Below are 115343 nucleotides of genomic sequence, written 5' to 3' on the forward strand. Positions count from 1 at the left end.
GCAGAGAAGTTGCGACGTTGGTTGATGAAATGAAGGAAGCGGGAGAACATTCGGTGCAGTTTCACGCCAACGGTTTGGCAAGCGGCGTATATTTCTATCAATTATCAACTAACAGCTTTGTCCAGACTATGAAACTTCTCCTGCTTCGGTAGCCCGACTGCTTTGCCGAACGATCGAAGGATGATCATCTACCTCTGAAAGGAACGCAACCATGACACACGCATGTTCAATTCTGATTTCCCTGTTCTTTGTCACCCTCAGAGTATCCTTTTCACAAGGACGCCTCCTGTCAGGGGGGCAAGGAGGTGCACAATGAACAAGAGCGCAATCGTTACTCCATTAATCTACTTTTCTGCGTTCACGATTTCATGCACCGATAAGGGGGTTCCCATTGAGTCCACACCCATCGGCTCGAATTTGGTTTCCAATCCATCATTTGAAAGTAACGGCCAGCCTTCGTCATCCGGCTGGCTTGGTTTTGGGAATCCTATGGCTACATTCTCGATAGACGTTCCGCAAGGCGGTGGTAGCTACAGTGCTTCAATTCCATCTACATGGCCTGCCGGGCTCGTGCGCCTTCAGACGGGCATTCCTGCTATTGAGGGCACACACATTTATCGTTTTGGCGTGTGGGCCAAATACGCCGGTCCTGTGAGTGGTGAGATCCACTTCTCGGTTTTACGAGCCGGTGCGATCACTCTGCGCAAAACGATAACAATCACCGACACGGTTTGGAGTGAATACTCAACACTTGATACAGTTGCAAGTGTACCGGGCGATACGCTCCTATTGCGGTTGTTTGGAGGCGGCGACCCCGTCTCTGTTGGGGATAGCTACTTCGACCTTTGTACTCTCGAGCGAGTAAACTAAGTGTAACTCAAAACCAACGGCTATTGGTGTATGATGTATTGGGACGGGAAGTGGCAACGTTTGTTGATGAAATGAAAGAAGCGGGAGAACATTCCGTGACTTTTGACGCTCGTAACCTGCCGAGCGGAGTCTATTTCTACCAACTCAAAACCAACGGCCATTCACAGACAAAGAAAATGGCTCTTATACAGTGATTCTGATGGGGCACTATCATGCACAGTAAATGCAGTGGTCTTATCATTATGACCTTCATTGCCGTTCACGTCGTCTCAGCGCAATCATTTCTCACACTCATATCCCCCGCTGGAAACGAGCAATGGAGTATGGGGTTCACCTATCCAATAAAATGGACGGCGTTCGGTGTTGACACCGTTAGAATCGAGTACTCGACATCAGGACAAAGCGGCCCTTGGATGCTCATAACGCCGGGCGTGCCGTCGGATCTGCAAGCACCCGGTTCCCTCTCAGATCTGGAAGAACAGGATGAGTTTACCCGATCGATTATACGGGGACGCTATTACTGGACTATCCCATGGTCTATCAACGACAGTTGTTACATTCGCATCTCGCACAAATCAAATCCGTCACTGTCCGATGTGAAGAGGTTCACCGTCAAACCCTACTGGGGTTGGATAGTTCAAGTGAGCGAGGTGGATATCCCCCTATATACAGTCCAGGCAATAGGGCGCGTCGCATTTGATGCTCAATACTGGGCCGGTGGAAAACACGGCGTTGTCATCAGAACAACTGACAGGGGCATTCATTGGATTGTATCCGGTATTTTGGAGGGTGACGTCCGAACGATAGCCGCGTGGGTGGGCTTCTATCCCGGAACCGCCGTTGCAGGAAGTGTAATGCCGTCCGGTCGTGCGAGAATCAGCAGAACGACGAACGAGGGGAGGACGTGGAGTGTTGTTGACACAACCGCCACCGTGTGGAGATCAATACGATTCGTCAATGCTAATAAGGCCTATGCAATCGGAGACCCTGTTGGTAATTTCTGGGTGTTGAAGAAAACAACCAATGACGGCATTACTTGGATCGACATTCAACCCCCTCTCCCTGCCACAGCAGGTGAGGGTGGGTTCTACAACGCTGCCGCGTGGATCGATTCCACCCGCGGTTGGTTCGGCACGAACGACAACGCAATATATCGTACAACCGACGGCGGATCGACGTGGACAAAGGTATTCGTGCAACCGGGCTCTTCCGGCATAACCGCAATCCATTTCTTTTCCATTTTGCACGGGCTTGCAGGTTCCGCCGACGGCTCGGTGTACCGGAGTACCGACGGCGGGGTGAGTTGGACCAAGTACACGACAAAACTTCCCACAGCCATTACGGGAATTTCTGGACTTACGTATCCCTCGGAATGTTGGGCCATATCGGGGCCGAATATCTATCACAGCCAGAATGGCGGCGAGACATGGGCAATTACACAGTATGATGGATATGCAGGAATTGCTCAGTTGCATCATATCTCACTCGCAGGCGAACAGACGGCGGGGTTAGGTTGCGCAGTCGGAGAAAATGGAACTGCCATTGGCTTCTATAGATTCCTTACCGGCGTACAACCTCAGCCACATACCCGGGCAGAGGCGTTTGAGTTGTTCCAGAGTTTTCCCAACCCGTTCAATCCGAGCACGACCATCGAATTTCGGATTTCGAATTTCGGATTTGTTTCATTGAAGGTGTTTGATGTGTTGGGGCGGGAAGTGGCGACATTGGTAAATGAGGTGAACGAAGCGGGAGAACATTCGGTGACTTTTGACGGTCGTAACTTGCCGAGCGGAGTGTTTTTTTATCAAATGAAATCCGGCAGTTTCACTCAAACACGAAAACTCTTACTACTTCGATAATCAAAATGAAACAGACACTTCTTCTGCTCACTATCCTTGCTTGCGCAGATGCAGCACGCAGTCAACCGGACTCATTGGTTGATGTCTTTCCGTTGGCAATCGGGAATCAATGGCGTCATCTGTACACAACATTTCTGCTTGAACCTCCACAGGACATAATCTTCACTGATACGGGATGGGTCGAACATTCAGTATCGAGCAAGCAACAGTTCACCGACTCTACAGTCTGGAGCCTGACTCGAATTCGACATTTTAACCACTGTCGAAGGTCAATGCCGCCATGGCCCGGTTGGGATACTTGCTATGCTATAATGGACACAGCTACGATCCAATTGGTTGAACAACATGCAGGTGCGCACAGAATGAACGTACAGGCTTTCGAGTGGAGAGACATATTTCCATTTGCCGCAACACTGACGGATACGACAGGCATGTACCGGTATCGACGCGTGGATTCATCAGGCATCGTGACAATACGTATGTCACAGCCGGATCAATTCTGCGCTCATTCGTTCTTAACGACACTGCAGAGCGGAGTCGGACTTATCAACATACAATGCTCTCTTCTGAGATGCACAGACTTCCATCGAACAAACCACACTCTGTTGAACTATCTCGTGCTTTCCTCACCGGAACCTGACAATCGGGCGACAACGTATGCCCTCTATCAGAACTACCCCAACCCGTTCAATCCCACCACCACGATACAATACTCCCTCTCCTCACAGGAGAGGGGCGGGGTGAGGTCGCTTGTGACTTTGAGGGTGTTTGATGTGTTGGGAAGAGAGGTGGCAACGTTGGTGAATGAGGTGAAGGAAGCGGGAGAACATTCGGTGACTTTTGACGCTCGCAACCTGCCAAGCGGAGTATATTTCTATCACATGAAATCCGGCACTTTTTCGGCAACGCGCAAATTAGTATTGATGAAATAAGGAAAATGCGTTACAATGGGATATATTTGAAACCGTTCTTTCATCTTTCCTAATCATCTCATGCGGGTTGCGTTTCAGGGTGTTCACGGGGCGTACAGCGAGTTTGCTGCAACAAAGTTCTTCACAGCTAAATGCACAGCTCTTCCGTTAGAACGTTTTGAGGATGTCTTTGCCGCTGTCGAACAGCGACGGGCAGACCGGGGCATCATCCCCATCGAAAACTCGCTTGCCGGAAGCATCCATCAGAACTACGACCTCCTTCTCGCACACAAACTCTATATTGTCGGCGAGATGCATCTCCGCATCGAACATGCGCTGATGTGTCATTCTTCATCTTCCCTCAAGCATATTACGCAAGTCCGTTCCCACCCGATGGCGCTGGCGCAATGCAGTTCGTTCCTCTCACGAAATCCAATGCTCAAGCAGGTCCCCTATTTCGACACGGCAGGCGCCGCCAAATTCATCGCCGACAACGAAGTCCGTGACACGGCGGCCATTGCAAGCGAGCTTGCGACAAAACTCTACGGCTTGAAAATCCTCAAGCGAGGCATTTCGAACAGCAAGCAGAACTTCACCCGCTTTCTCATCATCTCCCGCAAAGCGGTGAAGCCCGACAGGAAAGCGAAATCCAAAAGCAGTATCGTCTTCGTTCCGCATTCGAACGAGACAGGAATTTTGTTCAAGATTCTTGGCATCTTCTACGTCCGCAATATCGACTTGCTGAAAATTGAATCCCGTCCCGACCCCGACTCACCGTTCGAGTATCTTTTCTATCTAGATATAGCGGGAAGTCCGGCACAGAACAAGGTGGCGCAAGCGCTTGAGCATATTCAGGAGAAAACCAGATTCTTCCGTCTGTTGGGATCATACCCGGTCGGAAGAGGCAAATTCAATGGTGGAGTGTAAGCAGGAGTGATAGATGAGGGATAGCGGAACGAGAAGAGGAAGAGGTTCGGGATTCAACACCCCTAACAGATTCGAGAAGACACATCTTGAGCCGCTGGATATAGACCTTCAGTACGAGGAGGACGAGCCGCAACTTAAGACCACGTTTTATCCCGATGCGTCGAAATCCATTCTCGCAAAGAACGACTCGCCTGATCTGCCGTTTGACTACAGCCTGAACCCGTACCGAGGCTGCGAACACGGCTGCATTTATTGCTACGCACGGCCTTCGCATGAGTACCTCGGATTTTCGGCAGGACTCGATTTCGAAAGCAAGATTATGGTAAAGCTGGATGCGGCGAAGCTGCTTGAGCAGACTCTGCAGAAAAAAAGCTGGCAGCCGCAAATGGTCGCATTTTCGGGCAACACGGATTGCTATCAGCCTGTTGAGCGGAAACTGCAACTGACCAGACAATGTCTCGAAGTGTTTCTGAAATTCAGAAATCCTGTCGGATTGATTACGAAGAATGCGCTTGTGCTTCGTGACATTGATGTTTTTCAGGAGATGGCAAAACTCAATCTCATTCACATCATGATTTCGATAACAAGTCTCGATGCGGATTTGATTCGAAAAATGGAGTCGAGAACTTCAACTCCCATAAACAGATTGAAAACGATTGAGGAGTTGGCGAAGAAAGGAATTCCCGTCGGCGTGAACGCGGCGCCGATCATTCCGGGCCTCACAGATGAAGAACTGCCGGCAATTCTCAAGTCTGCAGCGGAACACGGAGCGACGAGTGCCGGCTACATTCTGCTGCGTTTGCCCGGCGCTGTGAAGCCGCTTTTTCTTGATTGGCTGCAACGCGAGTTGCCGCAACGGGCGGGAAAAGTTGTGAGCAGAATAAAGGATACAAGAGACGGAGAGTTGAGTGATTCGCGTTTTGGAAAGCGTTTGAAAGGCGGTGGAGAAATTGCGGAGGCTATCAACAGCCTGTTCCATCTACACGCAAAAAAATACCGTCTCGACAAGCGATGGAGCGGCCTTTCGACAGAACATTTTCAAGGAAATAGCGGACCGGAAAGCCCGCGCCGGCAACTCGAACTCTTCTAATGCCCGTTGCCCTGAGCTGGTTTGGTAATTCGGTTGAGCGTCTCCGTCTTGGCTTCGCGATCCAACGGCGCAAGATCATACACTTCGTCGGGAAGAATTTTCGACCCCAGGAAGAAGCCCGCAACACCGCCCACGACAACGCCGAACGCCGCGCTGTAAATATCGGCCTGTTCCTGATCGCGGGCAACGGGCTTCAGCGCAAACCCGATCGCGCCCCCGCCCGCGCCGCCGATGATTGTCGCGGGCAAAATTGCCCCTGTACGCTCACGCCGTACTTCCGTCAGCGAATCGAGTAGGACCCAATCAGAGAAGTTCTTTTTGTGGAGGAAATGGAGGGTATCGCCGCCCAGTTCAACAAGGGCAACGTTTGCATAGCGTTCTCCGTTTATCAGCCGGATTTCGTAGTCGAAATCCTGGGCAGCGCATACGGACACACCTGCACAGATCGCGGCGGCTGCCAGCACACTACAAAAACGAGCGTTCATGTTTCTCTCCCCGTTCATGAAACACCACAACCCTCTTTGACTACACCTCGGATGTTACTGCCCGATCAGTGCCTTTGTAGGCTGTCGTATCCAGTAGATCGGACAGCCTGACGGCGCTTCGAGAGTTTTATCTTCACCATCCACCCCGCTCCGTACGGATCTTTGTTGACGGTTTCGGGACTTTTTTCGAGTTCCTTGTTGACTTCAAGAATGGCTCCGGAAACCGGCGCGTACAAATCGGACACAGCCTTTACGGCTTCGATGGTTCCGAATGAATCGTGAGCCTTGACCGCCTTGCCGATGGCAGGCAACTCAACAAACACGACATCCCCCAACTCACCTTGTGCATAGTCTGTAATGCCGATTGTGCCTGTGTCGCCATCTACTTTCAGCCACTCGTGGTCTTTTGTGTACTTGAGATCTGCGGGAAAATTCATGATTGGACCTTTCAGGATTGAAGGATCATTGACAATTGAAATATGAAGACGTGAAACCCCTGTTTTAATGCAACGAACTTATTCTTCAGCGTTGAACTGGAACGTTTCCAGGAAACTTGTGTCAAACTTTCCGCTGATAAACCGGGAATCATGCATCACTTGTCTGTGGAATGGAATTGTTGTTTTGATTCCCTGTATCGTAAATTCATCCAGTGCCCCGGCCATTTTCTGGATTGCGCCTTCCCGGGTCTGGGCATACACCACAAGTTTAGCCAGCAGCGAATCATAAAATGGCGGCACGACATATCCCGCGTAACAATGCGTGTCAACACGGACTCCGAATCCCCCCGGCATGTGGAAGTCGGTAACCCGTCCGGGATTGGGCCTGAACCCGTTTGCAGGATCTTCGGCGTTGATGCGGCACTCGATGGCATGCCCTTCACGGCGGATTTTTCTGCGCGGCAGTTTCTCTCCTGCGGCCACACGCAACTGCAGCTTTATCAGATCGTGCGCCGTCACCTCTTCCGTCACGGGATGTTCCACCTGAATACGGGTGTTCATTTCCATGAAGTAGAAGTTCTTCTCTTTGTCAACAAGAAACTCTATTGTGCCGGCTCCCTCGTAGTTTACCGCCTCGCATCCTTTTACAGCTGCATCCCCCATTTTCTGGCGGAGTGCCTCATCGACAAATGGTGAGGGAGATTCCTCGATGAGTTTCTGATGGCGACGCTGAACGGAGCAATCACGCTCGCCGAAATGAACCACGTTCCCGTGCTGGTCGCCGAACACCTGGATTTCAATATGCCTCGGCTGCTCAACAAATTTTTCAATATACACAGCCGGATTGCTGAAGCCTGTTTCAGCTTCGTGGCGGGCAGTCATGAATGCAGTTTCGAGCTCCTGCTCTTCCCGCACAATCCTCATCCCCCTCCCTCCACCGCCTGCCACAGCTTTGATAATGACGGGAAATCCAATTTCCTTCGCCACCTTCTTAGCTTCATCAACATCATCAACTTCGCCTTCGCTGCCGGGGACAACGGGAACTCCCGCTTTTTTCATTGTGTCTTTCGCAAGGGCTTTGTCGCCCATTGCAGAGATCATCTCAGGGCTTGGGCCGATGAACTTAATGCCCGATGTTTTGCATATCTCCGCAAATTGGGCATTTTCAGCAAGAAATCCGTAGCCGGGATGAATCGCTTCAGCGGCTGTGATTTCCGCGGCAGCGATAATACGGGGGATCTTAAGGTAGCTCTCTTTACCCGGTGGCGGGCCAATACAAACAGCTTCGTCGGCAAACTTCACGTGAAGGGAGTCACGATCGGCTTGCGAGTAGACAGCAACGGTCTTGATTCCGAATTGCTTGCAGACCCGAATGATCCGAAGGGCTATTTCTCCACGATTGGCGATAAGAACTTTGTTGAACACGGGCGCTCCCGAAATTAGGCTGGCTCGATGAGGAAGAGCACCTGATCGTATTCGACAGGTTGACCGTTTTCTACCATAATTTGCACAATCTTGCCTGCAACATCCGATTCAATTTCGTTCATCAATTTCATGGCTTCGACAATGCAAAGGACAGATCCCTTCTGCACCGTTCCGCCGACCTGAACAAATGCCGGTGCTTCAGGTGCCGGCGAGCGGTAGAATGTTCCGACGATTGGCGATTTGACTTCATGGTATTTCGGGCCTGCAGTTGCTGCCGGAGCGGGTTGCTCCGCAGGAAGTGCGGAAGCCAGCGCTTGTGAAACGGGTGCGGCCGGCATGACCGGAGTTTGGGAAAGAGAATTCTGTGGTGGAGCAACTTGATATACGGTTTGAGTCGGAGCGGCAGCCGATTGGTGTGTTTTAGCTACGCGAATCTTCTTTCCATCCTCCTCAATTTCAATCTCGTCAACCTTGCTTTCTGAAACAAGCTCGATGAGTTTTGTTACGTATTCAATGTCCATGCAGACTCCTGATTGGTGGCACGTAGTAGTTCGGGTAGGAGGTTTAGTTCTTTACACGTTCGAGGTATTGCCCCGTTCGTGTATCGATTTTAACGACATCCCCCTCATTGATGAAGAGCGGTACATTGACGGTTGCTCCGGTTTCGACTTTCGCTGGTTTCGTACCGGGATTGGCACTGTCGCCTTTCACTCCGGGAACTGTCTCAACAACCGCGAGTTCGACAGTAATGGGAAGCTCGACGCCGGTGATTTCAGGACCGTTCATCAGAATGTCCACCACAAGGCCGTCTTTAAGGAAATCCGCTCCGTCGCCGATCTGTTCCTTCTGGACAGCCATTTGCTCATAGTTCTCCTGATCCATGAACACATAGCCGGTAGCGTCATGGTAGAGATATTGGAATTGCTTTCGTTCTATGCGAATGATATCGATGGACTCACCGGCGCGGAACCGATTCTCGATGACTTTGCCGCTCTTCAAATTTTTCAACTTCGTCCGCACAAATGCCCGCCAGTTACCCGGATTGACGTGTTGAAACTCGATTATAGTCCAAGGTTCGTTATTGTATTTGATAACCAAACCTGGCCGAAAATCTGATGTAGAGGGCATAATTCCTTACATTATCTTAATGAATTGAACAGACAGCGTGGTAAATCTTTGAACAGAACGGGTGAAAAATATACCCACATTGATGCTGAAAGTCAAGAAAACGGCTTCGGAAGCGATTCCACGGAGGCCTTTCTTGATTAAGATGTTGAGAATGACTACTCTTTGGACAGAAGGATATAATGTATGAGACAAATAGTCACTCTTGCCCTGTTGCTTTTTCTCGCCTCATGTTCAGAACGGAAATCACCTGTCTCGGCAATAGACGCCGACAAGTTCGAGAAGATCTATCTTGAATTGGTCGATTCGGCACTTGTCATCCAGGCACAGCCTGATTCACTTGTCAGCCCGGTTGCGGAGAGAATTTTAGAGCGGCATGAGGTTACAGCGGAACAATTCAGGGCGACCGTGCGCGAGTACAACAACGACACGCGTGTGTGGAAGGAATTCTACGACAACGTTCTCCTACGAATTGATGAGCGGATGAAACGAGTCCCGCCCCCGTAAATCATTCAACGACGAACCACCTCACCGACAACAACAGGCGCTTCCCCTTTTTTCTTCAGGAAGCGAATAACATTATCGGCTTGTGCATGCGGAATGACAATAATAAGTCCGATGCCAAGATTGAATGCTCGCCGCATATCTTCTTCAGGAACGCTGCCAACACGTTGTATCAAATTGAAGATGGCATTGCGGTCCCATGCACTCCACTCAATCCTAAGTCTCAGACTCTTCGGCACAATACGCATTGTGTTGCCGACTATTCCGCCGCCTGTAATGTGAGACAGGCCACGAACATCAAACTTCGCCACTACCGCTTGAACAGACTTCAGGTAAGAACGGTGTACGGCAAGCAATGCTTCGCCGACAGCTGAGTTGAGTTCATCAACATGCTGATCGAGTCGGAAGACGGGGAGCAGCACAGAGCGGGCAAGCGAGTATCCGTTTGTGTGCAATCCGGTCGAACGGAGTCCAATAAGAACATCTCCCTTGCGAATTCTCTTTCCATCAACAATCTTCTTCTTCTCGACAACGCCGACAATCGTTCCGGCAAGATCGTATTCATTCTCGTTATAGAACCCGGGCATCTCCGCAGTTTCGCCGCCAATCAATGAGCAGCCGTTCTCGTTGCATGCTTTGACGAACCCATCAATAACATCCCTCGCCACGTTGAGGTTGAGCTTTCCGCACGCAAAATAATCCATGAAAAAAAGGGGTCGCGCTCCACAGGCGAGAATATCATTCACGCAGTGGTTCACCAGATCCTGCCCGACTGTGTCGTGTTTGTTCATCATGTGGGCAACCATCAACTTCGTGCCGACACCATCGACGCTTGAGACAAGAACAGGCGACTTATAGCCCTTGAACGTTCCGTCGAACAATGCTCCGAACGAACCGATCCCCCCGAGAACAGATTTGTTGAATGTCGAGCGGACGGCCTTTTTGATATGATGGACAAGCCGGTCGCCTCTCCCGATATCAACACCCGCTTCGGCATAGGTCTGCGACAACTTAATCCCTTCCTTTGAAGAAGAACTTGAATGGCAAAATGTTAGAGATTCTCGCAGACAAAAGCAATGCAAATTTGTCACGATTTCCCTTGATAAAAGTTGTTTAGGTCGTTATATTCAGCCGTAGCGAGTTATCGTAAACCGTTGATGGCTTTAGTCCAATTCCGTAATTCTAACAAGAAATTCCTAGTAGGTAAAATTGTCTGCCTCGGGCGCAACTATGCGGCGCATGCAAAGGAAATGCACGCCGAGGCGCCTGAAGTTCCTGTGCTTTTCTTGAAGCCCTCTACTGCCATCGTGCACGATGGCAGCAACGTTATGATTCCGCAGTTCTCATCGGAGCTTCACCACGAAGTCGAGATGGTTGTTGTGATCGGGAAAAGGGGAACGAGAATCTCAAAGCATGAAGCGATGGAACATGTGGGCGGTTATGCAGTCGCGTTGGATATGACGTTGCGGGATGTTCAATCAGAAGCGAAGAAGAAAGGGTTGCCATGGTCGGTTTCGAAAGGATTCGACACATCGGCGCCGTTGTCGCACGCAGTCGAGAAAGAGCATGTCGCGAACCCGCACAATCTGGACATCACGCTGAAAGTGAACGGAGTTTTGCGGCAACATTCAAACACCCGGAACATGATTTTTTCAGTTGAGGAGATGATCACGTATATCTCTTCGATTTTTACCCTTGAAGTTGGAGATTTGATTTTTACCGGTACACCCGAAGGCGTTGGGGGAGTTGTTTCGGGAGACCAACTCGAAGCTGAACTCGAGTCTGTTGGAACGTTGCGGGTCGGCATACAGTAAGCCCACCATCTTTAGACAGTTTTATGGCAAAGGTTATCGCAATTGCAATCCCCAAGGGCGGGGTTGGAAAGACGACAACGGCAATAAATCTCGCCGCCAGTCTCGCCTTCTGCGACCAGCGAACACTTCTGATCGACCTTGATACCTCGGGAGCTTCCGGCCTCGGTCTCGGCTTTACCGAAGCGAACACGAAATCCGGCATGTTCGAAGTATTCAACTTCATCTGCGGATTGAATCACACCGTTCACAAAACTGAAATCCCGAATCTCCATGTCGTTCCGGCAAATGTTCACACTCTTCTGCGTGAAGAGCGGTTGATGAAGCTTGCCGACAACCGGCTCATTCTGAAGAATGCGCTTCGATCTGTTGAGAACAGTTATGATTACGTTCTCATTGACTGCCCGCCATTCCTTCGCGGGCTTACAACCAACGCGCTCACGGCAGCCGACTCCGTGCTTGTGCCCGTCAAATCCGGACACTTTGCTCTTGACGCTGTTGACAAGTTCTTCAAGTATATCGATTGGATTCGCGAGGTAGCCAACAAGATGATCTTGATCGAAGGTATTCTTCTGACGATGTACGAACAAAGCACAAAGGTCACGGAAATCACCACGCGTGAGTTGCAAGCGAAGTACCGGAAATACGTTTTTGAATCAGTCATCCCCCGCAATGCCCCTCTTTCAGAAGCAAGTTTTTACGGGAAACCTGCCTTGCTGTATGATATCAATTCTCTCGGCGCACAGGCGTATCTTGACCTTGCCCGCGAAATCTCCGGGCGGAGTTCAACAACGAAACCGGTCATGCCGAACGTAGTGGAGCCTGTCGTTTTAAGCCGTCAGGCATAGCTTCTTCACGGGGGTACATGGTCAGGTTCTTGGTGTTGTGTTTCTGCTGTATCTTCTTCCTCTCGCTCATTCGTTCTCCCGTCACTGAACATCCGAACAGCAGCGAAGAGGCGCTTCGCCTTCTTCCGCCGGCCGGACTTCTCTACGATTCACTTCGCACGGATTTCTCCGATTACATGTGGCCTACCGATGCAGGGCGGCTTGTCACGTCGGTATTCGCCGAGTATCGCAGCACACATTTCCACGGCGGTATTGATGTCAGCACGGGCGATGATACCGGATTCAGAGTGTTTGCTTCGCGGGATGGATATGTTGAACGGATTCTCGTGAGTCCTACCGGATACGGCAAAATGCTCTGGGTTCGTCATGCAGACGGATTCTCGACGACATACGCACACCTGAGAAATTTCAACGAAGCAATTGACGCATTTGTGGAAAGAGAACAACTCCGGCTCGAACGCTATCCGGTGGATATTGACTGCGGGCCGCAGCAGTTTCCTGTCAAGAAAGGCGAACTCATTGCGTATACCGGTGAAACAGGCACAGGCTCCCCCCATCTCCATTTCGAAATTCGTGATCAGAACAGAAACTTTGTCAACCCGCTTCTTTCTCCGCACTTTACGTTTCCCGACAATCTCCTCCCCAGTTTCTACCTTCTTGCGGTAACGCCCCTCGGAGAAGAATCTGTCGTAAATGGCTCATTCGACTCTCATGTTATTCGGTTTAAGAATCCCTTGCAAGGCACAACGGTAGTTCGTGATACAATTTACGTCTACGGTTCATTTGGCTTTGCCGTTGATGTGAGAGACAGGATCGACAATTCACGATTCAGAAACGGCGTGTACAGCATCAGGGTTTTCCTGAATGATTCGTTGATTTACTCCGTGCAGCTCGACCGTGCTCCTTCTTCCGGCGACTTGCAGTCGGGCTTGTATTTCGACTACGCTTTGGTTGCGGAGGAAGGGGGCAAAATTGCAAAGCTCTACATGCACTCGCCCAACCGTCTTCCCTTCCACCATCCTCAGACCGACAACGCGGGCATCATCAACACGGCGCTGTTCCACAGTGGACCGCACAGATACAGGATTGTAACCAGCGATTTCTGGAAGAATTCTTCCGAAATATCCGGAACGATTGTATTCTCAAATCCGGGGAAACTTTCCATCGCGGAATCCTCGGGATTGCTGCAGTTCAATTCCGGCGGGGCAGAATTGAACAGATTGAGATTGTTTTCATCAATCATTTCCAAACAGGGCCGGATACGATGGAAGGAGGAGTTTCTGAGACAAGAAGGAGCGGCTGTGCGGTTGTCGGGAATCAAAGGGAACTACGACGTTCTCCGAATCGAAGGGTGGGATCGATATGCTCCAAGCACGCTACCGGCATACTACTTCCCCAAAAAGAGGAGCTTACCCGCAGCGCGTGTGGAGTTTGATCACAAGGTCGAGCAAGACTTTGTCCGCATTTCATTGAAAACGGATGGCGCCTTCACATCAACTCCATCAATCGCCCTCGTCGAAGGATCTTCGTCAAGAACATTGACTGTGGCTCCGGTGGAATACAATTTCTACACGGCAACGTTCCGCCCCCTTGCGTCCCACATGGGAAGACGGACGCTCTTTGCAGAATATGAAGTCAACGGGCATCTTCAGACTCAGCAGAAAGAGATGACACTCTACCCCGTTCTTCCCGGCCAACCCTCGGTGATTTCGATTGATGGAGGCAGGCTGCACATTATTGCTGATTCTTCATCGGTGTACAAGCCTCTCTTTCTTGAAGCAAAGAGGACGGGTGACATGCGGTATTCTCTTTTTCCGAAGCATGTTGTGTTGGATGGAGGACTCCGGGTCAGGCTTCGGCCGGACCCGCATGAACACAACCAAGGCCTCTTCTTTCGCCGACGCAATTCGTGGATACTTCTAACCAATCAGAGGGAGGGTGAGTACTTCACAGGCCATCTTCGTCGCACGCCTGTTGATATTGCACTGCTGACAGACTCTCAGCCGCCGGCTGTTTCGAATCTCAGACTGCCGACAACCTACGGAAAACAGCCTCATAGAATCGTGTTCAATGTTCGCGACAACATGAGCGGCGTTGAATATGACGAGCTAAAGCTCTACATTAATGGCGTGTTCGCAATTCCGGAAATCGACGGTGAACATCGTCGGGTTGAGCATCGGTTCAAAACGCCTCTTGCACGCGGTTCCCACTCTCTTCTGATTCTTCTGAAAGATAGAATCGGCAATTCCGGCGAAGTACGCCGGACCTTCACGGTACGCTGACACTCATCCTTACTTCTTACAAGCATTACGGAGACATTCTTGTCAGATTCATCATCTCTTGCCAAAGTCTATTCGCCTAACGAAGTCGAATCAAAGTGGTACGCGTATTGGGAAAGTCATGATTTTTTCCATGCGGAAGTGAACCCGTCGAAGCCTTCGTACACAATCGTCATTCCCCCTCCGAACGTTACGGGCGTTCTTCACATGGGGCATATTCTCAACAATACACTTCAGGATGCTTTCATCCGCTACAAGCGAATGAAGGGATTTGAAGCATGCTGGATTCCCGGAACTGATCATGCGGGCATCGCAACGCAAAATGTTGTTGAAAAATCTCTGAAGAAGGAAAACAAAACCCGCCACGATCTCGGGCGTGAACAGTTCGTCAAGCGTGTGTGGGAGTGGAAAGAACGGTACGGAGGCGTTATCATCAAACAATTGCGCACGCTCGGATGCTCGTGCGACTGGCAACGTGAACGCTTCACGATGGATGCAACACTCTCCGTTGCCGTACGTGAAGTCTTCGTCCGTATGTTCGATGACGGCCTCATCTATCGCGGCAAGTATATCGTCAATTGGTGTCCGAAAGATCATACCGCCATCAGCGACGATGAAGTGAATTACTCTGAACAACAGGGGAAGATTTACTATCTCAAGTACCCGATTCGCGAAACGTCCGATTTTGCGATCGTGGCAACCACCCGGCCCGAGACAATGTTAGGCGATACGGCCGTCGCAGTCAATCCGAACGATCCGCGATATATCCATCTTGTCGGAACGATGGTAGAGTTGCCGCTGACGGGGCGCGAGATCCCCATCATTGCCGACGAATATGTTGACGCATCATTCGGCTCGGGAATGGTCAAGATTACTCCGGCTCACGACCCGAACGATTACTGGGTCGGGCAGCGGCACAATCTCCCCCAAATAAATATCTTCGACGTCTCGGCGACTCTAAACGACGAAGCTCCGGCACAGTACCGGGGGATGGATCGGTATGAGGCACGAAGGGCCGTTCTCAACGATCTTGAGGAACAAGGATTGATTCTTAAGATCGAAGATCATGTCAACAATATCGGAAGGTGTTATCGCTGCGACACGGTGATCGAGCCGTATCTTTCAGACCAGTGGTTTGTGAAGATGAAGCCGCTTGCCGAACCCGCCTTGAAGGTTGTACTTGATGGCACAATCTCGTTCTACCCCGATCGTTGGACGAAGGTGTATGAACACTGGATGACGAATATCCGCGACTGGTGCATCTCGCGCCAACTATGGTGGGGACATCGCATTCCTGTGTACTATGCTGATGACGGACGCTTCACAGCTGCGCGTAGCGAAGACGAAGCTCGCAAGAAACTCGGCCTCGACTCCGTGGCATCCCTTCGTCAGGATGAAGATGTGCTGGATACGTGGTTCTCGTCCTGGCTCTGGCCTTTTTCGGTTCACGACTGGCCACAGCATGAGAAGCTCGGCAAGAAAAACGATCTCGCCTATTTCTATCCGACGGATACGCTGGTTACCGCCCCGGAGATCATTTTCTTCTGGGTCGCACGCATGATCATGTCGGGCCTGTATTTCGGGCCGAGCTTCACGGGAAGCAACGATCCGAAGAAGAACATCCCCTTCAAGCATGTGTACTTCACAAGCATCGTGCGGGATGCGAAAGGACGGAAAATGTCGAAGTCGCTCGGCAATTCACCGGAGCCGCTCGACTTGATTGCGGAATACGGAGCCGATGCCGTCCGCTTCACAATACTCTATCTCGCGCCGTTGGGACAGGATATCATCTACGCAAAGGAGAAGAATGAAATCGGCCGGAACTTCGCCAACAAGATCTGGAATGCAGGCCGCTTTCTTCTGATGAATCGCGACCAGATCGGCGAGGCCGCAAAGAAAACGGAATTCAACATTGATCATCTTGATTTAGCAGACAGGTGGATTCTTTCCCGGTATCATTCAACGGCTCTCGACATCCAGAAGGTAATGGATGAATTCGAAATCAACAAAGTCACGAAAGTGATCTACGATTTCTTCTGGCATGACTACTGCGACTGGTACATCGAAATGGTGAAGTCAAGATTTTACGGCGATGAGCCTGCAGATATCAAGCAAGCTGTCGTGTCGAGGGCTCTTGACCTGTATGATGCTGCGCTGCGCCTTCTCCATCCCGTTATGCCTTTTGTGACGGAAGAATTGTGGCAACACATCCGTCAGCGAGGCACAGGGGAAACGATCATGCGCTCGCGGATATCTGAACCCGACACGTCGTTTGTGGACAAAGAAGTGGAGAATGAAATGCAGTTCGTGCAGAACGTGATTGAGTCGGTACGCAACATCCGGGGAGAGATGAGCATACCGCCATCAAAAGAACTCTCTCTCGTAGTGAAACTCTCCGGCATGCACAAGGAAGATCGGGTCCAACAATACAGCGGCTATCTGAAGCGGCTTGCCCGCGTCGCTTCGCTCACATTCCTGCACGATTCCACACGCCCCAAAGTTTCAGCAAGCGCCGTTGCGCAGGGAGCCGAACTTTTCGTTCCGCTTGAGGGGATTATTGATGTTGCCGTGGAGAAGGCACGGCTTGCAAAGGAGATTGACCGACTCTCAAACCTCCTGAAGAATGTTCAGGAAAAACTCACGAACCCGAAATTTGTCGACAAAGCGCCGAAGGATGTAGTGGAGAAAGAGAACGAGAAGATGAAAAATTTCGGCGAGACCCTCGAGAAATTGCAAAGGAGTTACGATGCGTTCAGTTAAGGAAAAACGGGCAAAGCATGTTGTCTGCCCATTCTTCATATCTGAAACAACCGGAATGGTATCGCCGGGAGAACAATCCCGTTCCTCCATCGCAGCTTTCCGGTGTTAGCGTGTTCCTATTCTCCGTACATCCTCGAAGATAGTCCCCTCACTTCTCACCGAAAGTCTGTACAAGCGCGGGAATTTCAATTCATTTTCCGCCAAACCCACATAGTGAACGCCCGCCTTGAATGGCGCCTCATTGAAGATTCGCGCAATCTCTTCGCCTGCACTATCGAAAAGCTGCAGGGTTACGAATCCGTCGTTCTTCAGCAGAAACTCAATAGACGAGTATTGCCTCGGGGGCCGGTTTGCGTGAGTGAGTTCCTGAACTCTCTGCAATTGCTGCTGCTTTCCATAGGAGAGACCGGGAACGTGTTGCGGCGGCGCTGCGGGTGAAAGCGCTTGGCGGATTGTGTCAACTTCTGATGTTGGTTTCATTGTGGGGGATTTCTCATGAACACGCAGCAAAGATAGACAAACAAAGGCAAGAAACAATCAGGAAATTCCTGATTTTGTTTCGCTTATTCCCCACACGCCTGTCAGGGAAAACGAGTCTCAGTTGTCCAATTTGATCAATCCTTCGCGGATTGCGTATTTTATGAGGTCAGCTAACGAATGGATGTTGAGTTTTTCAGCAATGCGTGCACGGTAGGTTTCCACGGTTTTGACCGAAATGTTCAATTCAGTAGCGATCTGCTTCATATTCTGCCCCTCTGCAAGACGGGTCAAGACTTGGATCTCCTGTGTTGAGAGCAGAGACGAAGTTACGGACTTCGTTTTCTGGAGAATGTCAATGTAGTCATAAACGACCACGTCCGTCAAGTTCGGACTGATGTACTTGCCGTTTTTGCTTACTGTTTCTATTGCTTCCTCCAGCTCTTCAAATGCACAATCCTTTAGCAGATAGCCTGAGGCGCCCGCCCGCAACATGTCGGTAACGAACCGCTTGTCGGAATACATCGAAAGGGCAATAATCTTCACCGACGGAGACGACTTCAAAATCTCCCGTGTCGCGTCAATGCCGGTCATATCCGGAAGTGAGATGTCCATGATGATGATATCCGGAGAAAGTTCACCGGCAAGCCGGAGGGCTTGGCTTCCATCCTCGGCTTCTCCGACAACGGTATTGTTCATCTGCGTATCCAGCAAGGCACGCAAACCATCCCGAAGAATCTTGTGATCGTCAACCAACAAGATGCGATTGTTCATACACGTATTCCCTGACTCTGAATAGCATTCTGTTTTTGAATGGGAAGGATGAGTTCAACCGACGTGCCGGACCCTTTGGACGACACAATCTCCATCCGTCCGCCGATCTGTGCAAACCGTTCGCGGATGTTGAACAAGCCGAAACCCTGATTACGCAACCGGCCTTCCCTTTCTTGTTTCAGATCCTGACCTACTCCGTCATCAGATACGGAAACGTGCAGATGATGCTGTCTGATTCCGACAGAGATGATGACGTTTTTCGCTTTGGCGTGTTTTGCCACATTGAGCAGCAACTCGCGCACCGAGTGAAACATTAATGTTCTTATTTCGTCGGTAAGCGGCAATTTTGATTTGTCGGCGTCTACGCTCACCGAGATGTTGTGTTGTGTATGAAACTGCTCGGCAAGCCAATCAAGAGTGGCTACCAATCCGAGTTCGTGCAGGGTGGGCGGACTTAACTCGAAGGTGAGAGTGCGGGTATGGTAGATAGCCGTCTCAATCAATGAACGTATCTCGTTCATGGCATCCGCCGGCCCGTCCGTCGATGCGGTTTTCTGCAACAAGCCGAGTTTGATTTTGCATACGGCAAGCGCCTGCCCGACGGAATCATGCAGCGTGGTTGCCAGGCTGCGGCGCTCACGCTCTTCGGTAACGGATAATTCTGCCGCCAACGAACGGAGTTGATGCTGGTTGGCCAGAATTTTCTCCTCAGCCTTTTTTCGTTCAGTCACGTCAAATCCGGTTCCGACGATCGCTTGTTTACCGTTGAAGTTGAGCCTTCCCTCCGAATAGTCAATCCAACACTCTTCACCGCCCTTCTTGAGAATCTTCAGTTCAGCGCGCCGGGTGCCTTCGTCATGCCGGCGGAAGAGAAGGCTTTGTTGTCTGAATTCTTCCCGAGAATCGGGATGAACGATGTTGAAAATACTATCCTTCAACAATTCGTCTGCCGAAAAACCTGTCAGAACCTCTGCGCTCGGATTGACAAACAGCACCTTGTGTTCATTGTAGATGAGAAGTGCGGAAGAGGTTGTTTCGGATATCGCCCGGAATTTCGATTCACTTGCACGGAGTTCCGCATCATACCGAACCTTTCTGTTATACAGGACCCCTCCGAAAGTCAGCACCAAACCGACTAAGCCCCCCGCAAGCACGAGCACAATTGGTTGGCGGTACAGCGGTGCCACAATCTCAAAGGAAGCTGATGCCCCCGCGGGATCAAAGACGCCAAAGGGGCTGATGGCCTGCATTTGAATTGAGTACACACCCGGCGAAAGATTGTCAATGGTTACGGTTCGCTTTGTGTTCCAAGATGACCATCGTCCGGTATTGAGCCGATAGCGTGTTAGGATGCTGCTCGATGCCGGATCGCCCCAATACGCGAAAACACTCCACAGCACCACGGCCGAGGATGCATGGGTTGTGGGTTGTTCAATCACAATTTTCGGGGCGGGTAATTGTTCTGTTGAGCGGTCAAGAATGGAGACGCCCCGGCCACGCGTGCCGACATACACTTTGTCCTCTGTCGGGAGAACCGGCCACAGTTCTGCACCGGAAAGCCCGGTGCGAGAGTCAATCGACGTCCAAATATCATTATCGTAGTGGCTCAATCCGCCCGACGTTGCCGCCCAGATTCGCCCCCGATCATCAACCCTCAGATCCCATACCTCGTTGTTTACAAGACCGTCGGCAATGCTAAACCAATGAATCGAATCGCGGTCATCAATATACGCTACGCCATGACTTTGCGTCGAAAACCATACTTTGTCATCATTGCCGATACACAGTGCGAAGATTCTGTCGACACCCGATGGATTCTTGGAAGCGGGGGATCTCCAATATGTCCAATCTCCCCCCTTCAGTCTGGCCAATCCGGCAAACGTACCGAACCAAAGTGCCCCATCCCTTCCCTCGGCAAATGCATATACTTTCCGCGAGGGCAGGCCCTCTTTTTCCCCCCAGTGAGACTCGAACTTGCCGTTTGCATAGACGTAGGCACCAAGAAGGACGGTAGAATCAGTGAGGGGAAAGACAGGCCAAATCGCAAGAAACCAAAGCCTGCCTTCAGAATCCATTCGGATTTTGTGAACCTTGTTCCCTTCAAGAGGTGTGCCTCGGGCAAAGCGTTGCCACTGTTTTCCATCCCATCGAAAAGCACCGTCAAAACCGCCGCCGCTGGAGATCCACACATTTCCGTCTCTATCTTCAATCAAACCTGTAACCACATACAGATGCACACCCAGAATCTTGTAAATTGTTTTCACGGTTCCATTGGGCTTACGAATCTCTATTCCTTTGGCTGAGGCAATCCACAAAGATCCGTCTCTGGTTTTGATGATTTCATTAATCGAGTTGCGGGGATCCGGGAATTCGTACTGGAGATACGTCCAGCGGCGGGATGTTTCTCTAAAAAGAAAAAGACCGCGCTGAGTACCAATCCACAAGTCATCGTTCTTACGATAGCCCACAAATTCAATATCGCGCACTTGAGGCTGGCGAAAATCCACAGGTTCCCATTTGTCATACTGCCTCAAACGTGCCGATCCGGATTCGTGTATGGCGAGAATCCATCCCTTCGAATTCATCGCAGCGGATTTCAGTGAGAAGCCTTTGGTTTCCGGGGCAAGCCGGGGTTTCCTTCCGCGATCCCATTCCCATATCCCCCAGGCATCGAAAGGAAGGGAAATTGACACAAGTCCCCGTCCGTCGCTGTTCTCCAGAAGTACGTGGCGTTGCGATTTCAGCATTGTGGTCGACCACCGCATTTGCTCAGCCCATCCTCCCCCATCCCATTTGAACAGTGCCTCATTCGAATTCACCCAAACAGTTCCGCTTGCCGTCTGCCACATATCATGCACTTTTTCTCCCGGCATCATGGGTATCAGCGTGTCGCGGGAAGCTAAAAATAACTCCTCGCGGGATGTGAGAAGAATACTGTCCGATGAGAATGGAATGGCATGTTCAACATGTCCTGTCACAATTGACCGGAAACCGGTTTTTCCCCCGATGAAGGCCTTTCCCCGGGTGACAAGCAGAATCCTGTCGTCGGGAAGTGCATAGAATGCGTTCGTGCGGCCGACGGGAAGCACAAGCGACGTATCAACCGTGTTCCAGCGATAGCCATCAAACCAAGCCACTCCGCGCGATGTTGCAACCCAAGGTGTGCCGTCGCTGGTTTCAACTACATTGTAGATGTTATCCGAGGGAAGGCCGGATTCTGTTGTGAAGTGAACCCAGCGCCACTCTTGATCGAACGGAGGAAGTTGAGCATGCGCTGGCGGCAGCATACCAAGCACCGCGTACGCAGACGCAGCGCAGATTCTGATGACTAACCGGTGGCAAGCTTTCTGCATTAAGCAATGGAGACTGTTCAGGAATGGATTGCGTGTGAAAAATGATAGGCGAAACCGTCGCAAAAGTCAAGCAACTCTCTCTATATTGACTGAACTATCCAAAATGTGCATATTGGTTGGGAGTTGCAGCATGGTGGTTCCCCTTCGACTCATCATTCCTCTGACATTGTAGCCCTAATGCAGTTTGTATGAAGAACAATGCGCTTGGCTTATACCTCAGCGAGACAACAGCTCAGGCAATTATTATCGAACGTCTCGGCAACCGTTCCGTTCTGGCCGCTGCCCGGGAATGGGAGAACACGTTGTTCGACTATGCCGGGGATGATACACCCGGCATGGACGCCTTTGTGGATTTGCTTGACCAATTCTTGAATTCCACGCCTGTCAGGGTACAACGTTCAGGAGTAGCCCTCGACACTTCCCTGCTTTTTTTTAACACCATTCCGTTCGAGGCAACTGCCACGCACGAGCAGATGCTGCAACACATCCGCTGGGAATTGGGAGAGTATTTTCCGGGGCTGCCTCGGAATGCGTTCATCTCCGATACACACACGCTCGCACGGCACAACGGCAGTCAGTTTGACAATATCCTTGCCGTATCGGTACGACGGGATCTTATCGGCAAGCTCCGGCACGGACTCGGAAAACTCCAACTTCGACTCGACGTTGTGGATTCCGACCACTTCAGTGCCGACGGGCTTCTTCGTATGAATTATCCCGAAGCAGTCAACAAATCTCATGCTCTCCTCGGCCTGAAAGGAGAGCGGCTCGATGCGAGCATTCTCCGTTCCAGTGAAGTCGAGTCGTTTGCCTACTTTTCGCTCCACTCGTCACGCGCTGTTCTTGAGAGGATCGGATGGCTTAACCGGATTTCCCCGACGCTCAACACCATCTACGTGTACGGAACTGAAGTCACACGCGAACTTCTTGCAGAAATCCGCAACTCCTCCCCTATCCCGGTCGAAGAACTGGATCCGTTCCGACACATTGAAGTAGCAGAAGGTGTCCGCCAGGAGAGTAACCCGGAATTCACACCCGCACGGTACGTTGCCTCAATCGGTATTGCCCTTCGTCCTGAATGATGCTATTGAACAATTGAATCGGACTCACATGCGTGTCATTAGCGGTACATACAAAGGGCGAATCCTCAAAACGGTCAAAAACTTCTCCGTCCGTCCGGCAACAGACCGGGTGAAGCAAACGCTGTTCGACATGCTGGCAACACGGCTGGAGATGGATGATGCAACTGTACTTGATTTATTTGCCGGAAGCGGGGGACTTGGCATTGAGGCGCTAAGCCGGGGCGCGGCACATGTAACGTTCGTCGAACATGACGAAGAGGCCGCACTCTACATAGAAAAGAATCTGTACACTCTCGGTTGTGAAGACCGGACGGCAATCGTCGAAACCGATGCTGTGTCATTTGTCCGCCGGTGCAAGGATTCGTTTGATTTGATTTTTGCCGACCCGCCGTATCTCTTTCCCGAAACGCCGGAACTCCCCCGGTTGATTCTCGGACAACAGATGTTGACGCGCAACGGGTACTTGCTTATCGAACACACGACGGATATACAATTCGAGACTACAGAACTGTTTCATGCCGGACCGGAGAAGCGATTCGGCAGAACCGTTGTTACGTTCTTCCGACATCACGAACAAGAATAGCCCCGCTCATGGCACGAAAACCGATAGCTATTTATCCAGGCACATTCGACCCTGTAACGAACGGCCACGTTGATGTTGTTCAACGTGCTACTCAAATGTTCTCAAAGGTGATCGTGCTTGTTGCCCGCAACGTAACTAAAACTCCCATGTTCAACGATGTTGAACGTGTCGAGATGATCAAGGAAGTGTTCAACGGAAACAAACACGTTTCTGTGGATCTCTTCGATGGATTGGTTGTAGACTACGCACACAGAAACAATGCAAGCGTGATTGTTCGCGGACTCCGTGCTGTTTCTGATTTCGAGTATGAATTCCAGATGGCGCTGATGAATCGTAAACTCGATGCCGATGTCGATACTGTGTTTCTGATGCCGCATGCCCGGTACACATATCTCAACTCTACCATTGTGCGGGAAGTTGCACGACTTGGCGGAGATGTCTCGGGATTCGTGCCGCCCAACGTACGTCGGCGACTGCAGGAAAAGCTGAATTCGCGTAAACGCAACTGAGTGAATGCTCGTTCTTTCGGATAAAATCAAACACATCGAAGAATCACAGACGCTCGCTCTCTCAGGCAAAGCGAAGCGCATGAAGGATTCGGGAATCGATGTTGTGAGCCTGACTGCCGGTGAACCGGATTTCCCCACCCCGCGTCATATCAAAGACGCGGCGATCACGGCCATTGAAAATAACTTCACGAAATACACGCAGAACGCCGGTTCGCCCGACCTCATCGACGCCATCGTTCGAAAGTTCACGCACGAGAACAATCTCTTCTTCGGACACAACCAGATTCTCGTTTCGGCGGGAGCAAAACAATCCATCTTCAACGTCCTGCAAGCAATCTGTAACAAGGGCGATGAGGTGTTGTTCTTCAGTCCGTATTGGGTAAGCTATCCCGAGATTGTGAAGCTTGCCGATGCAATTCCGGTCCCCGTGCCGACAAGCATCGCAAACAACTTCAAGCCTGATATCGAGCAACTACGCAAAGCAATTACTCCGAAGACGAAGGCGTTAATCATCAACTCTCCGAACAATCCGTCGGGGGTGGTGTTCTCCCAGGACGATATGGAATCGATCGGGTCGATTGTCAAGGATGCAAACATTTTTGTCATCGCAGACGAGATCTATGAAAAAGTCGTGTACGATAGCAACAGGCATTTCAGCATCGGCTCCATCAAATCCCTTCGCGATAACGCGATAACGGTAAACGGCGTGTCGAAAGCATTCTCGATGACGGGATGGAGAGTCGGCTATGCAGGCGGGCCCGCGGCTGTAATCGAAGCGGCCGCTAAAGTGCAGACGCAGGTTACTTCAAACGCAAACTCGATTGCACAGAAGGCAACCGTTACTGCCCTCACCGTTCCCACGCCCGATTTGCAGACCATGGTGAGTGCTTTCAAGGAGAGAAGGGATGTTGTGTACAAACATCTTTCCGCCATGACGGATGTGCGTGTAGCGCTGCCCGGGGGAGCTTTCTACTTTTTCTTCGATGTCAGTAAATTGTACGGAAGGAAATTTCAGAATCACGTCATGAGAAACTCAGCCGATATGGGAACCTATCTGCTCGATCATCATCATGTAGCCACGGTTCCCGGCGTGGCGTTCGGAGATGACTCATGTCTCAGAATCTCCTACGCGTGCTCACTGCCTGAATTGGAAAAAGGATTGGAGCGAATCAAGACAGGCTTCGAAATGCTCAGCTAACCGAAACCACACAACAAGACTTTCTATGCCAACATATCAATACCTCTGTAAAAACTGCGGACATCAACTTGAGGAACTGCAATCCATCAAAGAACCCCCTCTCACCCAATGCCCCGAATGCAAGCAGGAAGCGCTTTTACGCATTGTCGGTTCGGGTTCGGGCGTAATATTCAAGGGGACGGGCTTTTACAAGACCGATTATGTCAAGAGTGAGAGAAACGAGGCCAAATCATCCGGCGCCGAGGAGAAGAAGAAAGACAGCGGAACCCCTTCGCCTGCAGCCGATACGAAAACACCGCCTGCCTCCCCGTCTGATTCCGGAAAGAAGAAGGATGAGATGTGAAAAAAGAAACGTCCCGCAGAAGTTGCAGGACGTTCTTTCTGTTGAAGTGCAGGAATGCTTACTTGTGATCATGCCCGTGGTGTGCATCATCCTTCATTGGCTTGTCGGCGTCAGGCTTCTTTGATTCCACCAACGATGCAACAAAGAATTTCTCGCCCTTGATTTCACCGGTCACGTCTGCTTGGAAATCGCTGGTTTTCTGGCTGCTCTCAAACATCTCTCTGGCAAGTCTGTCTCCGTTATCATCGAACTTAATCCACTTGCCATTTTCGTAGAACAGGCCGTAGCCGCTTGCAGCGCAGGCTTCTTCAAGGGCGCATTCTTTCGTATGTTTCGCAGCGCGCACCATCGGATCGCCTTTCTTTGCCATCCCTTTCGCACACATCTGATCCACAACATAGCCGTGGAGAGCCTTGCCCTTCTCCGCCTTGACATTTTCAGACGAAATCTCTTTCACCTGTGCCTTCTTGGACTTCACATCTGATTTTGTGTCGGCATCTTGCGAAAACGCCGCAACCGACATGCACATCAGCAACACAAGTGCAGTTTTCATACTACCCTCCTCCATGAATGATGATTAATGCTGTAAGATGTAATTGCATTCCCCTGATTACTGCTCACATAAACGCCGCGGCACTCAAAATTGTTCCTGCACGAACACTATTCGTAGCGGTCGAGTTTGAATTTTTCGCCTAAGTACAACTTCCTCGCTTCGGGATCGTTGGCAAGCGCTTCGGCTGTTCCGGACATCAGGATCTTTCCTTCAAAGAGAAGATAGGCTCTATCGGTTATCGATAGTGTTTCGTGCACGTTGTGATCCGTGACCAGAACGCCGATATTGCGTTGCTTGAGTCGTGCCACAATCCGCATAATTTCCTCGACGGCAATCGGGTCGATGCCTGCAAACGGCTCGTCGAGCAGAATGAACTTCGGTTCTGTTGCAAGAGATCGTGCGATCTCCGTCCTGCGACGTTCACCTCCCGACAGCATGTACCCCTTGCTGCGCGCGATATGCGTGATGCTGAAATCGTTCATCAATTCCTCGCACCGTTGCTTGCGCCGGGTATGGCTGAGATCCATCATCTGCAGCACTGCCATCAGATTCTCTTCCACCGTCATCTTCCGGAACACGGATGCTTCCTGCGGCAGATACCCCAAACCCATGCGTGCCCGCTTGTACATTGCAACCTTTGTAATCTCAACGTCGTCCAGAAACACCTTGCCGCTGTCGGGCGTGACCATTCCGACCACCATATAGAACGTCGTTGTTTTTCCCGCACCGTTCGGGCCGAGCAATCCGACGACTTCGCCCTGCCGCACGTCAATGCTGACGGTGTTCACGACTGTGCGCTTCTTGTACGCTTTGACAAGATTCTCCGAACGGAGAATCCGGGACGTTTGTACGAAATGGGTTTCGGGTGTCATTTCTTCTTGATGTCTTGTCTGTTCGGTGTCGTGAATGTGAAGTCCGATTCGCGGCGTACCGGCCTGTCTTCCCTCCACACAAATCCGGCAACCGCATATTCAAGTTCCCGCCCGTGAACGAGGTTTTCCGGAATGTACTCTCCTTCAACACCACCAAACACTTTGATGGAACTGAGTTTCCCTTCTTCCCACAACATCACAATTCTGTCGCCGCTTGTTTTGTTCAGGCCATTGGCAAGACTGTCCTCGTACACGTGATACACGGAAATTGCCCTCGTGTTCACTTCCATCCGTTCCATTCCATTCTCCCCGAAATGAAGGATCATCTCTTCACCCGTTATCTGATCAAATTTTTGGGGATAGAGAGTGTCGCTTTGGGATATTGCAAGACTTCTGCCGGATACGAACACACGATCCAATTTGTTTCTTCTGAGATACACATTGATGGAATCGCCGGTAACCTGTGTACGCTCGTACCAAATGACGGGCGACCGGCGAAGCAGGATGCTGTCATCTTGCGTATAGAAGATTGCAACGCCAGCGATGGAGGCCATATCGGCGCGAAGGATTTCAACACTGTCGGTGGCAATCAATCGCTTGTCCGCGCCGCCTCGATACGCCTCCATCACTCTGCTTCGAACAATGAGTGTGTCGATCGTTCCTGAACTCGCAGTCGTATCGTACTTGACAAGAACAGGAAATACGGTCATGCGGCTGTACTCCTGCTTCTTGAACGATTCAAAATGCCCGCCCCGAATCGTCAGATTGTCTGCATAGCTTTGAATCTCGACTTTCCCGAGAGCGATTGTTCGCCCGTCGTCACGGTAATACGTCAGCGAATCGGCAATCAGGTTGGACTCTTTGTCATTGGCGACAACTTTCGATCTGAAGAACGCTTTCTTCGGGCCGATGTCGTACTCGCCGAAGTGAGCCGAGAGCGTCATACTTCTGTCATCAAGGTGAACAGTGTCGTATGCAACGGCACGCCTGTCTTCACGAAAATACATTCCCCGAGGAAACTTCATCGTTAGACTGTCATCCACAACAACAACATTTCCGAGAAGTTGGACATTCCCTGTTTCCTGAAACTGCACGGCCCTGTCGCACGAAATTCTGACACGTTCTTGGGAGAATCGGACATTCCCTATCAATTCGCGGGCGCTTTCGCCATCCACAACCCGCGCAACAAGGCTGTCTGCATTTTCGATGACAATGAGCCTTTCACTTTGACTGCGGACTTCAGTAAACGTCGAAAGGAAGAATGCAAGAAAGAGGAACGTCCACTTCGTCATCTCATTCCTTCGTTACCGCACTGCCGGTAACACGGAAGATCTTGTAGTTCTTCAGATTCTGATCACTCTCCATTCCATGTCCCATAATGTGTTCCGTTGGAGAAACAATATCAACAAAGGCCTGCGTTGTAATCTTTCGGGTGGAATTGTTCCAGAACAATGAATCGGTTTTCAATGTTGTTCCGCTGTCGGAAACAACGACAACATTGTCGTACGCTACAAAGTCCTGCGTGGCATCATCTACTTTGCCCCGCCTTGCGGTAAGAACAGACGTGTGATGCTGATCGGCATCAAAAAAATCCACGCGAAGGCTGTCGGAAAGAAGTGTGTTCCGTCTGGCAGAGAATTGCGCAATGTGACCCGCCCACAGGATGGCTTTGACTTTGGCGGAATCGGAAAAGGTAATTGTACTGTTCCAGCTTTCTTGGCTTGGAAGTTCTTCGTCGGGAAGTGCTACCACCGAAGGCTTGACCTTCTCTTCACATCCCAGCAGCGCAAGCGAGAGGACAAAAAGGATACAGAATCTCATGCGGCGTCGTCTCCTACCAAACCGGTTTTCACAAGATCGTGAAGATGAACGACGCCAACCGGCCGACCTGTACTGTCAACCACAACAATTTGCGTGATGTTGTACGTTTCCATCTCTTGTAACGCAACGACTGCAAGGCTCCCAAGCGGAACGGTTTTCGGTTTGCGCGTCATTGCATCAACGACGCTGATGTTGGTGATATCGCTGGTCTTTTGAAGGAGCCGACGAAGGTCGCCATCTGTTACCAACCCGGCAAGTGTACCATCCTCTTCAAGCACAAGGGTACAGCCAAGACGTTTTGTAGTAATTTCCATGATCGCCTCCCGCACCGAGGCATTCAGCCCGACTCGGGGAATGCCGTCACCTGTTACCATCAATTCATCGATTTTGAGAAGCAATCGCTTGCCCAACATTCCCGCGGGATGATACAAAGCGAAATCTTCTTTCGTAAACTGGCGCTTGTTCAGCAACGCAATTGCCAGTGCATCGCCCATCACAAGCGTAGCGGTTGTCGAAGATGTCGGCGCGAGATCATGCGGGCACGCTTCCTCTTCGACTGATGCGTCAAGAACAACCGTGGAATCTTGAGCGAGCGGTGAATTCAATCGGCCGACAATCGAAACAATCGGGACACCGAGACGCTTGAACATCGGCAACAAGTGGCTGAGTTCATCCGTGTTGCCGCTTTTGGAAATGCAGACAACGACGTCGTTTTTGCGCACCATACCAAGATCGCCATGAATGGCATCGGAAGGATGGAGGAACATTGCAGGCGTACCGGTTGAGTTCATCGTCGCGACAATCTTCCGGGCGATAATGCCCGACTTGCCGACACCCGTAACGATGACCCTTCCCGTGCATTGCAAAATCAACTCAACAGCGCGGGCAAAGTTCGCATCAATACGTTTCTCCAATTCGGCAACAGATTGTGCCTCGATGCGAACGACCTTCTTCCCTTCCTCGATGATGTTGATATCAGAATCGGCTTTCATACTATGAGTTCTTTCGTACTATCCTTCTGAAGAAAGCGGCAAAACCGGTTTCTTGAGGTTTCGGCTGCTCAAGAACGATCTCGACCCGCTTCTTCAGTCTGTTGTATGCGATGAAAGCCGCCTGCATGTCTGCATCAGAATGGGATTCCGCATGCTCGAACAGCAGGTTCGAATTCAACGCAACGTTCGGATCACGAATTCCCTTATGCAGCATCAACTCATTATAGAAATTCGTAATCGGAATAAGATGATTCATCAGCGTCACTGCATCATGAAGCCACAAGCGTTTTTCCTGCGTCGCAATCACAAACGTGAGCGTATCGGAAATCCTGACTTCCCGCACCGGTGAATGCAGAGCCGGAGAAAGAGACCCGGGCTTCCAACCGGAGTACGTCCATCGCCGCTTCTCTTCAAAATGATCCGGAATCTCGGTTCCGTGCGCGGATACAATCTCTGCATCAATCTGATCCCCCACACATTCCCGCACTGTAATTGTAAACCTGTCGATAGTAGTTTCCACAACGCCGTATGCAACGACCGGAGCAAGCGGGGATACGATGTCGGCAACATCATCCGGATTTCCAAGAACAAGGTTTCCCTTCCCTCTTCTTCCTTCCGCGAGCACAAGCATGCTGCGGAGGAGATTGCGGTATTCAGCATACCCCAGACTTTCCGCCGGCAGGACGAACTCCAGAAGGTCACGCTCTTTCGCTCGCAGCTTGCGCGGATATGTTTCGCTGTTTGGCTCCACAACGATGTTGACCGGACTACTATTCATTTCTTTTGAAGGGAGAGAATCATGTCAACTGCTTCGCGCACAGCGCCGTCGCCGCCACCTGCCTTGCAGACATAGTCGACGCGTTTCTTTACTTCAGCGACAGCATTTGCGGGGGCAATCGAGAGCCCGACTAATTCGAGCAGCGGCAAATCGAACACATCATCTCCCACAAAACAAAACTCGTTGTCCGCAAGCTTGTGCCTTTTCTGGATATCCCTGAACACCGTCACCTTGTCCACCCTGCCCTGATGAAGTTCGGCAATTTTCAAATCTTTTGCACGGCGCGTCACCACCGGCGTGTCGCGCCCGCTGATGATGCCGAATTTAATGCCGAGATCGCGTGCATGCGCAATGCCGTAACCGTCGTGCGCGTTGAAGCGCTTGAGTTCCACGCCGTCGGCCGTGTAGTAAATACCTCCGTCCGTCATCACTCCGTCAACGTCAAGGAGAATGAACTTGATGCGCTTTGCCTTGCGTGAAAGGGATTGTCGGGTAATCATGCAAATTGTTTTACGATTTTGTCAATTGCGGTTACCTCTCGAAGAAGCCCGTCAAGCAACTCCAGCCTCAACTGGCTTGCCGCATCACTCAGAGCTTTCTTGGGGTCGGGGTAGACTTCTACAAAAAGCCCGTCAATACCAACAGCAGCAGCGGCTCGCGCAAGAGGAAAAATAAACTCCGGCTGCCCCGCCGTCTGCGCCGCCGACTTGTCGCCGCCGGGCAATTGAACAGAATGCGTCGCATCAAATACAACCGGATATCCAAGTTCACGCATGATCTTCAGTGAACGCATATCTACCACAAGATTGTTGTAGCCGAACGTTGTTCCCCGTTCCGTGAACAGAATATTCTTGTTGCCGGTCTCCTCGACTTTGGCGGCGGCGTGCTTCATATCCTCGGGCGCAAGAAATTGTCCCTTCTTGATATTCACGACGCGGCCAGTTCGTCCGGCTGCTTGCAGCAGTTCTGTTTGCCGGCAGAGGAACGCAGGAATCTGAAGTACATCGGCAACTTCGGCGGCGACGGCGGCTTCCGGCTCTGTGTGAATATCGGTAAGAATGGAAAGATCGAACTCCCTCTTCACCTCGGCAAGAATTTTCAACGCTTCATCCATTCCAATTCCAACAAATGACTTGCCGCTCGTCCGGTTCGCCTTTTTGTAGGATGATTTGAAGACAACGGGAGTATTGTGTTTACGGGCAATCTCCTTAACTACTTTTGCCGTCTGCATTGTCACCTCCCTGCTTTCCACAACGCATGGTCCGGCAAACAACACAAGCGGTTTGCCTTGTCCTATTTCTATATTTCTGATTCGGATCGTATTCATCAGTTCAAGACATCAATTTTCAAACATCAATGGCATCAGGATTTGGTTTGCCAAGCACGCCTTCCTGCCGTGCCATAATAACGGTAACAACCGCATCGCCCGTAACATTGAGCACGGTTCTGCACATATCGAGAAACCGGTCAACGCCTAAAATCAGTGCGATGCCTTCTTCCGGGATATTGACCGAACGCAGCACGATAATCAGCATGACGATACCGACACCCGGCACCGGTGCGGTACCAATTGATGCCAGCACAGCCGTCAGGATAATCGTAAGCTGTGCGCCAATGTTCAGGTCAATGCCGTACACCTGCGCAATGAATACGGCAGCAACCGCCTGATACATTGATGTTCCATCCATATTGATCGTTGCGCCGAGAGGAAGGACGAAACTGGTAATCTTTTTGGGAACGCCGAGATTCTTCTGGCAACAGTCCATGTTCACCGGAAGCGACGCCGCGCTTGAGCTGGAACTGAACGCAATCAGCATCACATCCTTGATGCCGCGGAAGAATGTTGCCGGATTCATTCCCCCAAAAATCCTGACCAACAATCCGAGCGTGATGAACTGATGCAGTGCATACGCGAGAAGAAGCGTACCGACATACCACGCAAGCGTCTGGAGAATATCGAATCCGAATTCGCCTACCACCGCGGCAATCAAGGCAAACACGCCGTATGGTGCAATCACCAAAATCAATTCCACCATCCTGATCATTGTGTCGCTCACACCGTCGAAGAAGCGGATAACGGGCTCGGATTTCTGTTTCGACACCATCGTCAGCGAAACTCCCAACATTAGCGCAAAGAAGATGATCGCCAACATATCTCCGCGAGACATCGCCTCCACCGGGTTCGTCGGGACAATACGCATCAGCAGATCGACGAGGTCGATCGAGGTTTCCTCCTGAATCTTGTCCGCAATGTTCGCCTCAAAGTTGACCATGAGTTTTTCACGCGAGTCCGTACTCAACCGGGTTCCCGGCTGAATGGTATTCACCAATAGCAAGCCCATGGTGATCGCGGTGACAATCGTTATCATATAAAAGCCGACGGTTTTTGACCCGATACTCCCCACTTTCTTGATGTCGCCTAAACTTGCTGCGCCGACAAGCAGCGACGACAGCACAAGCGGGATTGCGACAAACATCAGTAGGCGGATGAACAACGTTCCGACGGGTTTGATGAGAACGGCTATCGTCTTCACCTTTTCGATCTTTCTCACGTTCTCGAAACTCATCGGGTCGCCGGTTTCGGGCGTAACGTTCACAATCAGCTTGGCCTTGTCGGCGGCAGATAGTTTGCCGACATACGACAGGATTCGCAACTGATCCTCAGCGCCAAACGCTGCCTTCACCGTCATCGTTTCTTTGTCCTTGAACGAGATTTCCTTCCAGCGCTCGACGACCTTGGATGCCGTCTCCGTTTTGTCGAGACGGTAGGTGATTTCGAGTTTGTATTTGGAGATGTTGAAGACGGCGCCGAAAATGGCCCCGAGAACAAGGGCAAGCAGGATTTTATGATGGAGTTTCAGTTTACGTGGCATGAACCGGTGGTTGTATGGATTGATGGCAGTTCAGGGCGGGGCATACTGAGCAGCCCGGCCTAATTTCGATGCTATTATACGGAAAAGGTGAAAGAAGCGAAAGGCGAGCCCTGAGGCTATTCTGCAGAATGTCAGTATTTCCAACTCTTTCTGGATTTTGGTATCATATCACGAGTTTACTTGATTCAAAGAGCCGAAAGTCTACGCTATTAGTTATGTCATTCCTTCGCGCCTACGCCAAAATCAACCTCGGGCTTCGCATCCTCGAAAAACGTCCCGACGGCTACCACAACATTGAGACAGTGTTTCACCGGATTGATCTGTTTGATGAGATTGAGCTTTCGAGTTCGCCTGCAATCAAAGTCGTGAGTACGTCGGATGAGGCGCCGGGGGATGAGTCGAACATCTGCCACAAAGCTGCACGGTTGCTGAGGAATCACTTCGGCATTCGTGACGGCGTGTGCATTTCCATCAACAAGAAAATTCCCGTCGGTGCCGGACTCGGCGGCGGCAGTTCGGATGCGGCAACGGTTCTTCGGGCGTTGCCGGCGTTTTGGAATCAGAGCATTGATGAAGAATCACTCCGCTCCATCGCTCTTCAACTCGGCTCCGACGTTCCGTTCTTCCTCGGAAACGGCTCGGCAGTAGGAAGAGGCCGGGGCGAAATTCTGGAGTACTTTTCGCTTGCGCTCCCCTATTACATTCTTCTCTGCAATCCCAACATTCACGTCTCGACGGCTCAAGCGTACACGAAGATAAGGCCGGCAACCCCTGATGTTCCCATTTCTCTGCAGGAAATTCTCTTAGCGCATTTGCACGAACCGGCCCGCTTATCGGAGTTGTTGCGGAATGATTTTGAGTCTGTTGTATTCGAAGAATATCCGACTATTGGAGCGGTGAAACACGCAATGCTCGAACAGGGCGCGGTGTTTGCGCTGATGTCGGGAAGCGGCTCGTCGGTATTCGGATTTTTTGAGAATGAAGCAACAGCAGGACGGACAGCCGACCGATTCCGTTCACAAGGGTACCGTACATTTCTCACGAAGCCGGGATTCGTGCCCCGGATTCATGAACATTCAATTGCATATTGACTCCGCCTCCCTGCTCACCAACTCGCGTACCCGGTTGAGAATTTCATCAGGCAGGTATGGTTTCTGGACCAGATCCTTCGCCCCCGCCCTCAACAAGTTCGAACGCAACGTTGTGTCAATATACCCGCTCGCGAAAACAACCTTCACGTTCGGATTGATCTCTTTCATCCTTTGGAATGCCTCCCATCCATCAATCTTCGGAAGTCCGAGGTCGGTGAGAACCAAATCAATCTCATCTTTTTTGCTTGAGTAGATGTTGATTGCTTCAAGACCATCGACCGCTGAAAGTACTTTGTATCCCTTGCTTTCCAGCAATCCTTTCACGAGATCGAGCAGAAGCTGTTCATCTTCAACGACAAGAATCGTCTCGCCGCCTGACGATTGATCAGCTTGCATTTGTTCGGCTTTTGCCTCATGCTCAACATCCTCACGTCGGACAGGAAAATAGAGTGTGAATGTTGTTCCTTTCCCCGGTTCGCTCGTCACATCAACAAACCCTGAATGACTTCTTGTAACTCCGTACACCACCGCCAGTCCCAACCCCGTTCCCTTCCCGATTTCTTTCGTTGTAAAGAACGGTTCAAACATCCGGTTGAGAACTTCGGGAGGCATACCTGTACCGGAATCACTGACACGGATGCCTGCGTACATGTGTTCATGCGCTTCAGGGTAACGCTCACGCAGGAACAACCCTCTGATCAATTCTGTTTCGATGCCGAGCGTGCCTCCGTTCGGCATTGCGTCACGCGCATTGACACACAGATTCAACAACGCCTGATGGACCTGGTTGGAGTCTGCAATGGTAGCGGGCAGCGCGGGGTCCAGTTGAAGACGGAAGTCGATGATCTTGGGAAATGTTTCCGACAGCATTTTCTGCAGTTCTTGAATCACATGATTCAGATCGACAGGTTCAAAGACGGTTTCGTTCCGTCGGGCAAACGTCAGAATTTGCTTCACGAGCTTCGTGCCGCGTTGAACGGCACGGTTGATCGTATCGACGCTGTTCGCTTTGCGGATTAATTCGGGGTCGCCTTTCAGCAGAATGTGGGCGTGCCCCATGATGATGGCGAGTATGTTGTTGAAATCGTGCGCGATGCCTCCGGCAAGCGTGCCGATGCTTTCCATTTTCTGCGCCTGGCGGAGTTGTTCTTCGAGCAGCTTGTGACGCGTGTTGTCGAACACGTATCCCTTGATTTCTGTTAACTCGCCGGCGGCGTCATACTTTCCGATGACATTCTGAATCACAAACACCTGTGAACCGTCCCGCCGACGAAGTTGAAGTTCCTGATGTTCGAGTTTCAGATTTACTCTTAACAAATCCCGAACCTCCGCAAACTGTCTCGATTTCGGGTACAACCCAATGAGGTTGAAGGCCAGCGCCTCTTCAACCGAATCAAAGCCGAAGATACGCGCAAACGAAGGATTGCACGAGAGCAGCCGCCCGTTCGGCGCGGAAGTGAATGCTCCGGCCAGATCATCATTGAAGAAATCCCGGTACTGTTCCTCACTTGCCCGCAACGCCTCTTCGGAACGTTTTCGCTCGGTAATATCGCGTCCGACCGTAACGATTGCGGTGACCGCATCATGCTCATCCCTCACAATCGAGCGGGACAGCGAAACGTAGAATTCGGTTCCGTTCTTGCGGCGGTGGATCGTTTCACCGTCGCTATGCTCGTCGCATACGGCTCTCTCATGCAATCCGACTACTTCTTCCTCGGTGTAGCCGTATGATTCGCAAAATGCTTTGTTTGCAAACTGAATAGTGCCGGTCACATCGGTCACAAAAACCGTGTCATTCGTGTGCATGATCGCGTGAAGCAGCATGTCGCGTTGCTTCTTTGCCCGGTTGCTATCGACGGCTTTTTGAACAGTCAGCGGAAGCATGTTGAGATAGTTGCGTTCCGGATCTTTGATAAGATAATCGTACGCTCCGGCTTTCATGGCTCGGACGGCAATCTCCTCATTCCCTGCTCCGGTAATGATAATGAGGGGAATACTCTTCGCCTGCTCGCACACGTCAAGGGCGGTTCCGTCCCCGAGATGGTAGTCGGAAATAACAGCGTCGAAGCGTTGGGCGCGAAGAAGCGGCAGGGCGCGGGCAAAGGAATCCGCGATGTCGAACCGGAAAGGAATGTTCTCCCGTTCGATATGCCGCTTGAACGCAAGCCGGTCGACGATGTCATCTTCTATGAGGAGTATCCGGATGTCATCCATGGTTTCTAGTCGGGTAGTTCGCTCAGCGTCCAGTAGAGATTGATGTTGCGCACGACATCAACAAACTGAGGATATTCCACCGGTTTGATCATGTATCCGGCAACACTCAAGTTGAATGACTCGAACCGATCCTGCTCAGCTTTCGATGTTGTGAGGACGACAGCCGGAATGCGCCGGAGATGTTCATCCTGCTTCAGTGCTTTAAGCAGTTCAAGTCCGTTCATCTTCGGCATGTTGAGATCGAGAATGATGATGCACGGTCTCGGATTGCCGGTATCCCGAAGATACGACAGGGCTTCTTCGCCGTTCGCCTTCACGACAAGATTGTTTGTCACGTTGATTTCTCTCAGTGCCCTCTTGACCGTCATCGCGTCAACAACGTCGTCTTCAACAAGAAGTATGGTTTCGTCCGTCTTCATTTCCATTGCATCTCCTGATTTCTGTCAGATGGTTCGTCTTCTGTGTCAAAAAATGTGTGCCGACTTCATGGTACGGGCTCGGGCGTATTTCCGTCGCCCTTTGGCCTCTTTTCCAACGGAATGTATGGGTGTGTGAATGATGTTTCCTCACACCTCTCACGTTTTCGTGTGAAGGTTCTTCAATTTACAGTTCCGGGAAGGGTGAAATAGAACGTCGTCCCCTTTCCGACTTCCGACTCCAGCCATATTCTCCCGCCGTGAAGTTCGACAATCTTCTTCACTATCGTCAACCCGATTCCGGTGCTTTCGAATTCATCCCGGGCCGCAAGTGTCTGGAAGATTTGGAATACCTTCGCAAAATGTTTCTCTTCGATGCCGGGCCCGTTGTCCGCAACAGAGAATTTCCAATGCCCGTTCTCGCGCTCGCATCCGATACGGATTTTGCCGTTCGGCTTATCCATGAACTTGACGGCATTGCTCAGCAGGTTCTGGAACACCTGCTGTAAGCGTGTCTCCTCGCCGACAACAACAGGAAGCGGTGATGCTATCTGCACATTAATATGGTCCGGCGGATCGATCATCTCAACTGTTCCTGCAACGAGTTTCTCCAATTCGACCGGAGCGGTATCGCCCTTCGTTCTGCCGATGCGGGAATACTTGAGAACGCCGTCAATCAGATCGTGCATGCGCTTTGTTCTTCCGAGAAGTACTTTGAGCATCTCATTACCGTCGTTGCCAAGCATGTCGCCGTAATCGTTCATCAACCAATCTGCCAGCGACCCGATAGCGCGGAGAGGAGCCTTCAAATCGTGCGAAACGATATAGGCAAAATCGTTCAGTTCTTTGTTGATCTCTTCAAGTTCCTTCATCAGAGATGCCTGCTTTCGCTCGATGCTCTTTCGCTCGGTAACGTCGCGGGCAACTCCGACCATTGCGAGCGGAATGCCGGCCTCGTTCCTCACTACCGATGTCCAGAGTTCGACGGGAAAATCGGTTCCGTCTTTACGCGTGTTCATGATCTCGCCATACCATCCGCCCGCCAGGGTGGTCGGACGAATCTCGTTGGCAATGTGCTCGGGCGTTTCTGACGAACGAAGCAGAGAGACATGCTTGCCGAGAACTTCGTCGCGTTGATAGCCGTAGTTTTTTTGGAACGCCTCATTCACAAAGATGACCCGATCCTGAAGGTCGGTAATCGTCACGCAGTCTTTTGTTGATTCAACCGTATGTGCGAGCAAGCGAACCTGCCGCTCGGCTTTCTTCCGCTCGGACGTGTCAACATAGATTCCGAACAGGCCCACCGATTCGCCGTTCGCAATGATCGGCACGCCGTACAGATCAACATCAATGGTACTGCCGTTCTTACGTCGGCGGATTGCCTCGCCGTGTATCGGCTCGCCCGCCAACACCCGGTTCGTGTAGGCGTTCCCTTCATCCAAATATTCCTCGGGAAGAAGGACGTCATTGATGCGTTTTCCGAGAAGTTCATTGAGTTCATAGCCGAACATCTCAACGAACTTGGAATTCGTATGGAGGATCCGTTCCACGCTATCGCACAACACAATGCCTATGGGGGCGTTCTCGAAAAGCTGTTCAAAACGTGCCTTTTCGAACAGCAATGCATGCTCCGCCTGCTTGCGCGACGTAATATCACGGAGAGAGGACATGCGGTATGTGTGCCCGTCGCGATTGTAGTTCTGCGCCCGGACTTCGACGTATATCAGCGAGCCGTCACGCCGGACAAGGCGATGTTCGTACGCATCCGCTCGGCCCGATTGAATCCGACTGCTGACATACTCATGATCGTCGGGACAAATCAGATCAAACACGCGTGTTCCAATGAGTTCTGTGCGATCATAGCCGAGCATCGCCGCGTACTGTTTATTCAATTCAACGATGATGCCGTTTTCCGTTAAGGAAATCCCTTCAAACGTTGCTTCGGAGAGAATACGGTTCCGCTCTTCGCTTTCGCGCAGCTTGGTTTCCGCACGGAGCCGGGTAGTAATGTCATTGGCAAGAATCAGACGTGCCTTCTGCCCGCTGGCCAAAGGCAGCGGATGCGAACTCATCTCGACATCGATGACAGTTCCATCCTTTGTCACATGCCGCCAACCGGTGGAACGGTACAGGCTTCCGTTCCGGCCCTTCAGTTCTTGCATCTCCGCGGGAGGACCTTCAACAACAATGTCGTTGATTGTCTTTGCGAGGAATTCCTCACGAGTGTACCCGTAGCTTTCCAGCGCCGATGTATTGACGTCGATAATCGCGCCGGTGTCAATGTTGTTCACCCACATCGGATGGGGATTGGAGGCAAAGAGATCGCGATAACCTTTCTCACTGCGCCGCAAATCGCGGTAGGCACGCTCAAGATTATCAACCATCATGTCGAATGCCGATGAAAGATCTCCCACCTCATCGCTCGATTGGATTCTGGTTCGTTGAGTCCATTCTCCAGCCGAAATCCTTTGGGCAGTCTTGACGACTTTCAGCAACGGAGTCATGACAAGTGCATTAAGGGCGACAACGAGAATAATGCCGGAAAGAAAAATGCCAATACTCACTCCTGCAATGGTGCCGCGTGCCTGAGCGACGTTGCTTGCAAGATCGCGAAGCGAGAATCCGATGTAGACCCTGCCCATCAGCCTTGATGAAACAATGATGGGCGTGACGGTTTGATATGTTAGTCCGTCCTCCGAAACACGTTCTGCGAAGGCGACATTCTCATAGCCGGATTCAGTAGCTCGTGCCAAATTGACCGCCGCGATCATACCACCCGAGTCATCCTCCACCACGAGATACTCGATATCGGGGTTCAGTTCGGCGCTCTTCAGCACATCATGGAGAGTAGCATTAGCCGCGAAAGCGGGAGTGATGTGATACGCCATCATCGCAGTAATCGCATTGGCTTTGCCTTCCAGCGCTGCCGTAATCTCCCGTTCCAATTGGGCGGGGAAAAACCACGCGATGAAGAGCGAGATGATGGCCATCGGAATACTGATGGCAAGAACGAGCTTCATGCGAATCGAGTAGCACCATCGGGGAAGAAGTATTCTCGGAATCTGCATCGCTATGCCCCGGAAGGCTCTGTCATGATTTGCAAGCCGGACATCATGAGCCGGTGCCCTCGCGGATTTCTTGCATCTCGAAAGAGTTCTGGATATATTTTTCGCACGATTTCGACGATTTCATTGATCAGGATTGAGATTGCAGCACGTTTTCCCGCCCTTCATCACATTGCTTCCCATCTTGGTAATCGGCAGTTTTTCCGGCCATCTTCATGCACAGAGCCCTGCACTTGATACCGCACAACCGGATACAGTGCAAGCGTCGAAAACTCCCGGCGATACAACGCAGGTCGAGAGCCGGGACACGACCGGATTCGCTGCCGCATTAAGCGATACAACGCACGCGGTGGATACAACACGCATGAGTACACCTTCCCTTGTCGGAACATTCGACCGGTTGCTGGATTCAACCCGACTTATATCCCATGACGAGTTAACGTTTCTCGACTACCGCAGCCTGGCGGGAGTTCTTGAGTCTATGCCGGGCGTTTTTGTGCGTGATCACTTCTCGATTGGCTCGTACGATCAGCTGAATATCAGGGGAGCGGATTGGCGAAGCATTGCCGTAACCGCCAACGGCCGGCTGATGAACGATCCGGCTTCCGGCGTTTACAAACTCTCATACTTCACAACAGAATATGCCGACAGAATCGAGTTCATTTCCGGGCCGAGGAGTTTCCTGTACGGCGTGAACAGTACCGGCGGAGCCGTTAATCTTGTAACGAAAAACTACAACAGCAATCGCCCTCTCTCAAAAATCAACTACACCGAATCTGCGTACGGATACCAGTACAGCGACGGGACGTTCAGCCAGAATATTTCACGAAAAGTGAACTTCACGTTCGGCTTCCAACATCAGGGAAATCTCGGTCGTTTCACAAATGCGGCGTATGATGCGTGGAATATGCGGCTCAAAATCCGCTACAACATTTCCAAAGATTTGAATATCGTTTTCTCGGAATATCTTACCAGATCGGAAACGCAACTCAACGGCGGAATTGATCTTGAGAAAACCGGCATTCCAGCCCTTGCATTCAACCGCAACTGGGCTGTCCCCGTCAATGCCGAATCATTCGAGAAGATTTCCCGAAACGATGTTGATCTCTCCCTTGTGGGTACGTTTCTCGGTGATACGACAAACGTCAGTATATTGACGTTCTATTATTCCAACAACTTCCGTGAGTATCGCGACAAGGGGACGGGAACTTCCACCAATGTTCAAATCGATAGCGATCATCGTTCGTCGTGGATGGGGGCGTTGTTCACGCAGGATTTTCACACGGAATGGCAGCGCTTCAATCTCGGCGTCAATATCGAGTTGCGACAGATTGAAGGAAGCCCCAACTTGGGACGAAGAAGAAACTCCCTCGGAAGTGTCTGGATCAAAGAGGAACTTCTCCTTACCAATTTGCTGACCGTGGCAGGCTTTGCACGATACGACAGCTACATCGCAAAGGAAACGAATCTCAGCGCCGGGGCGGATGCAACGTTAAATCCCCTTCCGTGGCTATCGCTGTACGGCGGGTTATCAACCTCGAAACGATTTCCGTCATATCAGGAACTGTTTTGGAGTGACAGCACGGTGAGCCGCTTGGCGCCCCTCACTTCGGAACGGCATCACACAGTGGAAATCGGCCTCCGCATCAGGGTTGATGATTTTGATTTGAACGCCAGCTACTTCCATCGAACCATCAACAATCCAATTTTGCTGCAACCGGACGGCAGCGGATATGTGTTTCCCGGAATTCACTTTGTCAACGGCGACCGGCGCATTACCAATGGTATTGAAGCAAAGCTCGTCTGGCGATTCTGGCTGCTGTACCTCGACGGCACAGCAACGTTCCTGACGCAACAAGACGGCGGCGGCACTATGCTTGCCGTTTACCCGAAGCTTTCGGCAAGCGGAGGTATTTATCTCTGGCAAAAACTCCTTAACGACAATCTGAATCTGAAGATCGGCTTCAAAGGAAGATATGTCTCCGGCTCACAAGGCGAGCGTTTTAATCCCGAAGTGCTAGCGTATGTTCCCAACACAGGCACGCGACTCGGCTTCGGTTCGTCGGTAGACGGATTTGTAATTGCTGGCCTCGGCAAAGCGTACGTGACATTGATGTGGGAGAATCTAACAAACTCACGCTACTATATCACCCCGTACTATCCTGTGCTTGACAGGGCTGTCAGGTTCGGCATCTCGTGGCAGTTTTTTGATTGAGGGTACACGCTATCCGACCCGTATGAATCCGACGATCACAGTATTTGGCAGCGCGCATCCGAAACAGGGAGATGAGGAATACGCGTTGGCGTTCGAGATCGGCAGTGAATTGGCGAAAGCGGGCTTCACAATCTGCAACGGCGGATATGGCGGTATCATGGAGGCTTCAGCGCGAGGCGCCAAATCCGCCGGCGGGCATGCAATCGGAGTGACCTGCAAGGCCTTCCACAACAGGACTGTCAACGCGTGGATTGATACGAACATTGAGACGTACGATCTGAGTGATCGTATGATGAAACTCATATCGTTGGGTGATGGATATGTTGTCCTGAAGGGCGGGACAGGCACGCTGCTTGAACTTGCCGCCGCGTGGGAGTTTATGAACAAGATGATGATTGCCCCGAAACCGATTGTTATTGTGGGGGATTTTTGGAGGCCGGTGATCTCCACCCTGCAGGAGGCGCTTGTAGCCGAGGGCTCGCACAACGCGGCACATCTTGTTACACATGTCAATGAACCGAAACAATGCGTCGAACTGCTTCGTCTAATTCTCGAAAACAGGAGTGACAGATGAAAACACCCTCGGCAGAAATCCGGCTTCTTCTTCAGTTGATCGACGAAGCGTACGAGCGCAAAACGTGGCACGGCCCGAACCTGAAAGGTTCCTTGCGCGGCGTATCCGCCGAAGAAGCAGCATGGCGTCCGAACGCACACCGCCACAGCATTTGGGAGATTGCGGTTCATGCGGCGTATTGGAAATACACAGTCAGACGACGGCTGCTTGACGAGAAGCGCGGATCGTTTCCGCTGAAGGGAAGCAACTGGTTCACGCTTCCGGCTGACCAATCCGATGCACTGTGGAAACAACATCTTCACGTACTCGAACAGACTCATCGCTCGATGCGTGAAGCAATCGGACAATTCCCTGCATCGAAGCTGTATGCGACAACATCGCAGAGTAAGGTGACGAACATTGCAGTCATCTACGGCATAGCAAATCACGACATCTACCATGCGGGCCAGATCCAATTGCTGAAACGCTTGCATGAAAGAAAGTAAGATTCGGCTCCCGATTCTCAGTATGACTTTGCCGGCATTTGTGTTACATTGAGTCCGCCGAAACGTAATTCCGTTCTCATACATTCATGACATTGCATGCCCTCATCGACTGAACGCCTGTCGCCTCGAGTTATCCTCGCCTACCTCAGCGTCTTCATCATCTGGGGCTCAACATATCTCGCGATAAGCGTGGGAGTGAGAGATTGGCCACCGGCACTGTTCGCCGGCGTGCGCTTCCTTGCAGCAGGCAGCGTACTGTTGTTGGTTGCCAGAATCAAGGGAAGCCCGTTGCCCGACAAGCGCGGGATTTTCGATTTGTCGGTCGTCGGATTGTTTCTTCTCGTCGGCGGAAACTGGCTTGTTGTCTGGGCTGAGAAGACAATTCCGTCGGGTCTTGCAGCTCTCATCATTGCGATCGTTCCGCTGTTCATGTCAACGATTGATTCGTTTGTCCCGAACGGACAACGGCTTTCACTCCTTGGTTGGATTGGTATAGTTGTCGGATTCGCGGGCATGTTCATTCTCGTTTCGCCAAGTCTCGGAATGGCCGAGGGACTGAGTCTCGATCCGATGGGCATTGCCGGACTTGTCATCGCGTCGTTCTTGTGGTCGATTGGTTCAGTATATTCGAAACATCATCCGGTTCACGGGGATATTTTCGTCAACTCAAGCATACAAAATCTGGCTGCGGGAATTGTACTAACGTCAATCGGAACGTCCCTCAACGAATGGCCTGAAATCCGCATCACCGAGCCGGGCGTGCTGTCTCTTCTCTACTTGATCATCTTCGGTTCAATTGTGGGCTACACATCATACGCATATTTGTTGAGACACGTTCCGCCCGCCAAGGCATCAACGTATGCGTACGTCAATCCCGTTGTCGCAATCTTTCTCGGCTGGCTTATCCTCGCAGAACCCATCGACACACGAACAGTCTTTGCCGCCGCTGTTATTCTTGCGGGCGTCGCCATAGTCCAGACTTCAAAAATGAGGAGTAAAGGATGAGATTTCATCAATTCCGTCTTCTGTTCTTCATACTGCTGTTGTCATTCATTCCGGGGCGCTTGCTTCCGGCACTTGACGTTCCCTATCTCGCTTCACGCGTTAACGACTATGCGGGCATCCTCTCGCCCGAAACAATTCAGCGTCTTGAGGAAACACTGAAAGTACACGAGGATTCCACCTCGAACCAGGTAGTCGTATTAACAATTCCGAGTCTTGCGGGAGAAGTCATTGAGGAATACTCGATGAAAGTTGCAGAGGCCTGGAAACTCGGCACAGCACAAAATGACAACGGCGTACTCCTACTCATAGCGAAGGAAGACAGGGCGCTGCGCATAGAAGTCGGCAACGGACTCGAAGGCGTGTTGCCCGATGGTTTGTGCGGCACGATCATCCGGCAGGAGATCGTCCCGCACTTCAAAGATCAACGATATGATGATGGAGTTGAGGCAGGCATTTCGGCAATTCTCCGGGCAATAGCAAACGAGTATCAGGCGGAATCGAATTTTTCCGATTTCGATCAGGATGTTCCCCCCTTGCCTTTGGCCCTCGGTGTCTTTGCGTTCTTTCTTTTTGTCGTTGGAACATTCACGCTCTCGGCGGTGTTCACTTCCGGGTTCATGTCGTGGTTCATGTATGTTTTTCTGATCCCGTTTTGGCTGATGTTTCCCATGGGACTCTTTGGAGTTACCATCGGATTTGCTATCTTTGCCCTGTACGCTATCGGCTTTATTATTGCTAAGATATTCTTTGCTACAAACCCTTCGGGAAAGAAATTCTCGAAGCAATGGGGCACCAAGTTCGCCTCCACCGGACGCTCATCAAGTGGCGGGTCGTCGCGCAGCAGCTTTTCCGGAGGCGGGGGAAGCTTTTCCGGTGGCGGGTCATCGGGCAGATGGTGATCTTTTTGAGTAAATGGAAACAACAGGAATCTCCAAATTGACACTCACCGTTCGCGAAGCGATTATCATCATTCTCGCGTCAACCGTACTTGGGTTCTCTTATTCGTACATCATGAAGAAGGGGCTCTTTCTCCCTCCCGTTCCTCTCATTGCAGCACCTCAGGCTGTCGTTCCTCCGGAGTTTGTATCGTATGAAGAAGCACTCAAATTGTTCAACGAAGGAAAGGCCATTTTTGCCGATGCGCGGCATGAGTACGATTTCAAGCTGGGTCATATTCCGGGGGCAGTCAATGTTCCGTTGAAAGACTTCATTCTGCAAACATCCCCTCTCGCAAACACTCCCGAAGACAGGCTCATCATTACATATTGCGACGGCGAGGATTGCAATTCGAGCATTGAGCTTGCCCAAAAACTTTCCGAGGCCGGCTTCACGAAAGTGAGGATGTTCTTCGGGGGCTGGAATGAATGGCAACAACACAACTTGAGTACCGAACGGTAACCTCATGAAACGCATTCTTGACAATGATTTCGTTGCCATGCTCGTTCGGGTCTTTCTCGGATTCGTTTTCATCGTTGCTGCTGTTGACAAGGCCGCCGATCCGAATGCTTTCGCTGTTTCGATCGGCTACTACAAACTTGCCGGCCCGGATACCTCGCTTCTGATTGCCACCGTTCTGCCGTGGATGGAATTGTTGTGCGGTATCTTTCTCATCTTCGGCTACATGCCGCGAGGAAGCACCCTGCTCGTCTTACTCATGCTCGTTGTGTTCACTGCCGGAGTGATAGCGGGAATCATCCGCAACCTGGATATTTCATGCGGTTGCTTTTCACGTGACCCTGCAGTCGGCAAGATCGGATGGATGAAAGTTCTGGAAAACACCGGGCTGATTGTGCTCAGTGTGATCAGCCTCTTCTCGCGCAGCGAGCGGACAACGGTATCCGTTTTGTCATATTCTTCCCCTGAAGCAAGCGACAATGCCAAGAAAGCTCCTCTTTCCTGAATTCTTCAGAAGTGACCGGGGCGTGCTCGTCTCGCTTTCCTTCCTTGTGTTTCTCATTCACGTGATCGTCAACGCAACAACCGCGTACGGATACTTCCGTGATGAATTCTACTATATCGCTTGCAGCGAACGGCTTGCTTTCGGCTACGTGGACCAGCCGCCGTTATCGATTTTGCTGCTTGCCGCTACCCGGTTTGTTCTTGGAGACTCTCTCGTTGCATTGCGGCTTCTTCCGGCAGTTGCGGCAGGAATTGTTGTTTTTCTAACGGGAAGAGTAACAGGCATTCTTGGAGGCGGGAGATATGCTCAAATTCTTGCGGCGTTGTGTTCACTGACAGCGCCCCAATATCTCGGCATGTTGAATTTCTTTTCGATGAACGCATTCGACGTCTTGTTTTGGACAATAGCAATCTATCTCACACTGCGGATTGTCAAGGAAGATGCGCCGCACCTCTGGATTCCATTCGGCATCGTTGCCGGACTTGGGTCACAAAACAAAGTCAGCATTCTGTTTCTCTGCTTCGGTATTGTCGGTGGATTGTTGCTCACCTCGGGGCGGAAACATCTGTGGAACCGGAACTTCTGGATTGGCGGCTCTGCAGGCTTACTTATCTTCCTCCCCCACATCATCTGGCAAATCGTAAATGACTTCCCGACGGCCGAGTTTGTGAAGCATGCGACCGAGAACAAGAATATCATCAGTTCGCCGCTTGAATTTCTTGTTTCGCAAATCATGATGATGTCGCCCTTTACATTTCCTATCTGGGGTACCGGGTTGGTGTATTTCTTTTTAGTGAAGGACGTAAAACGGTTTCGATTTCTTGGATGGACGTATGTGTTGATTTTCGTTCTCTTCATCCTGCAGAACGGAAAGCCATACTATCTCTCCCCTATGTACCCGGTGCTCTTTGCAGGTGGAGCCGTCGCAATCAGCAGTTTCATCGGGAAGTCTCGTCGTGTGTGGCTTCGCACTGGAATAGTCACGGTCCTTCTTATCGGGGGCATCATAGCTGCGCCCTTCGCCTTGCCTGTGCTGCCCCCAGAGAAATTCATTGCATACTCAAATGCCCTCGGCATTCAACCCCGTCCCCAAGAACGACACGAAATGGGAAAGCTCCCTCAACACTATGCAGACATGTTCGGTTGGAAGGAGAAAGCCGAAGCTGTAGCCCGTGCATTTCACTCACTGAAACCGAAAGAAAAACAGCAATGTGCCATCTTTACATTCAACTACGGACGAGCGGGTGCAATTGATTTTTTTGGCAAAGAACTCGGTTTGCCCAAGGCAATTTCCAACCACAACAACTACTGGCTCTGGGGTCCGAAACAGTACACGGGAGAAATCGTCATCATTCTGGCAAAAGACTTGGGAGAATTGCGTGAACGTTTTGAATCGGTTCAATTGGTTGAGACCATCCCGTGCGACTACTGTATGCCGTACGAGAAAGACACGCAAGTGTTCATCTGCCGTGGATTGAAGCAACCGATACAGGAGTTGTGGGAGTCAATCAAATCATTTGGATAGAGGCATGAAACGACAGAATATTTCGAGCGGTGTGAAATGGGAATCGATTGTCGGTTACTCACGGGCGGTACGCGTCGGGCAATTCGTGTATGTCACGGGCACAACGGCAACCGACGAGAACGGAAATATTGTCGGGAAGGATGATGCGTATGCCCAGACTAATCAGGCTTTGAAGAACATCGAACGGGCGCTGAACAAAGCAGGATGTGATTTGAAAGATGTTGTCCGGACGAGAATATTCGTCACGCATATCGAGCGGGATTGGGAGAAAGTCGGGAAGGCGCATCAGGAATTTTTCAAGGATATTCTCCCCGCAACAACAATGGTTGAAGTTGGCAGGTTGATCGTTACCGATATGCTTGTAGAGATCGAGGCGGACGCCGTAGTAATCGGATAAGTAACCCACCCAATGGACATTCCTCAAAACACCGTGGGAATGGGAAAAATGAAGTTTGTTACCGCGCAACGTTGAACATCTTCTCTCTCATCCTGTTCATTCCGTTGATCCTGTCAAGAATTTTGACGGGATAATAGGATGAACAGGATTGTTTTTGAAGCAGAGCCTTGAGTTAGTCTGTAAAAGCTCCGAGGCGACGTTTTCAACACCAATGCAACGTCGGAGTAAACGAAAATCAACTTGGGGAATCTCCACCCCGCCCACGCTGGAAGTACTCTGCCTGACTGCGTATATTCAACCTGTAACATATCTATTCATCCGCCGTTGATATAGATAACTCACGACACTTCTTAAGGGAATTGCATGGAACTCTCATTCCTCCGCAGATTCAGCGTGCTGATACTCCTTGCCGTTTTGGGGGCAATCGCATTCTTCTATACCTATCCCCGGTTCGCGCCGAAAGCATCCATCAATCTTGAATACAACCGCAGCGAGATTATGGGAAGGGCCAACGAGTTCATGATCGCCCGCGGGTTCGATGTCCGGCAATATCATCAGGATGCGTGGTTTGATTTCGACGGCAGCACACAACTCGCGTTGAGAATCCGCTTCGGGATCGACTCGGCAATTGCGCTGCTCAGGCAAAACACACTTCCCTCACATAATTGGTATATCACCTGGTACGATGCGGGGGTTTCGCGGAGCCAGTCAGTCGAATCGTTTGAGTTGTGGATGACGCCGGGCGCCCGCGTGTTCGGGATGAAGCATAATGTCAAAGACACAGTGCCGGGGGCCTCACTTACCGAAGAAGAGGCCCGCACGCTCGCCGAAACCTTTGTCAAGCAGCAAGGAATCGAACTTGAAGACTATCGGTTGAAGAGTTCATCACAAATCAAGCAGCAGAACCGGCTGGACTACAATTTTAACTGGATAACAATCGACACAACTGTCCAATTAGGACTTTGGGTTCGGATTCAGGGAGATGAGGTGGGCGGCTACCGGCGCTGGATTGAGCGTGATGCAAGCTTCGAATCGCAGAGCAGCCAGACCGGCACTTCGGCAACGTTGCTTGTTTCGGTTTCCTTTGCGGTAGTGTTTCTCCTGTTCTTCTTCATCGTGATCTTCTTCCTCAAGAAATATCACGATGGTGAGGTCGGCATCAAAACAGCGGTCATGGTGTTTGTCGGATTGTTTGCAGTTTACGTACTGGGGGCGATCAACGTCTTCAACTCGATCGGCGCCACCGCTCAAATGGCAGACTTGAACAAGCTGAATGTTCGCTGGGTAGTTTTCGGTTGGAACGTACTTGTTGTCAATGTCTTCCTTGCGGTGATGGTGTTTGCGGCGTGGAGCGTGGGCGAATCCTACTCGCGCAGCCTCTGGCCGAACAAACTCCTCGGCGTCGACAGTGCGTTGTTCCGTCGCTTCTTCACTATTGATGTTGCCGAAGGCGTCCTTCGCGGATTCACCTTCGGCCTGATCATCCTCGGCACATTCTCGATTCTCTCGTTTCTCGCAATCAGAAATCTGCCGACCGGATTGTTTGCGATGTCTGCATCCGGCGTCACCGATGGACTTCTCCCCGGCGTGCATCCGATTATTGCGGGACTCGAAGCTGCCATTTTCGGCGAAATCGTTTTCAGGTTCTTCTTCCTCTCTATGTTTCGTGAAAAGATGAAGAAGACCTGGGTGGGCGTTCTTGTCTCATCAGCGTTGTGGGCTGTAGCAATGTTTGCTCTATGGCCGATTCCGTTCGGGTTTTTTCAGATTCCCATTACCGTTGCTCTGTTTTTTTGCTTCGGCCTGCTGTTCTCTTTCCTCTTTCTGAAGTACGATTTGCTGACAACCATGGTTACGCAGTTTGTGCTTGTCAGCCTCGCAACGGCTATTCCTCTCTTCGCATCAGACAGCGCATACTTTTCGGGACAGGCGATTCTGTACTTCGTACTCTTTTCTCTCCCGTTGCTTGTGGCGTTCGTGGGATTTGTCAAGCAGGAACGATTCGAGCTTACGCAGGAACTCACTCCCGAACACGTCAAGCGTATCAGTGAACGCGAACGCATGGCAAAAGAACTTGAAATTGCCCGCAGAGTGCAGATGAGCTTGCTGCCAAAATCAAGCCCGACGGCAAAGGGGTACGACATTGCCGGAACCTGTATTCCGGCCTTCGAAGTTGGCGGCGATTATTATGACTTCGTCAACCTGGGTGGAACAAAAATCGGCATCGCCATCGGCGATGTTTCGGGGAAAGGCGTTCCGGCCGCCATCTACATGACGCTGACAAAAGGCATACTTCAATCACATGCAGAAGAAAACATCTCGCCCAAGAAAGTCCTGAGCAAAGTCAACAGCCTGATGTACCGGACGATCGACCGCAACTCGTTCGTCAGTATGTTTTATGCGATTCTTGATGTCGAGGCACGAAGAATTCGCTTCGCGCGTGCCGGCCAATGTCCTGTTATTCTCGCGCAACGACATAACGAAGATGGCACATTCCTGACACCGAAAGGCATGGCCCTTGGCCTTGAAGTCGGAACGGTGTTCGACTCGGTGCTCGAAGAACAGGAGATGAACCTGAAACAGGATGAAGTTCTTGTCTTTTACACCGACGGCTTCACCGAGGCGATGAACGAACGCGGAGATGAATTCGGAGAAGAACGACTCGTGCAATCCGTTGCGCGCCACAGGCACAGATCCGCCGCCGATATCATCAACGGCATCTGCGCCGACGTAACGGCATTCACCCGCGGCTGGCAGCAGCACGATGATATGACGATGGTGGTGGTGAAGGTTGGATGAACGTTTTTCGGGTTGCGAAAAGCAGGTTTGATGCCTACATTAGAAGCACGGAGGATAGCATGAAAACGGAATACCGAAAAACCCGAGCATTGGGGCGATTCATCGTTTCAGAGTACCATCGTTTGTGCCACCATCGGTATTGTCTCGCCCGGTTTGACGTTCCAATTCTCAGATTACGCCCGGTTGTTTCTTCAGCACGCATTTCGAACCCGGCGACAGCGGCTCGGCAAAGCAGTTCACATCGGTATCGGCGGAATTGCATACTGGAGTCTCAAAAGCAGAGTTAACCCCTTGCATTCTGCGCTCCGCTCAATATGGATTTGGTTCGCCACAGTGTCGCTTATCGTGATGTGGCTTCCCCTGCTCGCGTTCATCCGGGTGTTCGACCGCGATCCCGTTCGGTATCGGACCGGCAGATGGTTTCGCAGACTCGGCATCGCCATCACGAAAGTCAATCCCGCATGGCGGCTGCATATCTCGGGCGAGACCATCACGAATCCGCGGCGCCCGTATGTTGTTGTCAGCAATCACCAATCCCACGCCGACATTCCGCTACTTTCCCATTTGCCGTGGGAGATGAAGTGGTTGGCGAAGGTTGAGTTGTTCAAACTTCCGGTTGTCGGGTGGATGCTGAAACTTGCGGGCGATATTCCGGTTGACAGAAAAGACAAACGGCAAGGAGTTGCAGTTCTTTCAACGGCGGGCAACTATCTCAAACAGAACTGTTCCGTCATGTTCTTTCCAGAGGGAACTCGGTCGCCGGATGGCAGGGTTCATAGTTTCAACGAGGGCGGTTTTCGCGTTGCCATTAAGGCAGGCGTCCCCGTTCTCCCACTTGTTATCGAAGGTTCACGGGATTGCCTGCCAAAACACGGTTGGAGATTCGGCAAACCCGGTGATATTCAACTGAAGGTTCTGCCCCCTGTTGAAACCACCGGTTTGGGTGTCAAGGATACAAGCGAGTTGACCGGGCAAGTCCGGCAAATGATCATCCGGCAGATCGCGGAATGGCGAAAGGTTTCACCCGCTGAAGTAGATGCAATAACAGAACGAACGCGTGCGGAGGTTGCGGCATGATAGCAACAAAAAAACTGATTCTGATTTCCATCCTTCTCGTCTCAAGCATCGGCTGCGATCAGACGACGAAAGGGATTGCAAAATCATCGCTGCAGGATGCGTTTCCGCAGTCGTTGCTCAACGGCCTCCTGCTGCTGCAATACGCGGAAAACCCCGGCGGCATGATGAGTTTCGGTGCCGGACTCCATCCCGAAGTACGATTCTGGTTCCTTACGGTGTTTGTTGGCGTGATGCTTCTGGGAATGTTCCTCTTCACACTCTTCAGCCGGAAACTCACAATCATGCAAATCACGGCACTGACGCTGATCGTCGGCGGGGGGTTCAGCAATCTTCTCGACAGAATCTTCAACGACGGCCACGTAGTAGATTTTCTGAATGTCGGAATCGGCTCAATGAGGACGGCAATCTTCAATATTGCGGATGTCGTCATTCTTCTCGGAACTCTGCTGCTGCTCATCGCCACACCATTTCAAAACGGAAAATCGGGCGGGCAAACTCCGGAACACATAGCAGAAAAATAATGTCGCGTATCAAGCTCGATCTGCCGGCCGCAACTCACTTTACCACAGACATTCCGGTCAGGATTACTGACATCAACTACGGCGGGCACTTGGGGAATGATGCGTTGTTATCACTGATTCATGAAGCGAGAGTGAGATTTCTCCGCCGCTACGGTTATTCCGAACTGGATATTGAGGGGCGAAGCATCATTATGAGCGATGTTGCCATTGTGTACAAAGCGGAGGCCTTTCATGGCAACATTCTGGAATTTGCCGTTTCTGCTGTTGACTTTCACCGATTTGGTTGCGACCTTTTTTACAGGATTACGCATAAGGATTCAGGGAAGGAAGTTGCACGGGCGAAGACGGGCATCGTGTTCTATGACTATCCGGCCAAGAAGCTCGTGAGCGTTCCGGCAACGTTTCAGCAATTGTTCACGCCCTGACGCCAATCCGGGGTTGTTGCTTTACCATCCAACACAAATCAAGACTGTTCATCTCTTCACACACTATTCACACGAGGTATCTACATGGAAACCGCATTAGACAAGTTCATCCGCTATGCAAAGATCGATACACAGTCGGACGAGAATTCAACCACCTATCCCAGCACGAAGAAGCAGTTCGACCTTCTCCATCTTCTCGTCAAAGAACTGAAACAACTCGGCCTGAAAGACGTCGAGATAGACGAGTACGGTTATGTGATGGCAACACTCCCGGGTAATCAAAGCAAGAAGGTCCCCCGCATCGGGTTTGTCGCTCACGTTGATACGTCGCCTTCGGCAAGCGGCAAAGATGTGAAACCGCAAGTCATGACGTATAACGGCGGCGATATTGTTCTCCCGGGCAACACTTCCGTTGTTATTACAGAAGCGGAAAATCCTGAACTCAAGCATAACATCGGCAAGACGATTGTTACGAGCGACGGCACGACGCTTCTCGGTGCCGACGACAAAGCGGGCGTTGCCATTATCATGACGGCGGCGCAGACCCTGATGAACGATCCCAAGATTCCCCGCGGCGACATCCGCATTTGCTTCACGCCGGATGAGGAGATCGGGGCGGGCACGAAGTATTTTGACCTCAAGAAATTCGGATGCGAATTTGCCTATACCGTTGACGGCGACACGCCCGGCGAATTGAACAAGGAAACCTTCAGCGCCAACCTTGCCGTGATTACGGTGCACGGACGGAACATTCATCCCGGCAGCGCAAAGAACATCATGGTCAACTCCATCAAGTGTATGGCGGACATCATCGCCCGATTCCCGAAAGATTGCTCGCCGGAAACCACTGAAGGCTACGAGCCGTACATTCACCCGCATATTGTCGAGGGCGAAGAGGCGAAATCCACATTGAAGATTTTGCTGCGGGACTTCAACACACCCGGACTTGAAGTACTGAAGAAGCGCCTCAACTCGATCATTGCCGAAGTGCAGCCGTTGCACCCGAAGGCAAAAATCGAGCTGAACATCATCGAACAGTACCGCAACATGAAGGACTATATGGGAGATGATGCGCCGGGACTTGCCTGCATGTGGGAAGCAACGAAACGTTCCGGCCTCGAACCGAAATGGCAGCCAATTCGCGGCGGCACGGACGGCTCACGCCTGACGGAAAAAGGACTCCCTACTCCCAATATCTTCACCGGCGGACAAAACTACCACGGCCCGACCGAGTGGCTTTCCGTGTGGGGGATGGAAAAATCCGTTGAAACAGTCGTACACCTCGCTCAGGTGTGGGTGGAGAAGAGTTGAGGTCAATGGCGAAATGAACGACACAGTGTCACAATTTGTACACAATAGGAACAAAAGACGAGGAGGAAACACATTATGAGGACTCAGTTATGCTATTTTCCGGGATGGAACCACAAGACATAAAGGATCTCTCCGTATACAGCTTCTCGGCCCTCATCCAGGCGGATGCGGCAATTTTTGGTTTGCTTGCTGTTTTTGTAGTCTACCAGCTGCAGGCCCTCGCGCACAACCAAATGCAATCGTACAACCTGATTGCGAAAACCACCGCCAGGCATGATTTCGAGCAGTTGCTTCTTCCCATCCTTGTTGAGACGAAACACTGGATTCTCATGAAGCATGACGGCTCTCCCTACTATAGTCGTCTGCTGACTACGGCTGCGTTTACGGAATACTGGAGATCAAATGTCATCAATGCCTCCAAATCAACATTCATTCTGATCATCCTGCATGTGACAATCACTTCAATCGGGCTCAACTATTCAATGGAGGTGAATCCTGTGTTAGGAATTGATGCCCGGTGGAGAGTCATCATTGGGTTGGCAACCTTTGTATTGCTGCTTGCCGTTATTTCGCGTGTGGGGTACAGCTTCCTCTCAAAGAATTCGTACGGCCGCGTTCCCAAAACGCCTTCAATTGATCTCGCTTCGATTACCCCGGAGCAGTTCAGATCGTGTTCACCGAAGAACGACAAATTCGGCCATCTCTATTCCATCAAACGGCACGACAAATCCAAGTTCATCGGATTCAAGCGTGGCAGCGGAAATACCGTAAGCGTGACTTGCCTTCTCAGGTCGAGGGACGGCAGATATGTCAGCGTGCGGTCGCAAGAAGATATGGACGACAGCAACCTTCAGTCGTTCCTGCAAGGTATGAAATCCGATCCGGAGCGGTATTGGTCGAACACATGATTCACGACAGTGCAAGGCGACAGATGATATGAACCTGACAAACCCGTTAATGACTTTACTCGCTCTACTCTTCACGCTCTTCGACGTGCATAGTTCGCCTGCTCAACACTCCGACAAAGCAGTACATGTTGTCGGCGCAATGAGAAACGTCATGTGGAAAGGCGAATTGTACGGCACAATCGATCTTGACACTATTTCAAACAAAAAGCATCTGTACGGACTCGGGCCGGTCGAGTACTTATCCGGCGAGCTTCTGGTTTTTGACGGAACGGCGTACAAATCGACAGTCCTGACGGACTCAACGATGGTGGTCAAGGAAACTTTCGCGGCAAAAGCTCCGTTCTTTGTCTATAGCAACATTGATTCGTGGAGGGAACACCCTCTTCCCGACAGCGTCCGAACGATGCAGCAACTGGAGGCATACCTGAATCTCACGAACAAGCATGCGAGAAAGCCGTTTGCATTCAAATTGAGGGGCGAAGTCGAGTCAGCAACAATCCATGTTGTGAATCTGCCCAAAGGAGCGGTAGTTCGCTCACCGGATGATGCACATCAAGGACGAAAGAATTATCGCCTGATCAATCGACAATCTGACATTGTCGGCTTCTTTTCGCGGGAGCATCGGGCTGTGTTCACTCATCATGACTCATTTATTCACATGCATTTGCTTACATCAGATAAAACCATGATGGGCCACGTGGACGAGATGGTTTTCAAGACGGGCATGAAGCTGTTCTTGCCAACAGACAAATGAAGAAACACAGAACTGCGCGTAATGGAGAACAACTTATGAAACGACTTCTCATCCCCATCATGTCCATCCTCGTCATGTTCACGCAGGCTCTCTACTCCCAATGCTCGGACGCCGGCGTTTGCTCCATCGGTTCACAGCATGAGCAGCTCCGTCACAGTTTCAGCGCGGGTTACGTGTTCGGCAAGAGCAGCAAGTCGGATGATCTGACGTTCCATTCGTTTCAAGTTGAAGGAAGTATCCGGGTTCTTGAAGACTCGCGACTTTCCATCGTTTTGCCCTGGTCGAGCGCAAGCGGGCCGTTGGGAAAAGCGAGCGGCATCGGCGACCTGACGATTCTTTGGAGTCAGGTCGTACTAAAGAATGATGCCCATCAGCTCAGCGTTCAGATTGGCGGCAAGTTCGCGACAGGAAACGCAGATCTCGGCAACCTTCCGCAGGCCTATCAACCGGGATTGGGAACAAACGATCTGTTGCTCGGTATTTCGTTCGACACAGAGCCTTGGTTGTTCGCTTTGGGATATCAACTCTCACGAGGGAGAAGCGACAATGCAGCCACACAGTTGAAGCGAGGGGACGATGTGCTCGCGCGGGTTGGATACAAGACTGGGGCCGACGATTTCACGTTCGGGTTGGAGTTGTTGGCCATAAAGCGGCTTCAGGAGGCAAGCATTCTGAGTCCTTCCGCACAAATCATCAGTTCGTTCATGTCTATTCCGGAAAGCGACCGGCTTCAGGTCAATGTCCTTGGCACCGCTTCCATGAAGCTATCGGAAAGCTACAGCCTGCGAGTCCTTGGAGCGGTACCGTTGCGCAGTCGGCCCGTCAACGTCGATGGATTGACCCGGAGTATTACTCTTTCCCTTGGGTTGCAGTACGCTATATAGCTGAGTGAGGCACGATACGGCAGTACCGTCACTTCTGCAGAAGAACAAATCTCTTTACCTTGCCGAAAAGATTCCTTACTTTGATCCAGCCTTCTTGCTGCACTCCGGCATCTGATCTCTCATTACTCAAGCACATCAAGCCACATACACAGGAACATGTATGGAACATCATTCTACCACCACAAGCGGTTTACCCGAAAATGCCTACAAAGTACTGAAACCCGGCGAAGAGTATCGCCCGATAATGGACCCGACGGGCACCCCGCCCGAAGTAACACCATGGTCGCTGTTCTGGGGGTTGATAATGGCCGTGCTGTTCTCGGCGGCGGCGGCATATTCAGGTTTGAAAATCGGACAAGTGTTTGAAGCGGCAATCCCGATTGCCATTCTTGCCGTCGGCCTGTCAAGCCTTGCAAAGACAAGAGGCGCCCTCGGCCAAAACGTGATCATCCAATCCATCGGGGCAAGTTCGGGGGTTATTGTAGCCGGGGCGATCTTCACGATCCCCGCGCTCTACATTCTCGACCTGCCTGTTGATTTCTTCAAGATTTTCTTTGCATCAGCTCTCGGCGGATCTCTCGGCGTTTTGTTTCTGATACCGTTTAGAAAATATTTCGTGAAGGATATGCACGGAAAGTTCCCCTTCCCCGAAGCAACGGCTACAACGGAAATTCTGGTTGCCGGCGAAAAGGGCGGAAAGCAGGCGGGCGTGTTAGTGGTTGCCGGACTCATCGGCGGTTTCTTTGATTTCATGTTCAGCGCATTCGGATTATGGGCGGAGACAATTACTTCCCGCATGTTCGATGCCGGAGCAATGGTTGCAGACAAGTTCAAGATGGTGTTCAAGCTGAATGTCTCTGCAATGATTTTCGGATTGGGCTATATCGTCGGATTGAAGTATTCGGCCATTATTGCGGCCGGATCGTTCCTGTCGTGGTTTATACTGGTTCCCCTCTTTTCAGAGATCGGCTCGTCGCTAACGATTCCCCTTGGCGCGACGGCGGACAAGCTCATTTCTCAAATGAGTGCGGAGGAGATTTTCCGGAATTACGTCCGCCAAATCGGTATTGGCGGCATTGCAATGGCAGGCATCATCGGCGTCATCCGTTCTTCCAAGATTATTGCCGGAGCATTCAAGCTTGCCGTGAAGGAAATGTTTGGTGAGAGGGGTGGAAACGACAACAACTCGGTCAGATGGCAAACCGATATCAAGATGTCATTCGTCGTCATGGCAATCATCCTTACAGCCCTGATGATTTTTGTTTTCTTCTATGCGGGTGTTGTGTTTAATCTTACCCACGCCTTTGTCGGCCTTTTGATCGTCTTGATCATCTCTTTCCTCTTCACCACAGTCGCCGCGAATGCCATCGCCATCGTCGGCACCAACCCCATCTCCGGCATGACGCTGATGACGCTGATTCTCTCATCGTATATTCTGGTAAGCGTTGGATTATCGGGAACGGAGGGCATGGTCAGCGCGCTGATTATCGGCGGAGTTGTGTGTACGGCACTCTCGATGGCAGGTGGTTTCATCACGGACTTGAAAATCGGATACTGGCTCGGCAGCACGCCGAAGAAGCAGGAACAATTCAAGTTCCTCGGTATCCTCGTTTCGGCAGCAACCGTCGGGGGCGTCATCTACATTCTCAACGAAACATACGGTTTCAAGGGCCCGAATGCGATGGTGGCCCCGCAAGCAAACGCGATGGCGGCGGTTATTCAACCACTTATGTCTAATACGCCCGCCCCGTGGGTGTTGTATCTTGTCGGGGCCTGTATCTCCTTGATTCTGTTGATGGTCAATGTTTCCCCGCTCGCCTTTGCTCTCGGCATGTATATCCCCCAGGATTTGAATACTCCGCTTCTTTTCGGGGGACTCGTTGCATGGTACGTTTCAACCCGGACAAAAGATGAGAAGAAGAACAACGCCCGCAGCCAACGCGGAACACTTATCGCATCAGGATTGATTGCAGGAGGATCACTGTTCGGCGTTCTCAACGCCTTATTGCGGTTCGGCGGATTGGATGTCTACAACGCGCATTGGGCCGAATCCAACAGCGCGGAGATCCTTGGACTCTTCATGTTCCTTTTTCTCGCGGCGTATGTCATCATGGATTCAATGCGCGCCAAAGAAGAGTAGTTTTTGAATCGAGAGATGACCCTCAATTCCCCCGCGCCAACACCTCGTGTCGGAGTTGGCGCGGTTGTGTTCAACGATGCACGAGTTCTGCTGGTGAAGAGAGGCACGCCTCCCTCGGAAGGCTTGTGGGCTATTCCCGGCGGCAGGCTTGAGCTTGGCGAATCCTTGCAGCAGGCTGCCGAAAGGGAGATTCTGGAGGAAACGGGAGTTGTGATTCGGGCAGGGAGCCCGGTGTTCACATTCGATGTGATTGAAAGAAATGCATCGGGGGAAATTCGCTTCCATTATGTCATTGTCGATCTTGCGGCAGAATACATCAGCGGCGAACCGATTCCGGATGACGACGCGCATGAAGCACGGTGGATTTCGGAAGGCGAATTGTCAGATCTTGATGTAAGCGACAAGACGCTGGAGTTGCTGAGAGAGATATTTCATTTCGGAAAAGAGTAACCGTTCTGAACCATACACAATCCAGGAGTACTCATGAAGCAGAAGATCCTCATTGTTCTGCTGGCGTTTCTTGCAGCCGGCATTTCGCTCAGTCAAACAAGTTCAAAAGAGCCGGTAGACACGTCTGCAATCAGAAAGATCTGGAATGAGGGAACCGAAAACTCACAGGCGATGAATCTTCTGCACTACCTCACTGATGTGTGCGGCCCCCGGCTGACAGGCTCACCGCAGTACACAAAGGCCGCCAACTGGGCAATGCAGAGAATGAAAGAGTGGGGAATGACAAACATTCATCTCGACGGATTGGGTCCGTTCGGAAGAGGCTGGACATTGCGACGCTACTCCGCCCACGCAACGCTACCCGACATCTTCCCCCTCCTCTCATATCCCAAGGCGTGGTCACCTGCAACAAAAGGAACCGTGCAGGGCGAGGCAATTCTGTTCGATGCCAAAACCGACAGCGCAATCGAAACGTACCGCGGCAAGTTGAAGGGGAAGTTCGTTCTGATAGGCAATGAGCGAAAGTTGGAGCCGCTCTTCGAACCGCGTGCATCGCGAAAAACCGACTCCACATTGCTTGAAATGGCAAACTCGGATATTTCCACGTTTCGCCGGTTTCGTCGAGGCCCCTTGACTCCCGAGGCCCGGCAAAATGCGGTGCTTGAATACAAGAAGATGAAACTCCTTGAAGAGGAAGGCGTTCACGCTATCCTCACCCCGAGCCGCGGCGATGGAGGCACAATTTTCGTTCAGCAGGCAAGCGTAACAACTCACCCCGATACACCCTTCGCGCGACGGCCACGAGTGTGGGACACGAAAGCGCCATCGATCTTGCCTCAAGTGGCAGTAGCTGCAGAGCATTACAACAGGCTCGTTCGTGTTCTCAACAATGGCGAACGTGTCAGAATGGAAATGAATCTTGAAGTGAATTTCCATAAAGCCGACTCCATCTATAACGTTATGGGCGAAATTCGCGGCACGGAATTTCCCGACGAAGTGGTGATGGTTGGCGGCCACTTTGATTCGTGGCACGGCGGCACCGGCGCAACCGACAACGCAACGGGAAGCGTTGTTGCCCTCGAGGCAATGAGAATTTTACGGGCGCTCGACCTGAAACCCCGAAGAACAATCCGTATCGGACTTTGGACAGGCGAGGAACAAGGATTATTAGGCTCATCAAGTTACGTGAAGAAGCATTTCGGCGAACGGAAGGACACGGCATCGCCTGTTATTTTGAAGCCTGCCGGCGAGAAGTTCTCGGTGTACTTCAACGATGATAACGGAGGAGGCAAGTTCCGCGGCATCTACATGCAAAGTAACCCGGCCGTTCAGCCGATCTTTCGTGCGTGGCTATCTGCAACGGGAGACCCCGCTGCACAAACTCTCACGCTCAGAAATACCGGTTCAACCGATCATGTGCCGTTCGATCAAATCGGACTGCCGGCGTTTCAGTTCATTCAGGATGAAATCGAATACGGCAGCATGACGTGGCATTCAACAATGGACCTGTATGATCGCGTTATCGAGAAAGACCTTCAGCAAAGTGCAGTGAATATGGCAATTTTCGCCTATCATGCCGCTATGCGTGATGAACTCATGCCGAGAAAATAGAACACTTCCAGTTCTTTTTTGCAGGCCGGACTTTGATTCCGGCCTTTTTGTTAAAGAACATTGCTCTTCATGCCGATAATCAAGTTGGACGTGTATGCTGTTCCCAACATACGGCTCAAGAGAATAGATGCAGAAGTATTACAGAATTCTGGACTTGCCCTACGATGCACCACTACCTGAAATAAAGCAAGCATACCGCGACCTGGTACGAATCTGGCATCCCGACCGATACACTCGTGATGAGCGGCTGCAGAAACGGGCAACGCTCAAGCTGATGGAGATCAACGAAGCATACAAGATGTTATGCTCGATAACGCCAAGTGCTGATCAGGCCGCAGAGCCCGAAGAGGCCGAGCCTATTGACTGGAGCAGACCCGGCAGTATGCCGGCTCCGAAAGACCATTCGTTTCAAACTGCACGCAAGGAACCCAAACCACAACAGCGGTGGGGATATGCCGCAGTGCCGGTGTGTGTGTCGGCGATACTCATTTGGAGTGCCGTTTCATTTAGCGAGCCGGATCACGCTGCAAATCCTCTCCCTCCTCCCGATCCCGATTTGATTTCCCAGCTTGCGATACAAACCCGCTTGGCACAGTCAAGTTCGCTTCAAACCGACGCGGTAAGCAGGGATACAGTGAATGCAGAACTGACCGCGACATCAGAGTCGACCCCGGTAAACCGGTAATCATCGGGACACATCCCCGTCACACAACGCTTCACCCTCAAGCAACTCTCTAATGCTTGCTTCTCCCGGCATTTCTGTGTACTCTATCGCTGGCAGATGGTTTGCCTTGCTCACGAATCGAATCGACTAATCCCGCATTCCCCAACCATGCAGACAAAAACCCCGGAACACGTCATGCGCGAAGTAACAACCGACATGGTTCTTCGCGCAATCACTCTTGCGAAAAAGAAAGGACGCACAGTCCGCATAAGCAAAACTGCAAACGGAGTCGGCGTTGATGTTGCTACGCTCGATCCGCGTACGAGTGATGGCAAGGCTGCGCTTGACAAGTTTCTCGCCCAGCCGGCACGCCATTACACAATTTCGGGACTCGGCGCGCCGGAAGAATCGAATGCCATCAACTGGCGACAATTGAATCTTCCGGGATGGAGAAAGATTCTCGTCCTGCTTCAAGTCGGATGTTCATTTCTGATGAAAGGCACGCCGTTCAAGAACAAATGGTACCGATGGATGGGCTGTACTATTGGAAAGAATGTTGAGATCATGCAGATGGCGTGGTTGGATCATTTCCGTCCCGAACTGATTTTCATTGGCAACAACACGCTGCTCGGGGCTTTCACGCGCATCACTTGTCACGCGTACGAGGGCTGCGGAAAGTTTCGTTACGGACTGGTGGAGATTGGATCGAACTGTACAATCGGGGCGGGAACGGGCATCGGAATGATTCGCATCGAGGATAACGTGAGGACGTTGCCCGGTACCACGGTTTCTCCATTTCTAGCGCGTATTCGTGCCGGCTCTGTTGTCGGTTATGACCCGCCTTCTGTAAAGCTTCCCGAACCGGAAACTCCACCTTCCGCATGAATGACAACCAAAGGTCGTAGACTCGAAACAACATACACTTGCCTGATATGCCGTACAATACACTTACTCCCGAGCTAACCGGTTCGTTCATTTCAATTGTTGGTGGTGAGAATGCTCTTACCGACGACGAGGCAAAATCCGTTTACGGTCAGGATGAAACCGAGGACTTCTCATTTCCTCCCGAACTTATTCTCAAGCCATCAACGGCTCAGCAAGTTTCCGAAATCATGAAACTTGCACACCGGCATATTATTCCTGTTACACCGCGTGGCGGCGGTACGGGACTTTCGGGCGGAGCGTTGCCCGTACACGGGGGCATAGTACTTTCGATGGAGAAGTTCAATCGCATCATCGATATTGATGAGAAGAACTTTCAGGCAACAGTGGAACCGGGAGTCATCACCCAGATATTTCAGGAAGAATGCGAGAAGCGCGGACTCTACTATCCACCCGATCCTTCATCACGCGGCAGCTCACAACTCGGCGGTAATCTCGCAGAATGTGCCGGTGGACCGAGGGCTGTAAAGTACGGTGTGACAAAGGATTACGTGCTCGGCGTCGAAGCCGTTCTTCCAACGGGTGAGATCATCAACGCGGGCGGACGGGTCCTCAAGAATGTTTCCGGCTACAACCTGACGCAGTTGATCGTCGGAAGTGAAGGAACGCTTGCCGTCATCACGAAAATACTTTTCCGTCTCATTCCTCTTCCACGAATGAAGAAGGTACTCCTCGTCCCCTTCAATTCTCTTGAGAATGCCGTAGCCGCAGTTGCTGTAATCTTTCAACGCGGCATTACACCGTCGGCGTTGGAGTTCATGGAACAAGCGGCAGTCAGGGCGGCAGAGATGCAGTTGGGCAAGACTTTCCCGAATGGAACCGCCGAAGCGCAGCTTCTCATAGAGGTTGACGGCAACTACGAAGAGACACTCGCCAAGGACATCGATGTCATCGCCGAAGTCGTTGAAAAACACGGCGCCAGCAATGTGCTGCTTGCGGAAGATCGGCAGAAAATTGAAGATGTGTGGGCGCTCCGGCGAAGCATGGGCGAAGCGGTGAAGAAGATATCAACATATAAAGAAGAAGACACTGTCGTTCCCCGGGCTCATCTTCCGCAACTCATACGGGGAGTAAAGGAAATATGTGGGAGATACGGCATCACCTCCATTTGCTACGGTCACGCGGGTGATGGCAACGTTCACGTCAACATCCTCAAAGACAAGATGGATGATACAAAATGGGAGAAACACCTTGACACGGCCATTCGTGAGATATTTCGACTGACAGTCTCACTCGGAGGAACCATCTCCGGGGAGCATGGCATCGGCTACTCGCAGAAAGCGTATCTTCCCATTGCCCTCTCCCCCGCCGAACTCACTCTGATGAAAGAAATCAAACGGACGTTCGATCCCAACAATATTCTGAACCCGGGGAAGATATTCGAGTGTTGATATTCCGTTCATATCAAAAAGAAGGGACGCAGGTTACTGCGTCCCCTTTGTTTCTGAAAGACCTTCAGCCTACTTCGTCGGTGCCACGGCCAATCCCTCAGCAACTTCTGCTACTTCCTCTTTCACAGGCTTCGGCTCATGATGCACCTCATGCCCGAATACATTAAAGTACTTTGCCACAAATCCGAACGCAACAAACCCGAACGCTACCAGACCGGCTGTGACAGCCAGTTCCTGCCACGAGGGAATGTACATGCGGTTCGGATATTGCTCCATGCTGGTGATCGCCGTGTTGATGCGGTGAGCAATGAAACCAAGAATCACCAGAACAGACGAGTAGAATAATCCGGCTTTGTTTTCACGAATCTTCTTGCTCAGCAGCAGGAAGAATGGCACTATCACCCCGAGAACAAGCTCTCCGGCAAACAGTATGCTCTGGTAGTTGATCTCGAATGCAAACTTCAGGGCATCCCGGGTAATCAAATCCTGTACGCGGACAGTGAAGTAGAGAGCCAGTACAACGACAATCACTCGTGCCAACTCCGACAGCAGCGGCATCTCAATCTCCCGCCCGAATGCCCGTGACGAGAGGAATGATTCAAATACTGTCATCGCCAATCCTGCGGCTACGCAGGAGATGATGAAGAGGAAGGGAATAATCTCGGAATACCACAGCGGATGCATCCGGCTCGGGATGATGAGGAATAATGAGCCAAGCGACGACTGATGAAGCGTCGAAAGAATCACGCCCAACACCACCAACGGTATCGTAATAGCCTTGATGATCTTCAGCGGGCGTTCGAGATTGAAGCGCTCAAACACCACCGGACTGAATTCAAGCGCCAGCACTGTTGTGTACAACATCACGCACCACGCAACTTCGAACATCACCGAATGAGGATTCCAGTAGATCAGTGCATGCCAAATTGCCCAAGGGCGGCCAAGATCAACCATTAGTCCGGCAATGACGAGAAGATAGCCAAGAAATGCCGTCAGAATCGTCGGACGTAAGATGGGACGAAACCGTTCGATGTTAAAAAGGTAGACGGTAGCAGCAATCGTGAAGCCGCCTGCCGCCAATCCGACACCGACCAGAATGTCGAAGCCGATCCAGATGCCCCATGGAAACGTATCAACGAGGTTGGTGGATGGACCGAGGCCGGTTGAAAAGCGCCACACGGCGGCAATTGCGCCGGCGGTCATCAGCGCCACCGCAACCGCTTTCCAGAATGTAACCTTAAAGAGACCGGGAAAATTCATAGGAGTATCCTTTAGTTTCAGAGTTCAAGTTCTGTTTCTCTAGTTGTGCAATTCCTGCTTTTGTTTCTCTTCCGCTTCAAACCGGGCTACTTCGGTGCGTCGCTTGGTAATCCAGTTGATACCAAACAATACGACACCCGCCGCAACCGAGTATTTCGGAATCTGCGAAAGCACTCGCCACGACAGCTCGGGAATCGGATTCTTCGGGACATTCATCGGGAAGCCCAATTCCTCGAACGGGACATTGGAGATGAACATCACTGCCGTCCCGCCCGCCTCATGCAAACCGTAGATATAGTCGATGTACTCGCCCGGATTCTCGTCAATACGTCTGCGGGCTTCCTTGATCAACTCATCACGATCGCCGAATACCGTCGCTTCAACAGGGCATGCCTCGGAGCAGGCCGTTTGTCCGCCTGCGGCAACAAGCTCGTAGCACATTTTGCATTTCTGCACCCGCGGCGACAAGCTTGTCCACTCGTACCGGGGCACTTCAAACGGGCAGGCCTGCATGCAGTACCGGCAACCAATGCACTTCGATTCGTCGTACAGAACCGCGCCGGTTTCGGTTTTCGTGAACGCCCCGACGAGGCAGGCAGAAACGCAAGTCGGTTGTTCACAGTGCATGCACATGCGTCGGACGTATGTCTGGTCGTTGTTGTAGCTCTGCACAACCGTGTAGTGTGTTGCGGAAAGCTCGGTCGCTTCCTCTTCCGGAAGATGATTTGTTACGGCGCAGGCACGGCTGCATTCCCCGCAACCCACGCATCGTGTGATGTCGATGAGCAATCCTTTTGATTTACGCATTGTCGTATTCTCCATTCAATGGCGTTTCACTTTCAGTGGTGAGAAATGTTGATTCGAACTCTTCCCACACGCGTTCATCGAATTCTTTCAGTACACCCGCTGCCGGAACGCCGCCATCCTGCATGGCCGCAAATTCGAGCTGCGGCACGCGGGCGACGAGAAATTCTTTCACCAGATCATTCTGCTTCTTCAGCCATTCGATGGCTCGTTCACCACTCAGGAATGACGTCAACGAACGGGCTCCGTCTGCCGGAATCAGCTTGAACAGCCATCCCGTCGTATAGGGATTCTGCGACGCCATTGACGGCGATTGCAGTGCTGAGTGATTGATTGCCGATATTTGTCCCTCAAACGGCATATCAAGGGCGAGACTCTTGTTCTTTTCCCGAAGGACAATCGGCCTTTCGCCTCGGCCGACAATCTGGCCTTCTCTCGGCAGCTCAATTCGCTCGACCTTTCCCGTCAAGCCGAACAGGAAGTTGTCAATACCGACAGTGATGCTGTTGTCTCGCTCGCGCCTCATCCACAAGTGGTTGGGAGCAAGAACCAGATCATCCGACAAATTCCAATGTGATGCAGGGAAAAGCGGTGTTGAACGCAGCGCCGCCGTGCTGAGCGCTTTTTGTTTTCTCCGCTGAACAATGTAGTCGGCTGCGAGAAATGCGATTAATGTTAAGAGTACGAGTAAGACTGTCATGTTAGGATCTCCTTAGTTTGATACTATGTGTTCACCATTGAGGAACTGATTTCTTCGAATGCAGGTTGTCGCCTGCCTGATCGCCGGTGAGGAAAAACTCCCTCTCAAGCGTATTCCATTCTTCATCCGACACCTTGTCTGCCAGATCTTTCACGATCACGCCTCCGTCCTGATACATGAGGGCCGGGGTTGTCGAGAAAATCCGAACGAGTTGTTCTTTTGCCTGCTCAAGCCATTGCTGCATCGCTTTTCCCGTAAACAGGTTATTGAGTTGCGCGTGCAACTTCATCGGGCGAATGCGCAGCAACCAACCGTCGTTGTACGGCGAGGAATTGACGAGCAACGGATTGTTTAGCACCATTTCATTCTTCTCAATTACCCTTCCGCTCACCGGGCTCACCATCCGTACAACTCGATTCCCATGTCTGACGGACCACGCGACACTGCCCTGCCCGACTCGCCTCAGCAATCGCGGCAGTTCCACTGAATCAATCGTGCCGATAAGCGATTGGGCAAACTCGTCAACTCCGACAAGCACGTCTCCGTCCTCGGTCATTTTCATCCATGTGTGGCCCGGATGTACATACCGTCGGACAAACACAGGTTGCGTTTCTTCCTTCTTCTTCGTTTTGCGAAACATTCCCCAAACGATGAGCGCGCAAGCAGTCAAGAATGCAAGTATCGCTGACATGTTGGGCTCCTTTCTTTCTTTTCTGTTCTTGATGTAAGATTGACTTCTGAACTTCACAACAATCATACTTCCAATAACCCTGCCAGAAACAAGCTTTGCAAAAAGAAACGACGCCTCTTTAACTCATTGTTACACAATAGGTTACAAACTGATTGGTGCGGATTCCAGCCACAGGAATTCGGAAAAAAACTCTTGTGTTGAATCATGCAACACCAGTCAATCAGTGAAGACGCGTCAGTCATGCCATTGATATTGAGATATAACGAGTTACGATGATGTTAGAATTTTCAACAGAAAATTGAAGAACTCAACACGAAATTTTCCACGCTTTCAGTATACGCTACTGTTCACTTCTTCCATACCATCGCATTTCTTCTTATTTTGTTTTTTTGAATTCTGGAGAATGTGATGAATTTTGCTGCATGTCGATACTTTTTCGTTGTGTTGGCCGCTTTGCTGATCGGCTTTGCATCGTGCAAGGATGATGTTCCGGCGAACGACCCGAATCAATCCGTTGTGTTGACCGGACCAACGGTGTTTGTTCAAGCAGGACTACTCAGGCTTCCGCAAGGCATTGCCGTTGATGCTTCGGGAAACGTCTGGGTGGCGGATACGAGAAACAACAGAATCCGCAAATTCTCGACGGCTGGAACGCAAACCGATTCCATCAACGTCACGTCCCCTTCAGCAATCGCATTTGACAAGAACACGGGAGATCTTTTCATAGTTGAAAACAGTTCAACTGTTTTGCGGTATATCGTACAAACACGAACTTGGATTGCAGCATTTCCCTTCATTCCCTTCACAGGGAATTCTACGTCGGTTTTTGATGTCGGCAACAGAGGTACAGTCTCAATCAATGTCGCGGTACTTGAGTTGGGCGATATTGATACATCGCCTTCGGGCGATATCTACGTCAGCGGACGCGGCTCGCCTGCGAATTTCGTCGCCCGCATACTTCACGGAAACATCAGCATCGTTGCCGCATCATTTCTTGACAGCAGCATCGCACGGCCGTTGATGCTGGCGGCGGATGGTTTCGGGACGGTTTTCACTGCGTTCAGATTCTCACGCGGCCCGACTTCGCAAACAGAATTGTATGCCTGCATTCCTTCCAACATCCAGCAAAGTCATGTTATGGCCGAACCGTTCATCTCCGGCGCCGCGCAAGGAGCGACAGTCGATGCAGCGGGATATCTGTATATTGCGGACGCTGGTACGCAAGAACTGGTTGTGGTATCGACAGCTTCCGAGAGAACCGTCGCCCGCCATCTGATTCCCGACGTCGGCGGCTTTTCCATGACTCCACAGGATATTTCAGTTGCATCTGATGGTTCTGTGTACGTAGTTGTAACCGACAGGCTCGGCACGGAAGCAGGGGCGGTTCTCAAGTACACACGATCAACACGTTAACATCATCAACGAAAGGCTCCCCTATGAAGGCCCTCATTGCAGACGCTTTCCCCGAAAAGTACATCTCCGCTATTACCGAATCCGGTGTTGCAGTTGAATACAAACCGAAACTCAAAGCCGAAGAACTTGCTGCGGCAATTGGTGACTCCACCATCCTCATCGTCCGCTCCACAAAAGTGGGAGCTGATTGTATTTCAACGGCAAAAAACCTCACACTCATTATCCGTGCCGGTGCCGGAGTCAATACCATCGACATGAAAAGCGCAAACGAGCGGGGTATTTACGTGACGAATTGTCCGGGCAAGAACTCCATCGCCGTTGCCGAGCTTGCAATGGGATTGTTGCTCGCCCTCGACCGCCGTATTGCCGACAATGTGATCGACTTGCGAAATGGAAAATGGAACAAAGGCGAATACTCAAAAGCCGATGGCGTGTACGGTAAAACGTTGGGCGTCGTTGGCGTCGGGCAGATCGGGATGGAAGTGATTTCGCGAGCGAAGGCCTTCGGTTTGCACGTCATCGGCTGGTCAAAGTCCCTGACGCGGGAAAAGGCAGAAGCGCTTGGCATTCAACATGCCGGCACCATTCAGGATCTTGTGCCGAAATGCGATATCGTTTCAGTTCATCTGGCATTGAAACCTGAAACGCGGGGCATCATCAGCAGAAGCATCATCGATCAGATGAAGCCGGGGACAGTCTTCCTCAACACCTCACGGGCGGAAGTTGTTGATGAAGCGGCACTTGCGGATGCCGTCCGTGCCGGTACAATCCGCGTCGGAACAGACGTGTTTGTCGGCGAGCCGGAAGAGAAGAAGGGAGAATTCAAAAGCGGATTTGCTTCGCTTCCCGGCGTGTACGGCACGCATCATATCGGCGCTTCAACAGAACAGGCACAGAATGCCGTGGCAGAGGAAACAGTCGCCATCATTCGGGAGTACATTCAACAGGGCAACGTACGCAACTGGGTGAACCGCGCAAAGAAAACCGCCGCAACATGGCAGCTTGTTGTGCGGCACTACGACAAGCCCGGCGTTCTCGCCGATGTGTTGGGAGAACTAAAAGCCTCCAACATCAACGTCGAAGAAATGGAGAATGTGATTTTCGATGGAGGGAAAACTGCCTGCGCGACTATTCGGCTTGCTGCAAAACCTTCAGACGAGGTGTTGAAGAAGATGCTGTCACGAAGTGATGAGGTGATTCAGGCGAGTTTGAATGCGCTGTAGAAGACTATCCGCTTACCCGGCGATGCGCTTGTACGAATGAGGATCCGTTGCCCCCTCAGTCGAGATAACAAGGACCCTGCTGTAGGAATCAATGTCGAGTTTCTTGCGCATCTCATCATTCTTGTCTGAGAACATCTCCAGTAACGCCCCCATCCCGGCCGCCCCGGTTTCTCCGCTCACAATGCCGGACTCTGCAAGAAGCCGCATTGCTTCCATCGCCTTCTCGTCTGAAATCGACACGAAACATCGAATCCCTTTTTGCATCACAGGAAACGAGACCAGCGACGGCGAGTCGCAGTTCATCCCCACCATCATCAATGTGTGCGGGCCGGGAATCCTGACGATGTTGCCGGCCTTCACCGATTCAAGCGCACACGCGGCGGAATCCGGCTCCACTCCTATGATTGTCGTCGATGAGCCGCTCCCGCGGTAGTGACGTACAACCGCTTCGGCGAACGAGCCGTTGCCAATCTGCACAAGCACGTGTGTCGGCTGAGGCTGACTCATCGTAGCAAGAGCATCATCAATTTCGTGCAACATTGTTGAGTAGCCTTCGACAACGTAGCGCGGAATTTGTTCGTACCCCGCCCATCCATTATCCTGAATAAGCAAGCCACCCGCATTGATTGCATCACGCTCCGCCCGTTCAACAGCCTCATCGTACGTTCCGTCAACGATCATTACTGATGCCCCCTCGCTTTCAATCGCGCAGATGCGAGCCTCGGCAGTCCCCTTCGGAACGAAGATGTAAGCCTTCAGTCCGAACAGTTTCGCAACGCGGGCAACTGCCCTTCCGTGATTTCCATCGGTTGCAGAATAGAGAACAATCGGCCCGCTTGAGTTCACCCTCTCTCTCAGATCGTCAACAGTCCGCCAATCTGTTTGCAGATCGGGAAATCGATCACAGAGCACACGGTACGTTGCCCATGAAGCTCCGAGAATCTTGAATGCGGGAAGTCCGAGTCGGGAGGACTCATCTTTCACGTATACGCCTGCAACGCCAAGTTGTGAAGCAAGTGAAGGCAAGGAATGCAGCGGGGTCGGCTTGTACCCCTGCAGTTTTCTGTGAAATTCAAGCGGCGTCCGGCCCGGCTTCTCGAACGAAGAATCAGGCTCGAATGACGGATTCACGAAGATCATTTGGCGAGAATCATCTTCTTCGAGTCAACGTAAGCTCCGGCTCTTAATCGGTAGAAATAGACGCCGCTTGCAAGATTGGATGCGTCCACCGTCAGTTGATGAGTACCCGCTTCCTTCAATTCGCTCAGCAACACCGCCACTTCCCTGCCCAATACATCATAGACGTTGAGGCTTACGTGGGTGATTGTTGAAATCTGATAGGAGATTGTTGTCGACGGATTGAATGGGTTTGGATAATTTTGATGAAGCTCATATGATCCCGGCAACTCTGAAACGGATTGCCGTACAGACGCTATGACACCAAGCTCTCCGTTCAAGTTCAACTCTTGAGCATACACGCCGTTGTCGTCAGAACGGTTATCCGACCAGACAAGAATCGAGTTGCCTGTCTGCGTCATCACGCCGCCGAGTCTTCCTTTGCTGCTCGCAACAGAACTCACATCCTTTATTGTTCCACCCCACAGTACATTGCCATTCCGATCAACTCTGAATCCTCTCACAAGATTGGTCGTAACCGTCACGCCATCAAGAAAGTACACAACCGCCGATGAGTCTTTGCCGAACGATCGAATGAATGAAGGTTGGCCTCCGCCAAAAGGCCTCAACGCTTTTCCCGAGTCTGCCCATTGACGTGTGCCGTTAGATGATAATTTCTGACCGTACACTCCGTACGAACTCTGGAGAGCTGCATCAGTTTCGTACCAGAACATGTACGTCTCACCAGTGAGCGGCGTGTATGCCACCCACGCATCATTGTGCAGCCGTCCGGGCAATGTCGAACCGGCTGCTCCGTTGGCGGGAAAGAGTTTCGTTCCGCTTGATGTTATATGCTGCGCGTGCGAGAATGAGCTGCCGGTGCTGTTCCTGTCGTCATGCCACACGCAGAACGCCCCGTTGCTCCCGTCGGGGATCAGCTTTGGAACGAAGAACCCGGAAACCCTGCCGAGGCCGTAAACGGTGTCGGGGTTTGCGTTCCAAACGGAAATGCCATTACGCGAGATTTTCCTCGCGTAGATTCTGTAGTTGGCAGGATTGATGAAACTCCCCGTGTATCCCGAGTTCATAAGAATCACGCTACCGGTATCACAACCGACAACTGCCGGATAGTCGAGGTTCTCAGTGCCCGTTCCCGAGATGAGTATCGGATCGACGCCCCACTGTTTGATACCCGCGGCATTGAGTTTCTGCAAGGCGACTTTGCGCGGACTGGAGCTGAAAATCCATGCAAACACAAAATCTCCATCCGATGTATTCGCCACCCGCGGGTTTGCTTGAAAAGTCGCGGGCGAAGTCGAAAGCCCGACCCCGTTTACGCCCCAGACAAAACTCCCCGCCGGGCTGATGCGGTACGCGAACGGCTCGATCTGTCCGCCGTTGCGGATGTCTGTAAAAACAACTACCGCGCAGTTGCTGTCATCGACTGTCAGATCATAATCCACCAGCGATGTGTTCTGCGGGTTCGCGCTGATGAGTAATCCGTTTTCTCCCCATTGCTTGATACCCTGCGCGTTGAGCCTCTGCATGTACACTCTGTATGCGCCGGAACGAGTGTCAAACCAGGAAACGTAGCAGCCGCCGTCGGTGGTCACGGCAATTTTCGGAAGTTCCTGCCTTCCTGACGTATCGGAAACAGCCAAGTTGATGTTGGGGTTAGACGACCATTGCGCCAAAAGAGAAGTCGGGGCAATAACAAAACATAGAACCAGAAATCGTGAGATGACATGCATGGTGAAAGCCTCTCGTGAAGCAAGTTAAAAATGAACGATGAGATGTGTCAGGAAAGTAAGAACTTTAGAACTGCAATACCAAACTCCTCCGGCTTATCCGCATGAACCCAATGCCCTGTATCGGCAATTGTCGCGATGATGGATCGGGGAAAGAGACGCTTGATCCGCTCTCTATCCTCTGCCGCTATGTACTTGGATTTTGCGCCTTTGACGAACAATGTGGGTTTTGAGAACACACTCTCGGCAGTAAGATCGCCGGCAATCTCATAATAGTGCTTCCTGATGATTGAGAGATTGACTTTCCATTTCAGCTTTCCATCGTCCGTACGCGTGAGGTTTTTCAAAATGAACTGCCGCAGAGCGAATCCGGGAATCCGTTTTGCTATTTCAACATCTGCTTCATGCCTGGTAGAGAGTCGGCCGAGCTTGAGCGAGCACATCGCGTCAAGAATCTCATCATGTGCATTGGCATATTTTCGGGGAGCAACGTCAACAACGACCAATTTATCGACAAAATCGGGAAACATCAGCGCAAACTGCATTGCCGTCTTCCCTCCCATCGAATGCCCGAGTATGTGTGCAGAAGGAAGATGATGATGATGCATGAAATCCCGGATGTCGGTGGCCATTGCCTCATAATTAAACGTGTCGCTGTGCGGGGACTTCCCGTGATTGCGCTGATCAACGGCGTAGACCTTGAATCCCGCCCCGGCATACTTCTTCGATTGCGTCTGCCAGTTGTCAAGCATACCGAGCAGGCCGTGCAGGATAATCAGCGGATGACCGCTATGGCCGTAGGATTTGTAGTTGAGATGAAGCATCAATATCTACCCTGTTTCCCGACTGTTAGACATCTGTCTCAGATGCCAGGACATGTTCCTTGATAATCGTCTTTCCGTCAACCAGCGTCACAAAGTTGAAACAAGGCGGATGATGAATATCGGGTTGCATTTTCTTGTCGTCAGGCCAGGAGTAGAACTGCCTGCCGGTACTCGCCACGCTCGAATAGAGAATGCCGTCCTTCATCACTTGAATTCCCCGGTGAACATGTCCGCCGAAAACGCCCTGCACTCTCTCTCTGAAGGGGAGAAGTGATTGATGAAAGCGTACGCCATTCAACAACAGCATATCTTCATCAAGCCAGCGTGAGTCAAGCGGCAACGTCGGAAAGTGTACGAAAAGAACAGTCGGGGCGTCATCCTTGCTCATCTCCTTGTCGAGAAAATCGAACTGATGATCTGCCAGAACACCGTGAGGATCTATCTCATCCGGCCCGCGTGCATCAAGCACGATGAATCGTATCCCCTTTCTCTCGAATGAATAGGAAAGAACATCTGTATCAATACAGTAATCCTTCTTCTCCCCAATTGTCAGAAAGGTATGAATGTCCTTCGACGAATCATGATTCCCTGCCGCATAGTATATCGGAACACGCAAGGCGGAAAAAACCGACTCCGCAAGTCTGTACGCTGCTTCATCCGGATGAGCAACAACATCCCCCGTATGTATGACAAAGTCCGGCCGCGTGGGCAACGTATTGATTGTCTCAACAACGCGCTTTGCATTGCTGTACGAGTTGCAACCGTACAGTTGAAACGACCTCGACGGGCCTATATGTGTATCGCTGATGTGAACGAAGTAGAGAGGTGTCGAAGACATTGTTGGCATCATGTCGCTTGTGAAGGATGTGCTTGCCATGCAATCTTGCTACCGATGAATTCGGTTGCGCCGGTGAGGAAGAGTTTCATTTCACGCCTCAGTATCCGAAGCGGATTCGACCATCGCCTGCGGCTCACCCTTTTCCTGCAGGTGCACAACAATGCGCCATACATGATACGTCAGACGGTCGAGCCAACGCATCGCCTCAAGAAGTTGACCCGATTGAAAAGGTGTGAGCTTCCCTTCGGCTGTTTGTTCCAACGTCACGTGCCGGTGTTTGCGACGGTGTTCCGCGGTTGCTCGGGATAATTCCTCGGCGTCTTCCAATGCCCGCCTTTCCGGCAAGAGCTTCTCCAGTCTCTCCAGCTTCTCACACACCAACAGCGCAGCAGGATCGAGTTGTCCTGACTGACGAAATGCAGTAGACTTGTCTTTCTTAACTGCAGCAATCAACCGATCAAGGTGGTCGAGGGCATGCCACGCCGACAAGTGCCGATCATGCTCGCCTGCACTTTCGGGACTTGAGCGAAACATTCCAAGAAACGAGCGTATCTCATCGGCGGCGGTGGCGGCTTCATTCATGATTGAGGCGTGTTCTCCATCAGCTTTCTCGTTCCGAATCCCCTCTACAGCAACACGGATAACTTCCACAAGAACCTCCCTGATGGCGCGTTGCGCCGCTTCAACTGCAACAGATGGAACCACGGCAACGGACGGATCGAGATGTACTGTCAGCCTCGATCCTTTCTGCGGAACAAGACGCGTAATGAGTTTCGCAAAGAGGCCCAGGAAAGGAAGGAACAGAACAACACCGAGCAGGTTGAACAACGTGTGAAACGCCGCAATCTGAATTGCGGGCGACGGATCACCAACGAAGTCTGCAAACCGGAAGGCGGCGGTAGTAAACTGCCGGAGGAAGTAGAGAGCGACGGCCGCGGTAATCACATTGAAGAGAATATGCCCCACTGCAGCGCGACGGGCAGGCACCGAGGCTCCGATGCACACCAGTGCTGCCTTTACCGTTGTTCCGACATTCTGCCCGACGACAAGCAAAGCAGCCTGTTCAATAACAATCACGCCGCTGTACAACGCCGTAAGCGTGGTGGCAACTGCCGCACTCGAAGATTGCATCACAACAGTCATGACAATGCCGGTTACCACCAGCATGAGTCTTCCCCAGAATGCATCACCGGAAATTCCGGACAGGTCGATTTGCAGGGCAAGATCCTTCATTCCCGTCTGCAACGTCGCGATTCCGATAAACACAAGTCCGAACCCGGCAAGGGCCAGCCCGCTCGCGGCTGCACGTTCTTTGCCCAATAACTTCATCAACGCACCAATGCCTACAAGCGGAAGGGCGGCTGTGCCAAGACTGAACTTGAGGCCGAGCAGCGATACAAGCCAGCCGGTGCTTGTCGTGCCGATATTGGATCCGAGAATAACTCCCAACGCTTGCTTGAAGGTCAGTAGTCCGGCGCTCACAAAGCCGATAGTCATGACGGTCGTGGCGCTTGACGATTGGACAACAGCGGCAACCACTGCACCGGACGTGATGGCGCGGAATGTTCCTCCCGTAAACCGCGACAGAATTCTGCGGAGGGCGTCACCGGCAAGGGATCGTAATGCCTCCGTCATAAGAATCATGCCGAGGAGAAAGAGGCCTATTCCTCCTAATACCGTTGCAATCATCCGTAAGTCGTCTTTACGTATATCATCGTGGCTTTCTCATTTGTTGCCGTCCCTGCCTGCTCCCCTTTTCTTTCCCTTGCCAGTCAATTCGGGAGGAACGCTGCGAATGTGTACGTCACGTTGAGGGAACGGAATCAGTACGCCGGCAGACTGGAGTTTGTTGTGTATGGAAAAATTCAGATCGCTGACGAGTTTTCCCTTTCTATGCAAGAGGGATGATGTCCATGCCCGCAGTTCAAAGTCAAGACTGCTGTCGCCGAAACTCAGGAAGCGCACGGCGGGTGGCGGATCGTCGAGAACGTCGGGATTCTCCTTCGCAACATCGAGAAGCAATTGTTCCACGTGTCGCGGCTCTGAGCCGTAGGCAACGCCGACCGGAATCCGGAAGCGGATCTTCCGATCCACGTAGCCCCAATTAATGACATTCTCGGACACAAACTTGGAGTTCGGAACGATGATGGCAATATTGTCATTCGTCACTACTGTTGTGCTGCGTGCATTGATGGCAACAACGTCTCCTTCAACCTCTCCGACTTCAATTCTATCACCAGTCTTTATCGGTCGCTCGAAAAGAATAATCAGGCCGCTGATGAAGTTGCTTGCAATGTTTTGCAAACCGAATCCTACACCAATACCGATGGCGCCGGCAAGAACATTCAGCGTTGTCAGGTCTATGCCGGCCGTTTGAACGATAATAAGAAAGCCGATCACGACGACAATGTAGCGGATGATTGTACCAACCGATTGGCGGACACTTACCTCCAATGTGCTCCGTCGGAGGACTGTGTTGGTGAGCCAGTTCTTGAGTTTTCCGGAGAGATAAACGAGAAGAACAATTGATACTGTCATATAGACGACAGTCCACAACGACACTTCGAAATCACCGAGACGGAAGATCGGAATGTCGAGAGCGTGTCTTACCGAGGTAAAGAACTGGAATATTCTATCCATGAACTACTCTCCTTTGGAGTCAAAAAGGCCAGAACACAGGAATCAGCAGCGTCGCAAGAATCCAGAATATGAGATTCAGCGGCGCTCCCACTTTCAGAAAATCCGCAAACCGATACCGCCCGACACCGTAAATCATGGTATTCGTTTGATATCCGACGGGTGTCATGAAACTCGCCGACGCAGCAAACGCAACGGCCATCAGCAGCGGCCGGGCATCAACTCCCATCGCTTGCGCCGAGCCGATGGCAATGGGGGCAAGCAAAACCGCCGTTGCGTTGTTCGACATTGTTTCCGTAAGCAGAGACGTCAGCAAGTAGAAAACCGCGACCAGAGCCACCGGCCCCAGGTCTCCAACAAGCGCAATGAGTTGTGTCGAGAGCAACGCCGCTGCGCCTGTTTTTTCCAACGCGAGCCCGAGCGAGAGTGTTCCGGCAAGAAGAAAAATTACCTTCCAGTCAATCGCTCTGTATGCCTCCTCCATGGTGATGCAACGGAACAGCACGAGCAAGACGCTTCCTGCGATTGCAGCCGCTACGATATCGACAAGCCCGAGTGCCGCGCCTGACACAACGCCGGCAACAATCAGCAATGCGGGAATGACTTTTCTCCGCCTGAACTTCGGCAAGCCGACTTCGGAGACAAACACAAATTCGTTGCTTGCCCTGAAAGCATCAATCTGATCCTTGGCAATCTCCAGCAGCAGCGAATCCCCCGAACGCAAGCGTGTGTCACCCAAATTCTCCCTCATCAATGTCCCCCGATGGCGGATGGCGAGAACCGTTGCGTTGAATCTGCTTCGAAATTGCGATTGCTTCAGTGACTTGCCGGCAAGGTTCGAAATAGGCGCAACGATTGCCTCAACGAGAAGCATGTCTTCCGATTCGAGGTCCGCGTCCGTGAATTTCATGGAGGGTTTGATTGTGATGCCCACCCGCTCTTGCAGGGCTTTGATTTTCTTCACATCTCCAACTACGCGAAGCAAGTCACCCGCAGCAAGTGTTGTTGAGGCCGGCGATACGTGCAGCCGCTTTCCGTCTCTAAACACATCAAGAACCTGTACGCCGAGTTCCTCGACAAGCGGGCAGTTATTCAACTGCGTGCCGACGGATTTTGCCTCGGGTTGAAGGATGACCTCTGTGATATACTCGCCAAGCCCGAACTTGTCCGTCAGCATCGTATCCGATTCTCTTGTCGGAATGAGCCGGATGCCGATGACCATCATATAGATTGTGCCTGCCGCAAAGAAGATCAACCCCAACGCCGAAAACTCGAACATCCCGAACGGCGCTTGATCGTACCGGACTGCAATAGAACTGATAAGAATGTTGGTAGAGGTTCCGATCAGTGTGCAAACTCCTCCGAACATGGACGCGAATGAGAGGGGCATCAACAGCTTCGAGGCAGGGGTTCCGATATCACGCGAAGCGCCCAACATGATTGGAAGAAAGATTGCGACGATCGGCGTGTTGTTGACAAATGCGGAAAGCCCGCCTACAACAACCATCGTGGCAAGGAGCGCAACCCACAAATTGAATTTGAACAACCGTACCACCAGCGCGCCGAGATAGTTGACGACTCCCGTGCGGAACAATCCCGCGCTGAGCACGAACATCGCTCCTACGGTCACTGTTGCGGTGTTGCTGAAACCGGCTATTCCTTCTTGCGGCGTGATAATTCCGCTGAGTAACAGAATAGCCATGATCGTCAGAGCTACTTGATCAACGGGGAAACGTTCAGTCGCAAAGAGAACAACTGCGAGCAGAACAACAGCAAGGACGACAATCATCTCGACTGTCATGAGACGGGTCCGGCTGCAGTGGGTACGATAGTTCGGGGATTGTCAAACATCCGGCTAAATAATGTCGGGTTTTTTCTTGCTGAGAATCATGCCGGCGACAATGCCCACAGCCGCTCCAATCAACGCCGAGATGAAGATCAAAAGAGCCCGGGGCATACTGATGGTGACAAAAAGAATGCGAGTATCAACATCCTCGGTGTTCTGCAGAATGACGATGATGAGAAGAACCACTCCGATGAGTGCGCCAACAAGCCTCAGCTTTTCCATGGCAAGTATCCTTCAGTGGTTGTGTGAATGGAACAGGCGCTCGAGGAATCGTCAAGCAGCGGCGGCTTCCGGCAGCGGATAATCCTCAAGAATGTCGTACAGTGTGTTTCGTTGCGCCGCCGCAAACCCGGCCCCGTGAATCAGTTCAATACACTCTTCCGTATTTGACTTATTCACAAAATTCGCCGCAGCGTGAACGTTCTCTTCGAGGATTGTTCCGCCGAAATCATCAGCGCCGAAGTGCAAGGCAATTTGTCCGGCTTTCTTCCCTTCCGAAAACCATGACGCTTGAATGTGGTCGAAGTTGTCAAGATAGATGCGCGAGAGGGCGATGATTTGATAGTAGCGGTTCGCCGTTGCGTAATGCGGAATAATCTTCTCTAACGGCGTGTTGCCCGGTTTGAAACTCCACGGAATGAACGCCGTGAAGCCGTGATACTCATCCTGCAGTTGCCGGATCACTTCAAGGTGCTCAATGATATCTTCATCTTTTTCTAAGTGGCCGTACATCATCGTGGCCGTTGTCTTGTAGCCGATTTTATGCGCCTCGCGCATCACGTTCAGCCAATCGGCGCTTGTTCCTTTTTTGCTGCTGATTTTCTTCTTCACCCGATCGGAAAGAATCTCCGCACCGCCGCCGGGAATCGAGCGCTGTCCCGCATCCCAAAGTCGCTGCAACACTTGAGGAACAGTCTGACCTGAAATCTCCGCCATGCCGATAATTTCAGAAGTCGAGTAGAAGTGGGGAGTAACGCCGGGGATTTCTTTCACGGTTCGTTCGACCATCTCAACATAATAGTCAAAAGGAACCGCCGGGTTCACGCCACCCTGCAGAAGGATGGTCGTGACGCCCTTCGCCGCCGACTCCTTGAAACTCCTGATCATGTGGTCAACGGAGTACGTGTACTCACCTTCTTTGCCCGCATGCCGGTAAAATGCGCAGAAGATACAGTCAATGTTGCAGATGTTCGTGTAGTTCGGGTTGGTATCGACAACGAAGGTCACCCGCGATTCGGGGTTCTTCGTGAACCGGATTTCGTTCGCGAGTGCGCCGAGGTCGAGGAGGTTCGTATTGCGGAGTAGGAAGAGGGCGTCGCCTGGGGTGATTCGGTGACCTGCCCGGACACTGGAATGGATTTCTGACAAATGCATATAGGCTCTTCGGTTTGTCGGCTTAAGGTTTTCTGTACACCTCTCTGCGATGGCCAACGCGGATGACGGTGATCATCAGAAGATCTTTCTCAACTGTGTAGATGACGCGGTAGTCACTGACTCGAATGCGATATGCGTTAGACGATCCTGTAATCTTCTCCGACCGATGAGGGAATGGGTCATTAGCCAAGGCTTCGATCGCTTTCGTGATTCTTGGGGTGACCGATCTCGACAGCTTTCTCAACTCCCTTTCTGCTGACGGCTTGAACGCAATTCTATAAGAGACCATCACGTCTGAGCCGTCTTTTCACCTGCTCCCACGGAACCGTCTTTTCGTCTCTTCTGGACGCTATGGCAGCAAGATCCGCCACGTCCTCCATGAGTCGTTCGTACTCCCTCACGCCGATAATCACGGCTGTCTTTTTCCCATTTCGATCAACCACGTACGTGGCGTCAGGCTCCTTCACCTTGCCCATACTTTCTCCTTAATTGTCATCTCAACAAAAGCATTTTGCGTGTGAATGTAAACTGCCCGGGGGTTACACGGTAAAGCGCGCAAAGCAGGCGGGCACTGTTTGTTCTTGATCAACATGACCTCAGGATCGGGAATCCTTGGCGATCACCCGATTTCCTTCTTCAGCCGCCTCCACCAACTCTGCAAACCTCACCATCGCCTCCCGTTCTCTCTCACCCAACCGGTAATTGAACCCGGCCAAATACTCCTGCGTTTCAGTCGGCGTAAGTCCGATAGAGATTCCATGCTGCGCTCCAGCGGCGGAGGGTTCTTCTTCAGTCTTCGAAAGTGACGAGCCAATCATCTCCTTCAACTCTGCTTTGCGCTCTTCAGGCAAAGATTTCTTCATCGCCCACACGGCAAAGACAAACGGCAGCTTCTGCCAATCGTACCATTCTCGTGCGAGATCGAACACCAACTCAAAACCTTCGAGGCCCGTTTTGTTGGCTCGTAATGCCTCATCGCCAATAAGCAACACGGCATCGTATTTCGAGTAGTCGTTTACGCCGGAATGCAGTCGCTCGAACTTCGCCGACACTCCGTATTTCTTCTCCAGCAGTACTTTCAGCAGCTTCACAGATGTTGCGGTATCATCAGTAATCCCGATCGTCTTGCCGTTCAAATCCAACCATCCTTCGTTCGAGAAGAGCATCACGCTTTTTACCTGATCTCGCGTAGCAATACACCAGCCCATCAACTCCAACTTCTCTTGTTGACCGAAATAGTCCATCAGAGAGAAAAGTCCGGCATCAATCTGATTCTGCTCGCTGAGAATTCCCATGCGTCGAGGCGCAACGGGCAGAATGCGATACTGTCCCTTCTCGAAGTTTGCGTAGAACGGCACCGAGTTGAGATACGGTATCTTGCCGATGACATTATCGGTGTACAGCTTCAGCGGATTGTAGTACACATCCCGCTCGACCGGAATCTTCCCCGCATCTTTGATAATGCGGATGATCTGGTCCTTCGCAAGTTTCATCGGACTGGTGGCTCCGGCGTCGTGGGCGATTTTCTCTCCGCCGACTGTGCCGTCCATATCGTCTGCGCCGAAGTTCAACGCCATCGCCGCAACTTCCTCCGTCAGCATCACCCAGTAGGCTTTGATGTGCGGGAAGTTGTCCAACATGAGCCGAGAGATGGCAATCGTCTTGAGATCGTCGATGGCGGAGGTGAACTGGTTCTTCGGCTTGATGCCGGTGTCACCGGGCTGAAATGCAAGAGGAATGAACGTCAGGAAACCGCCTGTCTCATCCTGCGCCTCGCGCAGTTTCATCATGTGGGTGAGTCGTTCTTCAAGCGTCTCGATGTGTCCGTACAGAAGTGTCGAGTTTGTCGGAATGCCCAACTTGTGTGCCGCCTTGTGTACTTGGAACCATCCCTTCGCGCCGATCTTCTGCGGGAAGAGAAGCTTCCGGACCCGCTCGGAAAACACTTCCGCTCCGCCACCGGGCATCGTCCGCAGTCCGGCATCATACAATTGACGCAACACCTCTTCAATCGGCATTCTGAATTTCTTGTGGAAGAAGTCTATCTCAACCGCCGTGAACGCTTTGACATCCGTGTTCGGAAATTTCTCGTGAATCGTCCGGACGATATCGAGGTACCGCTCCCACGGCCAGTCCGCCGGCATGCCGCCGGTAATGTGGACTTCGTGAATATCCGGCGTGAGTTTGGAGAGGATTTCCTCCGTTGTCATTTCGTAGGCGTCGGGACGCCCTTTCTTCGTGGCGAAGTCGCAGAACTTGCAGGAGAGGACACAGATGTTCGTGTGCTCGATCTTCTGGTTGAGCACAAAGTACACCGCGTCGCCGCTCTTCTCCTGCTGGACGTAGTGCGCCATCTTGCCAAGCGAAAGAAGGTCGGGCGTTTTGTAGAGCGTCAGGCCATCTTCCAACGTGAGGCGTTCACCACGCTGCACTTTGGACCAGATGGGAGTGAGGTTGTTGTCTCGGAAATGGATGTTCATGGATGAAAAATCAGACTATGCGAGAGTCAATATAAGGTTTTGGGGAGGAGGAAGAAAGGAGGGAGTTTATTGTAGAGAAGGGTGTCCTGTGCGAGTGTTGGCGAAACTCTTTAGACAAATGCTGAACTTAGAAACAAAAATAGTATATTCATAAGCACATCATGAGAGACCTGACAATCGAGAAGCAGATCCATAAGGAAACTCAATCCCGCTCCGGCTCAGACGGGTTCCTCGTAAAGGATTATACCGCCCAGTACAAACCACTCATTCATTTCAATAAAAACAAATCTGCTCTTGTCCATCAGTGGTATCCCTTCCTAGAGGGATACTCGAGCGAGTTCATACAAGGAATCAGGAATGAACTCAGCTATGATCCTCAATGCGCCCTTGACCCTTTTGTTGGAAGTGGAACTACGGCGCTGGAGTTGCAGCGATTAGGCGTCAAGTGTGTGTCATTTGAAGTGAATCCATTCTTGCACACACTTGCTGTTGTGAAGATGAGGACGGACTACTCACAGAGCTCATTGGTCAGAAGTATCGAAAACGTTAAAAAGTGCGTAGCTAAGAAGAGAACAAATATAAGACTGGTGCAGCCACCACCACTCGCAAAGACAATGTACAGGCGAAACGGGAATGACAAGTGGCTTTTCAACGACGCGGCATTGGATGGTATACTTGATCTAAAGTACGCCATCTCACAATTACCTGATTTGAGAGATCGCGAGTTGCTCAAGATAACGCTTGCCTCTATCCTGCTTGATGTAAGCAACGTATTCCGAAATGGCAAAGCACTTTCGTATCGAGAACGGAGAGGTACAGAAAGAAGGATTAGACGAGCAGAAGTTCACCGCCAGTTCTTTGATAGACTTGAATCAGTATTTCTTCCTGATGTAAGAGAGATAGAAGCAAAGAGCGGAGGAATGAGTAATGCCGAGTTTTGTCACCTTTGCGATGTCAGGAAGGGCATAGGGGAAATTCCCGATAGATCAATCGATTTGGTCATCACTTCTCCGCCTTACTTGAACTCCCGCGACTACACCGACAGTTACATTGTAGAGCTATGGCTGTTGGACTTTGTTAAGAACTATGAAGAACTCCGGCAGTTGCGAACTCGTACCCTTCACTCTCATGTCCAAGTGAAAATTGGAGAAAAACATTATCCAAGACTCAAGAAGCTCGAAGAAATAATAGCGTCGATGGAAAGCATCTCAGAGCAATTCTGGAACACGCAGCTTCTCAATATGGTCAAAGGTTACTTTGCAGATATGGATTTGTTGATGGCACAGCTGGCATTGAAGATGAAGGAGAAGAGTAGGCTTTATTGCAACGTTGCCAACTCAGCATATTATGGGATTGAGATACCGGTTGATGAGTTGATTGGCGAGATTGCGGAATCGAAGGGTTTTAGGGTGGTTGAGATTAGAGAAGCAAGACGGATAAGACCCAGTAGTCAACAAAACGCCATAATTGGTTCGCTTCGCGAGAGCGTTGTCGTAATCGAAAGCTGTGGGAACTAATTTGGAATAATGTTATCCACCTCCAAGTCTGGAATCTTCCGAAATAGGTGGACGTAGGGATGAAGATCTTTCTGAACATAGGTTAGATCAATGACGTCAAGGCTGTCTCCGTCTCTGTTGACCCTAGCGTCAAAGACAACGAGGTACCCTGACCTTACCCCGAACTTTAGGTCCCTTGCCTCCTTGATGTATCCAAGAACTTGGGGAACGGCTTCTTCCTTAATGTACTTTGGTCCTATGGTGTGACCCACTTTTTTTTCGTTTTGGCTTATGCTTTGTCCGATCCACTTCACTTCAATTATGATGTAGTTGCCGTTCTGATCATATGTCCAGATATCAAGGCGGTTGCCCGACTCAAGCAAAAGCTCTTTCGCGAAAACAAAAGTCCCCATGATGTTTGCCTTCAAGAACATCAGAAGATCATTCCTAAAAGTGTTTTCTGGCTTGTTCTTCAATAGGTTCTTCCGCTTCGGTATCTGACTCGGAGGAAACAATCGTTTAAGGGTTGTCTTGTACACGAAGAACTTGCAGTAGGTTGCTTGCTCTTTGAGCCTGCCTCGGTATTCATCAATAACTTCTTCGATTTGAGATATCTCCCTCTTCTGCAAGTATGCCTTAATGGCCTTCTCCGTGCAGAAGACTCCGTCTCCAAAATCATTGCCCTGAACAAAGTATATGATACGGCGGTCTCCAACAAAAAAGACACAGAGGCCATGCTTTGACATTTCCGTAAAGAGCCGACGCGCTTCGTTGGAATCCGAAATATCATCCTGCCTCGATTCAATGCTAGCAATTTGAGAACTAATCACAATGTAATTGTGTGTCAAGAGTACCGTATCCAACAAATTCGCAAGTCGATCGGCGATGTCGCCGATAGATAATGTTGATACGTCATCCTCAGAAATTACCAAAGCAAATGGGACATGAGTTTTCCTCTGCGAGTACGAAACCAAATTTGCATGAAGCAACTTGAAGGTCTCTTCACTATGAATTCCCTCACTTGCTCGTTGCTCGACTTTGGATGCACTTGATTTGATTATCTCACTCAACTCCTCCCGGGAAATCATAGTTTGAACTCACCCTTCAGAACCTTGCTGAACACGTAGTCAAAGTATAATTCCAAATACTCCTTTGAATCTATTTTGTTTGCTTTCGAGCCCAACGTCTCTTCAAATGAACTCTTAAAGGAGTTCAGTGTGGAGATAGACCTGTTGGTCCTACTTACATCAATTTCAGTAACCAGGTTTCGTTCGATGTTGTCCTGATATTGTGGGTCACGAATCACGAACTCATAGACTTTGCTTTCACCATAAACTCCAAGTAATAGGAGAATTGTCTTAAGCCAGTCTCTCTTTGTCTCATGATTTGGGAGACGAGAAATGTCTGGAAGCGTATTATCACCTAGGGTGAACACATCTTTACTACTTCGACGCACATATTCGTTGGCCTCCAGAAATGCTACTGAGCTTCTTACGTCGTCACTATACGGACCTGTTGGAACAACGGAAAAATGATAGTGATCCAAGAAGGGGTTTTTTGTTGCTGGGTTTCTAAAGGAGAAAAGAACGCTGGCCAGATATAGAATGCGATAGATGGAGAGCTCGCGTATACCATCCCAGCCAATCGACGATGCCAGATCAATAAGGCTGACAATGTCCCCGTTTATGTTTGGAACGGTATCGGAGAAGCTAGTTGGCTTTGGCATTGATCCTCCTCTTGATTCTACTGAGGATTTGTTTGATTTGTTCACTCTCGGTCTGGATTGCCGACTTCTTTCCTATCTCAAAAAGATTGATGCAGTCGATCTTGTCGGATTGAGTGATGATGTGGTCAAGAAACTCGCTGTTGTTGACGTTTGATGTTATTATCAGAACATTTGGACGACTAAGAAACCGTAGAAACACGTTCGCCGCATTCCTTTCGTAGGAGACATCGAGACTGCTATCAGGAGTTTCACACATAAAAAAAGTCGGCTTCTGATAGAAGAATTGAAGCAAGCTCATCCGGTACGAATGATCAACAAAAAACCTCTGTGATTCTGACAGTTCCTCTTCGCCTAACCTTGCTTTGCCATCAATGACTGGAATAAATCGTCTGCCCCGTTGATCTCCAAGCGCATCATACGTTAAGGATGCGTCCACCCTTAGAAAGTCGCCAGCAAACGCAGAAAAGATCCCAGAAAGTTCACGCGTGATCCTTGAGTTTTCTGCATCCATCTTTGCCGTTATCGTCTCCGCCAGGGCCTCCGCCTCTCGACTTTTTTCTTCGTTCTCCTGCTTCTTCCTCTCAAGTTTCCTGATCTCGCTCGTCATCGCCTGAAGCTCAAATGAATCTTTCTCACCTGCTTTGACATTGAGGCTGTGTTCAAGAGCTCTAAGCTTCTGTGCCAGGTCAAATACAACCTCATTTATTTCAGAATACTCTCTGTCCAGTTTCTCAACCTGTTTCTCGTTCCTTAGAATCTGAAGTTCGACGTTCTGACGGCCACGAGCTATCTTCTGAAGTTCCTTTTGCAATTCCACTGTCTCATCTTCAGGTTGAACTGTTGGTCTTATGGCCTGATGACACAGAAAACACTCACCGCCATTGCTCAGGACTTTTGACAACTGATTTTCCAACAAATCTTGGTTACACATGGGGCAAATATGATTGCGACGACCACTTTCCAAATAGAGATCATACTTAGGATTCAGTCTTGTCCAGAGTGCTTTCGCAGACCTGGAGAAAGCATCATGAAGTTGATTTTCCAAGTTATCGTAGTTTAACGCGGCCCTAGTCCTTTCTTCGTGATACAGCCTTTGTTGTTTTGTCAAGGCTTCTCTTTCGCGTTGAATAGCAGTTAGCTTCTTCTTCTGTCTAGCAATCTGGCCTTTCAATTTATGCATGTCGGTTAGTGTAGTCTTAACGCCCTTCTTTGTATCTCTACTCTCTTCAACCTGCTTAATGATTTTTGATATCGCACGAATGTCCTCGGAATTGTGTCGAGCTAGACTATCATAGTACTTGGCTTGCCCCCGTGCATGGTCACGTTTTGCGTCTTCGTCTGGATCATTAAAGTACTTGCTCGAAAGTCGCTCTTGAATGCTGTTCTCGCTTTCGTCCCAAAGGATGGTCCTGTGTCCTTCGTCGAAGGTCAAGATTTCATTGACAAAGAAAATGAAGTCGTCAAAACTGTAGACATTGGCGGCTTTCGCTACTTCTGTTTCGTACCTATATTGCAAATACTTTTTCCTCTCGTCTGGCTCCAAACGCTCGTACTTCGCTTGAGTTATTGTGTCACCTTTGAGCAGGCGGGAGTTATTTCCATCTCGGACACTCACTTCTTCCAATAGAATCGTCTGTAATTTTCGTTTCACTTTGAATTGAGTATCATTTAGCTGAAAGGATAGGGAAACATATGCGTTTTCATTGTTCTGGTAGCTCCCGTCCATACGATTCGCGAAGTATTCCATAGGATACTGAACTCGACTCTCAATCTTTCTTCCGAGATAGGTCCGTTGAAATGCAAAATCCTTCTTGTAAAGACCTATTAATCCATACTTGATCAGATTTACGAAGGTTGTCTTCCCAATTCCGTTACCGCCTAGAATCAGGTTCACACCCTTAACAAAATCATAACGGAAGTCCAGTCCACCGGGGTAGAGAGAGAAGTCTCGAACGTGGATACTCTTCAAATTTGGAAGGTAGATGTGATGGCTCATATTATGATGGCGAGATCAGTCTCACAACAATATGGTAAATGATGCCTAGTGAATCAAGGCACTATGAGAAGGCGCGGCTCCGCGTGAAGGTCCTTTTTTGGAACCAAAAAGAAAGAAATCAACCCCTCTGCCATGTCCGGCCTGCATAGCGGGCACTCGGTCGTTTCATTGGCGGGTGGGGTGGAGACCTGAGTTAACAATATCGACTTTCTGGTTAAAAAAGAAAGTGGAGAACAAAAATCCTCCGAAACCATCAGCCTGACGGTGTAGCCTGTTGACCCGCTCGCGATGACCCGCTGTTGAATTGGGTTTCGTCGTGTTCATCATGCTGATCTTGCTGTCCGGTACTTCACGTTCGGCTCTTCCACACCGAACCCTATCGGTCTTTTCTTCGGCGGGTCCGGGGCGTCATGAGTTGGCGAATGGCTTCAAATACAACGCGGAATTGGTCGTCGTACTTCTTCTCCAAGTCCGCCAGGTTTCGGGCGAGGTCTTTGTGCGTGGAGAGCAACTCCCGCAGCCGCACGAATGCGCGCATGATCTCTATGTTGACCTGCACGGCACGCTTGCTCTTCAGGACGCTCGACAACATGGCTACGCCTTGCTCGGTGAACACATAGGGAAGATACTTGGCATGCTCACCCCATCTTAAGGTGCCAAACTGGCTCCTTAAGATTGCGTACTCATCCTTCGTCAACTCAAACATGAAGTCCGACGGGAATCTGTCGATGTTTCTTTTCACGGCTCGCTTCAGTACCTTTGTCTCGACTCCATAGAGTCCGGCAAGATGGAAATCCAGCATAACCTTCTGGCCTCGAATCAAGAGAATTCTTCGCTCGATGAATTCAGGGACCAATATGCTGGATGATGCCTTGGAGTGCTTCACTTTGGCCACGATATGTCTCTCATCTTGTGCGCATTTTGACTTCGGCTTTCCACTCTGATCCGCGTTTCTCGGACGCGTACCGTGATTCATTCCACCTCATACTTCCCGCGAAGAATCCACGGGTTGTACGGCGGGTCGGCGTTGTTTTTCTGATTAGGCTTCCGCTGAACAACACTGGAATGCACCACCGGCGTCCCGTGCGTTGCGGGCCACGAACGCTCGGCGCGGCGGAACAACGAAGCGGGAAATTTCCCGCGGGAGTCGTGCATGACACCGTCGGGGTCGGGCGCAATCTTTACCTTGTGACGCGGGTAGATCCTCAGTCCGTGCGCATGCGCTTTGTCCACCATCCATTGCAGCACGATGTCGGAGAGCTGTTGCTCACGATATCCGCCGCCGACATCGGTGTGCATGCCGCTGAACCAGACTTGATGCATGTTCTGATATTCCTTCACTACCGGATCCCAGAGTGTCGGGTGGAACGTCAGACGTTCGTCATCAATGGCAAGCGCATGATACGCATTCTCCACACTTTCGCTCAGGCGCAAGTTGTGAAAGCGGTGCTTGAACCAGGGAATCATCTCGACAACATTATCCATCCACGTGAACGGAAGCCCGAGCGCGGCCACCGTATCCCACACGCCGAGGAACTTGATGCGGCACCACATGGTCCGGTTTTTTGCAATCAGCTCTTCAGCTTTCTCTTTACGCCTCTCCTGATCCTTGATCCGGTAGATGGCATAAGCCCGCTTGATGAGTTCCGGTCTTGATTGGGGCAGAATCCCGAACAGATGAATGAACCCCGACAGACTGCGCACGGTTGTTGCGCCGCGGCTGAACCCGAACAGATAAATGTTGTCGTCTGCTTCGAAGTTTTCGAAAATGAACTGGTAGCAATCACGGATGTTTCTTGAAATTCCCATGCCCGCCATGTTGCCGGTGACCTTCCTCCATCCCGTGCCCAGCCCCCGATCATAGTACGCAACCTGATCCTTCGTCCGATCTTCGATCATGTTGAAGAGCTTGTACACATTCGTGTTGTACGTCTTACCCCCTTCCTGGCCCGTGCCGTCGGAGAATACAACGATGTTTTTGCCCATGGGTTACCTTTGATGATGTGATTGGTGATGGATGTTCGTTGCTATTTCCAGTACGCGTCCCATCGTTCCTCCACCCTCTTCTTCACTTCGTCCGTCATCCTCAGCGGGTTCGGATACCCGGGCTTCCACGTTGCATCAATGCCCATCACGCCTTTGTAGATCGGGCTGATGCCGTGAAGTTTCTGTTCCGTGAAAATGACATCCCGCTCACAATCGAACCGCGTGAACACTCCCCAGATATAATTCTCCTTGTCATGAATGTCAACATCCTCGCTGACCGCTGCGATGACCTTGATGCCGGCCAGGTCGGATTGCACAACGAGCTTCTCGACAACACTTCTGCCCTCTCCACTCACCTTTACCAACAAGAGAGCGTCGTGGACAAAGTTTGCATCAACGATGCGCCGGTCAAGAGATTTCACTCCCCTCCATTTCTCGTTCCCCCCATCATTCCTCATTGGCGATTCCGGAGAAGTTCGTTGCTTCATCGTCGCATCAAGAATCATCTTGCTTCCCAAATTCATCTTGAAGCTCGTGAAGTCGAGTGTATCGAGCGGCACTTTCGGAATCATCACAAAATCAAAATGCGGATCGAAGTTGTCACGCACATTCTTCATCACTTCGTCGAAGTTCCTGACGTTCACTCCTTCAGAAACGAGTATGATACATTTGGTGAGAGAAAGCTGAGACATCCCCATCAATCCCAACGCCGTCTTCATCGCTTCTTTTTGGTAGCGCTGATCAACAGCAACAACGAGCAGGTTGTGAAATCCCGCTTCGTAATACGCCCACATGTTGGTGATTTCTGAATGTATGAGTTTGATCAGCGGGCCGAGAATCTGCTGTGTTGCATCCCCCAACCATTTATCCTCCATCGGCGGAATGCCGACGACTGTTGCGGGATAAACGGGATTGATGCGATGCGTTATCTTCTTGAGATGAAAGACAGGAAACTCAGCGGCATGAGAATAATGTCCGAAGTGATCGCCAAAAGGGCCTTCCATTCTTCTCTCTCTTGCGGGAACAACTCCTTCGAGCACAAACTCGGCATTTGCGGGGACTTGGATGGAAAGCGATTTTGCTTTGACGAACTCCGTTCGCTGGCCTCGTAGAAATCCGGCGAACATTGCTTCGTCGATATTCTCCGGCAAGGCAGCGATTGTTGCCATCAGCAGCGCAGGATCGGTTCCCAACGCGACTGCCAGCTCGAAGTCTCGACCGAGCCTTTCAGCTTCGTAATAATGAAATCCTCCCCCCTTTTGAATCTGCCAATGCATCCCCGTTGTCTGCTTGTCGAACACATGCATGCGGTACATGCCGATGTTGCGCTTTCCGTTTCGGGGATCATACGTTACGACTTGCGGCAGCGTGATGAAGCGTCCGCCATCCTCCGGCCAACAGGTCAGAATCGGCAGTTCATCGAGATTTGGCCCTTCAACAACCTCCTGCACAAGAGCGGACGAGACGGATTTGTTCCGAGTCTTGAGGAATCTACCAACGAGCGGCTTATGCTTCCAGAACACAGATGGCTTCGGCGGCATCGCATCCAGCATAAATCGAATCAGTTCTTCGCCGAGTTGTTCGGGATGTTTGTTCAGTGCAAGCTCGCAGCGATGTTCGCTTGCCATCGTGTTGATGACGAGGGGGTACTTCGAGCCTTTGACATTCTCAAACAATAACGCCGGGCGTCGTTCCTTGATGGCCCGCGTTGCGATTTCTGTGATTTCGAGATATGAGTCAACTTCGACTCGTACTCTGTGCAACTCGCCTGCCGATTCCAGATAGCGGGCGTAGTCGCCTAAGGTTCTGTAGGTCGTCATGGGAATTGGTTCGGATAGCTTCGATCAGGAATTGTCGGTTACAAGATAGGAATTTGAGGGGATATTTCAGAACGGTGATGTTCCGAAAAACAGCTACAGCCCTTCGACCAGTGACGATGCCATCTTTTCCGCCACAGGCGAATCCGCGGCAAGCCAGTAGAGATAATTCCTGCTGACAAAGAAATAGTGATCCTGTTCCTGGCCGAAACAAAACGAAGCTTCGAGATTGCCCAACCGTGTAACCCGGTAGTCGGTAAACAGCGGATTTCCTTTCTCAATGCTGCGAGCCATTTTCGTGTACGCCTTCCGCGCATCGGAACGGGACCGGTAAACGGAGAGATAGATCACCGTGTTGCCTGAGCTGTACACACCGATGAGATTCGTGGAGGGAGTGACTTCCTTGTCGTGCATGCGGTTGAGAATTTCGTTCGCCCTCTCGCCGTCAATCATCTGCATCAATTGTGCATCAGCAAGGTGTTGAGGAAGGCTTACCGGCGCCGTTTCTTGCAGAAAAAAATACACTGCAACCGCAATCGCAAGTCCTGAAGCGATCGCAAACCAGATAACGAAAAGGCGTCTTGGGGAACTCTGCATCACAGGCGAGAATACTTGGAAAGAAACTGTGAAAAGAAGAAAGCGGACCGGCACGCCAGCCCGCTTCCTGAAACTTGCTATTCAGCCACCGCTTCAGTCACGACGCGATGTGCTTCAAACGTGCCGCCATTCATCAGGCCGCGAAAGCCAACCCACTTCCATTGTCCGATGTATTGATTGCGGTCGAAGCGACCTGAAAGAAGCACATTGTTGTCGGCGTTATTCGGATTTAGGTTGATGTTGAGGATGCCGTCAGAGAAACTGCCGGTAAGAATGCCGCGTCCAATCTGCGGTCCGATGCGGCCTTCGTTCAGTGCCGAAGCCAATCGCCAGTTTCCTCTGACATTAGCGGGCGAAACCGACAACACCAACTGCCCCCTGACAATAGGCGACCCATCCCGCGCATAACCGACGTACTGATACGTTACTTGCGTTGCGGCATCGGGTTTGTCAAGATCCAGCGAGCGTTGAGAATCGGGAGCTACAGCCGACTGCTGTTCGGCACAGCCGAAGAAGACCAGTCCCGCGACGAGTAGCAGAGAAAGATACTTCATGAGAACCTCCTGCTTGCTTCTTTACGTATTACAGACCCCGAGAAAATATACGAAGCGTGGAAGTGAATTGCCATACCCGCGCCTGCATTATCGCACTTTTGTCCTCGCCACCACGGCAAGAGTCACGCCGGAGAATATCGCAACACCGGCGATGGCCAGCCGCAAGGTCACGGATTCGTCAAGAAAGAGAACTCCACCGTACGCAGCGAGCACAGGAACAAGCAGTTGCACAATCCCGGCCTGTGATGCGGATAATCCCCGTAACGCCGTGTACCAGATTGCGTAACCGACTCCCGAAGCGAGTGCGCCGGAACCGATTGCAAGGAGAATTCCCTCACTGGAAGCAACACGCCCGACCACCGGCACGGCAGCAATCGGCAACACGAATACGAGGCTCACAACAAAGTTGCTTGCCGTGGCGCGCAACGGATCGGCAACGCCCTTCCCTCTTAACGAGTACACGCCCCAAGCAACTCCTGCGACTGCCATTATTCCGGCACCAAGCAAATCCGGCGCATCTGCTCCCGGCAACGTGAGGCCCGCAAGCCCGGCGAGAGCCAGCAACAACCCGATCAACTCCCGCACGTGCAGCCGATTCCCTTCGAAAAGATGGCTCCCGATCATCGTTGCCTGAACAGCACCGAACAAAATCAGCGCTCCGACTCCGGCGGAAATGCGAAGATAGGCAAACGAGAATGGAACCGCGTAGCTAAACAATGCAAAAGCGGAAAGCCAGTTCAGTTGAAATGCGGGAACGCCTTTCTCCCGCGCAGCGAGGATGATTGCAAGCGCCAACGCGCCGCTTATCAAGCGAATGGATGTGAATGATGCAGCATCAATAAGGCCCGGAGCCAAAGCAAGTCGGCAGAGAATGGAGTTTGACGCGAAGAAGATGAGGGTGAGTGAGGTGAGAATGAAGGTTCGCAAGGAGGTATTCTGGCCGCCGAAACGGAATCAATTCAGGTTCAGAACAGATATAGAATCGAAAGAGATTCGTTCAGGCCAATTTGCATCCTCGCCATGAGATCCCTTCCGAGAAGACAACGGCGAAGCTGAACTTCAGGGAAAAACAATTCTGCTTGAAAGGTCTCATCCAAAACCCTGACTTGGACTGTATGCCCGAATGCACTAAAAGATGATCCATTGGCGGCCGTAAAAATCATTCGCCTCCCAGCAGCAGGGATTAAGCCTATGTCTACTGCATATTGGGGAGAAAGGAGTGTATGCTGCGCGCCAGTGTCCACAATGGCAGGGAGATCAACTGCTCTGCCATTTGCTTCTATGCCTAACTCAATAACGGGGAACACACCGTCATGTAGAGGATAGTAACGAAAGTTTCTTTTGTATTTGTATGTTACACTATACAATGCGCCTACAGTCCGATTGATGAACCCGGGACAGACTCGGGAACATAAAGAATGAAGGGAGAGACTATGCCGGATGATCGCGCTTTGTCTGATACCTTGGCAAATTCGACATCTGCGCCTACAAGTGTGCCTCCCTCCAAAGCAATCCACTTTCCACTCAGAGTGGCCAGCAATTCCTTGTTGTCTTCGAGCCATTTCATTTCAAGTTCCCTACTGCTCACCATCGCGCTCATTGACCTTGCTGCATTAGGCATCTTTCATCTCTCCTTATCTGTTTCAATATACTTCCGAAGTCAGACTGAATCAAGGTTGATAGACCACACTTACTCGAACTCTTCCGCCCGCCAGCCTTTTGCCGAACGGATACCGAGTTGCCCCATCACCTTGTCCGTGAATGCGCCAATGTATTCATCAACACTCTTCGGAACAAAATACAGCGGCGATGAAATCGGCATGATGACTGCACCGTAACTCGACAGTCGTGCGCATTGTTCAAGAGAAAGCGTGGAGAGCGGCGTTTCACGGACGCAGATTATCAGCTTGTAGCGTTCTTTCAAACAGACTTGAGCCGTTCGTGTGATGAGTGTGTCGCCAATCCCTGATGCGATTTTGCCGAGTGTAGATGTTGATGCAGGAAGAATAACAAATGCGTCCAAGTAGTTCGATCCCGAAGCCATCGGCGCAGTAAGGTCATCGTCCGAGAATTGCTTCTTGATGTACGGCTTCAGGTCTTTGTCGCTCATGTTCAGCTCATCGCGCAGCAACACCTTCCCCCACGAACTGACGATGAGATATTTGTCGGCAGGACATTTCTTGAGGAAGTCGTGCGCATAGACTGCGCCGGATGAACCGGTTATGCCGACAACGATTTTCATGGTTGCTGAATGCCTGTTATGGGACACTGAAAACACAGATGGTACTGATTTTCACTGTTTGCCTTTTTGCCACCTGCGATCATCCTGGTGTGTCTGTTCTTTTTCTATCGTTTGTGAATATCTTCCTTCTCACAACAGGCTGTTTGCCGAAGTTCAGCAACAAGCCAATTTCAATCTCAGTGGCTTTGAGGTAGTTGATGAGCTGGAATTCATGCTCTTCCGCTGCAACTTCTGCGGCTTTCAGTTCTACAATAACCAAATCATTGACGATGATGTCGGCATAGTAATCTCCAACCTGTTCTCCCTTGTACTGCACTTTGATCGGAACTTGAGTTCTAACTTCCAATCCACATCTCGACAATTCTATGACCATCGAGCGCTCATATACACGCTCAAGAAATCCATATCCCAGTTGGTTATACACCTCATAGAAACAGCCGATTATCTTCTCGGTCAGATCTTGATGAAGGTATTTCGTCATCTGTGATTATCGCTGTGATCTGTGTTATCTGTGTCCATTCCAAGTTCAAACGTAGACTCCGACGAGCACCATCGCAAAAACCGAGAATCCCGCGACGGCATTGATCTTGAAGAACGCCAGTTCAACATCCTCAGCTTTCTTCTGCTCAAGATAGAGGAGATAACCTGTCATCACAAGAAGCGGTAATGCGAGAAGTGAAAAAGGTGAATAGAAGAACAACACCGTCAGAAACGCAAACGCAACCAGATGGAACAGCGCGGAAAACTGCAACGCACGCTCTTTGCCAAATCGGGAGGGGAATGAATACAGCGATTCTTTCTTGTCGAATTCTTCATCCAGCGTCGCATAGATTATGTCAAACCCTGCCACCCAAAAAAGGGTAAACAGCGAAAGCAACGCCGGTGGCAGCAAGTTATCAAACGAGGGCGAGATGGCAAACCATCCACCCAGCGGACCCATCGCCAATCCCATCCCGACCCCGAAATGTGCAAGCGGGGTGTAGCGCTTCATCGTTGGATAGATGATGAACACAGCAAGGGGAATGGGCGACATGTAGAAGCAAAAATCAGAAATGAAATACGCCGACCCGAAGTACAGCGCAAGTCCCGCAATCATCACCCAGCTTGCCTCCCAGATCGTCATGCGGCCGCTGGGCAGATCACGAGCGGCGGTGCGGGGATTACGGGAATCGATGTGCCTGTCGATGATCCGATTCAATGCAAATGCAACTGTTCGGGCGCCCGTCGCGGCCGTTAAAACAAGAATCAGCACTCTGAGCGGCGGAACCGTGTTACGCGAAGCAAGCATAACTCCGCTGTATATAAGAGGTAACGAGAATAGCGTATGCTCGATTTTAACAAAGGAGAAGAACTTCTTCACAGGGATTTGGATTGTTTTTCGATTGGTATGATCTCAATATAGACAATTCCAGAAACTTCCACAAAACATCTTTCCCTGCGGGGTTGCGAAGCACGCTATTGGTACGTATAATGAATCAGCCCATCCCGGCGTGCAGGTGTTTCGTGCGCAATCCTTAAACACATCAACAATCAAGAAAGGGAAACCAATGAACCGATCGATCTGCCTAGTTCAGATTGTCGCCCTCCTTGCCGTGGTTACGCAAGCATCTCACGCGCAAAAAACCGGAAGCCAACTCGAGAAGGAAGGCTACAAGCGTTATGCAATGAGTTCTGCGATTGTTGAATACAAGTTGAGCGGCGTGCAGAGCGGAAAAGAAACCATTCGTTTCGACCGGTGGGGACTGAGGGAAGCCAATCTGACAGAGACTGAAGTCAAGGCGGGCGGCATGACGATCCCTTCGAAATCCGAAACGATTATGGACGGAGAATTCACCTACGCGCTTGACCGCGACGCCAACACCGCGACGAAAACCCACAACACTCTCCTCACCCAGATCAGCGCAACACACAAGACCAAGGACCTTGAGGAAGTCGGTGAAAAAACCCTCAAGGCAATGAACGCAACAAAGACCGGCACCGAGACTTTTCTCGGCAAGAAATGCGACGTGTGGGAAGTCAAGAACCTTGGAACAAAAATGTGGGTGTACAAGGGACTGACATTGAAATCTGAAACAAACATGTCCGGCATGAAAGTCATCAGGGAAGCGGTGAAGTTTGAGGAGAATGCAAAAGTCCCGGAAGATAAACTCACCGTCTCTTCGAAGATGAAAGTGACGGAAGGCGGAAATCCCATGGACATGCTGAAGCAGATGAAATCAAAGAAAAAGAAGTAAGAGTCCCGGCCGCCTCAAGAACAGTACGCACAGGAGGTACACACCATACCATCGGCAACTTTACGTTCCGGCTTCTTGTTATAAACAAGTAGTGCTTCACCCTGTATTCTCCCGGCGATAACAACTGTTCTTTCACACAACAAAAGGTGGACTTTATGGGAACGAGCCGAATTCTCACAGCTTCTTTTTTCGCGGCGGCGATTGCTTTGCTCATTGGAAGTTGTTCGAAGGATGAAGGAGGAACTACTCCGCCCGCAACCCCGACGGGCATTTCCATCAGTCAGGCAATTCCCACCTTGTCGGTCGGCGACTCGGTTTCAAGAACACTCTCCGGCGGAACACCCCCTTATTCGCTTGTCTCATCGGGTACTACGAGCATTGCAGTGCCGACCCTCAGCGGAACGACATTGACAGTGCGGGCAGTCGCCAACGGCAACTCCACTATCATCATCGGCGATGCCGGATCGCCGCAAAGAACGCTATCCATCAGTATCCAGGTTGGCGCGGCTACGGTCTCGTTTTCCGGACAAATCCAACCAATCTTCACGGCAAACTGCGCAGTTTCAGGATGTCACGTTACCGGCGGACTTGCGCCGTTTTCGCTTGCCTCGGGAGCCAGTCACGACAATCTCGTCAATCAGGCTGCAACAAGTTCACCAGCATGCAGCCTGCCGTTGCGCGTAAAGCCCTTCTCTGCGGATTCAAGTGTGATGTACAAGAGAATTTCGGGGCCTGATTGCGGCCAGCAAATGCCGCAAGGCGCGTCGCCGCTTTCATCGGCTAACCAGCAGTTGATCCGGAATTGGATTAATCAGGGTGCCGCGGAAAACTGAATCCATAAGAAGATCGGAATGTGGCCGGTTGTCCGGATTCGGCGGCGGATTTCAACTCGGACGAGTGTAAGACGATTGGGTAGTGTCTCAAAACTGAGACACTACCGACGGTTGACATTTGTTTGCCAAATCTCTATCCTTCCGTCAGTGAATACCTCCTATATTCTATCCTGTTTCCCGCAGCGCTCGGCAATGATCCTTGATCTGGTTATATAGGTCAGTTCATCGGTCCCAACTTTTCGGACCGGATGATTCATTCTCATGCAAGTCGGGTATCGATCCCGATTTTCCGGCAACAACTTCGCTCCCTCTGCTGCTGACAGTCACCGTTAGCTGATCGAGAGTTTCAGGAAAGCTATATGTTCTCTGACATAGGAGTTGCGACCATGGCTTGGAAAACAATGAACAAGCTGTCCTTCCCTCTCTTCTGCATCCTCTTTCTCTTTGCCCCGCTCCATGCCCAAACGTGGAACGTGACAGTCTTCATGCAGCCCTTCCCCTCGCCATATCTCAGCGACTGGGAAAACAATCCTACCATCGGTTCACTCACAATCACGAACAACACTTCCGCTCCCGCTGATGCGATTATTCATCTCACCATCAGAAGGAGTAACGGAAGTACCCTCGCTTCCGGAAACAGCAATCCCGTTTTCATTCAACCCGCGGTTCCCACGCAAATCAATTCCGACCGCTTCATTGATTGGAATACCGTCTCGTACGATGCCGGCATCCGCACCCAAACCATTCAAACAGGGAGGCTTCCCGAGGGTGAATACAACGCATGCATCACACTGCGGGACATGAGCGGAACGATTCTCGCAACGAATGTCTGTGCACCGTTCACGATCGTCTATCCGAATCCACCTACACTTTTCTTGCCCATGAATGGCGACACACTTCATTCGGCACATCCGGTTTTTACGTGGACTCCCGTAAACGTTCCTCCCGCCTACCAGCTTCGATACGTTATGAGAATGGTTGAGATCCTGGCAGGCCAAACGCCGCATCAGGCTTTGCTCGCCAATGTTGTCCAGTTCGAGGACGACAATCTTCTCACAACAAATCTCCAGTATCCCGTCGGCGCACTGACACTGGAAGCCGGCAAAACGTATGCGTGGCAAGTTCAGGCGGTTGACCAGAACGGATTTCCGCCCGCGGCAAATCAGGGACGGAGCGAGATCTGGACATTCGTCACGAGGGAAATCATCGGTCAACCACCCACTCACCCGCCGTCCGGCAATCCGTTGTTCCTCAAAATCGTCAGGGCCTCGACAGGAACACTGGGAAACCCCGGGGGCAGTTCGTTCGAGAACTTCCGCCAGGAACTTTCGGCATACAACTCAACAGGCGGAACGGTTGCACTTGCGCTGCCTGCATTGGAGGACACAAGTGTCGCGCCACGCGACACGATCATAACCATTGAAGCTTCCGGCGGATTCCATTTCAATCCACAAAAGAGATCATGGGCAATCAAAGGACGCTTATGGGGGAATGATGTTGAGAGAGCCGAAATTCTGCTCGCAGGCATCTGGGGAAACAGCATGGACTTGCGGAAGACCATCGTGGTGTTGAAGCGTCCGTTCCTCCTCTCTCAGATATTTCCGGATGTCTTTGACGGACTCACTGAAGGATTTCTGATTCTCTCTCCCGGCGATTTTAGTTTTGCGCCGTCAGATCTACCCGACTCCATCGCGGGATTCATTACAGACTCTGATTCGGCGACAGGCACGACTACAACTGTTGCCGGTTTTTTCGGAGCCGAGGATGAAATTGATGTGAAAGCCGGCCTCAATTTGCTTGCTAGATTTGACCTTCGACACGCCCCCCGATTGACTGATTTCGTGTCCGCATGGGGAGTCGAAGATCCACATTTGAAACTCACTGGATTTATCAGCGGCAAGTGGGAATGGGCGGTCGCACGCTCCGGCGGCCAGACGCAGAACTATACGGAAACAACGTTCGGGATGGAACTGATGGCCCAACTCCCCCTGATGCGTTCACAAGTGCCCTGGCTTCCCGAGTTGGATGCAAAATTCGGGATCTCTTGGAAACAAAAACGAAGGGCAATACAAGGGCCGGACTCGCTTGAACGAAAGCTCGCTCCAAAAATAGGATTGACGGGCAAGGTCACGTTCCCGTTCCTCCGAAGCATGAATTTCCTGAACGACACGATTGCGGTAACCGGCATGATCGAATTCGAGTTCGACTCTCCGGGCACACCCGACATTGTTGCAAAATTGGAGTTCGATGATATTGTAAAGTTTGAGAGATTTGAGAATGTCTTCCGGGTTCATGATCCGAAGTTCGAATGGAACATCAGCAAATGGATGCGCAACGAAGGAGGCCTGCGCCTCAAGGCTTCGTTCGACTTTGCCCAAATCACGAATGTCGGAGCTATTGAAGTACAATTTGAAAAGGAATCCGACAGCGCCCAAGTAAAATTGGAGAGACGTCGTGCCGGTGTGTGGGACCCGACAAATCCGCCCGAGAATCCGCGGCATGCCGGCCAATGGCCGCCTGCAAATCCTCCTGAAAACCGGCGTCATGCCGGTGTTTGGGCGGCGACAAATCCCGAACCACTAAAGGGCGCCAAACCAGAAAGTCACTGGAAGCCCAAGGTCGTTGTTAGATTTGATCCCGTTGCTTTGGCGAGTCTCCAACTTTCACTGGTGTTGAGAACAGCTTTGGGCGACGGGATTTTTGGAGACGCGGGAAATGAATTCTCGACTATCGGGAGGAACAGAACGCCGCCGCCAAACTACGCGCCGCCCGAAATTCCGGACTTCTTCAACAACCTGCCAACGCTCGAAGAACTGAGTATGTCCTTCCGACCCGGAACTCTCGGTTCAATGGTGGTGAGAGGAAGAACATCTTTTCAGAACTCCTCCACCGAGATAATCGTGGCGCGGGCCGAGTCTGCAACCAAGACCGGATTCCTTCTCGGCCTGAAGCCGAATAATTGGAGCATCAGAAATTATTTCCCAAATTTCTCGATGCCCGGGCTGGACAACCTCACGCTTTCGAATCTCGCGCTCGTCTTCAGCACCGTCGAAGGGATGATGCCGTCAGTTGAATTGTCTGATGAGGAGTTTGAGTTCTACTCAGCCGCGTACGGCAGTGACGACTTCATGGTCGTCATCAAAGAAGGGCTCAACCTTATTGCCTCGATCCCCGGAGAGAATCTTGGGTCAAGCGGCCCTCTTGCTCCCATCATGGAGAAACTCGGTGTTGAGCGCGGAACGCTTCTTCTGCAGGGGAGTCTTGGGAGGAGACTCCAGGATATCTATCTGCTTGCTGTGTTCCCATCAATCGAGCCTCCGGGTGCACCCGAGTGGTTTCGGTCGGGCGAGATGGCCATCGAACTTACCGGTCAACCTTCGATCGGGCTTGTCGGTGCGTTGACCGTCGCTATTGAAGGTGATGATGTTACCTTCCTGCTGAAAACCAAAGCAAGTCCTTCGGGTCTGATTCTTGCCGGAGGAATGGCTTCGACAGAGGGATGGCAATCTCCGTTTGGGATTGAATGGTTGACGCTTAATCGGGTGATGTTTTTGCTTGGGGTGACGCCTGCCGGAAGCGTACAACTTGGCTTCAATGCAGACATGGTGATAGGGACAAAGGACATCGATGTTGCCGTTCTCGTTGCGATCAGTCCGACAGGCGTTCCGACAAATTTCATGTTCGATGGGGAAAGCGAGGCGGGGTTCGGCCTTGATGATGTCATGGACCTGCACGCCAAGATAGCCGCGGCAAGCGGACAACAGGGAATACCGTTGGACGCCATTCCGCCATTAGGATTGAAAGATGCCAAACTGAAGTTTGCTCCCAAGGATTCACCGGAATTGGGGATCACTCGTGGAATGGCCATCGGTGGCATGTTGTATCTTCGCAGCGGCACATCAACCAAGGAGATTGCCTCGGCATTGCTCGACATCAGTCTGGACGGAATCATCGCGCGGGGCAACATAGCCCCATTCACGTTAGGTCCCGTGAAGCTCGAGCAGGCAACCATGGACCTGACACTCACACGACAGGAGCAGTACTTCATCCTCGCTGGCCGGACCAATCTTGGTTTCATGGACGCTGCCGTTGACATGCACATCAACAAGACCTCGGCGATGTTTGAAACGGAAACAAAGATCTTCAATGTCTTTCAAGCACAATTGAAGGCGAATGCTGCCATCAACATCCTGCAGCCCGCCTTCAACGTTAACGCGAAGATGAAGAACGATTTCAACGAGGCCGTTGCACCGCAGTTGCGACAGGCTATCAAAGATGCAGTCACGCAGAAAAAGAATGCCGCCAAAGCCGAAGCGGATAAAGCGGAACTACAATGGCAGGATGCAGTACGCGCTCGCGACGCCGCGCAAAAGAAATGGGCCGATTTGCCTCTCCTTCCCCGTGACCCGAAAGTAGCCGCGCGCAAAGCCCTGGAAGCTGCCATCGCGAAGGCAGCTCCACTTCGTGTTCAAAAGGAGCTTGCTGAAGGGAAGGAACGGCGGTGGACTTTGGCAAACAACCTGCTTTCCCAGTTTCAACAGCAGGCGGGGTCCGGTAATTTTGTGGTAATACGAAAAGCCGAATTCGAAGCCGACCTCGCCAATTTGAAAACAGGCGCCGTGAAGAAGATGGCGCTGGACGCCAGAGTCGGCAACAGGGATTTTGATCTCGCACTCACAGGCTGGAATTTCAAGAACATGGGGGCAAGCGTGAAAGGCGCCGCCCAGAACATCGCCGACAAGCTGTTTGCATCGTTCCAATAGGAGCCGACCAACGTGAGAATAATTCTGCTTGCTGTCGCATTGCTGATTGTTCCGCCGTTCACCGCTATTTCGCAAACGGGAATCCCTTCTGCGGTGATTCAGGGAGTTCACGGGCAGGCAATCAGTCTGAGCGGCGACATTGGCACGTACGGCGAACTCTACAGTATCTCGGGTCGCGACAGCCGCCGTCCATCGAGCACCGCCCGGCTTTTCTTCCGTCCTACCGTTTCATTCTACGATGCGATGACTGTGTCATTCAATTTTCTTCTTTCAACGGAGGGAAGCTCGCGTTCGGCGACACACCAGGTGAATCAGATCAATCAATTCGGTATTCGACCGCAATGGGGGTGGGGATATGCGAATGCCGGCGACTTCACCGAGTCGTTCACGCCCTACACGCTCAACGGCATCCAAATCCGTGGCGGGGGCGTTGCCATCAATCCGGGTTTGTTCCGGTTCTCGGCCCTCGGAGGTTATTCGCGTCGCGGCGAAGGCGGCGGATTTGATCGGTATTTGTACGGAGGCAAAGTTGGAGTCGGTCGGGATTCTGAATCGTACTTCGATCTCATTTTCGTCCGGACGAGAGACATCCCCTCACGATTTCAAGTATTCTATCCCGATTCCATCCCTCCGCCGGATTCAACACAGATTGGCACCGCAGTCAATCCGTATCAAGAGACTCCTCAGGAGAATCTCGTCGTTGCGCTGGCCGGCGCGTTGAGGATGTTTGACAATGCCCTTTCGTTGAACGGTGAGGTGAGTGGCAGCGCATTCACGCGGGATATGCATTCGACTGCATTCAACAACGAGAAAATTCCATCCATTATCAAAGGACTCTACACACCAAGGCTGAGCAGCAGCGCGGATTATGCATACACGCTCGGCATGAATGTGAACTTATCCCAGCTTGGCTTTCGAGCAGGGTTCCGGCGCATTGGTCCGGGATATAATTCTTTGGGCGTATCTTCGTTGATAACGGACTTGAGTGAAGTCCTGCTTGGTGTGAACGTCCGTTTTCAGCAGTGGGCAACAAGCTTCACCTGGACGCGGCAGAACGATAACCTTCTGAAGCAGAAAATCAACACAACAGTCCGGCAAACGTTCGGTGGAAATTTCAGTGTCAGGCCGCTCAATGAATGGAATGCCGGACTTTTCGTGAATGTACTGACAATGAGAAACTACGCATTCAGCAGTCCCGACTTTCTCTGGTTCACGACATTTAGTATCGGCACCAATCATGGGATCTTCTTCGGCAGGGAGGCGCTTGTGCAGACAGCCGCCGTGAACTACATCTTTCAGAAGTCTGTGGACGACAACCCGATCCGGGCAGGGCATGGATTGGAGTCGCATATAGTAAACCTGAATTCCACGTTCATTCCCTCTCCGGATTGGACGATTGTCCCCGCCGTTGGCATCACTTCATCTCGAGTCGGCCTCACGCCACGCACGACGATCCAAACCTACTCGGTTACACCCCAGTATCGGGCATTGGAAAACGCATTGGCTATTTCGCTGACAATCGGGCTCACCTCTTCCACATCCGTGAGTTCACTGCTTGTCAATACAACAGCGAGTTACCGCGTGTCCCCTTCTAATACGATCACTCTCGTTCTCAGACGGATGGGATTCAGCTCTGAGGAGCCTGTGACGGGAAACTATAACGAGTATGTTGCAAGCCTTACGGTGTCGCAAAAGTTGTAGGCAGCACTTCAGATTGCCTCAAGAGAATTTCAGTCGGATTCCTGATCTACTCCCACTCAATCGTCGCGGGCGGCTTCGAGCTGATGTCGTACACAACGCGGTTGATGCCCCGGACTTCGTTTGTGATGCGTGAGGATATTTTGGCGAGAACATCATGCGGCATCCGGAACCAATCCGCCGTCATTCCGTCAACACTGGCTACAGAACGGATCGCGACCGTATACTCGTATGTTCGTCCGTCTCCCATCACCCCGACGCTTCTTACGGGCAGGAGAACGACAAATCCCTGCCAAATGTCACGATACAGGCCGGCTCTTTTCACCTCTTCTACAAAGATTGCATCGGCTTCGCGCAGAAGAGCAAGGCGTTCTTTCGTGATCTCTCCCAAAACGCGAACCGCAAGTCCCGGACCCGGGAACGGATGCCGCCAGATCAACTCATCCGACAAGCCGAGTTCGTGCCCTACTGCCCGGACTTCGTCTTTGAACAATTCACGGAACGGCTCGATGAGTTTCAGATTCATCTTCTCCGGCAAACCGCCGACGTTGTGATGGGTTTTGATCGTGACGGAAGGGCCTTTGAATGAGACGGACTCAATCACGTCGGGGTACAATGTTCCTTGACAAAGATAATCCACTTGTCCGATCTTCTTTGCTTCCTGCTCAAACACATCGATGAACAGCTTGCCGATGATTTTCCGTTTCTTTTCCGGATCGGTGACGCCGGCGAGTTCATCCAGAAACACATCCGTCGCATCAACATAGTCGAGGTTCATGTGGAAGTTGTCGCGGAAGGTCTGCACAACCTGCTCACTCTCCCCTTTCCGCATCAGGCCGTTGTCGATGTGAATGCAGTAGAGCTGGTCGCCGATGGCCTTGTGGAGAAGAACGGCCGCAACCGATGAATCAACGCCGCCGCTGAGGGCACAAATTACTCTTCCGGTTCCGACTCTCTTCCTGATGTCATCAACCGTATTCTGAATGAAGGAAGTTGAACTCCACCCTCCCCTGCATTGACAAACCTTGTAGAGAAAGTTCTTGAGAATCTGCTTTCCGTTCGGGGTATGAACGACTTCGGGATGAAACTGAATTCCGTAAATCTTCCTCTGCGGATCTTTGATGGCGCAGATGGGCGAGTTGCTTGTGTGCGCCATCGGCTGAAACCCCGGCGGCATGCGTGTCAAATGGTCGCCGTGGCTCATCCAGACTCTCGTTGTTGTTCCATTCCCTTCAAATCCATCGAACAAATCCGAAGTATCGTCAATTGTCAAGTCTGCGTGGCCGTATTCGCGTTTCGCCGCTTTGTCCACCTCGCCGCCGAGTTGATAGGCCATTAACTGCAAGCCGAAACAAATTCCCAGCACAGGAATACCCATCTCGAATATTTGCGGTGTGGAAATGGGAGCCCCCTCCTCGTAGGCGCTGTGTGGACTGCCGGAGAGAATAATTCCTTTGGGATTCAGAGACCGGATTTTTTCAAGAGAGATGTTGAAGGGATGTAGTTCGGAATACACACCCAACTCGCGCACTCGACGGGCAATCAGTTGTGTGTATTGGGAACCGTAATCGAGGATGAGGATGAGTTCTTCGTGAGTCATGATGATGTGAAAAATGTTGCAGAAATATAGGAAAAGAAGCCATTTCCTCCAACATGCGTCTCTAACGGAATCGCCTTTCCTGCAAATTAATTTTGTTGCACGACGCCATCACTGAAACCTCTGCAGAGCAGCATCGTATCGAAACATGCAACTCAACATATCCATTCATGGAGGTCATTATGAAAACCATACACGCTCTGTGTGTGGCACTGGTCATAATGATACCCGCCCTGGTCAGGGCCTCAGATCCACCCGCCGCACCGCGATTTACCAATGCGACGATCGAACAAACCGAGCAAAGCATGGTGCAGGGTATTACTTACAACAATCCCTACATGACCGCAACAATTGCCTTTACCGTTCGTGACCTGAAGGGGTTGTATCCCGAACATTCCTTCACGCCGTTGATCATTCCGTTAATGGGCGTGCTGAAAAATGAGGATGCCCCTGCATTCGCCCGGACTGCGGCGGCAATTGCCTTGCACGATTTGCGTTCGTCCCGCGGCGACTACGCCATCGCACAAGCGGCAATCTTCACTTCGTCCGAGAAAGTGAAAACTGTCTGTTCGTGGCTCCGGTATTACCGTCTGATCGAGAAACACCCTGAACTGGCAGCAGTGTCGTCACCCGATCTGTTCAGCCATGTTATTCCTGTTCCATTGCCGGAGAATATGATCGAGTAGCCTCTCTCACATACTCACTCATCGTCGCAAGGCTGATTGATTCTTGTTCAAAGATGGCGTACCTTTCAGCCGACGAATGATGAGTTCTTTGTCAACCCGCGCAGCTACTACTCAGGAAGCGTGGGTTTTTCTTATCCCCAAGGTGAACGGCGAGAGGGGCCAACATGGCGAATATCAGAGCGAAACAAGGAGTTATCGGAATTCTTACTGGCGGAGGCGATGTGCCCGGATTGAATCCGGCCATTCGTGCCGTCACGATTCGCGCTTTGCGTGAAGGATATCAGGTTATCGGAATACGCAGGGGGTGGGCAGGGGCCGTCGAAATCATCCGCGACAAGAATGCCGACAATAGCGACAACTACCAGGTTCTTACCGAAGAGATTGTTAACAAAGCGGGCCGGACGGGAGGTACATTCCTCCATACGTCGCGTACACGTCCGAGCAGCGTGAAGAAATCACAGGTTCCGCTTCATCTCCGCGAAACCTATGCCGCCGATTCGAATGATCTGACTCCCGAGGTTCTCAAGAATCTTGACTACCTCGGGATTGATTATCTGATTCCGATAGGCGGGGATGATACGCTCAGCTACGGCGTGCATCTCTACAAGCAGGGAGTGAAAGTCATCGCCATCCCGAAAACGATGGATAACGATGTGCCGGGCACGGATTATTGCATCGGCTTCAGCACGTGCGTAACGAGAACCATTCACATGACCAACAGTCTGCGTACATCGGCAGGCTCGCATGAACGGCTGCTTGTGATGGAAGTGTTCGGACGATACGCCGGATACACTGCGATGGTTCCGACAATGGCAGGGGCGGCAAACCGTTGCGTTATTCCCGAATACAAGTTTAACATCGAACGGCTGGCGGAATTGATGGTGTACGACCGGAACCGGAACCCGAGCAAATACGCCGTTGTGCTTGTATCCGAGGGGGCGATGTTTGAAGGCGGGGAAATGGTGTTTCAGGATTCGCGTACCGATGCATACGGGCACGCGAAGTTGGGAGGCATTGGCGACCTCGTGTCCCAGCAGCTCGAGTTGCTTTCACCAAAGTTCAACAACGGGAAAACCATCCATATTATCAACCAGAAACTCGGCTATCTCGTCCGCGGCGGTGACCCCGATGCAATTGACTCGATAGTACCGATGGCGTATGGTAATCTTGCACTCGACCTCGCCCTGAAAGGTGTGCACGGCCGTCTTGTTGTTCTGAAAAACGGCCGTTACGACAACATGCCGCTCGACGTCGTGACAAGCACGAAGAAAGTCGTGAACGTGAAGGAACACTACAACACCGAACGACTTCGCCCTCACTACAAGAGCTTCGAGATGAAGCCTCTATTCCTTACAACAAGCGAGTGGTAAAATAGAACTTCGACCGGGCAGCGGAACAACAAACGCTGCCCGCGAAGTTCCATTCGAACATCCCTCAGAAAAAATTCTCCAAAAAAATTTCCGTACAAGAAACCTGACGGAACTTGACCCTCCGAAGTGATGTTCAAGTCTCGTGCTGCACAACGTACAAAACGTACATAGTGCAAGAGACGACAGTTCTTTCACATAATAATCATGGAGGGTTTGATGTTTCGCAAGAAGTTTTTCCTGCCGATGGTTGCCGCTTTGGCAACGATGCTGGTGGTTGCCGGCTGCAAAAAAGACGACGATACCATTACACCAACGCCCGCAGGCTCGGCCCAGATAAAGGCCGTTCATGCATCACCGAACGCCCCTGCAGTTGACATTCTGGTCGATGGCAACCTTGTGCGCTCAGGACTTACGTTCCCGGCTAACACGGGATACGCCCAGGTCACAGCCGGCACACGCAACATCAAGGTTCGCGTCAGCGGCACCTCGACCATTGCAATCGATGCAAATGTGCCGTTCTCTGAGAACACATTTACCAGCGTCTTTGCGGTTGACTCAGTTTCGAAAATTTCGACGGTTGTTCTGAACGACAATCTCACATCCCCTGCGGCAGGCAAGGCGCATGTCCGTTTTGTGCATCTCTCCCCCAATGCACCTGCAGTTGATATCGCGTTGCAGGGGGGCGCTGTTGTGTTCGCAAATACGTCGTTCAAAGGCTTCAAGGATTTCCCTCCGCTCGATGCCGGCACGTATGACCTTGAAGTCCGTGTAGCCGGAACTCAAACCGTAGTCCTGCCGCTGAACGGAATTGTGCTGAAGGCAGGCGAGATCTACACTGTCTTTGCTCGTGGATTTGTTGGAGGAACTGGAGCCCAGGCATTGGGTGCCGAAATCATTGTGAACAAAGCTGTGCCCGGCGCCCCGACAGTAGGCAACGGACGCGTGCTTGTTGCTCATGCTTCGCCTGATGCGCCGGGAGTTGATCTCCTCGTAGCGAACGCCATTGCCGGTAGCAACCTCACTTTCCCCAACAATACCGGATATCTGAATGTTGCCGGCGGTGCACGCGGCGTGAAGGTTAACGTCACAGGTACGTCAACAACTGTCATCAACGCGAACCTGCCGATTGCGGCAAATGCAAACTATTCCGTTTTCGCAATTGACTCGGTTGCAAAGCTCTCAACCCTCGTGCTGACGGATGATTTGACTGCACCTGCGGCGGGAAAAGCACATGTCCGTTTCGTGCATCTTTCGCCCAACGCACCGGCAGTTGACGTTGCGGTGACGGGCGGACCGGTGGTATTCGGTAACAGGGCATTCAAGCAGTTCACCAACTTCACGCCGCTTGATGCAGGGACGTACAATCTGGAAGTCCGGGTGGCAGGAACTGCAACAGTAGTGTTGCCGTTGCCCGGAATTGCTTTGCAAGCAGGAAAGATTTACACAGTGTTTGCGAGAGGATTTGTGGGTGGGACGGGAGCGCAGGCTCTCGGCGCACAGATTATCGAGAACAACTGATGACATCGTAGGGAGGCCGCCGTTCGCGATTGCGGCGGCTTCTCTACGTTATTGTTTTCAGAATTACTTTCACCCCTTCTTCAAACTCATCACGCCGCTGCAGCAGACTCAGAACAAGATATCCTTCTTGCTGAAACTCAAAGAAGTAACCCGGGAAAACGTACACACCGGACTCTTCAAGCAACTCAAGAGCCCATTCCTCCTCCGATTTCGTCGTTGGAATTCTAAGAATTGCGTACCATCCCCCTTCGGTCGAAAGAAGCGATATAAGCGGATTAGCTGGAAGGGATTGTTTGAGGAACGTTAGATTCTGTTCGATACGAAGAACTATCTGCTCCCCGACTTTTTTCCCCGCCGACAAAAGCTTCGGCAGTCCGACTTGAACGGGAGTATTTACCGAAAGAAATGTATCGCTGATGATTTCGAGACGATGCAGCGCTTCTGTTTTCACCTCATCCCTACCGCTTACAACAATCCACCCCAATTTCAATTGCGGGAAGCCGCATGACTTGGAAATTCCGTTCAGTGTGAAGGTCAGTACCTCACTGTTCGCGGCAGTGGAACCAACTCTTCTGTCATCTTCTCCAAAACCATAATCGGCAAAAACTTCGTCAACAATAAGTGCAAGATGATGTTGACGGGCGATGTTGTTCAGCGACTGCAGTTCATCCTTCTTCAGAAACATTCCCGTCGGATTGTGTGGACTTACAACGACGATTGCTTTTGTGGCTGGAGAAACAGCCCTTCTCACGGAATCAAGATCAATATGCCATTCGCCGTCGTAGCCGAGATGGTAATTGCTAACCCGAACGTCGTTCAACTGCGCAAGATATTCGAACAGCGGATACGACGGAACAGGAACAAGTACGCTATCTCCTGCTTCACATAAGAGTGTAAAGAGAAATGAGTACGCCTCGCTCGTACTTGCAGTCAGCACAATGGCTGATGGCGCGACGGTTATTCCCCTCCCGGCATAGTATGATGTAACTGCCTCTCTTGCAGAGGGCATGCCGAGTGGGTCAGGCGTGTAATGCAGGGACGAGTCTTGCGAAAGTGCCGAGAGAATTTCCGTTGTCGGATACTCAAAGCCTGCCTCAGTCGGATTGGAGAGAGTGAGATCAATGACGGGCTTGCCGCTTCTGTGGCGTTCGTCCAGAAGCAGGGAGAGTCGGTTGCGTTGCCGGTGCCAATTTGTGCGGGATGAGAACATGAAACAGAATAGCAAAATCCGCCAACAGAATCACTATTGGGCACTTTTGCCGCCAGCGAAATCGCTGCCCGGCGGTTCTTCTTGCATTTCGCGATGAACGAACGTATCTTTTGTCAGGCAGTACATCCAATCCCCATAAACCGGCTGCCTCCTTTCACACCATCACAAAGGCCGGCAGCAGTAACGCATCGCCAATTTCTGACGGAGGTTCCTATGGCATGCAAGCTGTTTTCTTTCCGACATGTTCTTCTCTTCTCAGTTCTTTCATTCTCTGTAGTACCCCGAGCCCTTGGCCAGGAGCAGACAAACAGTCCGCCCGCTGAAACGAGTGCGGACACTTCCCTTTCCGTTTTTCCGGGAACCGTTCACTCCTACACATCAAAACAGTTGATGCGCTATCCGTTTCGAGGGTTGCAGAACTATCTCTCCCTTGCGCCGGGAGTCGTGTTGCAGGACGGGTCGTTGCATGTGAGGGGCAATCGAAGAAACGATCTCGGCTACTCACTCAACGGCACATCTATAACAAACCGCTTCACGGGACTCGAAGGCGTGCAGGTGATTCCCGAAGCGATGGCGCGCATTGATCTGTATTCGGGAGGCGGATTGATGTCCGACGGATTTTCCGGTGCGGGCATTCTTCACACAACGATGAAAACGGGAGGAGATGAGTTCCGCGTTGCGGCGAAATATCTGACGGATGATTTTGCCAAGCCGGGCAAGGAGTTTCTCGGAACGTCGTCGTACGGATTTCGAACCGGAGTATTGACTGCCGAAGGGCCGGTTCCGGGCATTGATGATCTTCGCTTCTTTGTCGCAGGCGAACATCATTACATGCGCAATCGCAGGCCGATGTGGCTGACGCCGTTTTCGTTTCAATTGGAGAACGACATATTTTCCGCCAACCCGGGCATAGCATTACCTTACCCGGTAGCCTTTTCCTCCAATTATGTTCCGAACAGTTGGACGGAAAGCAATACCGTACAGGGAACACTGACATACGAATGGGAGCCGCTGACGTTCCACTTTACCGGCAGTTATCAAAAGCGGGCACAAACCCAAGGCGGTGAATGGCCTGCGGCGCTTACCCGCTTCTTCAACCAGAAGCGAACGCCCACGCTCGAAAATGAAACGTCGTTCTTCCGGCTGCACGCCACACACAAAGTCTTCGATAATTTCTCATACGAGTTGACTGCCGCTCACCAACGGTACTCGAGCGAAACACTCGATCCCGACTTCGGCTCGGATTGGCAATCGTACCAGGACAGCTCGAAGAATGCGCAGAAAGGGTACACGGGATTCTTGACATACTGGCGCGGACCGCTCCAGTATTCGGTAATCGACTTCTTCCGTCTCAACCACCCTAATGCACCAAATAACACCTTCACGAAAAGCAGTCAGCAGGCGTGGACTTTCTCAGGCAAAGCCACCTACTCGCCTCTTGACAATCTTACTCTTCATTTCGGAGGAGAGGTTGAGGAATGGACGATACGTTTTTTTGACATTAGAGATATCCAGCAAACCATGATCTATCTTTATGGAGAATATGGTCAACACCCGCGTGCATTTACATCAGATTTCGAAAAGAGGGTGCTTGTTGCCCAACGGGGAAGGATCAACCACTACGGATTTGACGTTGACGGCAACAGCGTCGATGATGGCTTCGACTCACCGCGTAAGCCGGTGATTGCCTCCGGGTTTTTCCAGGGGACTCTGCGCTATGAGGATTTGATTATCGATCTGGGTCTTCGGGTGGAATCCTACAACATCAAGCAGAAGACGTTTGAGGATTTCACCTGGGAGGTTTTTGATAACCGGTTTGAAGTTCTCGATGAAACAAAACTCACAGACATGCCGAGCTCGACAGTTATTCTCCCCCGGCTCGGGCTCTCGTATCCTGTTTCAGCTTCAACGGTTTTGTTCGGATCATACGGTGAAACTGCACAGTTGCCGCCGCTCAATCTGATTTATGCCGGTAACACATACTTGAGCCGCACACTTTCCTTGACCTCACGCGGACAGGCATTTCTCCCTCCCTACACAACATCGCTCAAGCCCGAACGGACGGCGCATATTGAAGCAGGGTTGAGGCAACGTTTGCCGTACGGCATTCTGCTGAACGCAACAGTTTTTCTCAAATCTATTCGCGATCAGCTTGCCTACGCACGTTCATGGACGGACGACACGGGGGGATTTACAACTTGGAAGAACAGAGATGAAGCCTCGGTAAAGGGACTTGAGTTTGCTCTAACCCTCACCCGAAAGAGCGGCTTTTCGGCACAGCTTTTCTACACACTTTCTTCTGCAACAGGAACAGGCTCCGACCCGCGCTCACGGGCAGGCAGAGTGGAACAGCGCATCGCCGAGGATTTCCTCTTCTCGCCGCTCGATTTCAATCAAACACACAAGGCAACCCTGTTTCTCGACTACGTCGTGCCGCAAGAAACGCATCCGGTTCTCGATGGACTGGGGTTGCATTGTATTCTTCACTACAGCAGCGGGCACAACTACACAAAACTACGTGATAACCTGTCCGGCTCATGGACACCATGGAATCTCGGTGTTTTAGACTTCGTTGACCCTCGCGGTGCTTCTCCCGCGGAACCTCTCAACAATTCGAACACCCCGCCAGTATTCAATGTTGATGCACGGTTGAGCAAGCATTTCCGGGCAGGGGGACTCGATATAACCGTATTCGTCAATGTACTCAACCTGTTCAACAACCAGCACGTTCTGAATGTGTATTCTCTAACAGGAAGCCCGCAGGATGATGGCGTGCTGACAAGTTTGCGTACACAAGGCTTTACGAGTACACCGAACTACGAAGCCTTCTACCGTGCGATCAATCTGCAAAACCGCTGGGCGTACATGGGCGCAACGGGAAACGACTTGTACGGCACGCCGCGGCAAATACGTGTGGGGCTGAATGTAAGTTATTGAGTAATGCCACAGAGGCACAGAGATGTATGAAGTATGCACGGGCGTCACGGACCACTCCGTGACGCAAACAATGCCATGTAGACCTGATTCCTGTCACGGTATGGACCGCGACACTCCGGAAAATTCTCCGTGTCTCTGCGTCTCCGTGGCCAACAAAAGGAGAAGATACCTATGAAGAGATTGCTACTACTACCCGCTTTGACATATTCCCTGTTCTTCTCAACTCTTGCCCAACATCCGGGCAAAGAGTTACCGCAGGGAATGGTCTCGCCGCAGCAAACCGCGGCCGGCCCGAACTATCAAATCCTCAACATCAACAACATCACGACGTGGATGCGGCGTGATGGCCAATCCAACCATTCATGACCGGCTGGGATGGAGCAATCTATCCCAACGGAACGGCTCCGGTCGTATATCAGGACGGACTGCTCTGGGCCGCCAAAGTATTTCTTGATGCGGGGTATACCGTTCCCCCTGACAGCCAGCTTATCAGAGTCGGAGGGCAAACCTACAACGTCGGCACGCAGGCTGGATGGGTGACGGGACTTGGGGCTAACGCTGTTCCGGTTAGCCCCACCGACCCGGCGGTACGCATCTACCGGATTCGACGCGACTACCGACAAATGTTCTACCAGGAAGATCTACGCGACGCTGCCGAATTCTATGAGATACCATTTGAAAACGTAACCTACACAAATCACATCGCCCCTTTGAAGGCACAATATGAGGAAGACTGGAACACGTGGCCCGTTGACCGCGGTGCGCCCTACATCGAGCGAAACGGAATTCCCGGATTTCAAAGGCCGCCTTCAGGGCTGTACCCCGA

Annotated in this window: 107 protein-coding genes (1 of these 107 running past the window's edge); 54 read left to right on the forward strand and 53 right to left on the reverse strand. The window is 51.3% G+C overall.

What is annotated here, in order from left to right; translation table 11 throughout:
- Nucleotides 1–29: 29 nt before the first annotated feature.
- From KF749_08310 to KF749_08340, 7 genes are all read left to right on the forward strand, one after another.
- Entirely contained in the window at nt 30–152 is a 123-nt protein-coding gene (locus tag KF749_08310) for a T9SS type A sorting domain-containing protein (protein MBX2991156.1), read from the forward strand.
- Nucleotides 153–312: 160 nt separating this feature from the next.
- Nucleotides 313–870 (forward strand): carbohydrate binding domain-containing protein, encoded by a 558-nt coding sequence (locus KF749_08315; protein ID MBX2991157.1) that lies wholly within the window; start codon nt 313–315, stop codon nt 868–870.
- A gap of 38 nt (nt 871–908) precedes the next feature.
- A complete protein-coding gene (locus KF749_08320) occupies nt 909–1064 on the forward strand; it encodes a T9SS type A sorting domain-containing protein (protein MBX2991158.1) in 156 nt (51 codons plus the stop codon).
- An 18-nt stretch (nt 1065–1082) separates the two neighbouring features.
- Nucleotides 1083–2729, forward strand: coding sequence for a T9SS type A sorting domain-containing protein (locus KF749_08325; GenBank protein MBX2991159.1), 1647 nt, complete (start codon nt 1083–1085; stop codon nt 2727–2729).
- Nucleotides 2730–3091: 362 nt separating this feature from the next.
- Nucleotides 3092–3661, forward strand: a complete 570-nt coding sequence (locus KF749_08330) for a T9SS type A sorting domain-containing protein (GenBank protein MBX2991160.1) — start codon at nt 3092–3094, stop codon at nt 3659–3661.
- Nucleotides 3662–3721: 60 nt separating this feature from the next.
- A complete protein-coding gene (gene pheA, locus KF749_08335; protein MBX2991161.1) occupies nt 3722–4567 on the forward strand; it encodes a prephenate dehydratase in 846 nt (281 codons plus the stop codon).
- 13 nt (nt 4568–4580) lie between these two features.
- A complete protein-coding gene (locus KF749_08340; GenBank protein MBX2991162.1) occupies nt 4581–5657 on the forward strand; it encodes a PA0069 family radical SAM protein in 1077 nt (358 codons plus the stop codon).
- Here KF749_08340 and KF749_08345 read toward each other — a convergent pair.
- The 5 genes from KF749_08345 to efp form a co-directional block, all read right to left on the reverse strand.
- Nucleotides 5654–6142, reverse strand: a complete 489-nt coding sequence (locus KF749_08345; protein ID MBX2991163.1) for a hypothetical protein — start codon at nt 6140–6142, stop codon at nt 5654–5656. The genes KF749_08340 and KF749_08345 overlap by 4 nt on opposite strands.
- 65 nt (nt 6143–6207) lie before the next feature.
- A complete protein-coding gene (gene gcvH / locus KF749_08350) occupies nt 6208–6579 on the reverse strand; it encodes a glycine cleavage system protein GcvH (protein MBX2991164.1) in 372 nt (123 codons plus the stop codon).
- A 78-nt stretch (nt 6580–6657) separates the two neighbouring features.
- The gene (gene accC, locus KF749_08355; GenBank protein ID MBX2991165.1) at nt 6658–8004 is read right to left on the reverse strand and encodes an acetyl-CoA carboxylase biotin carboxylase subunit; all 1347 of its coding nucleotides are present in this window, start codon (nt 8002–8004) and stop codon (nt 6658–6660) included.
- Nucleotides 8005–8018: 14 nt separating this feature from the next.
- Nucleotides 8019–8525, reverse strand: coding sequence for an acetyl-CoA carboxylase biotin carboxyl carrier protein (locus KF749_08360; protein ID MBX2991166.1), 507 nt, complete (start codon nt 8523–8525; stop codon nt 8019–8021).
- Between the two features lie 43 nt (nt 8526–8568).
- Complete coding sequence (gene efp / locus KF749_08365; protein MBX2991167.1) at nt 8569–9132, reverse strand: elongation factor P; 564 nt, start codon at nt 9130–9132, stop codon at nt 8569–8571.
- A 183-nt stretch (nt 9133–9315) separates the two neighbouring features.
- Here efp and KF749_08370 point away from each other — a divergent pair, with 183 nt between their 5' ends.
- Nucleotides 9316–9636: a DUF4296 domain-containing protein gene (locus KF749_08370; GenBank protein MBX2991168.1), complete on the forward strand. Its 321-nt coding sequence runs from the start codon at nt 9316–9318 to the stop codon at nt 9634–9636.
- A 5-nt stretch (nt 9637–9641) separates the two neighbouring features.
- On the opposite strand, the gene purM is transcribed toward KF749_08370, so the two are convergent.
- A complete protein-coding gene (purM, locus tag KF749_08375) occupies nt 9642–10643 on the reverse strand; it encodes a phosphoribosylformylglycinamidine cyclo-ligase (GenBank protein ID MBX2991169.1) in 1002 nt (333 codons plus the stop codon).
- Nucleotides 10644–10790: 147 nt separating this feature from the next.
- On the opposite strand from purM, the gene KF749_08380 reads away from it, so the two are divergent.
- From KF749_08380 to KF749_08395, 4 genes are read left to right on the forward strand one after another with little or no spacing between them, the layout of a single operon-like run.
- Nucleotides 10791–11447, forward strand: a complete 657-nt coding sequence (locus KF749_08380; protein MBX2991170.1) for a fumarylacetoacetate hydrolase family protein — start codon at nt 10791–10793, stop codon at nt 11445–11447.
- Nucleotides 11448–11470: 23 nt separating this feature from the next.
- Nucleotides 11471–12292: a ParA family protein gene (locus KF749_08385; protein ID MBX2991171.1), complete on the forward strand. Its 822-nt coding sequence runs from the start codon at nt 11471–11473 to the stop codon at nt 12290–12292.
- A 17-nt stretch (nt 12293–12309) separates the two neighbouring features.
- The gene (locus tag KF749_08390) at nt 12310–14574 is read left to right on the forward strand and encodes a M23 family metallopeptidase (protein ID MBX2991172.1); all 2265 of its coding nucleotides are present in this window, start codon (nt 12310–12312) and stop codon (nt 14572–14574) included.
- Nucleotides 14575–14613: 39 nt separating this feature from the next.
- Nucleotides 14614–17331 carry a valine--tRNA ligase gene (locus KF749_08395; GenBank protein ID MBX2991173.1) on the forward strand — a complete coding sequence of 906 codons (2718 nt, stop codon included), beginning with the start codon at nt 14614–14616 and terminating at the stop codon, nt 17329–17331.
- Nucleotides 17332–17436: 105 nt separating this feature from the next.
- Here KF749_08395 and KF749_08400 read toward each other — a convergent pair whose 3' ends face one another.
- From KF749_08400 to KF749_08410, 3 genes are all read right to left on the reverse strand, one after another.
- Nucleotides 17437–17811 (reverse strand): hypothetical protein, encoded by a 375-nt coding sequence (locus tag KF749_08400; protein ID MBX2991174.1) that lies wholly within the window; start codon nt 17809–17811, stop codon nt 17437–17439.
- A 117-nt stretch (nt 17812–17928) separates the two neighbouring features.
- Nucleotides 17929–18582: a response regulator transcription factor gene (locus KF749_08405; protein ID MBX2991175.1), complete on the reverse strand. Its 654-nt coding sequence runs from the start codon at nt 18580–18582 to the stop codon at nt 17929–17931.
- Nucleotides 18579–21935, reverse strand: a complete 3357-nt coding sequence (locus KF749_08410; GenBank protein MBX2991176.1) for a PAS domain S-box protein — start codon at nt 21933–21935, stop codon at nt 18579–18581. The genes KF749_08405 and KF749_08410 overlap by 4 nt, the downstream gene beginning before the upstream one ends.
- Before the next feature lie 188 nt (nt 21936–22123).
- Here KF749_08410 and KF749_08415 point away from each other — a divergent pair, with 188 nt between their 5' ends.
- The 5 genes from KF749_08415 to KF749_08435 are packed head-to-tail and all read left to right on the forward strand — an operon-like array spanning nt 22124 to nt 25650.
- Complete coding sequence (locus KF749_08415) at nt 22124–23017, forward strand: hypothetical protein (protein ID MBX2991177.1); 894 nt, start codon at nt 22124–22126, stop codon at nt 23015–23017.
- Nucleotides 23018–23045: 28 nt separating this feature from the next.
- Nucleotides 23046–23600 (forward strand): 16S rRNA (guanine(966)-N(2))-methyltransferase RsmD, encoded by a 555-nt coding sequence (rsmD, locus tag KF749_08420; protein MBX2991178.1) that lies wholly within the window; start codon nt 23046–23048, stop codon nt 23598–23600.
- A gap of 8 nt (nt 23601–23608) precedes the next feature.
- Nucleotides 23609–24109 carry a pantetheine-phosphate adenylyltransferase gene (coaD, locus tag KF749_08425; GenBank protein MBX2991179.1) on the forward strand — a complete coding sequence of 167 codons (501 nt, stop codon included), beginning with the start codon at nt 23609–23611 and terminating at the stop codon, nt 24107–24109.
- A gap of 4 nt (nt 24110–24113) precedes the next feature.
- Nucleotides 24114–25307 carry a pyridoxal phosphate-dependent aminotransferase gene (locus KF749_08430; GenBank protein ID MBX2991180.1) on the forward strand — a complete coding sequence of 398 codons (1194 nt, stop codon included), beginning with the start codon at nt 24114–24116 and terminating at the stop codon, nt 25305–25307.
- Nucleotides 25308–25332: 25 nt separating this feature from the next.
- Nucleotides 25333–25650 carry a zinc ribbon domain-containing protein gene (locus tag KF749_08435; protein MBX2991181.1) on the forward strand — a complete coding sequence of 106 codons (318 nt, stop codon included), beginning with the start codon at nt 25333–25335 and terminating at the stop codon, nt 25648–25650.
- A gap of 58 nt (nt 25651–25708) precedes the next feature.
- Here the strand turns inward: KF749_08435 and KF749_08440 are convergent, their stop codons facing one another.
- The 9 genes from KF749_08440 to KF749_08480 form a co-directional block, all read right to left on the reverse strand.
- Nucleotides 25709–26203, reverse strand: a complete 495-nt coding sequence (locus KF749_08440; GenBank protein ID MBX2991182.1) for a hypothetical protein — start codon at nt 26201–26203, stop codon at nt 25709–25711.
- Between the two features lie 107 nt (nt 26204–26310).
- Nucleotides 26311–27075 (reverse strand): LPS export ABC transporter ATP-binding protein, encoded by a 765-nt coding sequence (gene lptB / locus KF749_08445; GenBank protein ID MBX2991183.1) that lies wholly within the window; start codon nt 27073–27075, stop codon nt 26311–26313.
- Nucleotides 27072–28367: a hypothetical protein gene (locus tag KF749_08450; protein MBX2991184.1), complete on the reverse strand. Its 1296-nt coding sequence runs from the start codon at nt 28365–28367 to the stop codon at nt 27072–27074. Before KF749_08450 ends, lptB begins: the two co-directional genes overlap by 4 nt.
- 1 nt (nt 28368) lies before the next feature.
- Nucleotides 28369–28896, reverse strand: coding sequence for an LPS export ABC transporter periplasmic protein LptC (gene lptC, locus KF749_08455; protein MBX2991185.1), 528 nt, complete (start codon nt 28894–28896; stop codon nt 28369–28371).
- Complete coding sequence (locus KF749_08460; protein MBX2991186.1) at nt 28893–29888, reverse strand: KpsF/GutQ family sugar-phosphate isomerase; 996 nt, start codon at nt 29886–29888, stop codon at nt 28893–28895. Before KF749_08460 ends, lptC begins: the two co-directional genes overlap by 4 nt.
- A 1-nt stretch (nt 29889) precedes the next feature.
- The gene (locus KF749_08465) at nt 29890–30666 is read right to left on the reverse strand and encodes a hypothetical protein (GenBank protein ID MBX2991187.1); all 777 of its coding nucleotides are present in this window, start codon (nt 30664–30666) and stop codon (nt 29890–29892) included.
- Nucleotides 30663–31166, reverse strand: coding sequence for an HAD hydrolase family protein (locus tag KF749_08470; protein MBX2991188.1), 504 nt, complete (start codon nt 31164–31166; stop codon nt 30663–30665). The genes KF749_08465 and KF749_08470 overlap by 4 nt, the downstream gene beginning before the upstream one ends.
- Entirely contained in the window at nt 31163–31993 is an 831-nt protein-coding gene (kdsA, locus tag KF749_08475; protein ID MBX2991189.1) for a 3-deoxy-8-phosphooctulonate synthase, read from the reverse strand. Before kdsA ends, KF749_08470 begins: the two co-directional genes overlap by 4 nt.
- Nucleotides 31994–32012: 19 nt before the next feature.
- Nucleotides 32013–33539 (reverse strand): dicarboxylate/amino acid:cation symporter, encoded by a 1527-nt coding sequence (locus KF749_08480; protein ID MBX2991190.1) that lies wholly within the window; start codon nt 33537–33539, stop codon nt 32013–32015.
- 215 nt (nt 33540–33754) lie between these two features.
- Here KF749_08480 and ispE point away from each other — a divergent pair, with 215 nt between their 5' ends.
- Nucleotides 33755–34630, forward strand: coding sequence for a 4-(cytidine 5'-diphospho)-2-C-methyl-D-erythritol kinase (ispE, locus tag KF749_08485; GenBank protein ID MBX2991191.1), 876 nt, complete (start codon nt 33755–33757; stop codon nt 34628–34630).
- Here the strand turns inward: ispE and KF749_08490 are convergent.
- The 3 genes from KF749_08490 to KF749_08500 all read right to left on the reverse strand — a co-directional run bounded on the left by KF749_08490 (nt 34616) and on the right by KF749_08500 (nt 40328).
- Nucleotides 34616–36844 (reverse strand): response regulator, encoded by a 2229-nt coding sequence (locus tag KF749_08490; GenBank protein ID MBX2991192.1) that lies wholly within the window; start codon nt 36842–36844, stop codon nt 34616–34618. The two genes, ispE and KF749_08490, sit on opposite strands and share 15 nt — an antisense overlap.
- A 5-nt stretch (nt 36845–36849) precedes the next feature.
- Complete coding sequence (locus tag KF749_08495) at nt 36850–37263, reverse strand: response regulator (protein MBX2991193.1); 414 nt, start codon at nt 37261–37263, stop codon at nt 36850–36852.
- Nucleotides 37264–37442: 179 nt separating this feature from the next.
- A complete protein-coding gene (locus tag KF749_08500; GenBank protein ID MBX2991194.1) occupies nt 37443–40328 on the reverse strand; it encodes a PAS domain S-box protein in 2886 nt (961 codons plus the stop codon).
- 139 nt (nt 40329–40467) lie between these two features.
- Between KF749_08500 and KF749_08505 the strand changes: the two genes are divergently transcribed.
- The 23 genes from KF749_08505 (at nt 40468) to KF749_08615 (ending at nt 64303) form a co-directional block, all read left to right on the forward strand.
- Complete coding sequence (locus KF749_08505) at nt 40468–42540, forward strand: TonB-dependent receptor (GenBank protein ID MBX2991195.1); 2073 nt, start codon at nt 40468–40470, stop codon at nt 42538–42540.
- Nucleotides 42541–42562: 22 nt separating this feature from the next.
- On the forward strand, nt 42563–43114 hold the full coding sequence (locus KF749_08510) for an LOG family protein (protein ID MBX2991196.1): 552 nt from the start codon (nt 42563–42565) through the stop codon (nt 43112–43114).
- A complete protein-coding gene (locus KF749_08515) occupies nt 43111–43599 on the forward strand; it encodes a DinB family protein (protein MBX2991197.1) in 489 nt (162 codons plus the stop codon). Before KF749_08510 ends, KF749_08515 begins: the two co-directional genes overlap by 4 nt.
- A 96-nt stretch (nt 43600–43695) precedes the next feature.
- A complete protein-coding gene (locus KF749_08520; protein MBX2991198.1) occupies nt 43696–44604 on the forward strand; it encodes an EamA family transporter in 909 nt (302 codons plus the stop codon).
- Nucleotides 44601–45503 (forward strand): TPM domain-containing protein, encoded by a 903-nt coding sequence (locus KF749_08525; protein ID MBX2991199.1) that lies wholly within the window; start codon nt 44601–44603, stop codon nt 45501–45503. The genes KF749_08520 and KF749_08525 overlap by 4 nt, the downstream gene beginning before the upstream one ends.
- Before the next feature lie 13 nt (nt 45504–45516).
- Entirely contained in the window at nt 45517–46002 is a 486-nt protein-coding gene (locus KF749_08530) for a rhodanese-like domain-containing protein (protein MBX2991200.1), read from the forward strand.
- A 4-nt stretch (nt 46003–46006) separates the two neighbouring features.
- Nucleotides 46007–46504: a DoxX family membrane protein gene (locus KF749_08535; GenBank protein MBX2991201.1), complete on the forward strand. Its 498-nt coding sequence runs from the start codon at nt 46007–46009 to the stop codon at nt 46502–46504.
- Nucleotides 46479–48029, forward strand: coding sequence for a glycosyltransferase family 39 protein (locus tag KF749_08540; protein ID MBX2991202.1), 1551 nt, complete (start codon nt 46479–46481; stop codon nt 48027–48029). Before KF749_08535 ends, KF749_08540 begins: the two co-directional genes overlap by 26 nt.
- Before the next feature lie 4 nt (nt 48030–48033).
- Entirely contained in the window at nt 48034–48426 is a 393-nt protein-coding gene (locus tag KF749_08545) for a RidA family protein (protein MBX2991203.1), read from the forward strand.
- A 363-nt stretch (nt 48427–48789) separates the two neighbouring features.
- Complete coding sequence (locus KF749_08550; GenBank protein MBX2991204.1) at nt 48790–51225, forward strand: PP2C family protein-serine/threonine phosphatase; 2436 nt, start codon at nt 48790–48792, stop codon at nt 51223–51225.
- Nucleotides 51226–51516: 291 nt separating this feature from the next.
- A complete protein-coding gene (locus KF749_08555; GenBank protein MBX2991205.1) occupies nt 51517–52302 on the forward strand; it encodes a 1-acyl-sn-glycerol-3-phosphate acyltransferase in 786 nt (261 codons plus the stop codon).
- Complete coding sequence (gene lspA / locus KF749_08560; GenBank protein ID MBX2991206.1) at nt 52299–52823, forward strand: signal peptidase II; 525 nt, start codon at nt 52299–52301, stop codon at nt 52821–52823. Before KF749_08555 ends, lspA begins: the two co-directional genes overlap by 4 nt.
- A complete protein-coding gene (locus KF749_08565; protein MBX2991207.1) occupies nt 52823–53248 on the forward strand; it encodes a thioesterase family protein in 426 nt (141 codons plus the stop codon). The genes lspA and KF749_08565 overlap by 1 nt, the downstream gene beginning before the upstream one ends.
- Before the next feature lie 84 nt (nt 53249–53332).
- Entirely contained in the window at nt 53333–54559 is a 1227-nt protein-coding gene (gene pepT / locus KF749_08570) for a peptidase T (protein ID MBX2991208.1), read from the forward strand.
- Between the two features lie 89 nt (nt 54560–54648).
- Nucleotides 54649–55467, forward strand: a complete 819-nt coding sequence (locus tag KF749_08575; protein ID MBX2991209.1) for a hypothetical protein — start codon at nt 54649–54651, stop codon at nt 55465–55467.
- A gap of 139 nt (nt 55468–55606) precedes the next feature.
- Nucleotides 55607–56221, forward strand: a complete 615-nt coding sequence (locus KF749_08580) for an acetolactate decarboxylase (protein MBX2991210.1) — start codon at nt 55607–55609, stop codon at nt 56219–56221.
- 35 nt (nt 56222–56256) lie between these two features.
- Entirely contained in the window at nt 56257–57105 is an 849-nt protein-coding gene (locus KF749_08585) for a hypothetical protein (protein MBX2991211.1), read from the forward strand.
- Between the two features lie 160 nt (nt 57106–57265).
- Nucleotides 57266–59245 (forward strand): oligopeptide transporter, OPT family, encoded by a 1980-nt coding sequence (locus KF749_08590; GenBank protein MBX2991212.1) that lies wholly within the window; start codon nt 57266–57268, stop codon nt 59243–59245.
- Nucleotides 59246–59260: 15 nt separating this feature from the next.
- Nucleotides 59261–59695 (forward strand): NUDIX hydrolase, encoded by a 435-nt coding sequence (locus KF749_08595; GenBank protein ID MBX2991213.1) that lies wholly within the window; start codon nt 59261–59263, stop codon nt 59693–59695.
- 33 nt (nt 59696–59728) lie between these two features.
- Nucleotides 59729–61306: a M20/M25/M40 family metallo-hydrolase gene (locus KF749_08600; protein MBX2991214.1), complete on the forward strand. Its 1578-nt coding sequence runs from the start codon at nt 59729–59731 to the stop codon at nt 61304–61306.
- A gap of 127 nt (nt 61307–61433) precedes the next feature.
- Nucleotides 61434–61991 (forward strand): J domain-containing protein, encoded by a 558-nt coding sequence (locus tag KF749_08605; protein MBX2991215.1) that lies wholly within the window; start codon nt 61434–61436, stop codon nt 61989–61991.
- Nucleotides 61992–62165: 174 nt separating this feature from the next.
- Nucleotides 62166–62855, forward strand: coding sequence for a hypothetical protein (locus tag KF749_08610; GenBank protein MBX2991216.1), 690 nt, complete (start codon nt 62166–62168; stop codon nt 62853–62855).
- Nucleotides 62856–62902: 47 nt separating this feature from the next.
- On the forward strand, nt 62903–64303 hold the full coding sequence (locus KF749_08615) for an FAD-binding protein (GenBank protein ID MBX2991217.1): 1401 nt from the start codon (nt 62903–62905) through the stop codon (nt 64301–64303).
- 69 nt (nt 64304–64372) lie between these two features.
- Here KF749_08615 and hybB read toward each other — a convergent pair whose 3' ends face one another.
- The 4 genes from hybB to KF749_08635 are packed head-to-tail and all read right to left on the reverse strand — an operon-like array spanning nt 64373 to nt 67758.
- Entirely contained in the window at nt 64373–65563 is a 1191-nt protein-coding gene (gene hybB, locus KF749_08620) for a Ni/Fe-hydrogenase cytochrome b subunit (protein MBX2991218.1), read from the reverse strand.
- Nucleotides 65564–65602: 39 nt separating this feature from the next.
- Nucleotides 65603–66370, reverse strand: coding sequence for a 4Fe-4S dicluster domain-containing protein (locus KF749_08625; protein ID MBX2991219.1), 768 nt, complete (start codon nt 66368–66370; stop codon nt 65603–65605).
- Nucleotides 66363–67067 (reverse strand): hypothetical protein, encoded by a 705-nt coding sequence (locus KF749_08630; protein ID MBX2991220.1) that lies wholly within the window; start codon nt 67065–67067, stop codon nt 66363–66365. Before KF749_08630 ends, KF749_08625 begins: the two co-directional genes overlap by 8 nt.
- A 31-nt stretch (nt 67068–67098) precedes the next feature.
- Complete coding sequence (locus tag KF749_08635) at nt 67099–67758, reverse strand: glycine cleavage system protein H (GenBank protein ID MBX2991221.1); 660 nt, start codon at nt 67756–67758, stop codon at nt 67099–67101.
- Nucleotides 67759–68166: 408 nt separating this feature from the next.
- On the opposite strand from KF749_08635, the gene KF749_08640 reads away from it, so the two are divergent.
- Both KF749_08640 and KF749_08645 read left to right on the forward strand, forming a co-directional pair.
- A complete protein-coding gene (locus tag KF749_08640) occupies nt 68167–69171 on the forward strand; it encodes an SMP-30/gluconolactonase/LRE family protein (GenBank protein ID MBX2991222.1) in 1005 nt (334 codons plus the stop codon).
- 23 nt (nt 69172–69194) lie between these two features.
- Entirely contained in the window at nt 69195–70394 is a 1200-nt protein-coding gene (locus KF749_08645) for a hypothetical protein (protein ID MBX2991223.1), read from the forward strand.
- Nucleotides 70395–70406: 12 nt separating this feature from the next.
- On the opposite strand, the gene KF749_08650 is transcribed toward KF749_08645, so the two are convergent.
- From KF749_08650 to mqnE, 12 genes are all read right to left on the reverse strand, one after another.
- Nucleotides 70407–71534 carry a diaminopropionate ammonia-lyase gene (locus KF749_08650; GenBank protein ID MBX2991224.1) on the reverse strand — a complete coding sequence of 376 codons (1128 nt, stop codon included), beginning with the start codon at nt 71532–71534 and terminating at the stop codon, nt 70407–70409.
- Complete coding sequence (locus KF749_08655) at nt 71531–73261, reverse strand: T9SS type A sorting domain-containing protein (protein ID MBX2991225.1); 1731 nt, start codon at nt 73259–73261, stop codon at nt 71531–71533. Before KF749_08655 ends, KF749_08650 begins: the two co-directional genes overlap by 4 nt.
- A 47-nt stretch (nt 73262–73308) precedes the next feature.
- On the reverse strand, nt 73309–74082 hold the full coding sequence (locus KF749_08660; protein MBX2991226.1) for an alpha/beta fold hydrolase: 774 nt from the start codon (nt 74080–74082) through the stop codon (nt 73309–73311).
- A 25-nt stretch (nt 74083–74107) separates the two neighbouring features.
- Nucleotides 74108–74959: a metallophosphoesterase gene (locus tag KF749_08665; protein ID MBX2991227.1), complete on the reverse strand. Its 852-nt coding sequence runs from the start codon at nt 74957–74959 to the stop codon at nt 74108–74110.
- A 51-nt stretch (nt 74960–75010) separates the two neighbouring features.
- Complete coding sequence (locus KF749_08670; GenBank protein MBX2991228.1) at nt 75011–76609, reverse strand: Na/Pi cotransporter family protein; 1599 nt, start codon at nt 76607–76609, stop codon at nt 75011–75013.
- Between the two features lie 36 nt (nt 76610–76645).
- The gene (locus KF749_08675; GenBank protein MBX2991229.1) at nt 76646–77560 is read right to left on the reverse strand and encodes a mechanosensitive ion channel family protein; all 915 of its coding nucleotides are present in this window, start codon (nt 77558–77560) and stop codon (nt 76646–76648) included.
- Nucleotides 77561–77579: 19 nt separating this feature from the next.
- Nucleotides 77580–79358, reverse strand: coding sequence for an SLC13 family permease (locus KF749_08680; protein MBX2991230.1), 1779 nt, complete (start codon nt 79356–79358; stop codon nt 77580–77582).
- A 54-nt stretch (nt 79359–79412) separates the two neighbouring features.
- Nucleotides 79413–79625, reverse strand: coding sequence for a LapA family protein (locus KF749_08685; GenBank protein ID MBX2991231.1), 213 nt, complete (start codon nt 79623–79625; stop codon nt 79413–79415).
- Nucleotides 79626–79676: 51 nt separating this feature from the next.
- Nucleotides 79677–80777, reverse strand: a complete 1101-nt coding sequence (gene mqnC, locus KF749_08690; GenBank protein MBX2991232.1) for a dehypoxanthine futalosine cyclase — start codon at nt 80775–80777, stop codon at nt 79677–79679.
- Between the two features lie 22 nt (nt 80778–80799).
- Nucleotides 80800–81066, reverse strand: a complete 267-nt coding sequence (locus tag KF749_08695) for a type II toxin-antitoxin system RelE/ParE family toxin (GenBank protein MBX2991233.1) — start codon at nt 81064–81066, stop codon at nt 80800–80802.
- Nucleotides 81053–81253, reverse strand: a complete 201-nt coding sequence (locus KF749_08700) for a type II toxin-antitoxin system prevent-host-death family antitoxin (GenBank protein ID MBX2991234.1) — start codon at nt 81251–81253, stop codon at nt 81053–81055. Before KF749_08700 ends, KF749_08695 begins: the two co-directional genes overlap by 14 nt.
- A gap of 120 nt (nt 81254–81373) precedes the next feature.
- Nucleotides 81374–83257 carry an aminofutalosine synthase MqnE gene (gene mqnE / locus KF749_08705; GenBank protein ID MBX2991235.1) on the reverse strand — a complete coding sequence of 628 codons (1884 nt, stop codon included), beginning with the start codon at nt 83255–83257 and terminating at the stop codon, nt 81374–81376.
- A 473-nt stretch (nt 83258–83730) separates the two neighbouring features.
- Here mqnE and KF749_08710 point away from each other — a divergent pair, with 473 nt between their 5' ends.
- Nucleotides 83731–84774: a hypothetical protein gene (locus KF749_08710; GenBank protein MBX2991236.1), complete on the forward strand. Its 1044-nt coding sequence runs from the start codon at nt 83731–83733 to the stop codon at nt 84772–84774.
- On the opposite strand, the gene KF749_08715 is transcribed toward KF749_08710, so the two are convergent.
- The 14 genes from KF749_08715 to ubiA all read right to left on the reverse strand — a co-directional run bounded on the left by KF749_08715 (nt 84771) and on the right by ubiA (nt 97037).
- The gene (locus tag KF749_08715) at nt 84771–85841 is read right to left on the reverse strand and encodes a hypothetical protein (GenBank protein ID MBX2991237.1); all 1071 of its coding nucleotides are present in this window, start codon (nt 85839–85841) and stop codon (nt 84771–84773) included. The genes KF749_08710 and KF749_08715 overlap by 4 nt on opposite strands.
- Entirely contained in the window at nt 85838–86479 is a 642-nt protein-coding gene (locus tag KF749_08720) for a hypothetical protein (GenBank protein MBX2991238.1), read from the reverse strand. The genes KF749_08715 and KF749_08720 overlap by 4 nt, the downstream gene beginning before the upstream one ends.
- Nucleotides 86463–88475: an AAA family ATPase gene (locus KF749_08725; GenBank protein ID MBX2991239.1), complete on the reverse strand. Its 2013-nt coding sequence runs from the start codon at nt 88473–88475 to the stop codon at nt 86463–86465. Before KF749_08725 ends, KF749_08720 begins: the two co-directional genes overlap by 17 nt.
- Nucleotides 88476–88851: 376 nt before the next feature.
- Nucleotides 88852–89451, reverse strand: coding sequence for an ORF6N domain-containing protein (locus tag KF749_08730; GenBank protein ID MBX2991240.1), 600 nt, complete (start codon nt 89449–89451; stop codon nt 88852–88854).
- The gene (locus tag KF749_08735) at nt 89448–90461 is read right to left on the reverse strand and encodes a DUF2235 domain-containing protein (protein MBX2991241.1); all 1014 of its coding nucleotides are present in this window, start codon (nt 90459–90461) and stop codon (nt 89448–89450) included. Before KF749_08735 ends, KF749_08730 begins: the two co-directional genes overlap by 4 nt.
- Before the next feature lie 41 nt (nt 90462–90502).
- Entirely contained in the window at nt 90503–92281 is a 1779-nt protein-coding gene (locus tag KF749_08740; protein MBX2991242.1) for a menaquinone biosynthesis decarboxylase, read from the reverse strand.
- Between the two features lie 93 nt (nt 92282–92374).
- Complete coding sequence (locus KF749_08745; GenBank protein ID MBX2991243.1) at nt 92375–92929, reverse strand: hypothetical protein; 555 nt, start codon at nt 92927–92929, stop codon at nt 92375–92377.
- 23 nt (nt 92930–92952) lie between these two features.
- Entirely contained in the window at nt 92953–93429 is a 477-nt protein-coding gene (locus KF749_08750; GenBank protein ID MBX2991244.1) for a hypothetical protein, read from the reverse strand.
- 87 nt (nt 93430–93516) lie between these two features.
- Nucleotides 93517–94356 carry a DMT family transporter gene (locus KF749_08755; protein ID MBX2991245.1) on the reverse strand — a complete coding sequence of 280 codons (840 nt, stop codon included), beginning with the start codon at nt 94354–94356 and terminating at the stop codon, nt 93517–93519.
- A 38-nt stretch (nt 94357–94394) separates the two neighbouring features.
- The gene (locus KF749_08760) at nt 94395–94736 is read right to left on the reverse strand and encodes a retropepsin-like domain-containing protein (GenBank protein MBX2991246.1); all 342 of its coding nucleotides are present in this window, start codon (nt 94734–94736) and stop codon (nt 94395–94397) included.
- Nucleotides 94737–94801: 65 nt separating this feature from the next.
- Nucleotides 94802–95050, reverse strand: a complete 249-nt coding sequence (locus KF749_08765) for a hypothetical protein (GenBank protein ID MBX2991247.1) — start codon at nt 95048–95050, stop codon at nt 94802–94804.
- Nucleotides 95051–95119: 69 nt separating this feature from the next.
- Entirely contained in the window at nt 95120–95671 is a 552-nt protein-coding gene (locus tag KF749_08770; protein MBX2991248.1) for a UbiX family flavin prenyltransferase, read from the reverse strand.
- A 79-nt stretch (nt 95672–95750) separates the two neighbouring features.
- Nucleotides 95751–96152, reverse strand: coding sequence for a GxxExxY protein (locus KF749_08775; protein MBX2991249.1), 402 nt, complete (start codon nt 96150–96152; stop codon nt 95751–95753).
- Between the two features lie 45 nt (nt 96153–96197).
- Entirely contained in the window at nt 96198–97037 is an 840-nt protein-coding gene (gene ubiA / locus KF749_08780) for a putative 4-hydroxybenzoate polyprenyltransferase (protein MBX2991250.1), read from the reverse strand.
- Between the two features lie 181 nt (nt 97038–97218).
- Here ubiA and KF749_08785 point away from each other — a divergent pair, with 181 nt between their 5' ends.
- The 4 genes from KF749_08785 (at nt 97219) to KF749_08800 (ending at nt 105202) form a co-directional block, all read left to right on the forward strand.
- A complete protein-coding gene (locus KF749_08785) occupies nt 97219–97905 on the forward strand; it encodes a hypothetical protein (protein MBX2991251.1) in 687 nt (228 codons plus the stop codon).
- 155 nt (nt 97906–98060) lie between these two features.
- A complete protein-coding gene (locus tag KF749_08790; protein MBX2991252.1) occupies nt 98061–98738 on the forward strand; it encodes a hypothetical protein in 678 nt (225 codons plus the stop codon).
- 386 nt (nt 98739–99124) lie between these two features.
- Entirely contained in the window at nt 99125–103501 is a 4377-nt protein-coding gene (locus tag KF749_08795) for a hypothetical protein (protein MBX2991253.1), read from the forward strand.
- Between the two features lie 12 nt (nt 103502–103513).
- Nucleotides 103514–105202 carry a hypothetical protein gene (locus KF749_08800; protein MBX2991254.1) on the forward strand — a complete coding sequence of 563 codons (1689 nt, stop codon included), beginning with the start codon at nt 103514–103516 and terminating at the stop codon, nt 105200–105202.
- Nucleotides 105203–105248: 46 nt separating this feature from the next.
- Here KF749_08800 and guaA read toward each other — a convergent pair whose 3' ends face one another.
- On the reverse strand, nt 105249–106799 hold the full coding sequence (gene guaA / locus KF749_08805) for a glutamine-hydrolyzing GMP synthase (protein MBX2991255.1): 1551 nt from the start codon (nt 106797–106799) through the stop codon (nt 105249–105251).
- Between the two features lie 179 nt (nt 106800–106978).
- Between guaA and KF749_08810 the strand changes: the two genes are divergently transcribed.
- The 3 genes from KF749_08810 (at nt 106979) to KF749_08820 (ending at nt 110370) form a co-directional block, all read left to right on the forward strand.
- A complete protein-coding gene (locus KF749_08810; GenBank protein ID MBX2991256.1) occupies nt 106979–107482 on the forward strand; it encodes a hypothetical protein in 504 nt (167 codons plus the stop codon).
- Between the two features lie 164 nt (nt 107483–107646).
- Complete coding sequence (locus tag KF749_08815) at nt 107647–108852, forward strand: 6-phosphofructokinase (protein ID MBX2991257.1); 1206 nt, start codon at nt 107647–107649, stop codon at nt 108850–108852.
- Nucleotides 108853–109116: 264 nt separating this feature from the next.
- Complete coding sequence (locus KF749_08820) at nt 109117–110370, forward strand: DUF4397 domain-containing protein (protein ID MBX2991258.1); 1254 nt, start codon at nt 109117–109119, stop codon at nt 110368–110370.
- Between the two features lie 43 nt (nt 110371–110413).
- Here KF749_08820 and KF749_08825 read toward each other — a convergent pair whose 3' ends face one another.
- Nucleotides 110414–111580 (reverse strand): pyridoxal phosphate-dependent aminotransferase, encoded by a 1167-nt coding sequence (locus tag KF749_08825; GenBank protein ID MBX2991259.1) that lies wholly within the window; start codon nt 111578–111580, stop codon nt 110414–110416.
- A gap of 213 nt (nt 111581–111793) precedes the next feature.
- On the opposite strand from KF749_08825, the gene KF749_08830 reads away from it, so the two are divergent.
- From KF749_08830 to KF749_08840, 3 genes are all read left to right on the forward strand, one after another.
- Nucleotides 111794–114517, forward strand: a complete 2724-nt coding sequence (locus KF749_08830) for a hypothetical protein (GenBank protein ID MBX2991260.1) — start codon at nt 111794–111796, stop codon at nt 114515–114517.
- Nucleotides 114518–114688: 171 nt separating this feature from the next.
- A complete protein-coding gene (locus KF749_08835; GenBank protein MBX2991261.1) occupies nt 114689–114883 on the forward strand; it encodes a hypothetical protein in 195 nt (64 codons plus the stop codon).
- Nucleotides 114880–115343 carry the 5' end (the start) of a hypothetical protein gene (locus KF749_08840; protein ID MBX2991262.1) on the forward strand. It continues 2794 nt past the right edge of the window, so 464 of the gene's 3258 nt are visible here — the first part of the coding sequence; the start codon lies at nt 114880–114882; the stop codon falls past the right edge of the window. The genes KF749_08835 and KF749_08840 overlap by 4 nt, the downstream gene beginning before the upstream one ends.

Source organism: Bacteroidota bacterium (assembly GCA_019637975.1).
Classification (GTDB): domain Bacteria; phylum Bacteroidota; class Ignavibacteria; order UBA10030; family UBA6906; genus CAADGV01.

Excerpts from the sequence above, each read along its gene's own strand:
- KF749_08815 (MBX2991257.1), top strand. The coding sequence starts at position 107,647 with ATGGCGAATATCAGAGCGAAACAAGGAGTTATCGGAATTCTTACTGGC.
- ispE (MBX2991191.1), top strand. The coding sequence starts at position 33,755 with ATGTCATTCCTTCGCGCCTACGCCAAAATCAACCTCGGGCTTCGCATC.
- KF749_08400 (MBX2991174.1), bottom strand. The coding sequence starts at position 17,811 with ATGAAACCAACATCAGAAGTTGACACAATCCGCCAAGCGCTTTCACCC.
- KF749_08775 (MBX2991249.1), bottom strand. The coding sequence starts at position 96,152 with ATGACGAAATACCTTCATCAAGATCTGACCGAGAAGATAATCGGCTGT.
- KF749_08515 (MBX2991197.1), top strand. The coding sequence starts at position 43,111 with ATGAAAACACCCTCGGCAGAAATCCGGCTTCTTCTTCAGTTGATCGAC.
- KF749_08340 (MBX2991162.1), top strand. The coding sequence starts at position 4,581 with ATGAGGGATAGCGGAACGAGAAGAGGAAGAGGTTCGGGATTCAACACC.
- KF749_08660 (MBX2991226.1), bottom strand. The coding sequence starts at position 74,082 with ATGCTTCATCTCAACTACAAATCCTACGGCCATAGCGGTCATCCGCTG.
- KF749_08670 (MBX2991228.1), bottom strand. The coding sequence starts at position 76,609 with ATGATTGCAACGGTATTAGGAGGAATAGGCCTCTTTCTCCTCGGCATG.
- KF749_08825 (MBX2991259.1), bottom strand. The coding sequence starts at position 111,580 with ATGTTCTCATCCCGCACAAATTGGCACCGGCAACGCAACCGACTCTCC.
- KF749_08545 (MBX2991203.1), top strand. The coding sequence starts at position 48,034 with ATGAAACGACAGAATATTTCGAGCGGTGTGAAATGGGAATCGATTGTC.
- KF749_08535 (MBX2991201.1), top strand. The coding sequence starts at position 46,007 with ATGAAACGCATTCTTGACAATGATTTCGTTGCCATGCTCGTTCGGGTC.
- kdsA (MBX2991189.1), bottom strand. The coding sequence starts at position 31,993 with ATGAATACGATCCGAATCAGAAATATAGAAATAGGACAAGGCAAACCG.
- KF749_08345 (MBX2991163.1), bottom strand. The coding sequence starts at position 6,142 with ATGAACGCTCGTTTTTGTAGTGTGCTGGCAGCCGCCGCGATCTGTGCA.
- KF749_08790 (MBX2991252.1), top strand. The coding sequence starts at position 98,061 with ATGGGAACGAGCCGAATTCTCACAGCTTCTTTTTTCGCGGCGGCGATT.
- gcvH (MBX2991164.1), bottom strand. The coding sequence starts at position 6,579 with ATGAATTTTCCCGCAGATCTCAAGTACACAAAAGACCACGAGTGGCTG.
- KF749_08380 (MBX2991170.1), top strand. The coding sequence starts at position 10,791 with ATGGCTTTAGTCCAATTCCGTAATTCTAACAAGAAATTCCTAGTAGGT.
- KF749_08435 (MBX2991181.1), top strand. The coding sequence starts at position 25,333 with ATGCCAACATATCAATACCTCTGTAAAAACTGCGGACATCAACTTGAG.
- KF749_08580 (MBX2991210.1), top strand. The coding sequence starts at position 55,607 with ATGAGAAACGTCATGTGGAAAGGCGAATTGTACGGCACAATCGATCTT.
- KF749_08725 (MBX2991239.1), bottom strand. The coding sequence starts at position 88,475 with ATGAGCCATCACATCTACCTTCCAAATTTGAAGAGTATCCACGTTCGA.
- KF749_08325 (MBX2991159.1), top strand. The coding sequence starts at position 1,083 with ATGCACAGTAAATGCAGTGGTCTTATCATTATGACCTTCATTGCCGTT.
- KF749_08785 (MBX2991251.1), top strand. The coding sequence starts at position 97,219 with ATGAACCGATCGATCTGCCTAGTTCAGATTGTCGCCCTCCTTGCCGTG.
- KF749_08315 (MBX2991157.1), top strand. The coding sequence starts at position 313 with ATGAACAAGAGCGCAATCGTTACTCCATTAATCTACTTTTCTGCGTTC.
- KF749_08720 (MBX2991238.1), bottom strand. The coding sequence starts at position 86,479 with ATGCCAAAGCCAACTAGCTTCTCCGATACCGTTCCAAACATAAACGGG.
- KF749_08770 (MBX2991248.1), bottom strand. The coding sequence starts at position 95,671 with ATGAAAATCGTTGTCGGCATAACCGGTTCATCCGGCGCAGTCTATGCG.
- KF749_08430 (MBX2991180.1), top strand. The coding sequence starts at position 24,114 with ATGCTCGTTCTTTCGGATAAAATCAAACACATCGAAGAATCACAGACG.
- KF749_08625 (MBX2991219.1), bottom strand. The coding sequence starts at position 66,370 with ATGCGTAAATCAAAAGGATTGCTCATCGACATCACACGATGCGTGGGT.
- KF749_08640 (MBX2991222.1), top strand. The coding sequence starts at position 68,167 with ATGAATTTTGCTGCATGTCGATACTTTTTCGTTGTGTTGGCCGCTTTG.
- KF749_08450 (MBX2991184.1), bottom strand. The coding sequence starts at position 28,367 with ATGACGAAGTGGACGTTCCTCTTTCTTGCATTCTTCCTTTCGACGTTT.
- KF749_08685 (MBX2991231.1), bottom strand. The coding sequence starts at position 79,625 with ATGGAAAAGCTGAGGCTTGTTGGCGCACTCATCGGAGTGGTTCTTCTC.
- KF749_08835 (MBX2991261.1), top strand. The coding sequence starts at position 114,689 with ATGAAGAGATTGCTACTACTACCCGCTTTGACATATTCCCTGTTCTTC.
- KF749_08575 (MBX2991209.1), top strand. The coding sequence starts at position 54,649 with ATGCTATTTTCCGGGATGGAACCACAAGACATAAAGGATCTCTCCGTA.
- KF749_08820 (MBX2991258.1), top strand. The coding sequence starts at position 109,117 with ATGCTGGTGGTTGCCGGCTGCAAAAAAGACGACGATACCATTACACCA.
- KF749_08440 (MBX2991182.1), bottom strand. The coding sequence starts at position 26,203 with ATGAAAACTGCACTTGTGTTGCTGATGTGCATGTCGGTTGCGGCGTTT.
- KF749_08715 (MBX2991237.1), bottom strand. The coding sequence starts at position 85,841 with ATGATTTCCCGGGAGGAGTTGAGTGAGATAATCAAATCAAGTGCATCC.
- KF749_08520 (MBX2991198.1), top strand. The coding sequence starts at position 43,696 with ATGCCCTCATCGACTGAACGCCTGTCGCCTCGAGTTATCCTCGCCTAC.
- KF749_08830 (MBX2991260.1), top strand. The coding sequence starts at position 111,794 with ATGGCATGCAAGCTGTTTTCTTTCCGACATGTTCTTCTCTTCTCAGTT.
- KF749_08675 (MBX2991229.1), bottom strand. The coding sequence starts at position 77,560 with ATGGATAGAATATTCCAGTTCTTTACCTCGGTAAGACACGCTCTCGAC.
- KF749_08740 (MBX2991242.1), bottom strand. The coding sequence starts at position 92,281 with ATGACGACCTACAGAACCTTAGGCGACTACGCCCGCTATCTGGAATCG.
- lptC (MBX2991185.1), bottom strand. The coding sequence starts at position 28,896 with ATGAGATTCTGTATCCTTTTTGTCCTCTCGCTTGCGCTGCTGGGATGT.
- lptB (MBX2991183.1), bottom strand. The coding sequence starts at position 27,075 with ATGACACCCGAAACCCATTTCGTACAAACGTCCCGGATTCTCCGTTCG.
- KF749_08650 (MBX2991224.1), bottom strand. The coding sequence starts at position 71,534 with ATGATCTTCGTGAATCCGTCATTCGAGCCTGATTCTTCGTTCGAGAAG.
- KF749_08465 (MBX2991187.1), bottom strand. The coding sequence starts at position 30,666 with ATGAATAGTAGTCCGGTCAACATCGTTGTGGAGCCAAACAGCGAAACA.
- KF749_08730 (MBX2991240.1), bottom strand. The coding sequence starts at position 89,451 with ATGAATCACGGTACGCGTCCGAGAAACGCGGATCAGAGTGGAAAGCCG.
- KF749_08645 (MBX2991223.1), top strand. The coding sequence starts at position 69,195 with ATGAAGGCCCTCATTGCAGACGCTTTCCCCGAAAAGTACATCTCCGCT.
- KF749_08495 (MBX2991193.1), bottom strand. The coding sequence starts at position 37,263 with ATGAAGACGGACGAAACCATACTTCTTGTTGAAGACGACGTTGTTGAC.
- KF749_08360 (MBX2991166.1), bottom strand. The coding sequence starts at position 8,525 with ATGGACATTGAATACGTAACAAAACTCATCGAGCTTGTTTCAGAAAGC.
- KF749_08405 (MBX2991175.1), bottom strand. The coding sequence starts at position 18,582 with ATGAACAATCGCATCTTGTTGGTTGACGATCACAAGATTCTTCGGGAT.
- KF749_08500 (MBX2991194.1), bottom strand. The coding sequence starts at position 40,328 with ATGCAGATTCCGAGAATACTTCTTCCCCGATGGTGCTACTCGATTCGC.
- KF749_08810 (MBX2991256.1), top strand. The coding sequence starts at position 106,979 with ATGAAAACCATACACGCTCTGTGTGTGGCACTGGTCATAATGATACCC.
- KF749_08540 (MBX2991202.1), top strand. The coding sequence starts at position 46,479 with ATGCCAAGAAAGCTCCTCTTTCCTGAATTCTTCAGAAGTGACCGGGGC.
- KF749_08550 (MBX2991204.1), top strand. The coding sequence starts at position 48,790 with ATGGAACTCTCATTCCTCCGCAGATTCAGCGTGCTGATACTCCTTGCC.
- KF749_08595 (MBX2991213.1), top strand. The coding sequence starts at position 59,261 with ATGACCCTCAATTCCCCCGCGCCAACACCTCGTGTCGGAGTTGGCGCG.
- KF749_08490 (MBX2991192.1), bottom strand. The coding sequence starts at position 36,844 with ATGGATGACATCCGGATACTCCTCATAGAAGATGACATCGTCGACCGG.
- KF749_08390 (MBX2991172.1), top strand. The coding sequence starts at position 12,310 with ATGGTCAGGTTCTTGGTGTTGTGTTTCTGCTGTATCTTCTTCCTCTCG.
- pheA (MBX2991161.1), top strand. The coding sequence starts at position 3,722 with ATGCGGGTTGCGTTTCAGGGTGTTCACGGGGCGTACAGCGAGTTTGCT.
- KF749_08655 (MBX2991225.1), bottom strand. The coding sequence starts at position 73,261 with ATGCATGTCATCTCACGATTTCTGGTTCTATGTTTTGTTATTGCCCCG.
- KF749_08735 (MBX2991241.1), bottom strand. The coding sequence starts at position 90,461 with ATGGGCAAAAACATCGTTGTATTCTCCGACGGCACGGGCCAGGAAGGG.
- KF749_08470 (MBX2991188.1), bottom strand. The coding sequence starts at position 31,166 with ATGATTACCCGACAATCCCTTTCACGCAAGGCAAAGCGCATCAAGTTC.
- KF749_08585 (MBX2991211.1), top strand. The coding sequence starts at position 56,257 with ATGAAACGACTTCTCATCCCCATCATGTCCATCCTCGTCATGTTCACG.
- KF749_08680 (MBX2991230.1), bottom strand. The coding sequence starts at position 79,358 with ATGACAGTCGAGATGATTGTCGTCCTTGCTGTTGTTCTGCTCGCAGTT.
- KF749_08750 (MBX2991244.1), bottom strand. The coding sequence starts at position 93,429 with ATGAAGTATCTTTCTCTGCTACTCGTCGCGGGACTGGTCTTCTTCGGC.
- KF749_08370 (MBX2991168.1), top strand. The coding sequence starts at position 9,316 with ATGAGACAAATAGTCACTCTTGCCCTGTTGCTTTTTCTCGCCTCATGT.
- efp (MBX2991167.1), bottom strand. The coding sequence starts at position 9,132 with ATGCCCTCTACATCAGATTTTCGGCCAGGTTTGGTTATCAAATACAAT.
- coaD (MBX2991179.1), top strand. The coding sequence starts at position 23,609 with ATGGCACGAAAACCGATAGCTATTTATCCAGGCACATTCGACCCTGTA.
- KF749_08665 (MBX2991227.1), bottom strand. The coding sequence starts at position 74,959 with ATGGCAAGCACATCCTTCACAAGCGACATGATGCCAACAATGTCTTCG.
- KF749_08635 (MBX2991221.1), bottom strand. The coding sequence starts at position 67,758 with ATGTCAGCGATACTTGCATTCTTGACTGCTTGCGCGCTCATCGTTTGG.
- lspA (MBX2991206.1), top strand. The coding sequence starts at position 52,299 with ATGATAGCAACAAAAAAACTGATTCTGATTTCCATCCTTCTCGTCTCA.
- KF749_08765 (MBX2991247.1), bottom strand. The coding sequence starts at position 95,050 with ATGCCTAATGCAGCAAGGTCAATGAGCGCGATGGTGAGCAGTAGGGAA.
- KF749_08630 (MBX2991220.1), bottom strand. The coding sequence starts at position 67,067 with ATGACAGTCTTACTCGTACTCTTAACATTAATCGCATTTCTCGCAGCC.
- KF749_08695 (MBX2991233.1), bottom strand. The coding sequence starts at position 81,066 with ATGGTCTCTTATAGAATTGCGTTCAAGCCGTCAGCAGAAAGGGAGTTG.
- KF749_08565 (MBX2991207.1), top strand. The coding sequence starts at position 52,823 with ATGTCGCGTATCAAGCTCGATCTGCCGGCCGCAACTCACTTTACCACA.
- KF749_08460 (MBX2991186.1), bottom strand. The coding sequence starts at position 29,888 with ATGAAAGCCGATTCTGATATCAACATCATCGAGGAAGGGAAGAAGGTC.
- KF749_08615 (MBX2991217.1), top strand. The coding sequence starts at position 62,903 with ATGCCGTACAATACACTTACTCCCGAGCTAACCGGTTCGTTCATTTCA.
- pepT (MBX2991208.1), top strand. The coding sequence starts at position 53,333 with ATGGAAACCGCATTAGACAAGTTCATCCGCTATGCAAAGATCGATACA.
- KF749_08525 (MBX2991199.1), top strand. The coding sequence starts at position 44,601 with ATGAGATTTCATCAATTCCGTCTTCTGTTCTTCATACTGCTGTTGTCA.
- KF749_08330 (MBX2991160.1), top strand. The coding sequence starts at position 3,092 with ATGAACGTACAGGCTTTCGAGTGGAGAGACATATTTCCATTTGCCGCA.
- KF749_08600 (MBX2991214.1), top strand. The coding sequence starts at position 59,729 with ATGAAGCAGAAGATCCTCATTGTTCTGCTGGCGTTTCTTGCAGCCGGC.
- KF749_08530 (MBX2991200.1), top strand. The coding sequence starts at position 45,517 with ATGGAAACAACAGGAATCTCCAAATTGACACTCACCGTTCGCGAAGCG.
- KF749_08415 (MBX2991177.1), top strand. The coding sequence starts at position 22,124 with ATGAAGAACAATGCGCTTGGCTTATACCTCAGCGAGACAACAGCTCAG.
- guaA (MBX2991255.1), bottom strand. The coding sequence starts at position 106,799 with ATGACTCACGAAGAACTCATCCTCATCCTCGATTACGGTTCCCAATAC.
- KF749_08480 (MBX2991190.1), bottom strand. The coding sequence starts at position 33,539 with ATGCCACGTAAACTGAAACTCCATCATAAAATCCTGCTTGCCCTTGTT.
- mqnE (MBX2991235.1), bottom strand. The coding sequence starts at position 83,257 with ATGAACATCCATTTCCGAGACAACAACCTCACTCCCATCTGGTCCAAA.
- rsmD (MBX2991178.1), top strand. The coding sequence starts at position 23,046 with ATGCGTGTCATTAGCGGTACATACAAAGGGCGAATCCTCAAAACGGTC.
- mqnC (MBX2991232.1), bottom strand. The coding sequence starts at position 80,777 with ATGCATTTGTCAGAAATCCATTCCAGTGTCCGGGCAGGTCACCGAATC.
- hybB (MBX2991218.1), bottom strand. The coding sequence starts at position 65,563 with ATGAATTTTCCCGGTCTCTTTAAGGTTACATTCTGGAAAGCGGTTGCG.
- KF749_08510 (MBX2991196.1), top strand. The coding sequence starts at position 42,563 with ATGAATCCGACGATCACAGTATTTGGCAGCGCGCATCCGAAACAGGGA.
- KF749_08795 (MBX2991253.1), top strand. The coding sequence starts at position 99,125 with ATGGCTTGGAAAACAATGAACAAGCTGTCCTTCCCTCTCTTCTGCATC.
- KF749_08310 (MBX2991156.1), top strand. The coding sequence starts at position 30 with ATGAAGGAAGCGGGAGAACATTCGGTGCAGTTTCACGCCAACGGTTTG.
- KF749_08605 (MBX2991215.1), top strand. The coding sequence starts at position 61,434 with ATGCAGAAGTATTACAGAATTCTGGACTTGCCCTACGATGCACCACTA.
- KF749_08385 (MBX2991171.1), top strand. The coding sequence starts at position 11,471 with ATGGCAAAGGTTATCGCAATTGCAATCCCCAAGGGCGGGGTTGGAAAG.
- KF749_08610 (MBX2991216.1), top strand. The coding sequence starts at position 62,166 with ATGCGCGAAGTAACAACCGACATGGTTCTTCGCGCAATCACTCTTGCG.
- KF749_08700 (MBX2991234.1), bottom strand. The coding sequence starts at position 81,253 with ATGGGCAAGGTGAAGGAGCCTGACGCCACGTACGTGGTTGATCGAAAT.
- KF749_08410 (MBX2991176.1), bottom strand. The coding sequence starts at position 21,935 with ATGCAGAAAGCTTGCCACCGGTTAGTCATCAGAATCTGCGCTGCGTCT.
- KF749_08590 (MBX2991212.1), top strand. The coding sequence starts at position 57,266 with ATGGAACATCATTCTACCACCACAAGCGGTTTACCCGAAAATGCCTAC.